The sequence below is a fragment of the Aeromonas molluscorum genome, assembly GCF_051376105.1.
GTDB classification, from domain to species: domain Bacteria; phylum Pseudomonadota; class Gammaproteobacteria; order Enterobacterales; family Aeromonadaceae; genus Aeromonas; species Aeromonas molluscorum.
In genome coordinates this window covers 570,001-672,500 of the sequence record NZ_JBPQCY010000002.1, presented here as the reverse complement: position 1 = coordinate 672,500, position 102,500 = coordinate 570,001, and the positions used below count along the sequence as shown (strand labels likewise).

92 protein-coding genes, 2 tRNA genes and 2 rRNA genes (1 of these 96 running past the window's edge) are annotated in these 102,500 nt (G+C 58.8%); 34 read left to right on the top strand and 62 right to left on the bottom strand.

Annotated elements, in window-relative coordinates; all coding sequences use genetic code 11:
- The first annotated feature begins 235 nt into the window (after positions 1-235).
- Positions 236-3,103 (top strand): RNA polymerase-associated protein RapA, encoded by a 2,868-nt coding sequence (rapA, locus tag ACSMDR_RS13730; RefSeq protein WP_436468609.1) that lies wholly within the window; start codon positions 236-238, stop codon positions 3,101-3,103.
- Between the two features lie 120 nt (positions 3,104-3,223).
- A complete protein-coding gene (rluA, locus tag ACSMDR_RS13725) occupies positions 3,224-3,880 on the top strand; it encodes a bifunctional tRNA pseudouridine(32) synthase/23S rRNA pseudouridine(746) synthase RluA (protein WP_436468608.1) in 657 nt (218 codons plus the stop codon).
- Positions 3,881-3,949: 69 nt separating this feature from the next.
- On the opposite strand, the gene ACSMDR_RS13720 is transcribed toward rluA, so the two are convergent.
- From ACSMDR_RS13720 to ACSMDR_RS13700, 5 genes are all read right to left on the bottom strand, one after another.
- Positions 3,950-4,132, bottom strand: a complete 183-nt coding sequence (locus ACSMDR_RS13720; protein WP_005901673.1) for a hypothetical protein — start codon at positions 4,130-4,132, stop codon at positions 3,950-3,952.
- Positions 4,133-4,192: 60 nt separating this feature from the next.
- Positions 4,193-6,010: a putative bifunctional diguanylate cyclase/phosphodiesterase gene (locus tag ACSMDR_RS13715; protein ID WP_436469325.1), complete on the bottom strand. Its 1,818-nt coding sequence runs from the start codon at positions 6,008-6,010 to the stop codon at positions 4,193-4,195.
- Between the two features lie 124 nt (positions 6,011-6,134).
- Positions 6,135-6,632, bottom strand: a complete 498-nt coding sequence (locus tag ACSMDR_RS13710; protein WP_005901669.1) for a putative pterin-binding protein — start codon at positions 6,630-6,632, stop codon at positions 6,135-6,137.
- A 95-nt stretch (positions 6,633-6,727) separates the two neighbouring features.
- Positions 6,728-8,365 carry a chaperonin GroEL gene (gene groL / locus ACSMDR_RS13705; RefSeq protein WP_436468607.1) on the bottom strand — a complete coding sequence of 546 codons (1,638 nt, stop codon included), beginning with the start codon at positions 8,363-8,365 and terminating at the stop codon, positions 6,728-6,730.
- A 39-nt stretch (positions 8,366-8,404) separates the two neighbouring features.
- Positions 8,405-8,698: a co-chaperone GroES gene (locus tag ACSMDR_RS13700; protein WP_005901665.1), complete on the bottom strand. Its 294-nt coding sequence runs from the start codon at positions 8,696-8,698 to the stop codon at positions 8,405-8,407.
- A gap of 248 nt (positions 8,699-8,946) precedes the next feature.
- On the opposite strand from ACSMDR_RS13700, the gene ACSMDR_RS13695 reads away from it, so the two are divergent.
- On the top strand, positions 8,947-10,281 hold the full coding sequence (locus ACSMDR_RS13695; protein ID WP_436469324.1) for an MATE family efflux transporter: 1,335 nt from the start codon (positions 8,947-8,949) through the stop codon (positions 10,279-10,281).
- Positions 10,282-10,413: 132 nt separating this feature from the next.
- On the opposite strand, the gene ACSMDR_RS13690 is transcribed toward ACSMDR_RS13695, so the two are convergent.
- Positions 10,414-10,878: an FxsA family protein gene (locus ACSMDR_RS13690; RefSeq protein WP_436468606.1), complete on the bottom strand. Its 465-nt coding sequence runs from the start codon at positions 10,876-10,878 to the stop codon at positions 10,414-10,416.
- Between the two features lie 435 nt (positions 10,879-11,313).
- Here ACSMDR_RS13690 and aspA point away from each other — a divergent pair, with 435 nt between their 5' ends.
- The 3 genes from aspA to ACSMDR_RS13675 all read left to right on the top strand — a co-directional run bounded on the left by aspA (position 11,314) and on the right by ACSMDR_RS13675 (position 15,493).
- Positions 11,314-12,756, top strand: a complete 1,443-nt coding sequence (gene aspA, locus ACSMDR_RS13685) for an aspartate ammonia-lyase (RefSeq protein ID WP_436468605.1) — start codon at positions 11,314-11,316, stop codon at positions 12,754-12,756.
- A gap of 130 nt (positions 12,757-12,886) precedes the next feature.
- Complete coding sequence (locus ACSMDR_RS13680) at positions 12,887-14,206, top strand: anaerobic C4-dicarboxylate transporter (RefSeq protein ID WP_436468604.1); 1,320 nt, start codon at positions 12,887-12,889, stop codon at positions 14,204-14,206.
- 204 nt (positions 14,207-14,410) lie between these two features.
- Entirely contained in the window at positions 14,411-15,493 is a 1,083-nt protein-coding gene (locus ACSMDR_RS13675) for a porin (protein ID WP_005901655.1), read from the top strand.
- A gap of 75 nt (positions 15,494-15,568) precedes the next feature.
- Here the strand turns inward: ACSMDR_RS13675 and mdtH are convergent, their stop codons facing one another.
- Entirely contained in the window at positions 15,569-16,762 is a 1,194-nt protein-coding gene (gene mdtH / locus ACSMDR_RS13670; RefSeq protein ID WP_436469323.1) for a multidrug efflux MFS transporter MdtH, read from the bottom strand.
- 94 nt (positions 16,763-16,856) lie between these two features.
- On the opposite strand from mdtH, the gene ACSMDR_RS13665 reads away from it, so the two are divergent.
- A complete protein-coding gene (locus tag ACSMDR_RS13665) occupies positions 16,857-17,750 on the top strand; it encodes a LysR family transcriptional regulator (RefSeq protein WP_040319149.1) in 894 nt (297 codons plus the stop codon).
- A gap of 104 nt (positions 17,751-17,854) precedes the next feature.
- Here ACSMDR_RS13665 and ACSMDR_RS13660 read toward each other — a convergent pair whose 3' ends face one another.
- Positions 17,855-19,624, bottom strand: coding sequence for a M4 family metallopeptidase (locus tag ACSMDR_RS13660; protein WP_436468603.1), 1,770 nt, complete (start codon positions 19,622-19,624; stop codon positions 17,855-17,857).
- A gap of 333 nt (positions 19,625-19,957) precedes the next feature.
- Between ACSMDR_RS13660 and ACSMDR_RS13655 the strand changes: the two genes are divergently transcribed.
- Both ACSMDR_RS13655 and ACSMDR_RS13650 read left to right on the top strand, forming a co-directional pair.
- On the top strand, positions 19,958-20,512 hold the full coding sequence (locus tag ACSMDR_RS13655) for a GNAT family N-acetyltransferase (protein WP_005910528.1): 555 nt from the start codon (positions 19,958-19,960) through the stop codon (positions 20,510-20,512).
- Complete coding sequence (locus ACSMDR_RS13650; protein WP_436468602.1) at positions 20,512-21,072, top strand: GNAT family N-acetyltransferase; 561 nt, start codon at positions 20,512-20,514, stop codon at positions 21,070-21,072. The genes ACSMDR_RS13655 and ACSMDR_RS13650 overlap by 1 nt, the downstream gene beginning before the upstream one ends.
- A gap of 77 nt (positions 21,073-21,149) precedes the next feature.
- Here the strand turns inward: ACSMDR_RS13650 and ACSMDR_RS13645 are convergent, their stop codons facing one another.
- Positions 21,150-21,446: a hypothetical protein gene (locus ACSMDR_RS13645; RefSeq protein WP_005910532.1), complete on the bottom strand. Its 297-nt coding sequence runs from the start codon at positions 21,444-21,446 to the stop codon at positions 21,150-21,152.
- A 391-nt stretch (positions 21,447-21,837) separates the two neighbouring features.
- A complete protein-coding gene (locus tag ACSMDR_RS13640) occupies positions 21,838-23,004 on the bottom strand; it encodes a multidrug effflux MFS transporter (protein WP_436468601.1) in 1,167 nt (388 codons plus the stop codon).
- 191 nt (positions 23,005-23,195) lie between these two features.
- On the opposite strand from ACSMDR_RS13640, the gene ACSMDR_RS13635 reads away from it, so the two are divergent.
- From ACSMDR_RS13635 to hemW, 3 genes are all read left to right on the top strand, one after another.
- Positions 23,196-23,915, top strand: a complete 720-nt coding sequence (locus ACSMDR_RS13635) for a metallophosphoesterase (RefSeq protein ID WP_436468600.1) — start codon at positions 23,196-23,198, stop codon at positions 23,913-23,915.
- 220 nt (positions 23,916-24,135) lie between these two features.
- A complete protein-coding gene (gene rdgB, locus ACSMDR_RS13630; RefSeq protein ID WP_005900122.1) occupies positions 24,136-24,729 on the top strand; it encodes an RdgB/HAM1 family non-canonical purine NTP pyrophosphatase in 594 nt (197 codons plus the stop codon).
- 144 nt (positions 24,730-24,873) lie between these two features.
- The gene (gene hemW, locus ACSMDR_RS13625; protein ID WP_436468599.1) at positions 24,874-26,019 is read left to right on the top strand and encodes a radical SAM family heme chaperone HemW; all 1,146 of its coding nucleotides are present in this window, start codon (positions 24,874-24,876) and stop codon (positions 26,017-26,019) included.
- 91 nt (positions 26,020-26,110) lie between these two features.
- Here the strand turns inward: hemW and ACSMDR_RS13620 are convergent, their stop codons facing one another.
- A complete protein-coding gene (locus ACSMDR_RS13620; protein WP_005900120.1) occupies positions 26,111-26,347 on the bottom strand; it encodes an alternative ribosome-rescue factor A in 237 nt (78 codons plus the stop codon).
- Between the two features lie 150 nt (positions 26,348-26,497).
- Positions 26,498-26,932, bottom strand: a complete 435-nt coding sequence (gene zntR / locus ACSMDR_RS13615) for a Zn(2+)-responsive transcriptional regulator (RefSeq protein ID WP_005900119.1) — start codon at positions 26,930-26,932, stop codon at positions 26,498-26,500.
- Between the two features lie 465 nt (positions 26,933-27,397).
- On the opposite strand from zntR, the gene purH reads away from it, so the two are divergent.
- Positions 27,398-28,990, top strand: a complete 1,593-nt coding sequence (purH, locus tag ACSMDR_RS13610) for a bifunctional phosphoribosylaminoimidazolecarboxamide formyltransferase/IMP cyclohydrolase (protein WP_436469322.1) — start codon at positions 27,398-27,400, stop codon at positions 28,988-28,990.
- A 72-nt stretch (positions 28,991-29,062) separates the two neighbouring features.
- The gene (gene purD, locus ACSMDR_RS13605) at positions 29,063-30,352 is read left to right on the top strand and encodes a phosphoribosylamine--glycine ligase (protein WP_436468598.1); all 1,290 of its coding nucleotides are present in this window, start codon (positions 29,063-29,065) and stop codon (positions 30,350-30,352) included.
- 250 nt (positions 30,353-30,602) lie between these two features.
- On the opposite strand, the gene ACSMDR_RS13600 is transcribed toward purD, so the two are convergent.
- Complete coding sequence (locus ACSMDR_RS13600; protein WP_436468597.1) at positions 30,603-31,016, bottom strand: Spy/CpxP family protein refolding chaperone; 414 nt, start codon at positions 31,014-31,016, stop codon at positions 30,603-30,605.
- A gap of 301 nt (positions 31,017-31,317) precedes the next feature.
- Between ACSMDR_RS13600 and ACSMDR_RS13595 the strand changes: the two genes are divergently transcribed.
- The 3 genes from ACSMDR_RS13595 to ACSMDR_RS13585 all read left to right on the top strand — a co-directional run bounded on the left by ACSMDR_RS13595 (position 31,318) and on the right by ACSMDR_RS13585 (position 32,919).
- On the top strand, positions 31,318-31,686 hold the full coding sequence (locus ACSMDR_RS13595; RefSeq protein WP_436468596.1) for a cytochrome b562: 369 nt from the start codon (positions 31,318-31,320) through the stop codon (positions 31,684-31,686).
- Entirely contained in the window at positions 31,667-32,230 is a 564-nt protein-coding gene (locus tag ACSMDR_RS13590) for a cytochrome b/b6 domain-containing protein (protein WP_436468595.1), read from the top strand. The genes ACSMDR_RS13595 and ACSMDR_RS13590 overlap by 20 nt, the downstream gene beginning before the upstream one ends.
- A 218-nt stretch (positions 32,231-32,448) precedes the next feature.
- The gene (locus tag ACSMDR_RS13585) at positions 32,449-32,919 is read left to right on the top strand and encodes a tetratricopeptide repeat protein (protein ID WP_040319099.1); all 471 of its coding nucleotides are present in this window, start codon (positions 32,449-32,451) and stop codon (positions 32,917-32,919) included.
- A 48-nt stretch (positions 32,920-32,967) separates the two neighbouring features.
- Here the strand turns inward: ACSMDR_RS13585 and ACSMDR_RS13580 are convergent.
- From ACSMDR_RS13580 to rpsU, 5 genes are all read right to left on the bottom strand, one after another.
- Positions 32,968-33,044 (bottom strand) — tRNA-Ile (locus ACSMDR_RS13580).
- Between the two features lie 166 nt (positions 33,045-33,210).
- Positions 33,211-35,106 (bottom strand): RNA polymerase sigma factor RpoD, encoded by a 1,896-nt coding sequence (rpoD, locus tag ACSMDR_RS13575; RefSeq protein WP_269077630.1) that lies wholly within the window; start codon positions 35,104-35,106, stop codon positions 33,211-33,213.
- A 182-nt stretch (positions 35,107-35,288) separates the two neighbouring features.
- Positions 35,289-37,073: a DNA primase gene (dnaG, locus tag ACSMDR_RS13570; protein WP_005900110.1), complete on the bottom strand. Its 1,785-nt coding sequence runs from the start codon at positions 37,071-37,073 to the stop codon at positions 35,289-35,291.
- Positions 37,074-37,161: 88 nt separating this feature from the next.
- Positions 37,162-37,605, bottom strand: a complete 444-nt coding sequence (locus tag ACSMDR_RS13565) for a GatB/YqeY domain-containing protein (protein ID WP_005900109.1) — start codon at positions 37,603-37,605, stop codon at positions 37,162-37,164.
- Positions 37,606-37,619: 14 nt separating this feature from the next.
- Entirely contained in the window at positions 37,620-37,835 is a 216-nt protein-coding gene (gene rpsU / locus ACSMDR_RS13560; protein ID WP_005309452.1) for a 30S ribosomal protein S21, read from the bottom strand.
- Positions 37,836-38,014: 179 nt separating this feature from the next.
- Here rpsU and tsaD point away from each other — a divergent pair, with 179 nt between their 5' ends.
- A complete protein-coding gene (gene tsaD, locus ACSMDR_RS13555) occupies positions 38,015-39,028 on the top strand; it encodes a tRNA (adenosine(37)-N6)-threonylcarbamoyltransferase complex transferase subunit TsaD (protein WP_436468594.1) in 1,014 nt (337 codons plus the stop codon).
- 108 nt (positions 39,029-39,136) lie between these two features.
- Here the strand turns inward: tsaD and rpoS are convergent, their stop codons facing one another.
- The 14 genes from rpoS to rlmD form a co-directional block, all read right to left on the bottom strand.
- Positions 39,137-40,114, bottom strand: coding sequence for an RNA polymerase sigma factor RpoS (rpoS, locus tag ACSMDR_RS13550; RefSeq protein ID WP_005900106.1), 978 nt, complete (start codon positions 40,112-40,114; stop codon positions 39,137-39,139).
- A 46-nt stretch (positions 40,115-40,160) separates the two neighbouring features.
- Entirely contained in the window at positions 40,161-41,234 is a 1,074-nt protein-coding gene (locus ACSMDR_RS13545) for a peptidoglycan DD-metalloendopeptidase family protein (protein WP_436468593.1), read from the bottom strand.
- A 10-nt stretch (positions 41,235-41,244) separates the two neighbouring features.
- Positions 41,245-41,826 carry a YqaA family protein gene (locus ACSMDR_RS13540; RefSeq protein WP_005900102.1) on the bottom strand — a complete coding sequence of 194 codons (582 nt, stop codon included), beginning with the start codon at positions 41,824-41,826 and terminating at the stop codon, positions 41,245-41,247.
- Positions 41,823-42,440, bottom strand: a complete 618-nt coding sequence (locus ACSMDR_RS13535) for a protein-L-isoaspartate(D-aspartate) O-methyltransferase (RefSeq protein ID WP_005900099.1) — start codon at positions 42,438-42,440, stop codon at positions 41,823-41,825. Before ACSMDR_RS13535 ends, ACSMDR_RS13540 begins: the two co-directional genes overlap by 4 nt.
- A 4-nt stretch (positions 42,441-42,444) precedes the next feature.
- Positions 42,445-43,191, bottom strand: coding sequence for a 5'/3'-nucleotidase SurE (gene surE / locus ACSMDR_RS13530; protein ID WP_005900097.1), 747 nt, complete (start codon positions 43,189-43,191; stop codon positions 42,445-42,447).
- Between the two features lie 57 nt (positions 43,192-43,248).
- Complete coding sequence (gene truD / locus ACSMDR_RS13525) at positions 43,249-44,316, bottom strand: tRNA pseudouridine(13) synthase TruD (protein ID WP_436468592.1); 1,068 nt, start codon at positions 44,314-44,316, stop codon at positions 43,249-43,251.
- Positions 44,316-44,792 (bottom strand): 2-C-methyl-D-erythritol 2,4-cyclodiphosphate synthase, encoded by a 477-nt coding sequence (ispF, locus tag ACSMDR_RS13520; RefSeq protein WP_436468591.1) that lies wholly within the window; start codon positions 44,790-44,792, stop codon positions 44,316-44,318. Before ispF ends, truD begins: the two co-directional genes overlap by 1 nt.
- Positions 44,789-45,526, bottom strand: a complete 738-nt coding sequence (gene ispD, locus ACSMDR_RS13515) for a 2-C-methyl-D-erythritol 4-phosphate cytidylyltransferase (protein WP_436468590.1) — start codon at positions 45,524-45,526, stop codon at positions 44,789-44,791. The genes ispF and ispD overlap by 4 nt, the downstream gene beginning before the upstream one ends.
- Entirely contained in the window at positions 45,516-45,824 is a 309-nt protein-coding gene (gene ftsB, locus ACSMDR_RS13510) for a cell division protein FtsB (protein ID WP_005898900.1), read from the bottom strand. Before ftsB ends, ispD begins: the two co-directional genes overlap by 11 nt.
- Positions 45,825-45,985: 161 nt before the next feature.
- Positions 45,986-47,287, bottom strand: coding sequence for a phosphopyruvate hydratase (gene eno, locus ACSMDR_RS13505; RefSeq protein ID WP_005898897.1), 1,302 nt, complete (start codon positions 47,285-47,287; stop codon positions 45,986-45,988).
- A 91-nt stretch (positions 47,288-47,378) separates the two neighbouring features.
- The gene (pyrG, locus tag ACSMDR_RS13500; protein ID WP_005898895.1) at positions 47,379-49,016 is read right to left on the bottom strand and encodes a glutamine hydrolyzing CTP synthase; all 1,638 of its coding nucleotides are present in this window, start codon (positions 49,014-49,016) and stop codon (positions 47,379-47,381) included.
- Between the two features lie 141 nt (positions 49,017-49,157).
- Positions 49,158-49,961, bottom strand: a complete 804-nt coding sequence (gene mazG / locus ACSMDR_RS13495) for a nucleoside triphosphate pyrophosphohydrolase (protein WP_436468589.1) — start codon at positions 49,959-49,961, stop codon at positions 49,158-49,160.
- Between the two features lie 60 nt (positions 49,962-50,021).
- The gene (relA, locus tag ACSMDR_RS13490) at positions 50,022-52,229 is read right to left on the bottom strand and encodes a GTP diphosphokinase (protein WP_005898891.1); all 2,208 of its coding nucleotides are present in this window, start codon (positions 52,227-52,229) and stop codon (positions 50,022-50,024) included.
- A gap of 153 nt (positions 52,230-52,382) precedes the next feature.
- The gene (gene rlmD, locus ACSMDR_RS13485) at positions 52,383-53,705 is read right to left on the bottom strand and encodes a 23S rRNA (uracil(1939)-C(5))-methyltransferase RlmD (protein ID WP_436468588.1); all 1,323 of its coding nucleotides are present in this window, start codon (positions 53,703-53,705) and stop codon (positions 52,383-52,385) included.
- 231 nt (positions 53,706-53,936) lie between these two features.
- Between rlmD and barA the strand changes: the two genes are divergently transcribed.
- The 3 genes from barA (at position 53,937) to ACSMDR_RS13470 (ending at position 58,132) form a co-directional block, all read left to right on the top strand.
- On the top strand, positions 53,937-56,651 hold the full coding sequence (gene barA / locus ACSMDR_RS13480; RefSeq protein WP_436468587.1) for a two-component sensor histidine kinase BarA: 2,715 nt from the start codon (positions 53,937-53,939) through the stop codon (positions 56,649-56,651).
- Positions 56,652-56,734: 83 nt separating this feature from the next.
- On the top strand, positions 56,735-57,214 hold the full coding sequence (locus ACSMDR_RS13475; RefSeq protein WP_005898884.1) for a YehS family protein: 480 nt from the start codon (positions 56,735-56,737) through the stop codon (positions 57,212-57,214).
- A 3-nt stretch (positions 57,215-57,217) separates the two neighbouring features.
- The gene (locus ACSMDR_RS13470; RefSeq protein WP_436468586.1) at positions 57,218-58,132 is read left to right on the top strand and encodes an N-acetylmuramoyl-L-alanine amidase; all 915 of its coding nucleotides are present in this window, start codon (positions 57,218-57,220) and stop codon (positions 58,130-58,132) included.
- A gap of 102 nt (positions 58,133-58,234) precedes the next feature.
- Here the strand turns inward: ACSMDR_RS13470 and pdxJ are convergent, their stop codons facing one another.
- The 10 genes from pdxJ to rpoE form a co-directional block, all read right to left on the bottom strand.
- Entirely contained in the window at positions 58,235-58,972 is a 738-nt protein-coding gene (pdxJ, locus tag ACSMDR_RS13465; RefSeq protein ID WP_005898880.1) for a pyridoxine 5'-phosphate synthase, read from the bottom strand.
- A 195-nt stretch (positions 58,973-59,167) separates the two neighbouring features.
- Entirely contained in the window at positions 59,168-59,872 is a 705-nt protein-coding gene (gene recO, locus ACSMDR_RS13460) for a DNA repair protein RecO (RefSeq protein WP_005898878.1), read from the bottom strand.
- Entirely contained in the window at positions 59,873-60,772 is a 900-nt protein-coding gene (era, locus tag ACSMDR_RS13455) for a GTPase Era (RefSeq protein WP_436468585.1), read from the bottom strand. It abuts the gene before it with no gap.
- 61 nt (positions 60,773-60,833) lie between these two features.
- On the bottom strand, positions 60,834-61,505 hold the full coding sequence (gene rnc / locus ACSMDR_RS13450; protein WP_040319056.1) for a ribonuclease III: 672 nt from the start codon (positions 61,503-61,505) through the stop codon (positions 60,834-60,836).
- Positions 61,506-61,507: 2 nt separating this feature from the next.
- Positions 61,508-62,431, bottom strand: coding sequence for a signal peptidase I (lepB, locus tag ACSMDR_RS13445; RefSeq protein ID WP_436468584.1), 924 nt, complete (start codon positions 62,429-62,431; stop codon positions 61,508-61,510).
- A 3-nt stretch (positions 62,432-62,434) separates the two neighbouring features.
- Positions 62,435-64,228 (bottom strand): translation elongation factor 4, encoded by a 1,794-nt coding sequence (lepA, locus tag ACSMDR_RS13440; protein WP_436468583.1) that lies wholly within the window; start codon positions 64,226-64,228, stop codon positions 62,435-62,437.
- 116 nt (positions 64,229-64,344) lie between these two features.
- Positions 64,345-64,806: a SoxR reducing system RseC family protein gene (locus ACSMDR_RS13435; protein WP_436469321.1), complete on the bottom strand. Its 462-nt coding sequence runs from the start codon at positions 64,804-64,806 to the stop codon at positions 64,345-64,347.
- Positions 64,807-64,866: 60 nt separating this feature from the next.
- On the bottom strand, positions 64,867-65,847 hold the full coding sequence (locus ACSMDR_RS13430; protein WP_436468582.1) for a MucB/RseB C-terminal domain-containing protein: 981 nt from the start codon (positions 65,845-65,847) through the stop codon (positions 64,867-64,869).
- Between the two features lie 39 nt (positions 65,848-65,886).
- The gene (locus ACSMDR_RS13425) at positions 65,887-66,468 is read right to left on the bottom strand and encodes a sigma-E factor negative regulatory protein (RefSeq protein WP_436468581.1); all 582 of its coding nucleotides are present in this window, start codon (positions 66,466-66,468) and stop codon (positions 65,887-65,889) included.
- 22 nt (positions 66,469-66,490) lie between these two features.
- Positions 66,491-67,072, bottom strand: a complete 582-nt coding sequence (gene rpoE / locus ACSMDR_RS13420) for an RNA polymerase sigma factor RpoE (RefSeq protein ID WP_005898862.1) — start codon at positions 67,070-67,072, stop codon at positions 66,491-66,493.
- Between the two features lie 182 nt (positions 67,073-67,254).
- Here rpoE and nadB point away from each other — a divergent pair, with 182 nt between their 5' ends.
- Positions 67,255-68,862, top strand: coding sequence for an L-aspartate oxidase (nadB, locus tag ACSMDR_RS13415; RefSeq protein WP_436468580.1), 1,608 nt, complete (start codon positions 67,255-67,257; stop codon positions 68,860-68,862).
- A 103-nt stretch (positions 68,863-68,965) separates the two neighbouring features.
- On the opposite strand, the gene ACSMDR_RS13410 is transcribed toward nadB, so the two are convergent.
- Both ACSMDR_RS13410 and sdhE read right to left on the bottom strand, forming a co-directional pair.
- Complete coding sequence (locus ACSMDR_RS13410) at positions 68,966-69,349, bottom strand: protein YgfX (RefSeq protein ID WP_436469320.1); 384 nt, start codon at positions 69,347-69,349, stop codon at positions 68,966-68,968.
- Positions 69,350-69,362: 13 nt separating this feature from the next.
- Positions 69,363-69,632, bottom strand: coding sequence for an FAD assembly factor SdhE (gene sdhE / locus ACSMDR_RS13405; protein ID WP_005902655.1), 270 nt, complete (start codon positions 69,630-69,632; stop codon positions 69,363-69,365).
- A 112-nt stretch (positions 69,633-69,744) separates the two neighbouring features.
- Between sdhE and ygfZ the strand changes: the two genes are divergently transcribed.
- Positions 69,745-70,656: a tRNA-modifying protein YgfZ gene (ygfZ, locus tag ACSMDR_RS13400; RefSeq protein ID WP_436468579.1), complete on the top strand. Its 912-nt coding sequence runs from the start codon at positions 69,745-69,747 to the stop codon at positions 70,654-70,656.
- A gap of 131 nt (positions 70,657-70,787) precedes the next feature.
- Here the strand turns inward: ygfZ and ACSMDR_RS13395 are convergent, their stop codons facing one another.
- The gene (locus tag ACSMDR_RS13395) at positions 70,788-71,684 is read right to left on the bottom strand and encodes a LysR family transcriptional regulator (RefSeq protein ID WP_436468578.1); all 897 of its coding nucleotides are present in this window, start codon (positions 71,682-71,684) and stop codon (positions 70,788-70,790) included.
- A gap of 148 nt (positions 71,685-71,832) precedes the next feature.
- Between ACSMDR_RS13395 and ACSMDR_RS13390 the strand changes: the two genes are divergently transcribed.
- Positions 71,833-72,264 (top strand): PACE efflux transporter, encoded by a 432-nt coding sequence (locus tag ACSMDR_RS13390; RefSeq protein ID WP_005902662.1) that lies wholly within the window; start codon positions 71,833-71,835, stop codon positions 72,262-72,264.
- A gap of 83 nt (positions 72,265-72,347) precedes the next feature.
- Here ACSMDR_RS13390 and ACSMDR_RS13385 read toward each other — a convergent pair whose 3' ends face one another.
- Positions 72,348-73,610: a dicarboxylate/amino acid:cation symporter gene (locus tag ACSMDR_RS13385; RefSeq protein ID WP_005902664.1), complete on the bottom strand. Its 1,263-nt coding sequence runs from the start codon at positions 73,608-73,610 to the stop codon at positions 72,348-72,350.
- Between the two features lie 628 nt (positions 73,611-74,238).
- Positions 74,239-74,580, bottom strand: coding sequence for a hypothetical protein (locus tag ACSMDR_RS13380; RefSeq protein ID WP_005902666.1), 342 nt, complete (start codon positions 74,578-74,580; stop codon positions 74,239-74,241).
- Positions 74,581-74,781: 201 nt separating this feature from the next.
- On the opposite strand from ACSMDR_RS13380, the gene cutA reads away from it, so the two are divergent.
- The 4 genes from cutA to ACSMDR_RS13360 all read left to right on the top strand — a co-directional run bounded on the left by cutA (position 74,782) and on the right by ACSMDR_RS13360 (position 77,946).
- Positions 74,782-75,099, top strand: a complete 318-nt coding sequence (gene cutA, locus ACSMDR_RS13375; RefSeq protein ID WP_436468577.1) for a divalent-cation tolerance protein CutA — start codon at positions 74,782-74,784, stop codon at positions 75,097-75,099.
- A complete protein-coding gene (locus ACSMDR_RS13370) occupies positions 75,096-76,865 on the top strand; it encodes a protein-disulfide reductase DsbD (RefSeq protein ID WP_436468576.1) in 1,770 nt (589 codons plus the stop codon). The genes cutA and ACSMDR_RS13370 overlap by 4 nt, the downstream gene beginning before the upstream one ends.
- Positions 76,862-77,404 carry a GNAT family N-acetyltransferase gene (locus ACSMDR_RS13365; protein WP_436468575.1) on the top strand — a complete coding sequence of 181 codons (543 nt, stop codon included), beginning with the start codon at positions 76,862-76,864 and terminating at the stop codon, positions 77,402-77,404. The genes ACSMDR_RS13370 and ACSMDR_RS13365 overlap by 4 nt, the downstream gene beginning before the upstream one ends.
- A gap of 125 nt (positions 77,405-77,529) precedes the next feature.
- On the top strand, positions 77,530-77,946 hold the full coding sequence (locus ACSMDR_RS13360; protein ID WP_005902674.1) for a putative periplasmic lipoprotein: 417 nt from the start codon (positions 77,530-77,532) through the stop codon (positions 77,944-77,946).
- A 47-nt stretch (positions 77,947-77,993) separates the two neighbouring features.
- On the opposite strand, the gene ACSMDR_RS13355 is transcribed toward ACSMDR_RS13360, so the two are convergent.
- From ACSMDR_RS13355 to ACSMDR_RS13315, 9 genes are all read right to left on the bottom strand, one after another.
- Complete coding sequence (locus ACSMDR_RS13355; RefSeq protein WP_436468574.1) at positions 77,994-79,286, bottom strand: NAD(P)/FAD-dependent oxidoreductase; 1,293 nt, start codon at positions 79,284-79,286, stop codon at positions 77,994-77,996.
- Between the two features lie 168 nt (positions 79,287-79,454).
- Positions 79,455-80,534 carry a class II fructose-bisphosphate aldolase gene (fbaA, locus tag ACSMDR_RS13350; RefSeq protein ID WP_436468573.1) on the bottom strand — a complete coding sequence of 360 codons (1,080 nt, stop codon included), beginning with the start codon at positions 80,532-80,534 and terminating at the stop codon, positions 79,455-79,457.
- A 114-nt stretch (positions 80,535-80,648) separates the two neighbouring features.
- Positions 80,649-81,812, bottom strand: coding sequence for a phosphoglycerate kinase (locus tag ACSMDR_RS13345; RefSeq protein WP_436468572.1), 1,164 nt, complete (start codon positions 81,810-81,812; stop codon positions 80,649-80,651).
- Positions 81,813-81,874: 62 nt separating this feature from the next.
- Complete coding sequence (gene epd / locus ACSMDR_RS13340; protein ID WP_436468571.1) at positions 81,875-82,885, bottom strand: erythrose-4-phosphate dehydrogenase; 1,011 nt, start codon at positions 82,883-82,885, stop codon at positions 81,875-81,877.
- Positions 82,886-82,936: 51 nt separating this feature from the next.
- Entirely contained in the window at positions 82,937-83,866 is a 930-nt protein-coding gene (locus ACSMDR_RS13335; protein ID WP_436468570.1) for an ROK family protein, read from the bottom strand.
- 216 nt (positions 83,867-84,082) lie between these two features.
- Positions 84,083-85,150 carry a uroporphyrinogen decarboxylase gene (gene hemE, locus ACSMDR_RS13330; RefSeq protein ID WP_436468569.1) on the bottom strand — a complete coding sequence of 356 codons (1,068 nt, stop codon included), beginning with the start codon at positions 85,148-85,150 and terminating at the stop codon, positions 84,083-84,085.
- A gap of 213 nt (positions 85,151-85,363) precedes the next feature.
- A complete protein-coding gene (gene nudC, locus ACSMDR_RS13325) occupies positions 85,364-86,161 on the bottom strand; it encodes an NAD(+) diphosphatase (protein ID WP_436468568.1) in 798 nt (265 codons plus the stop codon).
- 248 nt (positions 86,162-86,409) lie between these two features.
- Entirely contained in the window at positions 86,410-87,009 is a 600-nt protein-coding gene (locus ACSMDR_RS13320; RefSeq protein WP_005903893.1) for a TIGR04211 family SH3 domain-containing protein, read from the bottom strand.
- A gap of 170 nt (positions 87,010-87,179) precedes the next feature.
- A complete protein-coding gene (locus ACSMDR_RS13315) occupies positions 87,180-87,932 on the bottom strand; it encodes a potassium channel family protein (RefSeq protein WP_005903894.1) in 753 nt (250 codons plus the stop codon).
- A gap of 101 nt (positions 87,933-88,033) precedes the next feature.
- On the opposite strand from ACSMDR_RS13315, the gene ACSMDR_RS13310 reads away from it, so the two are divergent.
- From ACSMDR_RS13310 to glnE, 3 genes are all read left to right on the top strand, one after another.
- On the top strand, positions 88,034-89,284 hold the full coding sequence (locus tag ACSMDR_RS13310; protein WP_005903897.1) for a methyl-accepting chemotaxis protein: 1,251 nt from the start codon (positions 88,034-88,036) through the stop codon (positions 89,282-89,284).
- A gap of 144 nt (positions 89,285-89,428) precedes the next feature.
- Positions 89,429-89,890: a GNAT family N-acetyltransferase gene (locus ACSMDR_RS13305; protein ID WP_005903899.1), complete on the top strand. Its 462-nt coding sequence runs from the start codon at positions 89,429-89,431 to the stop codon at positions 89,888-89,890.
- A gap of 267 nt (positions 89,891-90,157) precedes the next feature.
- Complete coding sequence (gene glnE / locus ACSMDR_RS13300) at positions 90,158-92,986, top strand: bifunctional [glutamate--ammonia ligase]-adenylyl-L-tyrosine phosphorylase/[glutamate--ammonia-ligase] adenylyltransferase (RefSeq protein ID WP_436469319.1); 2,829 nt, start codon at positions 90,158-90,160, stop codon at positions 92,984-92,986.
- Positions 92,987-93,060: 74 nt separating this feature from the next.
- On the opposite strand, the gene ACSMDR_RS13295 is transcribed toward glnE, so the two are convergent.
- Positions 93,061-93,396 carry a DsrE family protein gene (locus ACSMDR_RS13295; protein WP_005903905.1) on the bottom strand — a complete coding sequence of 112 codons (336 nt, stop codon included), beginning with the start codon at positions 93,394-93,396 and terminating at the stop codon, positions 93,061-93,063.
- Between the two features lie 373 nt (positions 93,397-93,769).
- Between ACSMDR_RS13295 and bufA2 the strand changes: the two genes are divergently transcribed.
- From bufA2 to ACSMDR_RS13280, 3 genes are all read left to right on the top strand, one after another.
- Entirely contained in the window at positions 93,770-94,036 is a 267-nt protein-coding gene (gene bufA2 / locus ACSMDR_RS13290; protein ID WP_436468567.1) for a BufA2 family periplasmic bufferin-type metallophore, read from the top strand.
- Positions 94,037-94,123: 87 nt separating this feature from the next.
- On the top strand, positions 94,124-94,975 hold the full coding sequence (gene bufB / locus ACSMDR_RS13285; RefSeq protein ID WP_436468566.1) for an MNIO family bufferin maturase: 852 nt from the start codon (positions 94,124-94,126) through the stop codon (positions 94,973-94,975).
- Complete coding sequence (locus tag ACSMDR_RS13280) at positions 94,959-95,765, top strand: HvfC/BufC family peptide modification chaperone (protein WP_436468565.1); 807 nt, start codon at positions 94,959-94,961, stop codon at positions 95,763-95,765. The genes bufB and ACSMDR_RS13280 overlap by 17 nt, the downstream gene beginning before the upstream one ends.
- A gap of 78 nt (positions 95,766-95,843) precedes the next feature.
- On the opposite strand, the gene ACSMDR_RS13275 is transcribed toward ACSMDR_RS13280, so the two are convergent.
- From ACSMDR_RS13275 to ACSMDR_RS13255, 5 genes are all read right to left on the bottom strand, one after another.
- Positions 95,844-97,982 carry an AsmA family protein gene (locus tag ACSMDR_RS13275; RefSeq protein ID WP_436468564.1) on the bottom strand — a complete coding sequence of 713 codons (2,139 nt, stop codon included), beginning with the start codon at positions 97,980-97,982 and terminating at the stop codon, positions 95,844-95,846.
- A gap of 168 nt (positions 97,983-98,150) precedes the next feature.
- Complete coding sequence (locus ACSMDR_RS13270; protein ID WP_436468563.1) at positions 98,151-99,059, bottom strand: bifunctional methionine sulfoxide reductase B/A protein; 909 nt, start codon at positions 99,057-99,059, stop codon at positions 98,151-98,153.
- A 486-nt stretch (positions 99,060-99,545) separates the two neighbouring features.
- Positions 99,546-99,622: transfer RNA gene (locus ACSMDR_RS13265), tRNA-Asp, on the bottom strand.
- Between the two features lie 97 nt (positions 99,623-99,719).
- Positions 99,720-99,834, bottom strand: a 5S ribosomal RNA gene (gene rrf, locus ACSMDR_RS13260).
- A 124-nt stretch (positions 99,835-99,958) separates the two neighbouring features.
- Positions 99,959-102,500, bottom strand: a 23S ribosomal RNA gene (locus ACSMDR_RS13255) (it continues 348 nt past the right edge of the window).

Below are 102,500 nucleotides of genomic sequence, written 5' to 3'. Positions count from 1 at the left end.
GGGCTAAATGACATAAATATGACACTTCGAGTTCGTTCGCTGTTAAAAGCAGCAAAACCCTCAATTATTGAGCATGACCGCGGCAAACAGCCTCTTGTCCGGGTTAAATGGACTCTGTTGCTATCCATCAGCCCCCCGGCAAGGCCAGCTACTATAACCATGGTGATAGTGCTTACGCCTTCGGGTAATATAGCGCCCCTTTGTTGTGACACACTCTTGGGCTTTGGAGAGTTTAATGCCTTTTGCACTTGGCCAGCGTTGGATTAGTGATACCGAGACGGATCTGGGATTGGGTACTGTAGTGGCTGTCGAAGGCCGTATGGTGACCATGTTGTTCCCGGCTACCGGTGAAAACCGCATGTATGCCAAAGAAGAGGCCCCCGTGACCCGGGTCAGCTTCAATGTAGGCGATCAGATTGCCAGCCACGAGGACTGGACCCTGACCGTCGACGAAGTGCAGGAAAAGGATGGCCTCCTTATATATGTAGGCACACGCACCGATACCGGTGAGCCTGTGGCACTCAAGGAAGTGTTTCTCAGTAACTTTATCAAGTTCAACAAGCCGCAGGAGCGGCTGTTCGCCGGTCAGATAGACCGCATGTCCCGCTTTACCCTGCGCTATGAAGCGCTCAACAATCAGCACAAGCGCCGTCGCAATCCGACCCGTGGCCTGGCCGGGGGGCGAGTCAGCCTGATCCCGCACCAGCTTTATATTGCTCATGAAGTGGGCCACCGCTATGCCCCGCGCGTTCTGCTCGCCGATGAAGTCGGCCTGGGCAAGACCATAGAAGCCGGGATGATCATCCATCAGCAGCTGCTCTCCGGCCGTGCCCAACGGGTGCTCATCTTGTTGCCTGAAACACTGCAGCATCAGTGGCTGGTCGAGATGCTGCGCCGCTTCAATTTGCACTTCTCTCTGTTTGACGAGGAGCGCTGCATTGAGGCCTTCGCCGATGCGGAAAACCCATTCGAGACCGAACAGCTGGTGATCTGCAGCCTGGACTTCCTGCGCAAGAAGCGCCGCCGCTTTGAACAGGTGCTGGAGGCTGAGTGGGATCTGCTGGTCGTCGATGAGGCGCACCATCTGGAGTGGAGCAGCGATGCCCCGAGCCGAGCCTATGAAATGGTTGAAGCCCTGGCCGAACAGGTACCGGGCGTGCTGCTGCTGACCGCCACCCCGGATCAGCTGGGCCATCAAAGCCACTTCGCCCGGCTACGCTTGCTCGATCCTGAGCGCTTCTACGACTACGAGGCTTTCTTGGCAGAGGAGCAGGCTTATGGCCAGGTCGCAGCCGCCGCCCAAGCGCTGCTCACTGGCGAGCCCTTGAGCGATGACGCACAACAGCTCCTTGCCAATCAGCTCGAAGGGCTGGATTTGAGCGACAGCAAAGCGCGTCAGCAGGCGGTCAGCACGCTGCTCGACCAGCATGGCACTGGCCGGGTGCTGTTTCGCAACAGCCGAGCCAATATCCAGGGCTTCCCCGAGCGCCATCTCAACGTCTACCCCATGCCGCTGCCGGATCAGTACAAGACAGCCATCAAGGTAATGAGCATGATGGGTGGTAACGGCGGCGATCTGCAGGCTCGCGCCTTGCGTTATCTTTACCCCGAGAAGATCTACCAGCAGTTCGAGGGCGATAGCGCCAGCTGGACCCAGTTTGACCCCCGCATCACCTGGTTGCTGGAGCTGCTGCTCGGTGCCCGCCAGCAGAAAGTCTTGGTGATCTGCTCCGAAGCTTCCACAGCCCTCGCTCTGGAAGAGGCGCTGCGCACCCGCGAAGGGATACGTGCCACTGTGTTCCACGAGGGCATGTCCATTCTGGAGCGCGATCAGGCATCAGCTTATTTCGCCCAACAAGATGGCGGCGCCCAAGTGCTGATCTGCTCCGAGATAGGCTCGGAGGGGCGCAACTTCCAGTTTGCAGGTCACTTGGTACTATTTGATCTGCCGCTGAACCCGGACTTGCTGGAGCAACGTATTGGTCGCCTCGACCGTATCGGTCAGCAAAACACGGTCGAAATCCATGTTCCCTATCTGGAAGGCAGCGCCCAGCTAGCCCTGTTGCGCTGGTATCACGATGGCATGGATGCGTTCGAGCAGACCTGCCCCACCGCACGCCCCGTGTTCGAGGAGGTCCGCGATCAGTTGTTCGAGCTATTGGCCGCCAACAGCGGTGAACAAGCCGAGCTCGACGAGCTGCTGACCCGGACCCGGGCACTCCACGAGCCACTCAAGGCTCGTCTGGAACAAGGACGCGATCGTCTGCTGGAGATCCACTCCAGCGGGGGTGACGCAGCCCAACAACTGGCCGACAAGCTGGCCGCAGAGGATGGCGACACCGCCATGATCTCCTTTGCCCTCAAGATGTTCGATGAGATAGGCGTCAATCAGGACGATCGCGGTGAGAACGCCCTGGTGCTGACGCCGGGTGATCATATGCTGGTCTCCAGCTTCCCTGGCCTGCCCAATGACGGCATGACAGTCACCTTTGACAGGGATACCGCCCTGTCTAGAGACGATATGTTCTTCCTCTCCTGGGATCACCCCATCCTGCGGGGCGGTATCGATCTGATTCTGGGGTCGGAGATAGGTGCAACCTCGGTCGCGCTGCTCAAGAACAAGGCACTCCCCGTAGGCTCCATCTTGCTGGAGCTCATCTTTGTGGCCGAATCTGCCGCACATTCCCAGCTCTACCGCTTCATGCCACCGACGCCGATCCGGCTATTGATGGACAAGAACGGACAGAATCTGGGAGAAAAAGTGGCGTTTGATGCCTTCAATCGCCAACTGACCCCAGTCAACCGCCACCTGGGGAGCAAGCTGGTGACCGCCTCGCAACCGGTGATCCACGGTCTGATCGGCAAGGGACAAGCCATTGCCGAACAACTGAAAATGAGTATCGTCGACGAGGCTCGTGGCCAAATGGCGCAGACGCTGCAACAGGATCTGGACAGGCTCGAAGCACTCAAGGCCATCAACCCGAACGTGCGCGACAGTGAGCTCGACTATCTGCGTGACCTGCAAGCCGAGCTGCATCACTTGATAGACCAGACCCAGCTCAAACTGGATGCCATCCGCTTTATCGTGGTGACCCATAACTAACAAGATACTGAAGTCGACGCGGCCAGCCCCAGCTCAAGCTGGATGCCATGCACTTTAGTATCGTGGTGACCCATAACTGTTGGGGACTAGTCCCCACCTTAACCTTTGATGCGAGACGCTATGTTCGAATATTGCCCTCCCCTGGAGCCCTGGCTCGATATCCTGTTCAAGGATAAAGACATCATGGTGGTCAACAAGCCGACCGGCCTGCTCAGCGTGCCAGGGCGTGGCCCAGAAAACGAAGACAGTGTCTTGCACCGGGTGAAGCAGCAACACCCCAAGGCAGCCGCGGCTCATCGCCTCGACATGTCTACCACGGGTGTATTGGTGATCCCTCTCAATCCCAATGCCCATCGCGAGTTAAGCAGGCAGTTTCGCGAGCGGGAGACCGAGAAGCACTATCTTGCCTGGGTGTGGGGTGAACCCTTGACCAGCTCGGGTCAGGTAGATCTGCCGCTGTGCGTGGACTGGCCCAACCGTCCCAAGCAAAAGGTAGATTTTGAGGAGGGACGCCATGCGTTGACCCTGTGGGAGAAGCTGAAAGTGGAAAACGGCAACAGCTTGATCAAGCTGATGCCCATCACTGGCCGATCCCATCAATTGCGGGTACACATGCTGGAGCTGGGGCACCCCATATTGGGAGACAACCTCTATGCCCACCCCGAGGCTCTCGCTGCGGCGCCCCACCTTTACCTGCATGCGGCCATGCTGACCATCAGCCATCCGCGCAGCGGGGAGCGGATGACGTTTGAAGCACCAGCGCCATTCGCCGGTTAATCTGCATCAGGCAAGCGCCAGAACGAAAAAGCCTCGGTCCACAGACCGAGGCTTTTTTATTGCTTGGCATCATACGTGAATATTGATGTTGCTACCCAGGGTACTGCCAGCTGTGCTCTTGGGTGCCTGTGCCGATTCGGCGGCTCCCTGCAACAAGGCCAGGGCGGTTTGCCCCTCTTGGGTTTGTTGCTTCTTCGCGAGGCTGGCGACCATGAGGGCACTGCCATAAGATGTTGAACCAGATATTTCCATTTGCATTCCTCCTGCCCTATGGCTATCGGCCATGCTGGCAGAACCATGAGTCTTAATGGTTTAGCTGTTACAGGCTCTACTTGGCACCTTGCCATCCAACCAGCGTTCCTCCATCTCAAGCAGTGTCTGGTACACCGCCTCCGCCTGCGCCGGACGGCTGAACAGATAACCCTGACCATAAAGATGGATGTCGGTCAGTCCGCGCAACACATCGAGCTGAGCCTGAGTTTCAATTCCCTCACATACGAGTGTCTTGCCAAGCATGGACCCCAGTCGGCAAATGTTGGCAACCAGCTCCGAGGCCTCAGTGGAGGTGTCGATCCCCTGGATAAAGGATCTGTCGATCTTCACCTTGTTCACTGGCAGCTTCTGCAGATAACTGAGCGAGGAGTAACCTGTCCCAAAATCATCCAGCGCCAGCTGTACCCCTTGCTGACTGAGATCCTGCATCAATTGCAGTGAATTTTTCACCTCGCGCATTGTGGTGTCTTCCGTCACTTCCAGCACCAGATGAGGGGCAGAAATGTGATGTTCCATCAGAGCCTTGGCGACCAGCTTGAGCAGGCTGCGCTGATACATACCGGGGGAGATATTGACACACATCTGCAGGTCAAGAAGACCCAGTTGCTGCCACTGGTAAAGCTGAGCACAGGCGGTATTGAGTACCCACCCCCCCAGTTTCTCAGACAACTGGAACTCCTCGGCCACCTGGATCAACTCGTTGGGCGGAATGAAGCCCAGTTCAGGATGACGCCAGCGCAGCAGAGCCTCGACGGCTTCACAGCGTCCGGTTTCCAAATTGATGATGGGCTGATAGTAAAGTTCGAGGGCATTGCGTTCGAGCGCCACCACCATGTCGGAGGCAAGGTGTTTGCGCCGCGCCGTCTCGTTTTGCAGTGACTTGTCATAGATGACATAAGGCACATGGGTTTTGCGGCTGTGGAACAGCGCCTGCTCGGCTCGGCTAAGCAGGTCCTGAGTCTCCTCGCTGTCCATGGGGTAGAAGGCGATGCCAATCCCCACTTCCAGCCGAAACGGATAGTGATCCAGGGGGATATCCTGTTTCACTGCATGCAAGACGCGAGCGACCAGCTCACGTACCTGTTTGAGATCGCTGCTGTCCTTCTGGATGATGGCGAATTGATCCCCCACCAGTCGTGCAACCCATTCACTGTCATTACAAAGCGTATCGAGCCGTCGAGCCAGCTCTTGCAACAGCAGATCGCCGATGTTATAGCCAAACTTGCTGTTGATATCGCGAAACTCGTTGATATCGATCAGCACCAGGCCAAAGGGCTGCTCCCGGGTGACGCACTCCTCCATCTGTTCCAGTAGCGCGAGGCGATTGGAGAGTGCGGTGAGTGGGTCAAGGCGAGCCTCCCGATAGTGCCGCCTCCCCTCGCGGATCAGCAACACACTGAGCATGATCACCGATACCAGCAAGCCACTGACCATGAGCAGCAGAGAGTTGCGCAAAGTACCGAAACGCTGGTCGTTACTGGTGTATACCTTGATGTTTTGTTGCATCACGGAGGCAAGGGAGTAGGAGAGCGGTTCTTGCAGAGGCGAGAGCCGCATCATGATTTGCTGATAGTCGCCACTGCCGCTCTTGAGGGCCAGGATGCGAGGTTCCAGCTCGCGAATAGTGCTCTCGATGAGTTGCACCAGACGCAAGGCTTTCTGCTTGTCGTACAGACTCTCGCGCAGTTGCCCACTCAGCAATACCGGGGTGCGGCTCCACAAAATGTCATAGCGCAGCATCAGGGTGTCGTGGTCTATGCCGCCATAGTGATAGAGCTCGACCGAGTTGAGGAAACGCCCTAGCTCCAGCTGTAACTGCATCAAGGCCCAGGAGACGTCGTAGGTGTACTTCTCCATGACCCGAGTCGCATTCTGGATCTGCACCAGGCAATAGAGGGTGCTCCCCGTGAATGAGAGGATGGAAATATAGAGAATGAGCAACAGTGGCCAACTCTTTCTTTTCACCCGCACACCCACCTTGTCAGTTCTGAATATCGAGAGCACTCAACTGCCAGATCATCATATCGGTAAAGGCAGACTGCTTGAGTTCCGGATATTGATCCAAGGGTAGGATAAACCAAAGGGGCCCCTTGTCACGTACCCGCATGGTGATGCCATCGTCCTGCCACGCCAAAATGGGGTCATATCGCTTTACGGTCTCCCAATCCACCTTGATCTGGAAACTGTTGAGGGCTGTAAGGGTGATGCTCTTGCCCTTGGCATCAAGGGCAGCAAGCAGATCTGCCACCTTGGGGCCTTTGTAGTGATGAGGCTTGTCCACCCAGGGATTGCTGGTGACTATTTCGTGCTGTGGCAGGGACTGAATGAGCGAGAGGTCCAGCTCGACCTTGCCAGCGGGTGTCCCTTCGGTATTCACATTGCCGGAAACGGTCAATATCACGGGGCCTTGCGGCGCCTCCAGGGCCATGGCCGGGCCAGCAAGGCAAAATAGCAGAGGGATGAGCCCAATCTTTATCATAAATACACCAATGATTTTATTATCAATACTTTCAGTCTAGCCGCCCTAAAAAAAAACGGCCCGCCAATGCGAGCCGTTTAATGACGAGAGCGAGATTACATCATGCCGCCCATGCCACCCATGCCGCCCATATCAGGCATCGCAGGGCCATCTTTCTTCGGCAGGTCGGTGATCATGCACTCAGTGGTGATCATCAGGCCGGCGATGGAAGAGGCAAACTGCAGGGCAGAACGAGTCACCTTGGTCGGATCCAGGATACCCATGGCCAGCATGTCACCGTACTGCTCGGTGTAAGCGTTGTAGCCGAAGTTACCTTCACCGTTCTTCACGGCGTTGGCAATGACGGAGGCTTCTTCACCGGCGTTGATTACGATCTGACGCAGCGGGGCTTCCATGGCGCGAAGGGCAACCTTGATACCCACGTTCTGGTCTTCGTTGTCGCCACGCAGGCCAGCCAGTTTGGCGGCTACGCGTACCAGCGCAACACCACCACCGGCAACCACGCCTTCTTCTACGGCAGCGCGGGTGGCGTGCAGGGCATCGTCAACGCGAGCTTTCTTCTCTTTCATTTCAACTTCGGTGGCAGCACCGACCTTGATCACGGCAACGCCACCAGCCAGTTTGGCTACGCGCTCTTGCAGCTTCTCGCGGTCATAATCGGAAGAGGTCTCTTCGATCTGCTGACGGATCTGGGCAACACGGCTCTCGATCAGGGTCGCATCACCCACACCATCGATGATGGTAGTGTTCTCTTTGGTGATGACGATGCGCTTGGCACGGCCCAGATCTTCCAGGGTCGCTTTTTCCAGCTCCATGCCCACCTCTTCGGAGATGACAGTACCGCCGGTCAGGATGGCGATATCTTGCAGCATGGCCTTGCGACGGTCACCGAAACCAGGTGCCTTGACGGCAGCCACTTTCACGATACCGCGCATGGTGTTGACCACCAGGGTCGCCAGGGCTTCGCCTTCCACGTCTTCGGCGACGATCAGCAGGGGTTTGCCCGCCTTGGCCACGCCTTCCAGCACCGGCAGCATTTCGCGGATGTTGGAGACTTTCTTGTCGACCAGCAGGATGAAAGGATCATCCAGCTCGACGGCGCCGGTTTCCGGTTTGTTGACGAAGTAGGGGGAGAGGTAGCCGCGATCGAACTGCATCCCTTCCACTACGGCCAGTTCATCGTCCAGGCCCTGACCATCTTCAACGGTGATGACGCCATCACGGCCTACTTTGTCCATGGCTTCGGCAATCAGTGCACCCACTTTCTCGTCGGAGTTAGCGGAGATGGTGCCCACCTGAGCGATGGCATTGCTGTCGGCGCAAGGCTGGGAAAGGGACTGCAGCTCGGCAACGGCCGCCACGACGGCTTTGTCGATACCGCGCTTCAGGTCCATCGGGTTCATGCCGGCGGCGACGGCTTTCAGGCCTTCGTTGACGATGGCTTGAGCCAGTACGGTAGCAGTGGTAGTACCGTCACCGGCGGCGTCGTTGGCCTTGGAAGCGACTTCCTTGACCATCTGGGCACCCATGTTCTGGAACTTGTCTTCCAGCTCGATTTCGCGGGCAACAGAGACGCCATCTTTAGTGATGGTCGGGGCGCCGAAGGACTTGTCCAGCACGACGTTGCGGCCTTTCGGGCCCAGGGTCACTTTAACGGCATCGGCCAGGATGTTGACGCCTTCCAGCATTTTGATGCGAGCTTCGTTGCCAAATTTAACTTCTTTAGCTGCCATGATTCTTGAATCCTTTAGTCAATTCGGGGGAAGGGAAAATTACGCTTCGACGATCGCCAGGATGTCGGTTTCGGACAGGATCAACACTTCCTGACCGTCCAGCTTCTCGCTCTTGACGCCGTAACCTTCGTTGAAGATCACCTTATCGCCGACTTTGACAGCGAGGGCTTTCACTTCGCCATTATCCAGAATTCGACCAGTCCCCACGGCCAGAACCTCACCACGGGTGGACTTCTGAGCCGCAGTACCAGTCAGGACGATACCGCCAGCGGATTTAGCTTCAGCTTCGATGCGCTTAATGATGACGCGGTCGTGCAGTGGACGAATTTTCATCGATAACTCTCCCAAAATGAGTCACTTTGTTACTTGAGGAATGGCCATTCCTGGCCAAATTGCATATGACCCAGATGTGGGGCACTTATGCCTCCCCTTCAAGGGCGGATACAAAAAAAAGTTTTTCACGTACCATGAATATCTTCGATGGATCGCCGTGCCCTGCCATGGACCCGAGTTTGTCTTTCGGCAAACCAGACCTCAGTTTCCAGCCGTGAAGAGACGAGCCTTTGACCCGACCCAATACCATGCTGACTGCCCCCATGCCTGCCGTATTGCTGCGCATGACGGGGCCCATGATCCTTGGCATCATCGCCATACTGGCTTTCAACCTGGTCGATACCTTCTTCATCGGCATGCTGGGCACCCAGGCACTGGCCGCCATCAGTTTTACCTTTCCGGTGACCTTCGTGGTCACGTCTCTGGCCATGGGACTCGGGGCCGGGCTCTCGGCCCTGATTGGCCACACCCTGGGTCAGGGCAGACATGAAGAGGCCGCCCATCTGGTCACCGACAGTCTGTTTCTCGCCGTACTGCTGGTGCTTGCCCTCTCCCTGCTGGGCGCCCTCACCATAAATCCCCTGTTTCGCCTGCTAGGGGCGAGCGAGGCACTGATCGCCCTCATTCATGACTACATGCTGATCTGGTACCTGACGGTACCCATGCTGGTACTGCCCATGGTCGGCAATGCCGCCATCCGCGCCACCGGAGACACCAAGACACCGAGCCTGGTGATGGCGGTAGCGGGCCTGGTCAATGGCGTGCTGGACCCTCTGCTTATCTTTGGCATAGGTCCCTTCCCTGAGTGGGGCATCAGTGGCGCAGCCATCGCGACCTCTCTCTCTTGGCTGATGGCCATGCTGGTCAGCCTCTATATATTGCGGCACAGGGAGGGTCTGCTGCGCTGGCGACTCTCGCCACGCCAGCGTCTGCTGGTCCACTGGCGGGCCCTGCTACATGTCGCCGTGCCTGCCTCCTTCACCAATATGCTCAACCCCCTGGCCAATGCCGTGCTGATGGTCATCTTCGCCGGCCTTGGCACCGAAGTGGTCGCAGCCTACGGGGCGGCCTCCCGGGTCGAAGCCCTGCTGCTCATCGTCATGATGGCCCTCTCCTCGGTGCTGGCCCCCTTTGTCTCCCAAAACTGCGGGGCAGGCAACCCGGCCAGAGCCAAGGCGGCCCTGCTGCTCTGCATGCGTTTTGCCTTGCTGTTGCAACTCGCCATCTATGGGCTGACCTGGTTACTGGCTCCCCTGATAGCCAATATGTTCAGTGACCATCCGCAGGTGATACGCCTGATAGTGCTCTATCTGCATCTGGTACCGATTGGTTATGGTTTTCAGGGCATGGTGATGCTGCTGGCCTCCGCCTTGAACGGGGTGCGCGCCTCCAGCATCTCATTTCTGTTCAATGGCTTGCGACTGTTTGGTTTCTTGCTGCCCGGGGCCTGGATCGGCGCTAGGCTGGGCGGGGAAGAGGGTATCTATCTGGGAATACTCATCGCCAACCTGGCGGCGGGTTGTCTGGCCTGGCTCTATGCCCGCCATCGTTTCGAGCAGCTTTGCCATCAGGGTCGCCGCTGAACCGCTGCGCCATGTTTTCGCTCTCTCCACCCGCAAGACATGTCGATGCCCGCACGCAGAGAACCAAGAGGCCGCTTGATGCGGCCCCTTCAGATTTCTTGTGCGGAAGCGATGCCCCTTGGCCGCAGGAGACTACTCCTTGTCCTTGCGCTCGAATTCACCCTCTATGATGGTGCTGGACTCCTCGCGCAACTGTGACGATGGGGAGTAAGGCCCTTGAGACTGAAAGCCCCCCATGGCCCCTTGTACCCTGACGCCCTTGACCAGCTTGTCGGCCAGACGGCTACGCAGCGGCGGCAACAGCAGCAATAGACCCAGCAGATCCGTGACAAAACCCGGAACAATCAATAGCAGGCCAGCCAGGGCCAGCATCATGCCGCCCATCAGCTCGCGGGCTGGCATCTCGCCGACCTGCATCCGCTGCTGGGCTTCCATCAGGGTCTTGAGCCCCTGACTGCGCACCAGCGAACTGCCTATCATGGCGGTCAGCACTATGAGTATCACAGTCGGCAAGGCACCGATCACGGTCCCCACCTGGATCATGACGGTCAGCTCGAGCAGAGACAGGCCGACAAATAACAAAAACAACTTACCCATATTGACCTCAGTACGGCTTGATGTGGTGGCCAGTCTGGCTGGCGCTCGCCTCTCCCTGCGATCAGGGCGGAAGGCGGCGTTCTTTCCTAATAGATGGGGGAACTATCGACTTTTTCAAGGTAAAGCGCGATCCAGCCGTCATTTTAGGGAATATTCCCCTGAGATGACTGGGCGTGAGTCCCTTGTTCTGTCACAGTAATTGGGTCATTTGCAACATATGTTTAATCGTCGCAAAAAATTTGGGAATCCCTCAAATTTAGTGATCTAGCTCTAACATGGGATACCCCCATTGAGGTAAGATCACTGACAGTTATCGGGGAGTTATTCCCCTACCGCCCCACTCGATGTGTGGTGCTTCAGGATGAGCTGTGCGCAAGGAACTCGCGACCACTCGGTGAGGATCATTTCCATTTATTTGATTTCTGAGGCATTACAATGAGCGACATCATAAACGTCCGCATTGAAGAAGACCTGCTGGGCACCAAAGAAGTTTCTAACGATCTCTACTACGGCGTCCACACCCTGCGGGCTGTCGAAAACTTCAAGCTGAGCACTCAGAAAATTTCTGATGTCCCCGAGTTTGTCCGTGGCATGGTGCTGACCAAGAAGGCAGCGGCCCTGGCCAACGGCGAACTGGGCACCATGCCCCCCGAAATTGCCGACAAAATTGTCGAAGCCTGCGATCTCATGCTCGACACCGGCAAATGCTTCGACCAGTTCCCGGTCGATGTCTATCAAGGCGGCGCCGGCACCTCGGTCAACATGAACACCAACGAAGTACTGGCCAACATCGCCCTCGAGATCATGGGTCTGGAGAAGGGCCGCTACGACGTCATCAACCCCAACGACCATGTCAACAAGTGCCAATCCACCAATGATGCCTACCCCACCGGGTTCCGCGTCGCCGTGGTCAACAGCACCGACACCACCCTGGATGCCCTGGAAGATCTGATCACCGCCTTCGACGCCAAGGCCAAGGAGTTCAGCTCTGTGCTCAAGATGGGCCGCACCCAACTGCAAGATGCGGTACCCATGACCCTGGGTCAGGAGTTCCACGCCTTCGCCGTCACCCTGCGTGAAGAGATCAAATCCATCAAGCGTTGCCAGGAGCTGCTGCTGGAAGTGAACCTTGGCGCTACCGCCATCGGTACCGGCCTCAACACCCCGCCCGAGTATTCTGCCCTGGCGATCCAGCGTCTGGCCGAGATCACTGGCCGTGCCTATGTGCCGGCAGAAGATCTTATCGAAGCCACCTCGGATTGCGGCGCCTATGTGATGCTGCACAGTGCCATCAAGCGCCTGGCCATGAAGCTCTCCAAGATCTGTAACGATCTGCGTTTGCTCTCTTCCGGTCCACGTACCGCCCTCAAGGAGATCAACTTGCCGGAGATGCAGGCCGGTTCCTCCATCATGCCAGCCAAGGTCAACCCGGTGATCCCGGAAGTGGTCAACCAGGCCTGCTTCAAGGTGTTTGGCAACGACATAACTATCACCTTCGCCTCAGAAGCCGGTCAGTTGCAGCTGAACGTGATGGAGCCAGTGATTGGTCAGGCCATGTTCGAATCCTTGAGCCTGATGAAAAATGCCTGCGTCTCCCTGCGCGAGAAGTGCGTGGAAGGCATCACCGCCAACCCGGAGATCTGCATGAACCATGTGCTTAACTCCATCGGCATCGTGACCTACCTCAACCCCTTCATCGGTCACCACGAGGGCGACATTGTCGGCAAGATCTGTGCCCAAACCGGCAAGAACGTCCGTGAAGTCGTACTGGAGCGCGGTCTGCTGACCGCCGAGCAGCTCGACGAGATCCTCTCCATCGACAACCTGATGAACCCGCAGTACAAGGCCAAGCGCTTCGCGCGCAGCGCCGTCGTATAAGCGGATCAGGGCCGGGATCACTCCCGGCCCTTAAAGCCATTTCCCGACCTGCTTGCATCCCGCCAGCCCATCGGGAAATGGCTTTGTGCCAAATGATTCTCAAAAACTAAAAATAAATGGAGTGTTCACTATGATTGGAATCGAGTTAGCTGTCGTGCTCGGCGCTATCTATCTGGGAGCCCGGATAGGCAGCATAGGCATCGGCTTTGCCGGTGGCTTGGGGGTTCTGGTATTGACCTGGGGCCTGGGCATGGAGATCCCAAGCGATCAACTGGTCAGCTATATCCCTTGGGACGTGATCATGATCATCGCGTCCGTCATCTGCGCCATCGCCTGCATGCAACTGGCCGGCGGCATGGATTATCTGGTCTCCCTGGCCGAGAAGGCGCTGCGCAAGAATCCCAAGCACATCACCTTCGCCGCCCCCGTCGTCACCTACTTGATGACCATGCTGGCAGGGACAGGCCACACTGCTTTCTCCACCCTGCCGGTCATCGCCGAGGTGGCCAAGGAGCAAGGCATTCGCCCCTCCCGTCCGCTCTCCATCGCGGTTATCGCCTCCCAGATCGCCATCACCGCCTCGCCCATTTCGGCCGCCGTGGTGGCCTTCTCCGGGATGCTGGAGCCTTTTGGTGTCGATTACTTGACGCTGCTGGCCATCTGCATCCCCTCCAGCTTCCTCGCCTGCATGGTCGGCGCCTTTGTCGCCAACATGATGGGCAAGCCGCTGGATCAAGATGAAGTCTATCTGGAGCGCAAGGCCAAGGGTCTGATCAAGCTGCGCGGCACCAGCCAGGTCGAGCTCAAACCCTATGCCAAACTCTCGGTCGGTATCTTCATCGCCGCCATCGTCGCCGTCATGGCCTATGCCACCGCCATTTCCAGCAATGTGGGATTGATTGCCCATCCGCCCATCCCCCGTGATGGCGCCATCATGGGCATCATGCTCGCCGCCGCCACCATCATGACCCTGGTGTGCAAACTGGACGCGACTCAGGTCACCAACATGCCGACCTTCAAGTCCGGCATGTCCGCCTGTATCTGCGTACTGGGTGTCGCCTGGTTGGGTAACGTCTTCGTGAAGGGCAACATGGATACTATCCAGCTTGTCGCAGGCGATCTGCTCAACAGCTATAGTTGGCTGCTGGCCGTGGTGCTGTTCTTCTCCTCCATGCTGCTCTACTCCCAGGGCGCCACCACCAAGGCGCTGATGCCAGCAGCCCTGGCACTGGGCGTCAGCCCGCTGACCGCCATCGCCTCCTTCGCGGCCGTGAGCGCTCTGTTCGTGCTGCCCACCTACCCGACCCTGCTCGCCGCGGTGGAGATGGACGATACCGGCTCGACTCGCATTGGCAAGGCGGTGTTCAACCACCCCTTCTTCGTACCGGGTGTGGCGACTATCGCCATGGCCGTGACCCTGGGCTTCTTCTTCGGTGGCCTGATGCTCTGATAGCCTCATTCCCTTTAATCAAAAGCGACCTCCGGGTCGCTTTTTTGTCGTTGTGCGTCACAGAAACGCTGATTTAGTGCGCAAAGACATTGCGGCTTCAGCTCCAGTCAAGCTTACCGCTCTTAAAATGGCTACATCGGAAAAATACCGATCATTCAGGACCCTAGAGGGCCCTGGAGAGTACTTACCCCAGAGGAATTGACAATGAAAAAGACTGCATTGACCATGGCTGTTTCCAGCCTGATGCTGGCCGGTACCGCCCAGGCTGCCCCCCTGTATGATCAAGACGGCACCAAGCTGGAGATCGGTGGCCGCGTTCAAGGCATGTACTACGGTACCAGCAGTGACGCCCTCGAAGGCGATCAGAGCTACCTGCGTCTGCACGTCGCCGGTGAGACTCGCATCGATGACGAAACCAAGGCGTTCGCCTTCGCCGAATACAACCTGCCGACTTCCGGTTCCGACAACGACGAGCTGCGTTACGGCTACGTTGGCATCCAGAACGATCGCTTCGGCGCCTTCAGCTACGGTCGTCAGGACGGTCTGTTCGCCAAAGCGGTCAACAACTATACCGACGTGCTGCCGGAATGGGGTGGTGACGGCCTGGGCAAGGACACTGACGTGTTCGGTACCGGTCGTAACAACGGTCTGGCCCAGTACATCTATACCTATCAGGGAATGACCCTGGGTGCCCAGTTCACTGGCAAGAATGATCCTTGGAATGACAAGGACAGCAAGTGGATGAAGGGCTCCGACGAGGGCTATGCCCTGTCCGCCAACTATGACTTTGACATGGGTATCTCCCTGGGTGCTGTCTACAACATGGCAACCAAGACTGGCGACCAGAAAGAGCTGGCCTCCTTCGGTGGTGATGACGATGCCCAGCTGTACGGTGCCGGTATCAAGTACACGGCCGGTAACCTCTACCTGGCTGCCACCTATGCCCATGGTCAGGATCATGTCTTCGTCAGCAAGAATGGCCAGAGCGGCTATGCCGAGAAGAGTGACGGTTATGAAGCCGTGGCCCAGTACAGCGTCACCCCCAAGTTCAAGCCGTCCCTCGCTTACCTGCGTACCGACGTGAAGGATGACCGCAGCGGTGCCAACATCGACGATACCCTGACCGAGTACGTCAGTGTGGGTGCCTGGTACAACTTCACCGACAACTTCAACGCCTATGTTGACTACAAGATCAACCTGCTCGACGAAGATGGCTCCGATGGCTACAGCAGCCTGGGCCAAGTGTCTGACGACGTGGTCGGTGTCGCACTGCAGTACAACTTCTAAGTCCGGATTTGGCGCCAAGCCACCTCCCGATACAAAACCGGCCGCTGATGCGGCCGGTTTTTTCATATCTGGCATTCAGGCCCGCAGCTGCGCCAGTTCGGGACGACGGGCAAAACAGTGACTGAGCAACAGCAGGGTCACCACGCCGACGGTGCCAAGCACCAGCCAGGGCAACCAGGGCTGCCCCTGGACACTGGCATAGTCATGCAGAGCGCCTCCCCCCACATAACCACTCATGCCACCCAGCGCCAAACCGAGCCTGCTGAACCCCATGTAACTGCCTCGCGCACTCGGGTGGGCCAGCCGGGTCATCAAGGTCTCCCGGGCCGGTTCCACTATGATGATGCCGAGATAGAAGCAGGCCAGCAGCACAAAAATGGCTTCGAGGGTGGTGGCGAAGGCAACCAGCCCTATGCCGGCGGTCATCAGCAGCATGCCCGCCAGCAGCCGGGTTTCCAGCCGGAAGTGACGCTCGCCGTAGCGCGCCAGCGGATAGAGCAAGGAGAGCGACAGCGCCGCCTCCAGGCTATACATCCAACCCACCGCCGTACTGCTGCCGGCCATCTGCTTGACCAGAATGGGGAAGATCAGCATCACCTGCACCCAGAGCGCGTAGTATCCGCTCAGGATCAGCACCACCCGGCAAAACGCCTTGTCCGCCAGCACACGATTGAGCCCGGCCTTGATGGGCGCGGGGCGCAAGGAGATCTTGTAGGCAGGCAAGATAAGCCCGTTGCACAGGGCCGCACTGACGAACAGGCAAGCCCCCAGCAGGCAGACATATTCGAAATCGAAGTTGAGCAACCAGCTGCCGAGCAGGGCGCCGAGCACGGCACCGGCGCTCTCCAGCATCATCAGCAACGAAATGTAGCGTCCACGTTGATGGGGCCGGGTGAACTTGATGACCAGGGCCGCCCGTGGGGGATCAAACAGGCACCCGCCCAAGCCGGAGATGATGCAGGAGACGATAAGCGCCAGGCCGCTCTCGGCATAGGCCAGACTGGCAAACCCCACCGCCCGCAGCAGCATGCCGCCGACGATCAGTGGCCGGGCACCGAATCTGTCTGCCAGGGAGCCACCAAAGATACCCAGCCCCTGCTGAGTCAGCTGACGCAGGCCCAGCGCCAGACCCACCACCCCCGCCGCCCAGCCAAGTTGATCGACGAACCTCAGGCTTATCATGGGCATCACCACGAAGAACCCCAGGATCACCAGCAAGGAATCCAATGCCAAAAACCAGCGTCCCCGCCGCCGCGCCCGCTCTACCATAACCACCTCAGACCCCAATTGATGCTGCTATTCTGCGAGGGCTCCAGATATAGTGGTAGCCGACAACTGGCTATATTTCATATCGGGATTTTTTATGGCTATGACGCTCGATGATCTGCAACTGCTGCTCGATGTGGTCAACCGGGGCAGCTTCAGCAAGGCGGCTGCGGTACGGGGCTGGTCACAACCCATGGTGAGTCAGCGCATCGCCGTACTGGAACACGCCCTCGGCCAACCGCTGTTTCGCCGCCACCGCCGCGGCGCCACTCCTACCGCGGCTTGCGAGCAGTTTCTGCCAGCGGTCAGCAGCGCCCTCGCCGCACTGGAGGCCGGCCAACTCGCCTTGCAGGGCACCCCGCTGCTGCCACGCATTCGACTCTCCTGCCTGCCCTCCCTCACCACAGTGGTGTTCGGCCCCCTGCTGCTGGAGTTGGTGGATGAAAGCTTCGAGATCCGTTGCAGCACGGATCACTCCGGCATCATCATGCAGGAGCTGTTGACCGGAGAGACCGATGTCGGCTTCATCCTCAAGTGCCCCGCCATCGCCGGCATTCAGCTCGAGCTGCTCTACCGCTCTCCCATCATCGCCGTTGCCTGTGCCACCCATCCCCTGGCGGGGCGCCAGGGACTGACCCTGCAAGACATTGCCAACGAGCGCCTCGCCCCCCAACAGTGGGGCACGGGGTGCGACGAGCTGTTGATCCAGCTGCGGCTGCTGCGCCAGGTAACCCGTCCACTGCACGCGATTCAACCGGCCAGCGCAGCCCGTGAGCTGGCCCTCGAGCACGGCTTCATCACCCTGATGCCAGCGCTGGCCATCGCAAGAGATCTGGAGTTTGGCCGCCTGGTACAACTCGATGTGACGGATCTGCCGCCGGATCACTGGGATGTCATGATGGCCTGGCGCAGCGGCAAGCGGCCTAATCGGGAAAAGGAGAGAGTGATCGAGGCCGCCCGCATGCTGGCCAGCCACTGGGCGGGCAAATAGTCCGGCGATCGGCCGCTCATCCTTGCCGCCTCGACAGCTGATATAAAAAAACCACCTCATGAAGAGGTGGTCTTGCTGAATGCCAGAAATAAAACATCATTATATCAATAGCTTGCCTTGAGGCTCACACCAGAGAAGGCACTAAAGCCACTCAGTTGCACATGCCAGGTGCCCGCCTTGGGCGCATTGAGGGTGCAGGTCTCGGTGTTGCCACTCTTGTAGGGGCGGCAATCGTAGCTGGTGCTGGTTGGCACAGCACCAAATTTCACATAGAGATCCGCATCACCGCTGCCGCCACTGCTGGCAACCACAAGCGTGCTCTTGCCGGCCGGAACCTCAATGGTGTAATTGAGTTTGCCCCCCTGGGCTCCCGCCAGTCCGGTCAGGGCCACGCCGTTTTGCAACACACTGCCCCCTGAGGGCGGCGTACCACCACAACTGGCATTGACGCCGACCGTCTGGAAGGCACGGTTGATGTCGGCCAGGCTGTAGCCCAGATCGGTCGCCGCCTTGGTCACGCCACAGGCGCCCTGATCGTAGTCGGTGTTGGGGCCCCAATAGAGGCGGTTCGCCAGCACGAACACTTCAAACGCCTTGCGGGTATTCCAGCCATTGCTGGTCGCCAACAAATAGAACGCGCGGTTATAGACCCCCGAACTATGGTGCACATCCATGCCGCTGCGATAATCGCTGGCATGGCCAATGGAGCTGCCATCCCGGGTCGGATCCTCGAAGTAGCGCAAGGAGCCGCTGCCCTTGAAGATCTGGGCGCCCACCAGCCAGTCGTTGCTGCCTTTCATGAAGTTCTCGGCAGCTTCCCCCGCCATGTCGGAGAAGGCCTCGTTGATGCCGCCGGATTGATTGGCATAGACCAGCCCCGCGTTCTGCTCGGTAAAGCCGTGGCTCACCTCATGAGCGGCCACATCCAGGCTTACCAAGGGATAGAAGGTGGTAGCGCCGTCACCAAAGGTCATCTGGCTGCCATCCCAGAAGGCGTTCTCATAGTTGCGGCCATAGTGGACCCGCATCTTCAACTTGAAGCTGAGCGGCGCCGTGTTGTACCAGCTGCGGTACATGTCGAACACCACATTGCCGAAGTAGTGGGCATCATTGAGGGGCGAGAAGGCGCCGTTGATCTCCTTGACCGTATTTTCCGGGCAGCTGAACTGGTGAACGCTGCCCCCCGAGGTGGCATGATTCATGTTGATGGTATCGACGCTGGCACTGCTCATCCGGCAGTTGGCATCGACCAGCAGGGGGCCGAAATCGGCGCCATAGAAATACTTGCCGGTTTTGGTGTTGCCGCCCGGACCGCTGGCATTCTGATGATTGATCCCCTCCCAGCGCTTGAGCTCGGCACCACTGTGGGCATCGACCATCACGAAGGGGCGGCTCGGCGCCTCGCTCGCCGCCAGCCAGGAGACCAGATAGACCAGACGCGCCTGTCCGGCCTCATCTTGCACCACGAACAACTTGACCCGCTCGTTGCTACCCTTGGCGCCATTGCGCGCCTTGACCGCCGCCTCTGCCGGTCTAAGGGTCGCCACAGGGCTAGCCACATCCCCCTCTATCTGGCGCAATATCTGCCCGGACAACTTGCTGACCTGGCCACCAAGGGATTGCTCAGCCACCAGCACCTGACCCCACACCGGGATACCATGCCAGGTCTGCTCATAGCGGACCCGCTGCTGGCCATTGGGCAGGGTGACGGCACGAACCTGACGGTACTCGCCATCCCCTGCCAGGGCGCTCACCCCCGCCGCGCCACTCGGCGCCCCCTGAATACCGGCAACCTGTTCAATTGCGACTTGTTCGGCGGCCAGAACGGCGCCACCCCAGCATGCCAGCGCGACGGCCAAATAGACTCTGTTCATCTCTTCTTTCCTTAGGTCGATGATATCCCGGGCCACTCCCGGCGCCTCTAAGCTAGCGGGACCGCCACAGATTGCGCCCTGTCAGAACTGACAGCTCAGCACAAAGGGATAGCAGGATCTGCTGAAGAGTCTGCAAGGGCCCCCCAGAGAGAGGACAGACGATATTTCCTGCCGGAACGTGACCGACAAGTCTCCCTTGCCCCCCCCATATTTGCCAGCAAGAGCGCTCCCCCATGACCAAGGAACAAGGGCAAGGTCGCCATGGCGCTCTGTAAGCCAATTGGCTACATTGGCACATCAAAGCACGACATAGACACACCGAGGCAAGACCCTATGTTCACCTGGCAACTGGATGACGAACTGGCACTGACTTTCTTGCAACCCGACATGGCAACCGAGCTCTATGCTCTCTGCCAGCAGAACCGGGAGTACCTCTCCCAATGGTTGCCCTGGGTGCCGTTCGTCCAGCGCCGTGACGACACAGCCACCTTCATTCGTCACGCCATCGAAGGCTTCGCCCGTGGCGACTCTCTCACCACGGCCATCGAGTATCAGGGGGAGCTGGTCGGAGTCATAGGTTACAACCGGATAGATCAGAATCTGGGCAAGGTCACCCTGGGTTACTGGCTGGCGGAGCGCTGGCAGGGCAACGGCATCATAGGTCGCGCCTGCCAGGCCCTCATTCATCACGCTTTCGAGGAAATGGGCATGGAGAAGGCGGAGATCAGTGCCGCCCTCGACAATGAGCCCAGTCGGGCGGTGTGCGAGCGACTCGGCATGCGCCAGGAAGGGGTGCTGCGCCGGGCCGAGCGGCTGGGAGACAGGGTCGTGGATCACGCCCTCTACGGCCTGCTGCGGGAAGAGTGGCTCCAGCAGAGGGATGCCTGATGGCGCTACCTCATATCAAGACGGCGCGCACCCAGCTCACCATATTACCGCCGGAACGGGCAGATCTGATGCTCGATTACCATCAACGAAATCGCCTGCATCTGGCGCCCTGGGAACCCAGACGCGATCCTGACTTCTATACCCTGGGTTGCTGGTTTACCCGGCTGCGAGAGAGCTACGGCCAGTTTTTCGCAGGCCAGGCGGTCAACCTGGTGGCCCTCGATGCCAGCGGTGCGCGGGTAATCGCCACCTGCAACTTCACCAACATAGTGCAAGGCATGTTTCAGGCCTGCCACCTTGGCTACTCGATAGATGAGGCCTATCAGGGGCAGGGACTGATGCAGGAAGTGGTACAAGGGGGGATAGATTATCTGTTCGCCGAGCTGGGGCTGCATCGCATCATGGCCAGTCACATGCCCGCCAATCTGCGTAGCGCAGCCCTGCTGGCACGGCTCGGCTTCGAGCGAGAAGGATATGCCCGCGACTACCTGATGATCAACGACCAATGGGAGGATCACGTGCTGACCTCCCTGCTCAATCCAACCTGGGCGCCGCGCTGACCCAAGCCATTGGGCGCCACCAATAAAAACGGGCCCGGGGATATGCCCCGGGCCCGTTTTTGTCAATCAAAGCCAACTTAGTTGGCTTTGGCATCGCTCACAGCGGCTTCAACCTTGTCGGCAGCAGCGGTAGCGGCCTTCTCTACGGCTGCGCCTGCATCGGCAGCAGCTTGCTTGGTGGCTTCGCCGGCGGCGGCGGCTTTGTCGGCAGCCTTGTCAGCAGCCTGTTCAACAGTGGCGCTAGCTTCGCTGGCGGCTTGTTCTACTTTGGCAGCAGCGTCAGCGGCAGGAGTCGCAGCCGGTGCCGCTTCTTCTTTCTGACCACAGGCGGTCAACATCAGACCCAGGATACCGGCTACCAGTACTTTGTTCATGTGCATACCCTCAAAAATTTGGAGAGATGGCATCGTTGCCATCACAGGCCAGCTGTACCCCTTTGTTCAAAGATGAATAAGGGAGCCAAGAGGCGCGCAAAATATAACCCTAACCCCAGTTAATGAAAACGAGTATCACAATGATATTTTCTCACCCACTGGATGAAAAAACCTAAATAACCCTATTTTTTTGATACAAAATTTCAACAAAAAACGATTTTATGAACAGTTAATCCACTTCCAAGGCAACAGGCTCCCCTATATCACCACTGTCGACCCCATAGTCCAGCATCTGGCAATCAGACAACTTTTGACAGGGAGGCAGCGTCTTGAGAGCGAGAAATAAAAACGGGGGCCTGAGCCCCCGTCTTGCACATCGCTGTCATCACCCTCAAGCGCTGGCGCAGAGGCGGCGGCCACGCCGGGTCAGCAGCATCACCAGAGGCGGCAACAATAACCACATGTGCAACGCCAGCTGGTTGAGTGGATCCGCAACCAGCGCCCCAGTGATGCCAACCAAGGCACCGGCCCCACTCATCTGGAAGAGCCCGAGCAGCGCGGCAGCCGTACCGGCACAGTGACCAAAGGGTGCCAATGCCATACCTGCGGCGGCCCCCAACACCATGGCAAAGCCGATGCTGGAGAGGAAGACAGGCCCCATCATGGCCAGCGGATGCGGGATATCTTGCACCAGGGTCAGCATCAGTGCCGACAGACAGATCACCAGCAGCCCCAACCGCAGCGTGCGTCTGGCCCCGACCTTGACGATGAAGCGGGGCGCCAGGAAACAAGTGGCGATATTGAGCACCGCATTGGCAGCAAACCAGTGGCTGAAGCCATCCATATCCAGTCCCAGCTTGACCATCAACTGCACAGGCGCCGCCGTGACGTAGGCCAGGATCACTGCCATCGCCAACATGCAGAGGCTGGCATTGAACAAGAAGCTGGGAGAGCGCAGTACCGGACTGTAGCGAGCCCAGCTGATCAGGGTGCCCTCACTGCGGGTCTCATCGGGGCGGGTTTCGGGCATGCGCCACATCAACCAGCTACCCACCAGGGCCGCATAACCGGCCATGAACCAGAAGTTGGCGGACCAACCAGCCTTGGCCGTCAGCCAGCCGCCGAGCAGGGGGGCCAGTGCCGGAATGAAGCAGATGGCACCATTGAGGTAGGAGATCATCTGACCGCTCTTCTTGGGGCCATAACTGTCACGAACCACGGAGAAGGCGGCCACCGACGTGGCGCAGGCACCAAAGCCTTGCAGCACCCGGGCCAGCATCAGCTCTCCCAGGCTGGCGGCAAAACCGGCGGCCAGGGCACTCAGGCCATAGAGCAAGACACCGCTCAGAGCGATTGGCTTGCGCCCATAACGATCGGCCAGCGGGCCCACCAGCAGTTGGCCCAACCCCATGCTGAACAGGAACCAGGTGATGGTGCCTTGCATCAGGGTCACCTCGGCCCCCAACTGCTCGGCCATCTGCGGGATAGCAGGCAGATAGATGTCGATGGCCAGGGGGCTGAACAACACCAGGAGCACGAGTAACAGGATCAGGGGCATGACTTACCTCAATACAGGCCGAACCGGCCAAAGCTGACGAGAGTGGGGCGGCAGTCTACTGGCTCAGTGAAATGAACAGAAATGGTATTTACTCACTTTGGTTATTCCAAACAGGAAAAACCATTCCCCCCTTGCCCGCCCTTCCCGACTGACCGATAGTAGCCCAAGCCCCCTTAACCTGCTGCAGGCCTATGCCCCCCCACATCACTATTCCGGGTCGCACCTTGATCGTCGGCGATCTCCATGGCTGCCTGCAGCCCTTGCAGGAGGCGCTCGCCCGACTCGCCTTCGACCCCAGTGCAGGAGACAGGCTCTGCTCGGTGGGAGATCTCATCGACCGGGGGCCAGATAGTCCAGGCTGCCTGGCCCTGCTCGACCGCCCCTGGTTTCATGCCGTACTCGGCAACCACGAAGCCATGATGCTCGACGCGCTCGCCCCTGAAGGTCTGCCCTATGACGATAGGGCCTACCAGGACTCGCCAGCACGGACTCGCTGGCGCCGCAATGGTGGCGACTGGTTTGATGACTTGAGCCCCGCGGCCCAAGCCGAGATAAGAGGGCGTCTGCCGCAGCTGGCCCACCTGCCCCTGGCGCTGACCCTCACCACGGCCTTGGGGCGGCGTATTGGTCTGGTCCACGCCGATCCCGTCACTCAGGATTGGGCGGCGCTGACGCCGGCCTTTCTTGCCCGGCACAGGCAGGACCTGCTGTGGGATCGCGATCGGCTGCAAGGATTGCAACAAGCGCCCGCCCAACCGGCCCACTCCATCGCCAATATCGATCTGGTGGTGATGGGGCATACCCCCTTGCGCGGCAGCTGGCTGCGCCACGGCAACCTCTGTTGGATAGATACCGGTGCCGTCTATGAGGGGGAACTCACCCTGCTCGAGCCAGATACCCTCCCCCTCTAGACCAGCCTCATCGACCGGGAGCCACAATCTCGTCCAGTTTGCTGGGCGCAGCGCTGGCTACATGATGGGGCCATCTGGCCTTGAGGCGGTGCGCACTCTGCCCCCCCTCTTCCCATCTGGCTTCCTCTTTGCCTCTCAGCGCCACAAACTCGGCAATTGCTGCTTTGACTGACGGGGCCCTGCCCGTAGAATGCGCAGGTTATTTTTGCGGAGATGCACGATGAACAAGCTTGTCCTGGCAACAGGAAACCAGAAGAAGGTCAAGGAATTGGCCGCCATGTTGGCCGACATGAAGATCCAGGTGGTCCCCCAGAGCGAGTTTGCCGTGCCAGACGCCGATGAGACAGGCACCACCTTTGTCGAGAATGCCATCATCAAGGCCCGCCATGCAGCGCGCCTCACCGGCCTGCCGGCCGTGGCCGATGACTCCGGCCTGGAGGTTGACCTGCTGCATGGACGCCCCGGCGTCTACTCGGCCCGTTTCGCAGGAGAAGGGGCCAGCGACAGAGCCAATCTGGACAAACTGTTGGTCGAACTCAACGGTGCCCCCGACTACCTCAAGAGTGCTCGCTTCTGGTGCGTGCTGGTCTATATGCGCCATGCAGATGACCCTACCCCCATCATCTGCCAGGCAAGCTGGGAGGGCCTCATCATAGATGCTCCCCGTGGTGAGCACGGCTTTGGCTATGACCCGGTCTTCTTCGTGCCGGAGCAAGATTGCACCGCCGCCCAGATGCCAAGCGAGCTCAAGAACCAGCTCAGCCATCGCGGTCAGGCGCTCGCCAAGCTCAAGGCAGCCCTCGCGGCCCATTGATGTCAGGTTTGTCATGGTCAGTACGGGGGCCCAGGCCCCCGTTTCATTGCCCGGCGCTCTTCATTCGCACTGCCAATGCCCCCTCATCCCCGACACTGTCTTACACTGGGGCTCAGGCCTCTCACTGGATCCTTGGATAATCCCATGCTGCAACTGCCGCCCCTCTCTCTCTATATTCATGTGCCCTGGTGCGTCCAGAAGTGCCCCTACTGCGACTTCAACTCCCACGCCCAGAAGGGAGAGCTGCCCCATATGGAGTATGTGGCAGCCCTGCTTGAGGATCTGGACAGGGATCTGAAGTGGGCCCAGGGCCGGGCGCTGCACTCCATCTTCATCGGCGGGGGCACCCCCAGTCTGCTCTCGGTCGAGGCGATGCAAGCCTTGCTGGACGGGGTCAGAGCACGAATTGTGCTGATGGAAAACTGCGAGATCACCATGGAAGCCAACCCGGGCACCGTCGAGGCGGACAAGTTCGCGGGTTTCAAGCAGGCGGGCATCAACCGTATCTCCATCGGCGTGCAGAGCTTCCAGCAGGAAAAGCTGACCCGGCTCGGCCGCATCCATGGCCCACAGGAGGCCCGCAGTGCCGCCGCCCTGGCTCATGCCATCGCGCTGCCCACCTTCAATCTGGACTTGATGCACGGCCTGCCGGATCAGAGCCTGGACGACGCCCTCTATGACGTGCAGCAGGCCATCGACTGCGCGCCGCCGCACCTCTCCTGGTATCAGCTCACCATAGAGCCGAACACGGCCTTTGCTTCCAAGCCGCCCACCTTGCCCGATGACGATATTCTCTGGGACATCTATGAGCGGGGCCATGCCCTGCTGGTCGCCCAGGGCTATCGTCAGTACGAGATCTCGGCCTATGCCAAAGAAGGCTATCAGTGCCACCACAACCTCAACTACTGGCGCTTTGGCGACTATCTGGGCATCGGCTGCGGCGCCCACGGCAAGGTGACGGATCTTGCGGGACAAAGAGTGTTGCGCAGCGCCAAGGTCAAACATCCCAAGGGGTATCTGGACCCGGCGCGGGACTATCTCGACAGTCAATGGCAGGTCGAGGCGGCCGATCTGCCACTCGAGTACTTCATGAACCGCTTCCGCCTGTTCGAGCCCGTGCCCAAGTGGGAGTTCGAGGCCTACACCGGCCTGGCCCTCGAGCGGGTAGAGACCATGCTCGACATCGCCCACAGCAAGGAGCTGATCGACGATCTTGGGGATCACTGGCAGCTGACGGCGCTGGGCCACCGCTACCTCAATGTGTTGCTCGAACTCTTTATGGACGAGTAGCCACCGGGATGGGCTGATGCCATCTGATCAGCACCAAAGACAAGGGCGCCTCGGCGCCCTTTGCTTATCTCATTGTTCGGTAGAAACCCGCTCAGCAACAGACGCTCATCATCTGCTGTTGGCCGGGCTCCCACCGCTTGCCATTTTTGGCTTTGCGCTGATAACTGCCTTTGCCCTTCTTGCTCTGCTCGACCCGGGCCCGAAACAGCGGATCCCCGAGCAGCGCCTGCAGATGATTATCTTTAATCTCGCCACGCTGATGGGCATAGTGCCCGCCACCTGGTTGCTCCGCGTCTGCCTTGAGCACCTTCACTCTGTCATTGGCCATCGTTGGCTCCTTTCATTACCCCTTGGGGATCAGTGCCTTGCACCTGGGCCTCGTCCCCGGATTGCGGGGTGGGGACAAGGGGCGCTCGCTCAAAAACTCGGCAATTTTGTCATCAAATAGTGCATGGCACCAGCCCCTGGTCATTTGCCGTCAGTCGTGGGCATGATGCTCATGCTGACCCGGCGCGCCGGACTCGAGCACCTCCAGGATGGCGCAATGCTCGGCGGAACGGGGCTCGCCACAGCAGATCTCGGAGAGCTCGCGGAGGTTGCGGCGAAAACGCATCAGCTCGGCGATTTTCTCCTCCACTTGGGCGAGCTTGGCATCGGCCACCGCCTTGACCTCCTGGCAGGTCACCTCGGCCTTGTGGGTATCCAGGTCGAGCAGCTCACCTATCTCCGCCAGGGAGAAGCCGACCGACTTGGCTCGGATGATAAACTCCAGCCGTCGCCTATCCTGTTCGCCATAGAGCCGATAACCGGACTCATTGCGGATGCTGGGGGTGATCAGACCGCTCTTCTCGTAAAACCTCAGGGTATCCGCCTTGACCTTGCAGGCCTTGGCCAGCTCTCCAATCCGGTACATTTATCCTCCTTCAACCCAAGCATCCTCGGCCAGCGGCCTCGACTCGGGATCATCAAACCAAGGTCATTTGACACCAAATATCGCTACTATCCCGCCTTTGTCCCGTAATTGCCAGCCAAGGCCCGAAAAGCCACGCCAGAGCCATGCCAGACGTCCGCCCCTGGCCTAAACCACTCAAAAAGCAAACGTTTACCACCTCAGCACCGGAAAACGTTTAGCCCCTTACCACATAAGGGGTTGCTGAAATAAAAAATCCACCATGGCTCACATTTTTTGTGTAGAATACGCGCCCACAAGAGAGCATCGCACCAAGCGGGCATTTCCTAAAACACTCTTGGCCAAGATGGCCCCGAAGAGTGATTTGCGAAATACCCCCACATCCATTTATTTGGGGACTCTCTGTGTCATCTTGCGCTTATCGCCTGCCTGCCATGGAAGTCCCCGCACCCTGAGGACGATAGAGTGATGGAACAAGCCAGGCCCATTCGCCGCGCACTGCTGAGTGTTTCTGACAAGACCGGCATACTGGAATTTGCCAAGGCACTCAACGAGCGTGGCGTGGCTCTGCTCTCGACGGGCGGTACCGCCAAGCTGCTGGCCGAGGCAGGCCTGCCGGTGACTGAAGTGTCCGACTATACCGGCTTCCCCGAGATGATGGATGGTCGCGTCAAGACCCTGCATCCCAAGGTACATGGCGGCGTACTCGGCCGTCGCGGCCAGGATGAAGCCATCATGGCCCAGCATGGCATCTCTCCCATCGATATGGTTGTCGTCAACCTCTATCCTTTCGCCGCCACCGTCGCCAAACCCGGTTGTACCCTCGCCGACGCCGTCGAGAACATCGACATCGGTGGCCCGACCATGGTGCGTTCCGCCGCCAAGAACCACAAAGATGTCACCATTGTCGTCAAAGCCGCCGACTATGGTCGCGTGATCGCCGAGATGGATGGCAACGGCAACAGCCTGACCCTGACGACCCGCTTCGATCTCGCCATTGCCGCCTTCGAGCACACCGCCGCCTACGATGGCATGATTGCCAACTACTTCGGTACCATGGTGCCAAGCTATGGCGACAACAAGGAAGGCGACACCGAGTCCCAGTTCCCGCGCACCTTCAACAGCCAGTTCATCAAGAAGCAGGACATGCGCTACGGCGAGAACAGTCATCAGGCTGCCGCCTTCTACGCCGAAGAGCAAGCCGCTCCCGGTTCGGTGGCCAGCGCCATTCAGCTGCAAGGCAAGGCACTCTCCTACAACAACATCGCCGATACCGATGCGGCCCTGGAGTGCGTGAAGGAGTTCCCTGAGCCTGCCTGCGTCATCGTCAAGCATGCCAACCCCTGCGGCGTCGCCATTGGTGACGACCTACTCAGCGCCTACGATCGCGCCTATCAGACCGACCCCACCTCCGCCTTTGGTGGCATCATTGCCTTCAACCGCGAACTGGATGGTGCCACCGCCGCCGCCATTGTTGCGCGCCAGTTTGTGGAGGTGATCATCGCGCCGAGCGTCAGCAGTGCCGCCCGCGAGATTGTGGCTGCCAAGCAGAATGTGCGCCTGCTCGAATGCGGACAGTGGGCCGCCCAGGCGCAAGGGTTCGATCTCAAGCGCGTCAACGGCGGCTTGCTGGTGCAAGAGCGCGACCATGGCATGGTGACCCTGGGTGACCTGACCGTCGTCAGCAAGCGTCAGCCGACCGAGGCTGAGCTCAAAGACCTGCTGTTCTGCTGGAAGGTGGCCAAGTTCGTCAAATCCAACGCCATCGTCTATGCCAAGGCCGGTCAGACCATTGGCGTCGGCGCCGGCCAGATGAGCCGGGTCTACTCCGCCAAGATTGCCGGTATCAAGGCCGAGGATGAAGGACTGGTCGTAGCGGGTTCCGTCATGGCTTCCGATGCCTTCTTCCCGTTCCGCGATGGCATCGATGCCGCCGCTGCCGCCGGTATCGCCTGCGTCATTCAACCGGGCGGATCCATGCGCGACAACGAGGTGATAGCCGCCGCCGACGAACACGGCATGTGCATGGTGTTCACCGGCATGCGCCACTTCCGCCACTGATCATTCATTGAGGGCTGCCCAGGCAGCCCTCTTGAGATCCGTAATCGTTATTCCTATGCGAGAGCCCAGACGATGAAAGTATTGGTAATTGGTAACGGCGGTCGTGAACACGCCCTGGCCTGGAAGGCCAAACAGTCCCCGCGGGTCACTCAGGTGTTCGTGGCGCCGGGCAATGCCGGCACCCAGCTTGAGTCCGGTATCGAGAACGTCGCCATCGAGGCCACCGATATCCCCGCCTTGCTGGCCTTTGCCAAAGAGCAGCAGATAGGGCTGACCATAGTGGGTCCGGAGGCTCCGCTGGTGAAGGGCGTGGTTGATGCATTCCGTGCCGAGGGTCAGGCTATCTTCGGCCCGACGGCCGCCGCCGCCCAGCTTGAAGGCTCCAAGGCCTTCACCAAGGACTTCCTGGCTCGTCACCAGATCCCGACCGCCGCCTACCAGAACTTCACCGAGGTGGAACCCGCCTTGGCTTATCTGCGCGCGCAGGGTGCCCCTATCGTCATCAAGGCTGATGGCCTGGCTGCCGGTAAAGGGGTGATAGTGGCCATGACGCTGCAGGAAGCCGAAGACGCGGTGCGAGACATGCTCTCTGGCAATGCCTTCGGTGACGCGGGTGCCCGGGTGGTGATCGAGGAGTTCCTCACCGGCGAGGAGGCCAGCTTCATCGTCATGGTCGACGGCGAGCAGGTGCTGCCCATGGCCACCAGTCAGGATCACAAACGGGTCGGCGACAAGGATACCGGCCCCAACACCGGCGGCATGGGGGCCTACTCCCCCGCCCCCGTGGTGACCGATCTGGTCCATCAGCGCGCCATGGATCTGGTGATCATGCCGACCGTGCGCGGCATGGCCGCCGAAGGCAACCGCTACTCCGGTTTCCTCTATGCCGGCCTGATGATAGACGAACAGGGCAACCCCAAGGTTATCGAGTTCAACTGCCGCTTCGGCGACCCCGAGACCCAACCCATCATGCTGCGCATGCAGTCAGATTTGGTTGAACTCTGCCTGGCCGCCTGCAAAGGGGAGCTGGAGGGCAAAGAGGCCCGCTATGATAGCCGCGCCGCCATCGGTGTGGTGCTGGCCGCCGGTGGTTATCCCGGCCACTATGCCCAGAATCTGCCCATCAGCGGTCTGCCGAGCGAGGAGGTCGCCGGCGAGAAACTGTTCCATGGCGGTACCCGTTTTGCGGGTGATACCGTAGTCACCAGCGGGGGCCGGGTTCTCTGCGCCACCGCGCTGGGTGAGACGGTGGCCGAGGCTCAGGCTCGCGCCTACCAGCTGGCCGATCAGGTCAAGTGGCAAGGGGTCTTCTGCCGCCGGGATATCGGCTGGCGCGCCATTGAGCGCGAGCAAGGGAAGTAGTTCCTGAGCGTGACGAACTAAAAAAGGGCCCATTGGGGCCCTTTTTGTTGCATGTCGCTCAAGGTGCTTGAATGCCAGCTCGCCCTCGGCTCAGGCAGGCCAACACGGATCACGCCATCGGCAGGATAAGGGCTGTGAAGAAAGACAGCCGCCCGCCAGGGCGTGGGCCAGAGATTGGACTCGCCATAACGAAGAGCCTCGGCTGCCCATGGCAGCCGAGGCTCTTGCATCAGGCAAACCGCGCAGAAGATCAGTGCGGCGCTGAGTCCAGCATCTCGGTCAACTTGACCTTCTGCTCCGGGGTCAGCACTTTACTGATCTCGTAGATCTTCTTGGTGCGGTAGTAGCGCACCTCCTGCTGCACCTTGCCCACTTCGGCCAGCTCACCGCGAATGGCCATATCGTCCCACTTGCCATGCTTGATGGCATCCTGCAGCGCCTGATTGCTGAGCTTGCTCTTGTCTATACCCGCAATCTGCTGATCACTTTCGGCTCGAATGGTCTTGATCTTGCTGACCTGATCAGGCGTCAGCTCCAACGTCTTGACGATCATCTCTTCGATGGAGCCATGATTTACGGGGTCGGGAGCCTGGGCCATGACGGTGCCTGCAAAAACCAGAGACAGCGAAAGGGCAATGGCGCTGAGGGAATGGGTAATTTTCATGGATGACTCGCTCTTAGGGTAAAAGTACCCTCTATCTATAGCGCGGATCGCGCCGGGAAACGTAAACCCTGGCTGAATGGCTCTCGAATCTCTTCCCTCACATTTCCCTTTCCCGAGCGGGGGCCTGACGATGAACGTGAACTGCCACGGGTTGGGACAAGGTTAATGCCCTGCCACCTTTTGTCACAAAAAAACCAACTATTCACAAACAGTTCACGGTCCCTCATGGCATCATGCAAGGTAAGAACTCAAATAAGGGTTCATTTGCAACCAACTGCATGTCGTTTAATGAGGAAATCCCATGTTGAAAACTGTTCGCCTGCTGCCACTGATGTTCGGTCTGATCGCCCTGCCCGCCCTGGCCGGAGATCTGGAGCAGCCGATGAAGAAGATGGGCTTCAATTACAAACAGGCAACCAAGGCGAGCGATCCCGCTGCCATGGAAAAATACATCACCCAGATGCGCAGTGAAATCGATGACGCCAAGACGCGCACTATGCCGACTGCCAAGCAGGAGAAGTTCCTTGAGGGGCTCAACGAGGTTCAGGGCGAGCTGGATGCCAGTCTGGCAGCGCTCAAGGCAGGCGATGAGGCCAAGGCCCGTGAGCACCTGGCCAAGGTCAATGACCTGAAGAAGGAGTATCACAAATATGCCAAGCAGAAAGGCTGACCATTTTCGCTGGGACACCCTGGTTCGCCTGACTCATTGGAGTCTGGCAGCTGCCTGTATCAGCAACCTCTGGCTCAATGAAGCGGGAGAAGAGTGGCATGAGTGGCTGGGTTATCTCGCCATGACGGCCATCGGATTACGGCTGCTCTGGGGGCTGACTCTGGCCAAGGGTTATGCCCGCTTGTGCGCCCTGATCCCTCGCGGTGAAGATTTTCACCGGCAAGCCAGAGAGATAGGCGAGAGATTGCCTGCAACCCCGGGCCATCACGGTACCGGCAAGCTGGCCGTTTGGGCCCTATGGTTCACTGTACTCGCCACCGGTTTCACCGGCTGGTTTCAGAACACTGAGCTGGGGTTCGGCTGGGGAGCGGATGAGTGGCACATCTGGTGTACCTGGGCATTGCAGGGGCTGATTGGTCTGCATCTGACTGCCCTGCTGTTAACCTCATGGCGCCAACGCAGCAATCTGCTCGGTCGCATGCTGCCAGGAAGAGGGGTTAGCGTGGCCTCGCCTGTCCCGCAAGACCAGCAGTCGTTGCACTGATAGCGCCGCTCTAAACGCACCTCCCCTCGATGCAACAGCATCGAACATAGACCCGGCCCCCATGGCCGGGTCTATGCATTCATCATACCGGGCCTCTTCTCTACCCCCTGCCTTCTATCTCGACCCCATATGGCAAATTGCCACTCGACGGCTTCAGCTCGTCACAGGAGCCGGGCATACTGTTTTGCCTATTCATAACATTCGGCGAAGGAAAGCAGATGAGACAATTGATGGCACTCAAGGCGGAAGGCCGTATCGAGGAAGCTCGCCAGCATGGTTTGCTGCAGCTGGGACTGAAGCCGCAAGATGCCGAGTTGCATTACGAAGTGGCGGGCCTGCATGATCAACTTGGTCGTGAACAGGACGCCATCCCTCTTTATTGCAAGGCGATAGCGCTGGGATTGGGCGGTGATGCCCTGCGTGGCGCCTTGCTGGGACTGGGTAGCTCATATCGCAGCCTGGGCCAGCATGAGGCGGCTCTCACCGCCCTGGAGCAAGGCTTGGCACGGTTTCCGCAGGCGAGTGAGTTCAAAGCCTTTCGCGCCATGGTCTATTACAACCAAAGTCGTCATAAAGAGGCCTGTGAGGCGCTGCTCGGTTTGCTTGCACAAAGCACTTCGGACCCGGCACTCACCCCATACAAGGGCGCCATGGCACTCTATGCCGAGGATCTGGACAGACGTTGGTGACAGCTGAAAACGACAAAGCCGCTCATCCTGAGCGGCTTTGTCTGAATTTGGTGGCCCCTCCCAGACTTGAACTGGGGACCTGACGATTATGAGTCGTATGCTCTAACCAACTGAGCTAAGGGGCCATGGATGTTGCTTTGCGGCGTGGATTATAGGGGATGAAAAAGCCCTAGTCCATAGCCAGATCAATCACTTGGCGACATTTTATCCAACCTGGCCGCAAGTTCGTGATCCCTTTGGCATAAATAAAACAAAGCCCCGCATGGCGGGGCTTTGTGGGCAAGCTGGTGACTACTCGTCGAGGAAGCTGCGCAGCACTTCCGAGCGGCTCGGGTGACGCAGTTTGCGCAGGGCCTTGGCTTCGATCTGGCGAATACGCTCACGGGTGACGTCGAACTGTTTGCCGACCTCTTCCAGAGTGTGATCCGTGTTCATATCGATACCAAAACGCATCCGCAGTACCTTGGCTTCACGGGCGGTCAGACCGGCCAGCACTTCGCGGGTCGCGTTGCGCAGGCTCTCGCTGGTAGCCGCATCGGCCGGCAGTGCCAGGGTGGTATCCTCAATGAAATCCCCCAGGTGGGAATCTTCATCATCACCAATGGGCGTCTCCATGGAGATGGGCTCCTTGGCGATCTTGAGCACCTTGCGGATCTTGTCTTCCGGCATCCCCATGCGCATGGCCAGCTCTTCCGGATTGGGCTCGCGGCCCATCTCCTGCAGCATCTGACGGGAGATGCGGTTGAGCTTGTTGATGGTCTCGATCATGTGCACCGGAATACGGATGGTACGGGCCTGATCCGCGATGGAGCGGGTAATGGCCTGACGGATCCACCAGGTGGCATAGGTCGAGAACTTGTAGCCACGACGGTATTCAAACTTGTCTACCGCCTTCATCAGACCGATGTTGCCCTCCTGGATCAGATCCAGGAACTGCAAGCCACGGTTGGTGTACTTCTTGGCGATAGAGATAACCAGACGCAAGTTGGCCTCAACCATCTCTTTCTTGGCACGACGGGCTTTGGCCTCGCCGATGCTCATGCGACGGTTGATGTCTTTGATCTGGGCGATGGACAGCCCCGTCTCCACTTCAATCTGTTGCAGCTTGCCGATGGCACGCAGCACGTCTTCATCCATCTCGACCAAGCGAGGCGACCAGGCCTTACCAGCTTGCTTCTGGTATTCGAACCAGGCGGTGTCGCACTCATTGTTGGTAAAGGCAGCGACGAAGGTTTTCTTCGGCATCTTGGCCTGCTCAACGCAGAGCTTCAGAATGATCCGCTCCTGGATCCGAACCCGCTCCATCATCTCGCGCATGTTGTTGACCAGGCGATCGAACTGCTTGGGCATCAGGCGGAACTGACGGAATACGTCAGCCAGCTGCGCTATGGCAGCCTGGGTATCGTCATGGGCACGGCCATTGTTCTGGATAGAGAGACGGGTGACTTCGTACTGGGCACGCAGCTCACCAAACTTCTCGCGAGCGACTTCCGGATCAGGACCAGTGTCGGCCTCATCATCCGAGCTGTCGCCATCATCGTCATCTTCCTCATCTTCCTCTTCATCTTCGTCAGCAAGATCGTCTTCGCTGAGTTCGGAGCCAATATGGGTCGCGGTTGGCGCCACATCATCGGCTTCGTTAGGGTCGATGAAACCCGAGATGATGTCGGACAGACGCAGCTGCTCGGCTTCAAATTTGTCGTACTGTTCAAGCAGATAGGTGATGGCTTCCGGGTACTCGGCGACTGAGCTCTGTACCTGGTTGATACCGTCTTCGATCCGCTTGGCGATGTCGATTTCGCCTTCACGGGTCAGCAGTTCGACAGTACCCATTTCCCGCATGTACATGCGGACGGGGTCGGTTGTACGACCAATTTCAGATTCAACAGAGGCCAGTGCTTGGGCCGCTGCTTCGGCAGCGTCTTCGTCGGCGGTACCGCCTTCGGCCATGATAAGGTCATCGGCATCCGGTGCGTTTTCCACTACCTGGATACCCATATCGTTGATCATCTGAATGATGTCTTCGATCTGATCAGAGTCAACGATCTCTTGCGGGAGGTGATCGTTCACCTCGGCATAAGTCAGGTAGCCCTGTTCTTTACCTTTGGCAACGAGGAGTTTAAGCTGAGACTGCGGGGTTTGCTCCATAGAACTCATCCGGTTGGTGTTGCTAGGTTGCGCGAGCAATGCGCTGGTGCGCAAATAGCCAATTCTAATAGAAAACCGCCAGACATGCTATGTCTGGTTGCGGCGTCGGTCTGAGAAACCCCTGCCCGCTTTGTTTGTCGGGGCCAGGCGGTTATACGTTTTTGCATTTAATCCCGTCGATTCGGGCAACAATCTTTATATTGGGACTAACCACTCAAATATCAAGCCCCGATATCATTTCTTTTCTCACTTTGTACCTCTCTGATCAACATCATCAGCTCTTGAGTCTCCTCGGCAGTAAGTCCCTGCTGGGCCACCTTAGCCTGTAGCTCTTCGATCCGCTGCTTCAAGAACTGGTTGATGAAACCGACAAAGGTGTCTTGCAACTCTCCCAGGATATCAGGCTCACGTTCAAGCTGGATCTCGAACAGGTCATGCATGGCGAGCTGGGCAAGGATCTCCCCCTCTTTCGTACCACGCCAGTGCTCGAGCAATATGCCTGTCGTGATGCCAGGTTGCGCCAGGATCTGCTGATGCAGCTTGAGCAAAAAGCCTATACCTTGCAACCTGAGCCCCGCCAGCTCCGGCATGGCCGGTAGTTCGGCGGTGATGCCTGGGTATTGCACCATCAGCGCCAGTGCACGGCGCAGAGGGGTCAGCTTGCCTCGTTGCGGCTTAGCCTGCTCCACCTTGGATGGGGTATGGCGAGAGAATAGTTCGGTGATCCGCTGCTGGTTTTCCCCCCAGCGCATCATGCTGGAGAGTCGGGTTATGAGTCCCTCGCGGGTGAAGCCTTCCGGGACTCGACGGATCAACTCGGCGGCCTTGTTGGCCACCTCGAACTTGCCCGCTTCGCCGGAGAGTGCCGCATCCCGGGCAAGGCGCTCAAACATGAAGTCTGCAAAAGGCTGCGCCTGGTCAAGCAACAGCTCAAAGCCTGCTTTCCCTATCTGGCGTACCAGAGAATCGGGATCCTCGCCATCAGGCAGGAACACAAACTTTAGCTCACGGCCATCCTGAAGATGAGAGAGGGCGTTATCCAGCGCCCGCCAAGCGGCTTCACGTCCGGCCTTGTCACCGTCGTAGCAGCAAACCACTTCGGCCGTGGTGCGAAACAGGGTATGAATGTGGTCGCTAGTAGTGGCGGTCCCTAGCGCAGCCACCGCATAGTCGATGTCGAACTGGCCCAGGGCCACCACATCCATATAGCCTTCCACCACCAGGATGCGGCGCACTTCTTTATGGGCCTGCTTGACCTCATAGAGACCAAACAGCTCGCGGCCCTTATGGAAAATGGGGGTTTCCGGCGAATTGAGGTACTTGGGCGTACCATCTCCCAACACCCGGCCACCAAAACCGATGACCCGGCCTCGCTTATCCCTGATAGGAAACATGATGCGATCGCGGAAGCGATCGTAGCTACCGGGGCCACTGTCGCGGGGGATCAGCATACCACCAGTGATCAGCAGTTGTTCATGATCCCGGCTGGCGCCAAAACGCCGCCTGACCTGATCCCAATCTCCCGGGGCATAACCAATGTTGAAACGCTTGACCACCTCGCCATTGAGCCCTCGTCCTTTGAGGTACTCCACCGCGTGGGTGGCACTCTTGAGGTTGCTCTCATAGAAGCGGGCAATCTGGTTCATCAGTTCGAACAGATCCTTGCTGACTGCAGGTTGGGATCCGGCTGCACCACTGCCGCTCTGTTCGCGGGGTACCTGCATGCCTTGCATGCTGGCAAGCTCGTCGATGGCATCGGGGAATTCGAGGCCGTCATACTCCATGACAAAGCCGACGGCATTGCCATGGGCGCCACAGCCGAAACAGTGATAGAACTGCTTCTCCTGACTGACGGTGAAAGAGGGGCTCTTTTCGTTATGGAAGGGGCAGCAAGCCTGATAATTCTTGCCGGCCTTTTTCAGTCGTACCCGGGAGTCGATAAGCTCGACAATATCGGTACGAGCGAGCAGATCATCGATGAAAGATTGCGGGATCCGGCCTGCCATAACCATCCTGTTTCATGAGAGAAAAATAAAAAAAGCCGCGCATTCCCAAGGAAGCACGGCTTCTTTCGACCAACAAGGGCTCTGCCTATTACGCCAGGCGGGTTTTCACCAACGCGCTGACGGCACCGACATCGGCGCGTCCCTGAATTTTTGGCTTCAAGACAGCCATGACTTTACCCATATCGGCCATGACAGCAGCACCGCTCTGGGCGATGGCTTGCTCTATCAGGGCTTCAATTTCGGCAGCGGTCAGCTGTTGCGGCAGGAACTCCTGCAGCACCTGGATCTCGGCAGCTTCAACATCGGCGAGATCCTGGCGACCAGCGGCCTCATATTGGCTGATGGAATCACGGCGCTGCTTGACCATCTTGGTCACGACAGCGAGGATATCCTCATCATTTAGCTCAACACGGGAATCAATTTCACGCTGTTTTATCTCGGCCATCAGCAAACGAATCGTCCCCAAGCGAGCCTTATCTCTGGCAAGCATGGCGAGTTTTTGTTGATCCTTGAGCTGATCTTTCAGAGACATGGCAGAAACTCTAATTAGTACAGGCGGATACGACGAGCGTTTTCGCGAGACAGCTTCTTGGCGTGACGCTTAACGGCAGACGCTTTGGCGCGCTTACGGATAGTAGTCGGCTTCTCGTAGAACTCACGGCTACGAACTTCAGACAGGATACCGGCCTTTTCGCAAGAACGCTTGAAGCGACGCAGAGCAACGTCAAACGGCTCATTTTCACGGACTTTGATTACTGGCATGTGCCTTTCACCTCAGTGATAAATTGTTAGCTGATCATCAGTCGATCAGCATGTCTTAAAATGGTGCGAAATTATACTCTGGACAGGGAATAAAAGTAAACCCGCAGAGATCGCTCTGGTTTAAAAAACCCGCGAAGGTTACCATAGCCGTCTCATTTTAGCAGTGAAATTTTTTAGCAATGCGTGTATTGGGCATAGAGACATCCTGTGACGAAACCGGGATCGCGATCTTCGATGATCAAAAAGGGATCCTTTCCCATCAGTTATACAGCCAGGTCAAGCTGCATGCGGACTACGGTGGCGTCGTTCCAGAGCTTGCCAGCCGGGATCATGTCCGCAAGACGATCCCGTTGATCCAGGCCGCGTTGCTGGAAGCTGGCCTTGGCAAGGATGACATAGACGGCATCGCCTACACCGCAGGTCCTGGGCTGGTCGGTGCCATTCTGGTCGGTGCTACCATTGGCCGCTCCCTGGCCATGGCCTGGGGCAAACCCGCCATCGCCGTGCATCATATGGAAGGCCATCTGCTGGCCCCCATGCTGGAAGAGAGGGCGCCCGAGTTCCCCTTTGTGGCGCTGCTGGTCTCCGGTGGTCACTCCATGCTGGTGCGAGTCGATGGAATTGGCCGCTACCAGCTGCTCGGGGAGTCCATTGATGATGCCGCCGGCGAAGCCTTCGACAAGACGGCCAAGCTGATGGGCCTCGATTACCCAGGCGGCCCCCTGCTCTCCAGGCTTGCTGAGAAAGGCATCACCGGGCGCTTCAAATTCCCGCGCCCCATGACCGACAGACCTGGGCTCGACATGAGTTTCTCCGGCCTCAAAACCTTCGCAGCCAATACCATCGCCTCGCAAGGGGATGATGAGCAGACTCGCGCCGATATCGCCCGCGCCTTCGAAGATGCGGTGGTCGACACCCTGGCCATCAAGTGTCGTCGTGCCCTGAAAGAGACGGGACTTAATCGCTTGGTCGTGGCTGGCGGTGTCAGTGCCAACCGCCATCTGCGCGCCCAGTTGGCCGAGCTGATGGCAAGTCTCAATGGTGAGGTGTTCTACCCCCGTCCCGAATACTGCACCGATAATGGTGCCATGATTGCCTATGCTGGCATGCAGCGTCTCAAGGCAGGCGTGTTTGAGCCACTGGAAGTCAAGGCTGTGCCGCGCTGGCCACTGGATACGCTGCAACCGATTTGAACCGGCAGCTTTTGCTGCATATAAAGAAGGGGCCCCAAGGGCCCCTTTTGAATATATAACCCATCTGAAGATAGGTTGCTGGATCCTCATCGGCATCCAATGCAGGCATCAGTTACTGCGAAACAGAGCTTCAATAGACAGCCCCTGCCCCACCATGATCTCTCTCAGACGACGCAATCCCTCGACCTGGATCTGGCGAACACGTTCTCGGGTCAGACCTATCTCGGCCCCAACATCTTCAAGGGTGGCTGGCTCGTAACCGAGCAGGCCGAAACGACGTGCCAACACCTCGCGCTGCTTGGGATTCAGCTCCTCCAGCCAGTGGACTATGCTGCTGCGCATGTCGTCTTCCTGGGACTCCAGCTCGGGGCCCATGCCACGCTCATCGGACAGCACATCGAGCAGAGCCTTGTCACGATCGCCGCCTATCGGGGTGTCGACCGAGGTGATCTTCTCGTTGAGCTTGAGCATGCGATTGACGTCGGCGACCGAGCGGTCCAGCGCAAAGGCGATATCTTCGGCCGTGGGTTCATGGTCGAGACGATGGGACAATTCACGAGCGGTACGCAGGTAAACGTTGAGTTCCTTGACCACGTGAATGGGCAGGCGAATGGTACGGGTCTGATTCATGATGGCCCGTTCTATGGTCTGGCGGATCCACCAGGTGGCATAAGTCGAGAAGCGAAAACCCCGTTCTGGGTCAAACTTTTCCACGGCGCGGATGAGGCCGAGGTTCCCCTCTTCAATCAAATCCAGCAGTACCAGGCCACGATTGTTGTAGCGTCTGGCAATTTTGACCACGAGGCGCAGATTGGACTCAATCATGCGCTTGCGGGCCGCTTTGTCGCCGCGCAGGGCGCGACGGGCGTAATAAACCTCTTCTTCCGCGGTGAGCAAGGGAGAGAATCCTATCTCTCCCAGATAGAGCTGGGTTGCATCCATCACCTTGTGCAGATCAGGCGCCAGCAACTCCTCGGAGATAGACTCCTCGGTATCGGCCGTCGCCATCTCTGTCACTTCAGCTTCTTCAACCTCCAGCTCCTCATCGCACTCTGCATCCTGCATAACCAGTTGTTCTTGGCTCATGGTGTGTCTCCCTGACCTGAACCAGAGTAAGCACTACGCTCTGGGGTTAACGCTTTGGCAAGTATCCCATTGGATTGATCGACTTGCCTCGGTACCGGATTTCAAAGTGCAAGCGCACATCCGGCGCATCCGTGCTTCCCATATCGGCAATAACAGCTCCACCCTTGACCACATCCCCTTCCCGGACTCGCAGCGCATCGTTGTGTGCATAGGCCGAGAGGTAATCATCGTCATGTTTCAGGATGACAAGCTTGCCATAACCTCTCAATGCGCTTCCGGCATAGACCACTTTACCGCCACTGGCTGCGTAGACGGGTTGCCCCTTCTGACCAGCGATGTCTATACCCTTGTTTCCCTGCTCAGCGACAGAGAAGCCTTCGACTATCCGGCCTTTAGCGGGCCAATGCCAGGCGAGGCGCGATGATGAGGCATTGTTATTGTTTTGTGTGACACTGTTGTTATTTTGTACTGAAGTGCCAGCGTATGCTTTTGAGGCAGGCTGGGCAACGCTTTTATTGGTCACGAACGCACTGGTCGTACCTGAACTGACAGGGGTGGTCGCAGTGTTGGTGGGACGACTGCTTGCCACTGCCATTGTGGTGCCGGATGCTGCTGCCGACCCGCCCACATTGAGGGTCTGTCCTACGTTCAGGTTGTAGGGGGCGCTCAAGTTGTTACGCTGTGCCAGGGTCTGATTGGCAACACCAAACTGGCGGCCTATGCTGCTCAAGGTATCACCACGGCGCACCTGATAGGTACGCGCAGCGCTCCCGCTGCTGGCACTGCTGACCATCACCGGGCGATTATCGGTCCCATCCAACCGGATCACCTGGCCTGGATGTATGTTATAGGGAGCACCGATGCCGTTGAGACTGGCCAGAGAGGGCACGTCGCTCCCAGAATTGAATGCAATGGAGTAGAGGGTATCGCCACGTTTGACTGTGTAGCTGCGTCCCGAAATAGTCGGTTTGCTTATGTTTCCCTGCCGACTTGGCACAGCGCGCACCGAGCCATCGCTAGACAACCCCTGTACCGGCGCCGGGGTAGAGCTGGAAGAACAAGCGGCCAACAAACCGGATAAGAGGGTAACGGCGCACCCTCGCCATATATGCCCATTCATAGAAACATCCTTAACGACTAAACCAGAAATAGGCCGCTACGGCCAGGGCGATACAGATCCAGCCAAGCACATCGACATAGTGCATCAGCTTTTGCTCCATCCTCTCGCCTCCCCAGCGCATCAAGCCCGCCACCAGGAAGAAACGCATACTGCGCCCGATGAGGGAGGTGATGATGAAGGGGACAAGCGCCATATGGAGCAATCCTGCCGTAACGGTAAACACCTTGTAGGGGATGGGGGTGAAGCTGGCAATGAAAATTACCCAGATACCCCATTGTTCAAACCAGTGCTGGGCCAGGGCAATCTTGTCCTGATAACCGACGGAGACCACCAGAGGCTGCACCACGGGATCCCAAAGCGCATAACCCAGGCCATATCCGACCACAGCTCCCAACACCGAGAAGACGGTTGCCAGTGCCGCGTAGTGCCAGGCCTTATGGGGCTTGGCCAGCGCCATGGGTGCCAGCATCACGTCGACAGGAATGGGCCAGAACACTGACTCAATGAAGGCGGTGATAGAGAGGTAATAGGGGGCATATTTATGGCGGGCCCACTGCATCACCAACACATACAGGCGAGAAAACAGCTTCACTCAACATCTCCGTCAATAAGGGGCACAAAACGCACCGGTTCCAGGACTCGACTGGTCAACTGGGAGCCGTTGCGTTCGATAAGTTGCAGGGTCTGATGACTGTCCCCTACCGGTAAAACCATGCGACCGCCATCGGCCAGTTGGTCAGTGAGGGCCGTCGGTACTTCACTTGCGGCGGCCGTCACCAAAATGGCATCAAACGGTCCCTTGCTGGGCCAGCCTAGCCAGCCATTGCCATGTTTGGCCGAGACATTGTGCAAGTCCAGCTGCCTGAGCCTGCGCCTGGCCTGGAACTGCAACGACTTGATCCGCTCAACCGTATAAACCTGTTCAACCAGGTTGGCGAGCACGGCGGTTTGATAACCGGATCCAGTACCAATCTCCAGCACATGGGCCGGATCATTTTGCATCAGCAACTCTGTCATCCGCGCCACCATGTAAGGCTGGGAAATAGTCTGCCCCTGACCAATGGGCAGGGCGGTATTGTCCCAGGCCTTATGCGCCATGGCCTCGTCCACAAACAGCTGGCGTGGCACCTTGGCGAGCGCGGCGAGTACGCGAAAGTCGCTGACGCCTTGCGCAATAAGCTGATTTAAAAGGCGCTGTACTATCACACCTTCATCCCTGTTGTTCCAACCATGCCCCCAACCCGGCCAGACTGCCATGGGCGGTCATGTCGATGGTCAAGGGAGTAATAGAGACATAGCCCTGTTCGATCGCCGCAAAATCCGTGCCTTCCCCCGCATCCTGCTGCAAGCCGGGCGGGCCAATCCAGTAGATGGTCTGGCCACGAGGATCCTGGGCGCGGATCACGGATTCGGCCCTGTGGCGATTGCCAAGCCGGGTGATCTTGATGCCCCTTATTTCATCAAGGGGCAGATCAGGCACATTGACGTTGAGGATCTGGTTGGCCGGCAGCGGAAACTGCATCAAGCCTTTGACCAGCTGAACGGCATAGTGAGCGGCCGAGGCAAAATGCGTCCGACCGACCAGGGAGATTGCCAGGGAGGGGTAGCCTAAATGGCGTCCCTCGGTAGCGGCAGCGACCGTCCCCGAATAGATGACATCATCCCCCAGGTTGGCGCCGTGGTTGATCCCGGCCACCACCATGTCTGGCTCGGGGCGCACCAGTTCGTTGACTGCCAAATGCACGCAGTCGGTCGGTGTCCCCTTGACCGCATGATACCCGGTTTGCGGGATGCAGCTGACCCGCAGGGGTGTCTCCAGTGTCAGGGAGTGGCTGGCCCCGCTGCGATTGCGATCCGGTGCCACCACAATCACTTCGCCGCAGCTACGCAGCGCCTCGCTCAGGGCATGGATCCCTTCGGCATGAACACCGTCATCGTTACTCACCAGAATGCGCATCTGTGCTCTTCCTGAAACCATCAAACAAGGGGGACCGAGGCCACAGCTGCCACGTCGTTATGCCACAGAGGGCGCATCATGACCATCGCCCTGGTTCCTGAAACCATGGTCGGCCTCTTCAGCCTGCATCAATTCACGGACCACACTGGTTGCGAAGGCACCGGCTGGCAAGAAGAAAGAGAGGGTCAGCGCCTCCGCATCCAGGGTCCAACTCATCGCTTCCGGCTTGAGCAAGAGCGGGCGCCTGTCTTGATCCAGTCCCGCCTTCTCCAACCCCTCACACCACTCGCCATAAGGCGCCAATGCGGCCTGTTCAAATTCGGCGGCGGCACCCTGGCTAGCCAATCGGCCACGCCCCCACTGGGGGGCGGTCAGCTGCACATCACCGGAGACCAGACGCGCGGTCAGTTCGGGGGTCACGCTCTCTTCACTAAAGATGGAATGACTGCCCTTGAGCATCAGGCAATCGCCGGCCAGCAACTTGCTGGCCAGCCCCTGTTCAACGCGGGCGCTGACGATAGCATTGAACAGCATGCTGCGGGCAGCCGAAAGGTACAGAGAGCGTTTGTTGCGATCCTTGATCCGCTTGCCGGCAAACATCGCCTTGGCCGCGTCCAGATTGCTGCCACCCCGGCCGAAGCGCTGCTCACCATAATAGTTCGGCACGCCCTGGGCGGCGATGGCCTGCAGGCGAGAGACCAGATTGTCAGCCTGCTCCAGCCCGGTCAGACGCAGGGTGAAGTGATTGCCCTTGAGGTAACCGACCCGCAGCTTCTTGTTATGACGATTGGCTTGCAGGATCTGGATGCTGTCGCTCTCGATCACCGACAAGTCCGGCGAACCTTTGCCCGGCAGGTGAATGCCGAACCACTGCTCGGTCACGGCGTGGCGATCTTTCAGGCCAGCCCAGGTCACTGCATTGCGATTGACCCCGGCGGCATCCGCCAGCAAGCCCGCAACCCAAGCGGTGTTTTCACCAGTCTTGCGTACTCGTACGAAGATATGTTCACCTTCGCCGCAAGGTTCGAAGCCGAGATCCTCGACCACCACGAAATCATTGGCCTGAGCCTTGAGAATGCCACGGGCCTCTGGGGTACCGTGCAGATATGCAAGTTGTTGCGACATTATTGTTTTACCAGTAAGACGACGGCTTCGGTGGCTATGCCTTCCTTGCGCCCCGTAAAGCCTAGTTGTTCGGTAGTGGTCGCCTTGACGTTCACCCTGTTCAATTCACATTGCAGATCGGCGGCCAGCACGGCGCACATGGCCTCGATGTGGGGGGCCATCTTGGGAGCCTGGGCAATGATGGTCACATCCAGGTTACCGATGGCATAGCCCGTTTGTTGCACCCGCGCAAAGACATCTCGCAGCAAGATGCGGCTGTCTATCCCTTTAAATTCGGCGGCCGTATCGGGGAAATGGCGACCTATGTCACCGGCACCTATGGCGCCGAGCAGGGCATCGCTCACCGCATGCAGCACGACGTCCCCATCCGAATGAGCCAGCAGCCCCTGTGCGTAGGGCACGGCAACACCGCCCAGCATGCAGGGGCCATCCCCGCCAAACTTGTGTACATCAAAACCCTGGCCAATGCGGATCATGGCTGCTCCTTAGTCGCTTTGGTAATCGCCAGTTCGTCTTGCTGCTGGCGTAAAAACAGCCCGGCCAAGGCGAGATCCTCGGGCCGAGTCACCTTGATGTTGTCTGCACGCCCCTCGACCATGCGTGGCACATGACCGGCCAGCTCCATGGCGGACGCCTCGTCCGTGATGAGAGCCCCCAGAGCCAACCCCTCCTCCAGCGCCCCTTTGAGAGTTCGGGTCGCAAATAGCTGGGGCGTGAGCGCATGCCAGAGTGCTTCCCGCGGCACAGTGGCAATGATGTTGCCCGCCTCGTCGCTGCGCTTCATGGTGTCGCGTACCCGGGAGCCAAGAATGGCACCATCCGGAGTCAGGCCGACCGCAAGCAGCGCATCGATATCTGCCGAGGTGAGACAAGGGCGGGCGGCATCGTGGACCAGCACCCAGTCGCTCTGAACCTGATGCAGGGCGTTGAGGACGGAGCGGGCACGATCGCTACCGCCCAGAACGCGCAAAATACGCGGGTCCCGAGCCAACACCAGCGTCTCGAACCAGCAGTCATCGGGGGCCAGCGCCAGCACTATGGTCGTGATGGCGGGATGGGCCAGCAGCCGGAGCAGGGTGTGTTCCAAAATGGTCTTGCCCGCCAGGGACAGGTACTGCTTGGGGCACTCCGCCCCCATGCGGCTACCTATGCCGGCGGCGGGCACCACTGCCGTCAAGCCGAACTGATCCGGGAGGCCGTTATTCATCATCGTCGCCGCCAGCAGGCTCGTCCTTCTTGTTCGGGATGATCCGGTAGAAGGTCTCTCCCTGCTTGATATAACCGAGATCGTTACGCGCCAGCTCTTCGATGGCTTCAAGACCCGAAGTCAGATCGTCAATCTCACGATAAATCAGACTATTGCGCTCCTTGAGCGCCAGATTGTCCTGCTCTTGCTGATCGATGGCATTGGACATCTCATGGTAATCGGACAGGCCGTTTTTCCCCAGCCAGAGGTGATATTGCAAGCCCCCCAGCAGGAGGAACAGGATCAGGGTGAATAGCCGCATGCACTGGGTCTCCTTCCAAGCGGCCTAGTTTCCCATATTCGCGGGAAAGACAAAAGAAAGCAGATGCATCTTGGCCCGGCCACGGATGAAAAGCGTCAGCTTGGCCCTAAAAACAAAAAAGCCCCGCCAGATGGCGGGGCTTTTACATCAGGGAAGGCGAATTAAGCCTGACCTTTCACTTCTTTCAGACCGCGGAACGGAGCCTTGGCACCCAGGGCTTCTTCGATACGGATCAGCTGGTTGTACTTGGCAACACGGTCAGAACGGCTCATGGAACCGGTCTTGATCTGGCCAGCAGCGGTACCCACAGCCAGGTCGGCGATGGTCGCGTCTTCGGTCTCACCGGAGCGGTGGGAGATGACGGCAGTGTAGCCAGCGTCTTTGGCCATCTTGATGGCAGCCAGGGTCTCGGTCAGGGAACCGATCTGGTTGAACTTGATCAGGATGGAGTTGGCGATGCCGTTGTCGATGCCGCGCTTCAGGATCTTGGTGTTGGTTACAAACAGGTCGTCACCCACAATCTGGATCTTGCTGCCCAGCTCTTTGGTCTGGTAAGCAAAACCGTCCCAGTCGGATTCATCCAGGCCATCTTCGATGGAGACGATCGGGAACTTGGTGGTCAGGTCGGCCAGGTAGTCAGAGAACTCGTTGGAGGTGAAGATACGACCTTCGCCCTTCAGGTTGTACTCGTTCTTTTCAGCGTCGTAGAACTCGGAAGCGGCGCAGTCCATGGCCAGAGTGATGTCTTTACCCAGAACGTAACCAGCGGCAGCAACGGCTTCAGCGATCACTTCCAGCGCTTCGGCGTTGGATTTCAGGTTAGGAGCGAAACCACCTTCGTCACCGACAGCCGTGTTGTAGCCCTTGGACTTCAGCACTTTGGCCAGGTTGTGGAACACTTCGGCGCCCATGCGAACGGCTTCTTTCAGGGTCTTGGCGCCAACCGGCTGGATCATGAACTCCTGGATGTCGACGTTGTTGTCGGCATGCTCACCACCGTTGATGATGTTCATCATGGGCAGCGGCATGGAGTAAACACCGGCAGTGCCGTTCAGCTCTGCAATGTGAGCGTACAGCGGCAGGCCTTTGGCGGCAGCAGCGGCTTTGGCGTTAGCCAGGGAAACAGCCAGGATGGCGTTGGCGCCAAACTTGGATTTGTTCTCGGTACCGTCCAGATCGATCATGATCTGGTCAATAGCGGCCTGATCCTTGGCATCTTTACCCAGCAGTGCTTGGGCGATCGGGCCGTTGACGGCTTCGATGGCTTTCAACACGCCTTTACCCAGGAAACGGCTCTTGTCGCCGTCACGCAGTTCCAGCGCTTCGCGGGAACCAGTGGAGGCGCCAGACGGAGCGGCTGCCATACCAACAAAACCACCTTCCAGATGAACTTCGGCCTCAACGGTCGGGTTACCACGGGAGTCGATGATTTCACGACCGATCACTTTAACGATCTTGGACATGTGTATTTCCTCAGGTTTCGTAAAAAAACAACAAAAGGCATTTCAAAAAAAGCGGTTGTGGCACATTGCCTCAACCGCATTTGATTTTCAATTACTTCAAATTGCGCTTCTGATACTCACCAGCGGCCTTAACAAAGCCTGCGAACAGGGCGTGGCCATCACGGGGAGTCGAGGTGAACTCCGGGTGGAACTGAGCCGCAACAAACCAAGGGTGATCCGGAATTTCGATAATTTCCACCAATTTCTTGTCGGCGGAGAGACCGGTCACCTTCAAACCAGCCGCTTCAATCTGCGGCAACAGCTTGTTGTTCACCTCATAACGGTGACGGTGGCGCTCGTATATGGTCGGGCTGCCGTACATCTGACGCACCTTGGAGCCTTCGACCAGGTGGCAGAGCTGGGAACCTAGACGCATGGTTCCACCAAGGTCTGATTTCTCGGTGCGAGTCTCGACATTGCCCTCGTCATCAACCCATTCGGTGATGAGACCGACCACCGGATAAGCGCAATCTTTCTTGAATTCGGAGGAGTGAGCCCCTTCCAAGCCTGCGACATTACGCGCAAATTCGATCAGCGCAACCTGCATACCGAGGCAGATACCCAGATAAGGGATCTTGTTCTCGCGGGCATACTTGGCAGCCAGAATCTTGCCTTCCACACCACGCTCGCCGAAGCCACCCGGTACCAGGATCGCGTCCAAGCCTTCCAGTTGCTCCGAACCGCGGGTCTCGATGTCCTGGGAGTCGATGTAACGAATATTGACCGACAGTCGGGTCTTGAGGCCACCGTGCTTGAGTGCTTCGTTGACGGACTTGTAGGCATCGGGCAGGGAGACATACTTGCCAACCATACCGATGGTTACTTCGGCAGTCGGGTTGGCCTCTTCGTAGATAACCTGTTCCCACTCACACAGATCCGCCTCTTTGCACTCCAGGCCGAAACGCTCGATGAAGTAGTTATCGACGTTCTGGGAGCGCAGCAGGGCCGGGATCTTGTAGATGGAGTCGACGTCCTTCATGGAGATGACGGCGCGCTCGGGCACGTTGCAGAACAGCGCTATCTTGGCGCGCTCAACAGCCGGTATGGCGCGGTCGGAGCGGCAGATTAGCACATCCGGCTGAATGCCGATGGAGAGCATCTCCTTGACGGAGTGCTGGGTCGGCTTGGTCTTGACCTCGCCGGCGGCGGCCAGATAAGGAACCAGGGTCAGGTGCATGAACATGGCGCTGTCGCGGCCCACTTCTGCAGCCAGCTGACGCAGGGCCTCGAGGAACGGCAGTGACTCGATGTCGCCCACGGTGCCGCCCACTTCGACTATGGCTACCTGGTGGCCTTCGGCACCGGCAATCACCCGCTCCTTGATGGCATTGGTGATGTGTGGAATCACCTGGATGGTGGCACCCAGGTAGTCACCACGGCGCTCTTTACGCAGCACATCGGCGTAGATACGGCCAGTAGTGAAGTTGTTGCGGCGGGTCATCTTGGTGCGGATGAAACGCTCGTAATGACCCAGATCCAGATCGGTCTCGGCCCCGTCCTCGGTTACGAACACTTCACCATGCTGGGTCGGGCTCATGGTGCCCGGATCCACGTTGATATAGGGGTCCAGTTTCATGATGGTCACATCCAGACCACGGGCTTCCAGAATGGCTGCCAGAGAAGCTGCGGCAATGCCTTTGCCGAGGGATGAAACAACGCCACCAGTTACAAAAATATATTTTGTCGTCATGCTGAACCTGAAAGAAGTTTAGGGAGTTTTAAGGGGTGCTTCGGGGATGAAGCAGGACGGGGAAACAGTATACCAAAACCCCCTCTCCCAAACAATGAACAAAAATCTATCAGGCCCGGGCGCCGGGCGCTTTGCGCCAAATCAACTTTGCTCGGTTTGCTTGGCCCTGTCCCAGGCTGCATCGAGTTTTTCCAGGGAACAATCGGTCATCTTGAGCCCTTCTGCGGCGATAAAGTGCTCAACTTGGCGAAAACGGCGCTCGAACTTGGCATTGGCGCCACGCAGCACTTGTTCGGGATCCTTACCCAGATGGCGAACCAGATTGACGGTGGCAAACAGCAGATCGCCAAGCTCGTCGCTGACCCGATCCTCGTCCACATCCGCCATCAACGCCTCTTCCATCACCTCATCGATCTCCTCGTGGATCTTGTCCACCACGGGGCCGAGGGTCTTCCAGTCAAACCCCACTGTGGCGCAGCGCTTCTGGATCTTGGCAGCCCGGGTCAGGGCTGGCAGTGCGAGCGGTATATCATCGAGCACACTCTCTTTATCCAGCGCAGCCCGCTCCTTGGCCTTTTCTGCCTCCCAGTTCACCTTCACCGCCTGCTCGTCGCCAAGGTCGGCATCGGAGAAGACGTGGGGGTGGCGGCGGATCAGCTTCTCGCTCACGGCATCGACAATATCGGCGAAATCAAACAGCCCCTGCTCCTTGCCAAGCTGGGCGTAGAAGACCACCTGGAACAGCAGATCGCCGAGCTCCCCTTTCAGCCCCTGCCAATCTTCGGTCTCGATGGCATCGGCCACCTCATAGGCCTCTTCCAGGGTGTGGGGCACTATGGTCTGGAAGCTCTGCTTGAGATCCCAGGGACAACCGCCCTGCGGGGAGCGCAGTTGAGCCATTATTTCGAGCAGTCGGGGCAGGTCGTAGCCTTGGGTATTGGACATGGGGTCTTCGCTTTCGATTCGTCAAAAGAGTGACCGGCCACACGGGCCGGTCAGCGGAGTTTAGAGGCGCTTGGCGCTGATCACGTCATTAAGCTGACTGAGCTTGGCCAGGGCGCGGTTGAAGGCATTGATGTTGTAGATCTCCAGCTCCATGTCGATCTCGGCGGTCTGATCCTTGACGTTGGAGCGCGAGCGCACCCCCATGACGTTGATCTTCTCGTTGGCGAGCACTGTGGTGATGTCGCGTAACAGCCCGGATCTGTCATTGGAGAGGATGCGGATGGTCAGGCCATAGCCACCGGAGTAGTTCTCCCCCCAGACCGCATCGATCAACCGTTCGGGGTTGCGGCGAGACAGCTCTTTGAGCTGCTCGCAATCCTCCCGGTGGATGGAGACGCCACGACCCATGGTGATAAAGCCCTGGATGGAGTCTCCGGGGATCGGCTGGCAGCAGCGGGCGATATGGGTCATCAGGTTGCCCACCCCCTCCACCACTATGTGATCCTTGGGTTTGGTGCGGAAAGGCGTATTGGCCTTCTGCTCCAACTTCGCCAGCAGGCGACGATCTTCCTCTTCCGCCGATGGCTTGTTGTAGCGGGTATCCAGATAGTTGAGCAGCTGATTGATGCGGATATCACCGCTGCCTATACCCGCCAGCAGATCGTCAAGCTCTTCGGCGTTGAAACGCTCCAGAGCCTGCTTGTCGACCTTGGAGAGAGTCAGATTATGTCTATCCAGCTCTTTATCGAGCAACTCCTTGCCGGCGGCGACATTCTTGTCCCGATCCAGTTTGCGGAACCAGGTGGCGACCTTGGCGCGGGCCCGGCTCGAGCGCAGGAAACCGGCATTGGGGTTCATCCAGTCTCGACTCGGGTTCGGCTCCTTCTGGGTGATCACCTCCACCTGATCACCGGTCTGCAAGGTGTAAGTAAAGGGCACTATGCGGCCATCTATCTTGGTACCGATGCAGCGGTGGCCGATCATGCTGTGCACGTGATAGGCAAAATCGAGGGGCGTGGCGCCAGCCGGCAAGTCGATGACATCCCCTTTCGGGGTGAATACATAGACTCTGTCTTCGAACACCTGACTGCGCAGGTCTTCGAGCAGGGATCCGCTCTCTGAGAGATCCTCCTGCCAGGCAAGCAGTTTGCGCAGCCACTCGATCTTGTCTTCAAAGGTAGTGGTCTTGCTGGCCTGGGCTCCTTCCTTGTAGCGCCAGTGGGCCGCGACGCCAAGCTCGGCATCCTGGTGCATCTGATCGGTCCGGATCTGGATCTCTACCGCCTTGCCCTCGTTACCCACCACCACTGTGTGGATAGACTGGTAGCCATTGGGCTTGGGGTTGGCGACGTAGTCGTCAAATTCGCGGGGAATATGGTGGAAGTGGGTATGCACTATGCCAAGTGCCGCATAGCAGTCCTGCAGTCGTTTGGTGACGACCCGCACCGCTCGCACGTCAAACAGTTCGTTGAATTCGAGGTGCTTCTTCTGCATCTTGCGCCAGATGCTGTAGATGTGTTTCGGGCGACCATAGACCTCTGCCTCGACCCCAGCCTCTTTCAAGGCATCGCGCAAGGATTGCACGAACTCGCGGATGTAGCGTTCGCGGTCCAGGCGCTTCTCGTCAAGCTGCTTGGCGATCTGCTTGTAGGTTTCCGGGTGCAGGTAACGAAAAGCGAGATCTTCCAGCTCCCACTTGAGCTGACCTATCCCCAGCCGGTTAGCCAGCGGCGCATAGATGTTGGTGATCTCCTGGGCCATCAGCACCCGGGTCTCTTCATCCGCCAGCTTGGCCTCGCGCAGGCAGGCTATCCGCTCCGCCAGCTTGATCACCACGGCGCGTACGTCCTCGACCATGGCGAGCAGCATGCGACGCACATTGTCGACCTGCTCCGGTGACGTCTCGCTGCGATGCAGGGTCTGCAGGGAGCGGATGGCCTCCATCTCCAGCACACCTTCCACCAGCTTGGCGATCTTGGTGCCGAAATCTTCTTCCATCCGGGCAGCCGGGATAAGGCCCGTCTCGACGAAGGGGTAAAGGATGGCGGCCTTGAGGGTGGCGACATCCATGTTGAGCATCATCAAGATGCCCACCATCTCGACCCCGCGCACCAAGAGTCTGGAGGTCAGTACCTCCTCACCCTGGCTCACGCAATACTTGTACACGGTTCGCAACTGGTCTTGTTCAGCTTCACCAAGAGAGAGAGAGCTTATCCACTCGTCCAGGGTAAAGTTGTCTTTCAAATGAATATCGCGAACCGCAACCATGGTATCAATCCTTAATTATTGGGGCCCAGGCTGACGCCTGACCCCGCACTTTGACGAGACTCGCCTCAAATGGGGATGCAACAACCGAATTTCAAGCCGGAGGTAGCGTCCGGCTGTGGTTGTTCTCCCTGGCGAGGCATCAGATTACTGCAATCACCCCAGCTCGAACAACGCCATGGATTCGAGATGGCCAGTGTGCGGGAACATATCCAGCATGCCGAGTCGACTCAGGCGATAACCCCCTTCGATCAACACCTTGCTGTCCCGAGCCAGGGTGACCGGATTGCAGGAGACGTAGACCACTCGCTTGGGGGAAAGTTTCACGACATGTTCCATCACGGCCAAGGCGCCCGGACGAGCGGGATCCAGCAGGACCAGATCAAAACCCTCCCTCGCCCAGGACATGCCGGCGATATCACCACTCAAGTCCGCCTTGTAGAAGCGGGCATTGCCAATCTCATTGCGCTCGGCGTTCTGGGTGGCCCGCGCCACCATGGCAAGATCCCCCTCCACCCCGACCACTTCCCGGGCCTTGCGAGCCAAGGGCAAGGTGAAGTTGCCAATGCCACAGAACAGATCCAGCACCTTGTCCCCGGCTCCCACGTCGAGCCAGTCGATGGCTTGGGCCACCATTGCCTGATTGATGCCGCCATTGACCTGAATGAAATCGCCGGGAGCAAATGCAAGAGCCAGGCCATCTAGTTGATAAGAGGGTGCAAACTGTTGGCTGAGCGCTTCAATCTGGTCATCTGCCGCCTGCAGATAGAGATCGATGCCAAACTCCTCGGTAAACGCCAGCAGCAGGGCACGATCCATTTCGTTTGGCCGACCAGTGTGGCGCAGCAGCATGAGCACGCCCTGCTCGGCCTGGATCAACTCTACGTGGCCCAGCTCCCGCTGACTCTTGAGCCCATTCAGACAGGCACGCAGCGGGGCGATCAGCATTGAGAGGGGATCGGTCAGCACGGGGCAACTGCCTATTTCGACCAAATCATTAGACTGGCGACGGCGAAAGCCGAGTCGGGTACAGCGGCCATTCTTGTCAAATTTGATTGCCAGGCGACAGACCCGGCGATAGGGACGGGACTCCCCTGCAAGGGCCGGTGCCAGCTCGGGAGCCTGAATGTTGCCAAGGCGGGAAAAGAGGCTAACCAGCCCGGCCTGCTTGGCGGCAAGCTGATCGGCACCGCTCAGGTGCTGGGCATTGCAGCCACCGCACTCGCGATAATGACCACAGAAGGGCTCGATGCGGTTCTCGGCCGGACTCACCACCTGCTGCAAGACACCGTGAGCATACTGCTTCTTGTCCTCGGTGAGGCGAACCTTGACCCGTTCACCGGGCAGGGCCCCTTCGACGAAGACAGCTTTGCCCTGATGGCGACCGATGCCGACGCAGTGATGGTCCAGACTGTCTACCGTAATTTCAATACGTTGGAGCTGGGTGGATTTCTTTTGGGGCTTGAAAAACTGGGCCATAAAACTTGGTGCCTATAGGTGGCTATGTCATGATTGTGGAATCTGCAGCAGGCTATTGTCCCACAAGAATAATAGTATGACCAAATCCGGCCTGCGGGCTCGAGCCCTGTCGTTAACCCTAATTACCAACCCTGATGATCGGGGGACCATTCGCATGACCCTATCCTGCCTGCGCACTCATGCCTTGTCATTCACCTTATTGCCACCCCTGATGAGCGGGGGACTGACCCCATGACCAAATATGGCCTGAGAGCCCGCGTGCTCGCCTTTACCATATTGCCAACCCTGATCATCGGCGGCTTGATGGCCGGTTATTTCACCTTCCACCGCTACCAGCAGCTGGAAAACAACCTGATCGACCAGGGCATCAACATCATAGAGCCCCTGGCGATCGCCAGTGAATACGGCATGACCCAACACAGCCGTGAATCGCTCAAACGGCTGATTGGTCTGACTCACCGAAAAAACTCACCGCTCATCAAGTCCATCGCCGTCTTTACCCAAGACAATCAGCTGTTCGTGACGTCCAATTATCACAGGGACTTCACCCGGCTGCGACTGCCGGACGGCAGCCAGATCCCCGAGCTTACCAGCGTCACCCTGTACGGGGACGACATCATTCTACGCACCCCCATTCAGGCCGAAACCAGCCTGGATGGCTTCCCGCTGCCCAGCGATGTCGAGCCCCCCGTTATTGGCTACATCTCGATGCAGATGACCACAGACAGAGCCATGATCCTGCAATACCGCGATACCTTCTTCGCGGTGATCATGGTGCTGATTGGCATCGCCGTCAGCACCCTGTTCGGCTTCAGACTGGTCAAGAGCGTGACTCAGCCCATCACGGATATGGTGCAGGCGGTGCACAAAATAAGGGAGGGGCGACTCGATACCCGAGTCAGCGGCCAGCTCACCGGCGAGCTGGATATGCTGAAAAACGGCATCAACGCCATGGCCAAGGCGCTCTCCGAATATCACGAGGAGATGCAGCAGAATATCGATCAGGCCACGTCGGATCTGCGGGAAACACTTGAACAGATAGAGATCCAGAACGTCGAGCTCGACATGGCCAAGAAGCGAGCCCAGGAGGCGGCCCGGGTCAAATCCGAGTTCCTCGCCAACATGTCCCACGAGCTGCGAACCCCCCTCAATGGTGTCATCGGCTTCACCCGTCAACTGCTCAAGACGGCGCTGACGCCGAGCCAGACCGACTATATGCAGACCATTGAGAAATCGGCCCGCAACCTGCTCGGCATCATCAACGACATCCTCGACTTCTCCAAGCTGGAGGCAGGCAAGCTGCAACTCGAGCATATCCCGTTCAGCCTGCGCGATACCCTCAACGAAACCATGCACCTGCTCGGGCCAAGCGCCCACGACAAGCAGCTCGAACTCTCATTGCGCGTCGATAGCGAGGTCCCGGATCATCTCACCGGCGATCCCATGCGGCTGCAACAGGTGATCACCAACCTGGCGGGCAACGCCATCAAGTTCACCGAGCAGGGCAACGTGGATGTCCACATCAGTCAGAGCGGCCCCCTGCACCAGGGAAGATTCCGCCTCAATGTGCAGATCCGCGATACCGGTATCGGCATCTCGCCAGATCAGCAGCGCCAGCTGTTCCAGGCCTTCAACCAGGCAGACTCCTCCATCTCCCGGCGTTATGGGGGAACTGGCCTGGGTCTGGTCATCACCCAGAAGCTGGTACAGCAGATGGGCGGACTCATCCGGTTCGAGTCAGAGCTCGGACAGGGATCCGTGTTCACCTTCAGCCTGGATCTGGAAGTCTCTCCCCTGCCCCAGGCCGATCAGCTGCCGCTGGACCGTATCCGCGGCAGGCGAGTCTGGCTGCTGGAGCCGGATCCCTTCGCTCAGGCTTCTCTTTGCGCCCTGTTGAAGGAGTGGTTACTGGATGTCGTTCTGGTGGAGCCCAACGCCCCCTGGCCCACCATCACGGACCAGGACATGGTGGTGATCGGCAGCAGCCAGCGTCACAGCACAGAGTCGGTATTGGCCCGTCTTGATGATCTCAAGGGCCAGCAGAATCGCATCGTGTTGCTGAGCAGCCACGAACCCGCCTTGTACGAGACGATGCACCAACATGGGGCCCAACATTGTCTCTCCAAGCCCATTAATCACCGCAAGTTGCTCCATGCCCTGCTCTCGCCGGAGGCGATCAAAAACGAGCCTTTGGCGCTGCCCCTGATCCCCCCCCGGCAGATTGAGGACATCAGGGTGCTGGCAGTCGATGACAACGCCGCCAACCTCAAGCTCATCGCCGCCATGCTCAAGGAGATGGTCAGCCAGGTCGTGCTGTGCAAGAACGGCAAGGAGGCGGTCAAGCAGGCCCAGAGCCAGGGCTTTGACATCATCTTCATGGATATACAGATGCCGATCATGGATGGCATCAGCGCCACCCAGGCGATCCGCAGCCAGTCCCTCAATACCGAGACGCCCATAGTGGCGGTGACGGCCCACGCCATTCCCGGTGAGCGCGAGCGCCTGATCCGTCAGGGCATGGACGACTACCTGGCCAAGCCCATCGACGAGGCCATGCTGGCTCAGCTCATCAAGGACTTTGCCCACCGGCGCCACCAGAACAGTGCCATACAGCAGATCGACTGGACCCTGGCCGTGCGCCAGGCAGCCAACAAGCCCGAGCTTGCCAAAGAGATGCTGACCATGTTGCTGATAAGCTTCGACGAACTGGATCCCCTGCTGGATGCAGCCATCCGGGGGGAGGCCGAACAGCAACAGGTGCTGGATCAGATCCATAGGCTCAATGGCGGCTGTGCCTATTCCGGCGTACCCGGCCTGCAACGGCTGCTCTCCCAGCTCGAGCAGCAGCTGCGTGATGGCGCGGCCCTGGCCGAACTGGAGCCCGAGCTGCTGGAGTTGCAAGACGCCATAGAACAGGTGCGTGCCGAGGCGCCCCGCTACCTTTGAAGGGTACCAGCGCAGCCTTGGCCGCTTTTTCTGACGCAAAGTCCGGTAAATGGTAAAGTTGCGCCGTTTCTACAGGAGTCAACATGACGAATAACGATATTCTGCGCCGTCTGCGCTACGCCCTCACCATCAGCAACGACCAGATGGTCGAGATGTTTGCCAAAGGCAACTTGACCGTCGATCACGCCCAGCTCCACAGCTGGTTGCTGAAAGAAGCCGCCGAAGGGGAAGAGCAAGAAGCAGGTTTTGTCGCCTGCCCTGACGCCGCCCTCAGCCAGTTCCTCGACGGCATGATAGTCGTGCGTCGTGGTGTACGCGAAGACGCGCCGCCCCAGCAGATCCCCAACAGGATCAACAACAATCTCATCTTGAGAAAATTGCGCATCGCCTTGAATTTCAAGGAAGATGACATGCTCGCCACCCTCAAGGCTGCCGACTTCAAGCTCTCCAAATCCGAGCTGAGTGCCCTGTTCCGCTCCAAGGATCACAAGCACTATCAGGATTGTGGCGATCAGATACTGCGCAATTTCCTGCTTGGCCTGACTGCGCAGCTGCGCGGCTGAGTCATGGCTGCGCCGTCGCTCCCCCGCCTGAGCCGATCTACTGGCCTGGGGCGGAGCGCGGCGCCGCTCTCCCCTCTGCGACTCTGCACAACTCTCTTGCTGGCGTTCCTCGCCCTGCAAGGCTGCAAACCCGCCAGCTATCGACTCGAACACCAATATCAGAGCGCCAGCCAGGATGAGCGCATCGCCTTCCTGATCCTGCACTATACGGACGAGGACGATGATCACTCTCTGCACCTGCTCACCCAATCCCCCTACAAGGTCAGTGCCCACTATCTGGTGCCCCGTACGCCGGACCGTACACCGCTGCCCGTCTACCAGCTAGTACCGGACGGCCAGCGCGCCTGGCATGCCGGTCGCAGCCGCTGGCACCATCAGGCAGGGCTCAATGCCAGCTCCCTTGGCATCGAGATAGTAAACCTTGGCTATGACGCCACCGATGCCGAGTTGCCGGTCGATGCTCGTCACTGGCAAGCCTTCACCGAGGCGCAAATCGCCGCCGTTGGCGAGCTCAGTCAAGCTCTCGTTGCGCGCTACCATATCCCCCAGACCCAGATACTGGCTCATAGCGACATAGCGCCGACCCGCAAGCTGGATCCCGGCCCCCGCTTCCCCTGGCGGCGCCTCCATCTGGAATACGGGGTGGGTGCCTGGCCCGACGAGGAGCGGGTGGCGAAATTGCATGCCGAGCTGGCACATGACCCCCAGGCTCGCTGGGATGCGGCCCGCTGGCAGCAGGCGCTTGCTCGTTATGGTTATGACCTGCCCCAGAGCGGAGATTGGGATGCCCCAAGCCGGGACGCCCTGCGTGCCTTCCAGCTGCATTTTCGCGCGGCCAGAGTCGACAGCGAACCCGATGGCGAGAGTCAGGCTATCCTGATGGCCCTGCTTGAGAAGTACCATCCACCGCATCCCTGATGCCGAGCGCCAGACTAGCTCCAGCCCTGCCCGCCCCCAAAAAAGAAACCGCCAGCGGATAGCCCGCTGGCGGTTCGTACCACGTTTTGCCAGCGGAGGATGTCAGACGCTGGCGCGCGCTTCCTGCATCAGGACACGCATGTCGGCAACCGCCTTGGCCAGGCCGTCGAAGGCGGCACGGCCGATGATGGCGTGGCCTATGTTGAGCTCATAAATCTCGGGAATGGCGGCGATAGCCTGAACATTGTGGTAATGCAGGCCGTGGCCAGCATTGACCTTGAGGCCTTTCCCGGCGGCATAGGAGACACCGGCGGCGATACGCTTGAACTCCGCGCAGCGCTCACTGTCGGTGGGGGCATCGGCATAACGACCGGTGTGGATCTCGATGAAGGGAGCGCCACTCGCCACGGCCGCGTCTATCTGCTGGTAATCCGCATCGATAAACAGTGACACCTTGGCACCCACCTCACTCAGACGACGCACCGCCTCGCTGATTTTATCCAACTGACCAGCCACATCCAGACCGCCCTCCGTGGTCACCTCGGTGCGCTTCTCCGGTACCAGGCAGACGAAGTGGGGCTTGATGCGACAAGCGATAGCGATCATCTCCTCGGTCACCGCCATCTCCAGGTTCATTCTGGTCTGTATCGTCTGGCGCAGGATCTCGACGTCACGGTCGGTAATGTGGCGTCTGTCTTCGCGCAGGTGAACCGTGATGCCATCGGCCCCGGCCTGCTCGGCGACGAAAGCGGCTTGTACCGGATCCGGGTATTGGGTGCCCCGGGCGTTGCGCAGGGTGGCAATGTGGTCGATGTTCACACCCAGATAGATATCGCTCATTAACTACTCCTTGAAAGTCTGTATAAAAATCCACGGCTGGCCTGGTCATTCTCTGGCCAGTACAGGCAAAGATGAGAGAGTCCATGGCCCCAAGTTCACGCCGAGCAGCTGACCTTTCACTTGATAAACCACACACGACGCTTTAGCTCACGCGTTCTGACACCCAAGAGGCTGCGGCGCCAACTGCCGTCAGCCTCAGGGATTGCTTCTTCGCTTCAAAAACAGCTCTCTGCTTTTTAACTGACGCTTTCCCAGATAGGGCTGCAACGCCAGCCGGCTGAACCGTTTGGCCGCCTGCAACAACGCCGGGCTATCGAAGCGCCCCTCGGCGAAGGCCAGCAGATGGGCGCCGAGGAACAGGGTACGGGGATCTGCCGTTCGCTCGCAAGCCACGAAACCGAGTTCGCGCTCGAAGCCATACAACAACTCGGGCCTGATGATGCTCTCATCGTCGGCGGCATATTCAAAATCCACCGCATACCCAAGGGATTGCAGCAACAGGAACTCGAAACGGCGCAGAGGAAGTTCAGGGGTTTCGCCATCGGTGAGCGCCATCAGCGCGCGGGCATAGCCGTCAAACACCTCGGGAAAGGGGGTGTGGGCTTCCAGCAGGTAATAAACCAGCTCGTTGAGATAGAGACCGTAGAACAGCAGATCGCCTCCGAGGCGCAGGGAGTAATCCGGGCACTCGACTTCGGTCAGATTCTTGAGATCGCCCTTGCCACGCCAGGCGATGGTGAGCAGAGAGAAGGGTTGCAACAGTCCCTTGAGAGGGGAGCGTGGCCCGCGAGAACCGCGAGCCACCAGGGTAAATCGGCCACTATCCTGGGTAAAAACCTCGACCAGCTGACTGGTCTCCCGATAGGGCCGACTGTGGATGACAAAGGCCGGCGTCAGCAATCAGTCATCGCCATAGCCGAGGCTGCGCAGGGCGCGCTCATCATCGGCCCAACCCGACTTGACCTTGACCCAGAGCTCCAGGTGCACCTTGTTCTGGAACAGACGTTCCATGTCGATGCGCGCCTCCGTGCCTATGGTCTTGATCTTCTCCCCCTTGTTGCCGATAACCATCTTCTTCTGGCCATCGCGCTCCACCAGGATCACGCCATTGATGTAGTAGATACCGTTCTCTTCTACCTTGAAGCGCTCTATCTCCACGGTCACCGAGTAGGGCAGCTCTTCACCGGTGAACCGCATCAGCTTCTCGCGGATGATCTCGGAGGCCATGAAGCGGGACGAACGATCGGTCACGTAATCTTCCGGGAAGAAGTGGACGTTTTCCGGCAGCTGCGCCTTGGACCATTCGCGGATTTTCTCCACGTTGGTACCCTTTTCGGCACTGATCGGCAGGATATGGGCGAATTTCATCTGCTGACCCAGCCACTCCAGGTGGGGCAACAGGTCTTCCTTGTCCTTGACGTTGTCGATCTTGTTGACCGCCAGCACCACGGGACAGGGCAGATGGCGCAACTTGCCCAGCACCATGTCGTCATCCTTGGTCCAGTGGGTACCATCGACCATGAATACCACCATGGCCACATCCCCCAGCGAACTGGTGGCGGCACGGTTCATCAGGCGGTTGATGGCCCGCTTCTCTTCGATGTGCAGACCCGGGGTATCCACATAGATGGTCTGGTAGTTCTCCTCGGTGTCTATCCCCAGGATCCGGTGACGGGTGGTCTGGGGTTTCTTCGAGGTGATGCTGACCTTCTGGCCGAGCAGTTTATTGAGCAGGGTGGACTTGCCCACGTTGGGACGGCCCACGATAGCGACGAAGCCGCAATAGGTGGTATCTGTCATGACCATTTTTCCAATGCTTGTTGTGTTAAAAGACCGCGCCTTGCCGGATCAGTCAGACCTGTCATGACAGTTTTTCCAATGCTTGCTGCGCCGCAGCCTGTTCGGCCTTGCGGCGGCTGGTACCGACCCCGATAAGGGGCTCATCCAGACCATCCACGGCACAGTGCACAGTGAACTCCTGGTTGTGCGCCTCACCCTTGACCTTGGTCACGGTATAGGTCGGCAGGGATTTACGGCTTCCCTGTAATATTTCTTGCAGACGGGTCTTGGGATCCTTCTGATCTATGCCCGGGCGTATCTCGTCCAGGCGGCTGGCGTACCAATTGAGCAGCAGGCGGCGCACCGCCTCAAGATCGGTATCCAGATAGACGGCGCCTATCACCGCCTCGACCGTATCGGCCAATATGGATTCACGGCGATAGCCACCGCTCTTGAGCTCGCCCGGGCCCAGGATCAGGTGATCCCCCAGCTCGAATTCGCGGCCGAGTTCGGCGAGTGTCTTCTCGCGCACCAGGGTGGCACGCATCCGGCTGAGGTCCCCTTCCGCCGCTTGCGGGAAGCGATGGAAGAGCGCATCAGCAATCACCAGGCTGAGGATGGAGTCCCCGAGGAACTCCAGACGCTCATTGTGGCGGGATCCTGCGCTTCTGTGGGTCAGGGCGCGGGTCAACATATCCTTGTCTGAAAAGACATGCCCGAGACGGGACTGCAGTCTGTTCATCTTGATATTCATCATTACTTTATTCCGCCGATGCGGTTGAAGCGCACGTCAGTCGGCACCCAGCTTGGCAGCCAGGAACTCTCGTCGCGCTCAAATTCGAAACTGATCCAGATGGCAACGGCCTTGCCGACCAGATTTTCCTCGGGCACGAAGCCCCAGAAGCGGCTGTCGGTACTGTTGTCACGGTTATCGCCCATCACGAAGTAGTGACCCTCTGGCACTACCCACTCATCCGGATAGGTACCGGGTTGGCGATAGTAGCGATCCACCAGATCCGGCATCAAGGGGTTGCGCAGGGTATCGTGGCTCACGCTACCCAACTGCTCGGTAAAGCGATCCAGCGGTATCCCCATCTGGCTGAATTCACCTCGCTTGTCGAAGGTGACATCGAGCTTCTTGAAGCCCGGGCACGTTTTCCCTTCCTGTTCTTCACACTTGGGACGGATCATGATCTGCTTGTTGCGATAGATGACCCTGTCTCCCGGCATGCCAACCACACGCTTGATGTAGTCAACCCGGGTATCCAGCGGATACTTGAACACCACCACATCCCCGCGCTCAGGCTCACCGGTTTCCAGGAACTTGGTGTTGCTGACCGGATCCTTGAGGCCGTAGGCAAACTTCTCCACCAGGATGAAGTCGCCCACCAGCAGGGTAGGCATCATGGAACCCGACGGGATCTGGAACGGCTCGAACAAGAAGGATCGCAGTATCAGCACTAAGGTGATGACGGGGAAGATCCCCGCCGTCTGCTCGATCCATACCGGCACCGGGGCCACCTTGGCGAGGGTCTTCTCATCCAGGCCTGCACCACCATGGGCACGGGCCACGGCAATCTTGGCGGCCCGCTGCTTGGACCACACCAGCTTGTCGATACACCAGATAATGCCGGTCACCAGACAGACGATGACCAGGATCAGGGAGAACGTGCTTGCCATCTATTAGTCCTTTCCAACGTGGAGAATGGCGAGGAAGGCCTCCTGCGGCACGTCGACACGGCCCAGGGACTTCATTCGCTTCTTACCTTCTTTCTGCTTGTTCAGCAGCTTCTTCTTCCGGCTCACATCGCCGCCATAACACTTGGCTGTCACGTCTTTGCGCAGCGCCTTGACGGTGCTGCGGGCGATGATCTGGTTGCCGATAGAGGCCTGAATGGCGATATCGAACATCTGACGCGGGATCAGCTCACGCATCTTCTCCACCACCTGGCGACCGCGATACTGGGCGTTCTCCTTGTGGGTGATGATGGCCAGGGCATCGACCCGCTCACCGTTGATCATGATGTCCAGACGCACCATGTCGGAAGTTTCGAAACGCTTGAAGCCGTAATCCAGGGAGGCATAGCCACGGCTGGTCGATTTCAGGCGGTCGAAGAAATCGAGCACCACTTCCGCCATGGGGATTTCATAGGTCAGTGCCACCTGCTTGCCGTGATAGACCATGTTGGTCTGCACGCCACGCTTCTCGATACACAGAGTGATGACGTTGCCCATGTACTCCTGCGGCAACAAGATGTTGCACTCGGCGATGGGCTCGCGCATCTCTTTGATGTTGTTCACAGGCGGCATGGCTGACGGGCTGTCGATGCGAATGGTAGAGCCATCGTTGAGTTCGATTTCATACACTACGGTCGGCGCCGTGGTGATGAGATCCAAGTCGTACTCCCGCTCCAGACGCTCCTGGATGATCTCCATGTGCAACATGCCGAGGAAGCCACAACGGAAACCGAAGCCCAGCGCGGTGGAGCTCTCTGGCTCGAAGAACAGGGAGGCGTCATTCAGGGAGAGTTTGTCCAGTGCATCACGGAACGACTCATAGTCATCGCTGGAGATGGGGAACAGACCCGCATACACCTGTGGCTTGACCTTCTTGAAGCCCGCCAGCGCCTTATCGGCGCCATTCTTGGCCTGGGTCAGGGTATCGCCGACGGGGGCACCGTGGATATCCTTGATGCCGCACACCACCCAACCTACCTCGCCGCAACCCAGACCCTGGGTATCGACCTGCTTGGGCGTGAAGATGCCGATGCGATCCACGCCCCACACCTGACCGGTGCTCATCACCTTGATCTTGTCGTTCTTCTTGAGGGAACCGTGCTTGATGCGCACCAGGGAGACGACCCCCAGATAGGAGTCAAACCAGGAGTCGATGATCAGCGCCTGCAGCGGTCCATCGGGATTGCCTTCTGGAGGCGGAATGCGGGCAACGATCTCTTCCAGCACAAGATCGACTCCCAGACCTGTCTTGGCGGAGCAGCGCACCGCTTCCATGGCGTCGATGCCGACGATGTCTTCAATTTCTTCGGCGACTCGCTCGGGCTCTGCGGCCGGCAAGTCTATCTTGTTGAGCACTGGCACCACTTCCAGCTCCATTTCCATGGCGGTGTAGCAGTTGGCCAGAGTCTGTGCCTCAACCCCCTGACCGGCATCGACCACCAGCAGCGCCCCTTCACAGGCAGCCAGCGAGCGGGATACCTCATAGGAGAAGTCCACGTGACCCGGGGTGTCGATAAAGTTCAGCTGGTAAGTGTTACCGTCGTTGGCCTGGTAGTTCAGGGTCACACTCTGCGCTTTGATGGTAATGCCGCGCTCGCGCTCCAGGTCCATGGAGTCAAGCACCTGAGCCTGCATCTCGCGGGTGGACAGGCCACCGCAAGTCTGGATCAGACGGTCCGACAGGGTCGATTTACCGTGGTCAATGTGCGCAATAATCGAAAAGTTACGAATGTATTTCATCGAGCAGGGATCACTCAAATTAGGTTAGGGCCGGATATGGAGGCAGGATTTTACTGGATAACCCGCTAAACGGCCAATCTTTAGTCTGCGGGTAGGCCAGGCGCTGGCCAACATGGTTATGACAGGGTGCGAGTAGTGAGTACCGCGCCCAAAATGCGGGGACCATAAGCCCCCTGATCGAGACGGTTTGAATAGAAGCGGACCAGCAGGAAACCCAGGGCGCCGCCGCCCAGACAACTGAGGATGGTAATGCCCTCTCCCCCCTCAAGCAAGGGCGCCAACCAGAGCTGGCCGAGCAAGGCGCCAACGAGCAGGTAAAACAGGGGCAACACATAAACCAGGGCCGCGCCCCGTAACAGACTCTGCTGGGGAATGCCGAGCCGCACCTGCTGACCCACCGCCAGCGTCATGGTCCTGGGTACCCGGATCCGTTGCTGACGCTGGGGAAAAGCCTTGGCAACCGTACCAGTGCCGCAGTTGGACTGCTGCTGACAGCCACTGCAGGCTGAGCGCCGCTCGCACTCGACCCAGACGTGCTGCTCGTCAATGGCGACCACTGTCGCCACCTCTTCGCTCATCTCATCCAAGGTTCGGTTCCTCCGTTCGCTGATCGCGCCCACCATACGTCATCCGCACGCCTACTGCACCGTCTCGTTGCGGGTCAGTGGACGCACCGACTCGGCAATGCGCTTGGCGGTATCGGCCGGAACCTCCCCCACCACAGTGATCTCGACCCCGACATCGTTGACGAAACTCACCAGAGAGGTTGCCCCCTGGCGGATGAGTTGCTGACGCACCGCCTGCTTGGGATCGACCCGGACCACGTAGACGGAGAGATCCACCAGGCCATCGGAAAGCATCATATAGTCCACCGGAGTACTGGTGGTCACCAGCTGGTGCTTGTCCTGAGAGAGCACTTTAAATCCCTCTGGCAACCAGGTGATCTGCCAGCTCAGCGTCTGCTGGGGGGCCGGATAGGCATCTTCCAACGCCAGAGCCTGGGGCAGCTTGCTGCTGGCCAGGGTCACCAGCCAGGGGGATGGCGCCGTCATCAGATCGAGATCGACCCCCAGCACCTGCTCGACCAGGTTGCCCTCTTTGTCGATCATGTCGGCGCGCAGCAGCAAATGGCTCTCTTCATCGAGCCAGAGCACGAAACCGTACTTGTCCGCCTCCTTGGGCACCATGCGGATCACTTGGGATACCCGGCCAGCCACCCGGCTGCGACCGGCGACGACCAGATCGTAGCTGCCCAGCACTCGTGCCAGCGGCATGCTGACCAGGGTGGACCAGATACCGGGGAAACGACCACCTTTGAGGGTATAGGGTTCGTGGGTGTTCTCGAAGAAGGTGAACTCATTTTGGCGCTGCAGGTACTCCACCGCCTTGCCATCCAGATAACTCAGATGAGCCACCTCTTTGCCATCTATGATGGCGTGGCTGATCCTGAGCGGTTCGATCCGCCCTTGTCTCGCCTTGACCATGGAGAGTTCGAAATTCTGTTGGGTGGAGGCACTCTGCATCTGCTGCAACAAGGCCTCGGCCGACATTTCGTCGGCCGAGGCCTTGGCACAAATCAGTAGGGCAGATGCCAGCAGGATACGGCTGGACTGGCGCACGTTAGCATTCCTGAAACGAAGGTGATGGCGGATAGGCCCTTATTCCTGAACCTGCTTGTCTTGCAACAGGCGCTGCTGCAACTGGTGATCGCGCAAGAACGCATTGATGCGCGCCCGCTGCTCATTCATCTGTTGCTCGTTCAATGTTTGCTGACGACTTGTGCGCTCACCATCCTGAGCGTAGTGAACGCTTACCGGCGAGGCACTGCCGCCAACGGGGATAGTGTTAAGCACAGGGTTGGTCTGCATGGCAGGATCCTGGCCCTGATACTGCTGCACCCCGAAGATGACCGCAGCGGCGACCGAAGCGGCAATGGCATATTGGCCAAATTGCTGACCGGCACGGCGCAGGAAGGGGATGACACGACCAGGTTGCCGCGCAGGCTGAGCAGGCGCCGCAATCGGGGCCAATATGGTCGGCTCGTCATCAAGTGCCAAGGCTATCTTGTCGCTGAGATCCAGCTGCAGATTGAGCGGCAGATCTCCCCGCATGGCATCACCGATCAGATGGTAACGGCTCCAGGTATCGCATGACTCGGCATCCATCGCCAAGAAGTCGAGTTCCTGTACATCACTCAGGTCACCATCCATCAGGGCCGAGATTTGCTGTTTATTTGCCATAAGTTAACCTGTCTTCCCCAGTTTAATTCTCAGTCAGAGGTTTCAGCTTTTTATCGATTGCGTCCCTCGCCCTGAAGATGCGGGATCTCACCGTACCCACAGGACAATCCATGATTTCTGCAATCTCTTCATAACTCAGCCCTTCCAATTCACGAAGGGTGATAGCTGTCCTCAAGTCCTCGGGCAGCGCCTCTATGGCGGCAAACACTGTCCGTTTTATCTCGTCGGTCAGTGCCAAATTCTCCGGGGTGGCGACCTCTTGCAGGGCTTCTCCACCAGCGTAGTATTCTGCCTCGTCAGCCTCCACGTCACTGCTGGGCGGCCTGCGCCCTTGGGAGGTGATGTAATTCTTGGCCGTGTTGACGGCAATTCGGTACAACCAGGTATAAAAGGCACTCTCGCCACGGAATGTCGGCAGCGCCCGATAGGCTTTGATAAAGGCCTCTTGCGCTACATCCGGCACATCGCCCGGATTATTGACATACCTGGCTACCAGGTTGACCACCTTGTGTTGGTATTTCTTTACCAACAGGTTGAACGCGTTTTTATCGCCACGTTGGACTCGCTCAACCAGTTGTTCGTCCAGTAAATTCTGGTCGCTCATCAGGCCGTAAGACCCCCATTAAGGTTATCGTTTTTCTTTTCCGGCCCTTCCTAAGCGCACAAGTTCAGACAGGGAGAATCAGAGAAAGTTCGCTTTAGTTGAAAAAAAAGTGATGCGTGCTGCACCGTTACCCTTGCTTGGGCTACCATGGTGCCAGTTCTTTATCCAGGCCAATGATACTTATGAAAGCAAGTGTTGAATACCTTTGCGACGTTCTCATCATTGGCAGCGGTGCCGCCGGTTTGTCTCTCGCTTTGCGACTGGCCGATCAGGCAAGAGTCCTGGTTCTGAGCAAGGGGCCCATCAGTGAGGGGGCCACTTTCTATGCGCAAGGAGGCATCGCTGCCGTTTTCGACGAAACCGACAGCATCGAATCCCACGTCAGTGACACCCTCAACGCAGGCGCAGGCCTGTGTGACCCCGGTGTCGTCGAGTTCACCGCACGCCATGCCCGCGACTCCATCCAGTGGTTGATCCAGCAAGGGGTTCCCTTCGATCAGGAGACGGATGACCACGGCGAGCCCCACTATCACCTGACCCGGGAAGGGGGTCATAGCCATCGCCGCATCTTCCATGCCGCCGACGCCACTGGCAAGGCGGTGCAGACCACGCTAGTCGATCAGGTGCGCGCTCACCCCAATATCCAGCTGATGGAGCGCTTCAACGCGGTGGATCTCATCACCACCCGCAAGCTGGGTCTGCCGGGCAACAAGGTACTCGGCGCCTACGTCTGGAACCGCAACGCCGAACAGGTCGAGGTGATCCGTGCTCGTTTCGTGGCCCTGGCCACCGGCGGCGCCTCCAAGGTCTACCAATATACCTCCAACCCGGATGTGAGCTCGGGAGATGGCATCGCCATGGCCTGGCGCGCCGGCTGCCGGGTGGCGAACCTGGAGTTCAACCAGTTCCACCCCACCAGCCTGTTCCACCCGGACGATCCCAATTTCCTGCTGACCGAGGCATTGCGTGGCGAAGGCGCCTATCTGCGCCGTCCGGATGGCAGCCGCTTCATGCAGGATTTCGACGAGCGGGCCGAGCTGGCGCCACGGGACATAGTCGCCCGCGCCATCGACCATGAGATGAAGCGCCTGGGCGCAGACTGCATGTATCTGGACATCAGCCACAAGCCGGCTGATTTCATCATCAAGCACTTCCCGACCATCTTTGAGCGCTGCCTCGCCGTCGGTATCGACATCACCAAAGAGCCGATGCCGATCGTCCCTGCCGCCCACTACACCTGCGGTGGCGTCATGATAGACAACAATGGTCAAACCGATATTCCCGGCCTCTATGCCATCGGCGAGGTGACCTATACCGGCCTGCATGGCGCCAACCGCATGGCCTCCAACTCCTTGCTCGAATGTGTGGTCTATGCCCATCAGGCGGGCGCCGACATCCTGGCCAAGCTGCCGATGAGCATGGAACCGCCGAGCCTGCCTGCCTGGGATGAGAGCCTGGTGGACAACTCCGACGAGCAGGTGGTGATCCAGCACAACTGGCACGAGCTGCGGCTGATGATGTGGGACTATGTGGGCATAGTGCGCACCACCAAGCGCCTCGAGCGGGCCAAACGCCGCATCGACATGCTCAAGCAGGAAGTGCAGGAGTACTACGCCAACTTCCGGGTCTCCAACAACCTGCTGGAGCTGCGCAACTTGCTGCAGGTTGCCGAACTTATCGTCAACTGCGCCATGCAGCGCAAAGAGTCCCGCGGTCTGCACTACAACCTCGACTTCCCGGACTTGAAACCCAACCCCAAACCGACAGTGTTAACCCCGGACCGGGATTGACCTCTCCCCCATAACAACAGACCCCGCCGAGTGCGGGGTCTGTTGTTATGGGGCGCGGCCACAAACTGTTTCTTGCGAGCCAAGTTAAAATCCGATGGCTTGGCTACTCCGGCTTGCTGGCCGGATTGAGATGCACGGCCCGGGCCAGGGCCCGGTAATGTTCCGGGGCCAGGGCATCGGCAAATAACCAGAGGCGAGCCTGCCCACCCCGCTCTCCCAGCAGTTGCAGCCAAAGCGCACCGGGCAAGATGCAGCTGCGAGGCCCTATCCGGTAACGCTGCCCTTGCCAGTGAAGCCACTCCTGATCCCACCGCAGGGAGGCCTGAGCCCGGCTAGCCTGACGCTGTGCCAGCACCAGCCCCAGCAGCCAAAGCGGCAGAAACAGCCCCCACAACCACCCCTGGATCAGGGATGATACCGGCCAGATCAGCAACAAAAACAGCGCCAGCAGACAGCACTGCTGGCGTCGGGAGAGGGAGACGGGGATCTGCACTCAACTCTCAGCGATTGGCATCATGACGGGCCTGGTTACGGGTGAGGATCAGCGGGATCATGGCGGCAAAATCCGGATCCGCCGGTGCCCCATGGCCCATGCACCACTTGAACAGATCCGGGTCGTCGCTCTCCAGCAGACGGATGAAGGTCAGCTGCTCGGCATCGCTCAGGCTGTCGAACTCGTGTTCAAAAAACGGCATAAAGATCACATCCAGCTCGAGCATGCCGCGGCGGCAGGCCCACTTCAGGCGGGATTTCTCGATGGGGCTCAACATGGCACTCTCCTTACAAAGACCCGTGGATGGTAACAGCAGGATTTTCAGGCTGACAAACATTCCTTACGTCTTTACCATGCAGGTCACATACTTTTGTCTCAGGAATGCGATCGTGAGCCTGCAACCCCCTGTTTTCCCGGCCGAGCCTACCCAATTTCTCCTGACCGACCTCTCTCTGGTCCGCCTGACCGGCGAGGATAGAGTCAAGTACCTGCAAGGCCAGGTTACCTGCGATGTCAGTGCCCTGACCCCGGGTCAAAGCACCCTCGGCGGCCACTGCGATGCCAAGGGCAAGCTGTGGGGGAATTTTCGCCTCTACTGCCTGCCCGAATGCCTGCTGCTACAGACCAAGGCGTCCCTATTGGCACGCCAGCTGCCGGAGTTGAAGAAGTTTGCCGTGTTCGCCAAGGTCGACATCCAGCAGAGCGAGTGGACAAGTCTGGCCATCGCAGGCACGGGCACCGATGCCTGGATCGCCGCCCAGCTCGGCCTTGGCGACAGTGGCCTCACTCCTCAGGGCATGGCGGTGCGTGTCGCCACCGATCGCTGGCTGCTGCTGTGCGAGCAGGATCCTGCCCTGACCTTGCCCAAGGCCGAACAGGCCCTCTGGTGGGCGCTGGATATCCAGGCGGGCATACCGCACCTGGAGGCCGTCCATCAAGGTGAGTACATTCCCCAGATGATCAACCTGCAGGCTCTTGGCGGCATCAGCTTCACCAAGGGTTGCTACATGGGTCAGGAGACGGTGGCCCGCGCCAAGTATCGCGGTGCCAGCAATCGCGCTTTGTTCGTGCTGGCCGGTGAGGCGACAGCCCCTGTGGCGAGCGGCGACACCCTGGAGCTGCAACTCGGCGAGAACTGGCGCCGTGGCGGCCTGGTGCTCAATGCCTGGCAGCAGAATGGTCAAGTCTGGCTCACCGCCGTGCTGCCCAAAGATACCGAGGCCGATGCCATCTATCGCCTCAAACAGGAAGAGGGCTCACGCCTGCACCTTCAACTCCTCCCCTACTCCCTGGCGGAGTAGCATCAGCGTCTCGCTTGCCAAGGCCCCTCGCGGGCCTTTTTACTGGCTGAGATCCTCTCGGTCAGTCCCGGGATCCCGCCACCGCCTCCTGATGGGCAATGACCACCAGCACCGGGGCTTTAGCGTTGCATTCAGTCCCGAAACACCTGACGAGCGTGGGCGACCAGAGCCTCCTTGAGCCAGCGGCCAGCGGGCCCCAGGGATCGGTCCCGGCGCCACAACAGCTCCAACCCCAGGCTCTGCTGCTGCGCAAGAAAGTCCACCGGCAAGAGCACCACCTCCCCTCGGGCCAACGGACCCTGCAACAGATATTGGGGGACGGATCCCCAGCCCAGGCCGCGCTTGGTGAGCTCGAGCAGACCCCAGTCCCCCTCCACCCACCAGACGTTTGGCGAGAAGCGAAATCGCTCGCGCTCCCCACCGCCGCGCTGACCCGTCACCATCAACTGGCGCTCCAGCCTGAGATGATCGAGTCCCACCTTGGCCAAGGTCGCCAAGGGGTGAGTCGGCGCCGCCACTATGGGCATGGCGAGCCGCCCAAGGGCATGAAACTCCAACTCAGGGCTCGGCTGCAGGCGCTCGTAACTGATGCCAAGCTGGGCCCTTCCCTCACGCAGCAGATGAGTGAGGTCCTCGAGCATGGGAAACAGCAGCTCCAGCTCGATGGCGGGGAAAGCCTCGGCAAAGCGGCTCAGCACCTCGGCCACCCAGGAGAGCTGGGAGTCATCATCGATGGCCAGGGTCAGGCGTGACTCCACGCCCCCATGCAACTCAAGGGCCACGGCTTGCAGCTGTTCGCTGCTGGCGAGCACCGCCCTGGCCTGCGCCACGATGCGCTCCCCCGCCGAGGTCAGTTGCGGATAGCGGCCACTGCGATCGAACAACCCGAGGTCAAGATCGGCCTCCAGATTGGCGATGGCGCTGCTCACCACCGACTGAGCCTTGCCAAGCTGGCGGGCTGCGGCCGAAAAGGAGCCACTGTCGGCGGCGGCCAGCAGGGTCCTGAGCTGCTCCAGGGAGAGATTCATTAGCACGGGCCTTGTCATGGGGGGATTGATAAGTGGCAGTATAAGACCTATCTACTAAAGAGATAGATACCAACGTGAATCCCTAGCAATTTGACGATAGATTGATGTCAGTACTTTCCGTGAAACCTGCTTGAAGAGAGAGATAGCAATGCGTACCTCCCGTGATCGTCTGCGCCACGCCATCGGCTTTGAATTGATTGGCCTGCTGATTGTCGCCCCCCTCGCCAGCTGGCTGACCGGGGTCGCCTTGAGCCACATGGGACCACTGGCCCTGTTTTTCTCGGTGCTCGCGACCGTCTGGAACTATGTCTACAACCTGGGATTTGACCGTCTGCTGCAACGGAGACAGGGTCATACCCGCAAGACGCTCTGGCAGCGGGTGGGGCATGCCATCGGCTTCGAGGGCGGTCTGCTGATCGTAGCCCTGCCCGCCATGGCCTGGTGGCTGAAAATAAGCCTGCTGGAAGCCCTGGTACTGGATCTTGGCTTTGTGATCTTCTACCTGGTCTACGCCTTCGTCTATAACCTGCTCTATGACAAGGTCTTCCCCATCCCGGCTCAGGTCACGCAACACGCCTGAGCCCGTCGCCACCATGCAAAAGGTCCACCCTGAGGTGGACCTTTTTACTGACATGCATGGACGAGTGAGTCGATCCTTTAGGGTCAGGCAACCGCTTGCTCGGGCTGAACCTCCTCAACACCTATGCCATTCTCCGATTTGGCTACCACCACGCAGACGGCAGTGTCACCCACCACATTGGAGGAGGTGCAGAACATATCATTGATACGATCCACCGCCATGATGATGGCGAGAGCCTCCATCGGTAGGCCGAGTTGCATCAGCATGACCCCTATCATGACCACGCCACCACCAGGCACACCGCCTGCCCCGATGGAGAGGATCAACACGGTAAAGCCAATGGAGAGCAGATCCGCGCTATTGATGCTGGCGCCAGTGGCGTTGGCCACAAACAGGGTCGCCAGCGTGATGTAGATGGAGACGCCGGACATATTCATGGTAGCTCCAAGCGGAACACCAAAACCAGCAATGGACTTACTGACCCCGAACTTTTCGGTCAGGGTACGCATGGTCACCGGAATAGTGGCATTGGAACTGGCGGTCGACAGGGAGAAGAGCACCTGTTCGCGGGTCTTGCGGCGAAATTCGGCGGGTTTGATCCCGGCCAACAGCCAGACCAGCAGCGGATAGACCAGGAAGATCCAGCCCACCAGCATGGCAACCACCAGCAACACATAACTGGCTACCGACATCAAGGTATCGGCCGCCATGGTGGCACCCAATTGCACCATGAGGGCAAATACGCCGTAAGGAGCCAGTTTCATCACCAGACCCACCAGCTTCATCATCACCTCGTTGGCAATGCGAAACGCATTAACGGCCGGACCGCCACGCTTATCCAGCGCCTGTATTGCCAGGCCGGTCAGGATCGCCATGAAGATGATCTGCAACATGTCACCGGAGGCAAACGCCTGGATCGGGTTGCTCGGCACTATGTTCATGATCATCTTGCCGATATCAGGGGTACTGGTATTGCCTATGTCCACCGCCTCGGCGGCCAGCGGCAAGTGAGCGCCCAACCCGGGTTGCAGCAGCAGACCCACGGTCAGGGCGGCCGTGATGGCCAACACTGTATTGCCGATGTAGAGCAGCAATGTCTTGGTTCCCAGGCGGCCGAAACTCGCCACATCCTTGAGTTCGCAGACCCCACAGACGATGGAGATGTAGACCAGGGGGATGACCATCAGCTTGATCAGGGAAACAAACATACCGCCTATTCCGCTGGCGGTGCCAACCACCCAACTGTCCAGCACTGGTTGGCCGGGGAAGAGATACTGGATGGCACTGCCTAGCACCAGGCCGACAAAGAGGCCGGCGAAGATGCGGGACGAAAGGGACTTATCCATGGGACTGCTCCTGTGTGATTGTCTGTCTTGTATTGTTTTTATAGTCAGTATCACTACCGTGACCCGACGAGGGCAGACTTTACACCCATGAAACAATTTTGCTACAAACAGCGTTTATCACTGTCAATGCCTGTGACATGGATCATATGTTCAGCATTTATCGCCACTTCCGATACATAAACAGAGCATTAACTCCAAGCAATGCCACACCAAACATTCATTTAGTTTTGTTTAACCAATAAATATTAGTTAAACATCGATATTAATCACTTACATTCAGAATTATTAACCTGAAAATAGCCAATACCACGGAGTTTATTACCAATATCATTTAGCCAATTAACCTGAGCGCCCCATGGCAGAGTGATCTGCTGACATAGTCCGCATCAGCCAGCAACAACGGCGCTCATGCCCCCCATCTTGCACCACAAGCAAGGCGCTACTGGGCAGAGCCAGCGATGAAGGTATGAGCCCGAGAAGTGGCCCACAACCAGGAGCAAGGCCTGAGCGGCGGCTAACCAGGCATTTGGGAGAGGATTGCGAGCGGATGAGATAAGCAGAGCAGAGAAAGAGTGGGGTTGCAACAACAGCGGAGGAGCGCCGGTTGCAACCCAGACAGGCTCCCGATTCAGGCCGGGGCGTTGACCAGGGGCGCTTCCTGTTCCTCAAGTGCCTGTTCTTTGCTCAGCATGGCTTCGATATCCTGCTGATATTGACTCAGCATACGCTGGGCCGCCGCCATATCCCCCTTGTGCAGCCGCTCGAACAGATGATGCTGGACCACGCCGCTCAGGTATTCGACCGTGATGGGCTGCTCCAGGGTCTCCAGCAGCTCCTCCTTGTCCAGTTCGGCATTGATCTCGTCCGCACAACTGCGCAACAGACCCGACAACTGGGTCAACATCCGACGCTCACCGTCGCGCAGCAGGCTCAACATGCGAGTTCTCTGCTGCTCATTCTGTTGGGTCATACATTTCCTTACGTCTAGGGGAACAGGCTCGCTCATTTTGCCCTGTCCGCTCAGGAGCGTCTATCCCGTCCAACACTCTTATTTTCCCCTCTCGGGGGCTGGGCGCCGTGCTGTGCTATTTCAACCGCTTCTGGGTATAGTAACCCCCATAAGCAGGGGTATTTGACCCCTTGGCGACCCAGATTCGGAGACCCCTATTCCATGACAGATGCCATGCTGCTGCTCTGTACCTGCCCGAGCCAGGCGAGCGCCGACCTCATCAGCGAGCAACTGCTCGAGCGCCGCCTCGCGGCCTGCATCAACCAGTTGGCACCGGTGCGCTCAGTCTACCGCTGGCGGGGCAAAATAGAGCGGGCAAGCGAGATCCAGCTCATCATCAAGTCCCGCATCTCCCTCTTTGCTGACATAGAGCAGAGGATTTTGGCCCTGCATCCCTATGAGACCCCCGAGCTGCTGATGCTGCCCATCACAGGTGGCCACACGCCTTATCTCGCCTGGCTGATGGAGGAAACTTCATGATGGGCGCGCACTTGTTTCGCTCCTTGTTGCTGCTCTGCAGCCTGCTGGTTCCCCTCTCTCAGGCTCAGGCCAGCGGCGATCTGCTTGGCTCCCTGGGACTGGGTCAACAGAGCCCCAGCTTCCTCAAGGTCGATCAGGCCTTCGTGCTCGACTCGGTGCAAGATGGTGACAGACTGACGGTGCGCCTGCAGATCGCCGATGGCTACTACCTCTACCGTCACCGCTTCACTTTCAAGGGAGAGAACGCCAGCCTCGATGCCCCCACGCTTCCCCCAGGCAGTGACCATGAAGATGACTTCTTCGGTAAAACAGAGGTTTACTACCAGCAAGTCGAGATACCGCTGCAGCTTACCCAGGTTGACGAACGGGGACGCCTGCACATCAGCTATCAGGGTTGTACCGAGGGACTCTGCTACCCGCCGACCGACAAAGTGATAGCACTGACTCCCCTTGCGGCCCAAACCACTGCGGAGCCAGGCGAAAACCAGCCAGTGGCTGAGAGTACGCCGACCAGCCAGCAGGACAAGCTGGCCGCAGCACTCGGCAACCAGGGCTTCTGGCTCAGCATTGCCGCCTTCTTCGTGCTGGGGCTCGGGCTCGCCTTCACCCCCTGCGTTTTCCCCATGTACCCCATACTGACCGGCATCATTGCAGGGGCTGGTGCGCGACTGTCGACCCGACGAGCCTTCCTGCTCTCTCTGGTTTATGTGCAAGGCATGGCCGTCACCTACACCCTGCTCGGCTTGGTGGTGGCGTCTGCTGGGCTGAAATTCCAGGCAGCCTTGCAGCACCCCTATGTGCTGATCGGCCTCTCGGCCATGTTCGTGCTGCTGGCGCTCTCCATGTTCGGCTGCTACAGCCTGCAACTGCCAAGCGGCCTGCAAACCCGGCTAGCCGGCCTCTCCAACCGCCAGCAGGGCGGCTCAATACCCGGGGTCGCCATCATGGGCATGATCTCGGGGCTGGTCTGCTCCCCCTGCACCACGGCACCGCTGTCGGGTGCACTCATCTATGTGGCCCAGAGCGGCGACCTCTGGCTCGGCGGTGCGGCGCTCTATGCCCTCTCCCTGGGGATGGGGCTGCCGCTGCTGCTGCTCGGCACCTCAGGGGGCAAGCTGCTGCCCAGGGCAGGGGCCTGGATGGATGTGATCAAACAGCTCTTCGGGTTTGCGCTGCTGGCCGTGCCCATACTGCTGCTGTCACGGCTGTGGAGCGATCAGCTCGCCACCCTGGCATGGCTCGCGTGGGGGCTGGCCCTGTGCGGCTATCTCTATCACCACAATCAAGGATCCCCCCACAGCCTGGGCAAGAGCCTGCGCGGCTTTCTCATCCTGCTGGCCATGATAACCGGCGCACTCCTGGTCAAGGAGACCCTGTTCCCGGCCCCCATCGCACAAGTCGAGGCCAAGGCGCCCCAGTTTGTACGGGTCAAGACGGTACAGGATCTGCAACGACAGCTGGCCGCAGCCCGCGGCAAGCCGGTGATGCTGGATCTCTACGCCGACTGGTGCGTGGCCTGCAAGGAGTTCGAACACAAGACGTTCAGCGATCCTGCCGTGCGGGCGCGTTTCGATGAGATGGTATTGCTGCAGGCCGATGTCACCGCCAATGATGATGACGACGTCACCCTGCTCAATGAGCTGAAGGTGCTGGGGTTGCCTACCCTTATTTTCTTCGACCGCAAGGGCAAGGAGCTGACCGGGCAACGCATCACTGGTTTCATGGGACCTGATGAGTTTCTCGGCCAGCTGGACACCCTGCCGTGAGGCTGACGTCGCAGGGATTCTCCCATCTGCGACTGATGAGGTTGCTGCCAGCGCGCGCACCGCATCTGGATCTGCTCTGGGATCTGCTGATGGCAACCCCGGATTACAGCCTGCTGATCACCCGACGCTTGCCGACGCGCCAGGATGTCTGGGAGCTGCTCAACGACTGCCCCGCGGGGATCACGGCCCAAGACAAGCTGGTGCTGGCCATCATGGACGAGCAGCACATCGTGGGCTGCATCGATCTGGTTCGCGGTTACCCCACCCCAGAGACCGCCTTTCTCGGCCTGCTGCAGCTCAGACCAGCAGCCCAGGGTCAAGGCCTTGGCAGCGCCATGCTCTGCGAGATCATGGCGCAGGCCGTAGCCTGGCACTGTATCCGGCTACGCCTGGCGGTGATCGAGACCAATGGCCCCGGCCTCACCTTCTGGCTGCGCCACGGTTTTTGCCAGGTGGGACGCCGGTCACTGCCCCAGTACGTCGGTGATGCCCTGCTGATGGAGCGGGCCGTCTGCCACCCCTACCCGCAGACGGAATGACCCGGTCGCCGTGCCGCCACATCACGCCTGCCGTTTTTTCTGCGCCCTGGCCGCCAATCCCCTTGTATATGACGAGCGCCATGGCAGAATCTGCCCTTTCCCCCGTAATGCCCTCTGGAGTCGTGATGAAAAAGTGGTTCATCCCCCTGCTAGCTCTCTGGCTGTCTGCCTGCAGCTCGGGACCCGGGGTCGACGAGATAGAGAGCCAGGTCAGGGCCCGCCTGCTGGCCGATAGCGATGCCAAGCTGTTTGATATGAGCGACTTTCAGGTACTGGACAAGAGTGAATCCCAGGAAGGCGTGTATCTGATCAAGGTCAGCTATCAACTGCACTTCAAACAAGGGCTGGATCAGCTGCAAGTGTTGCAGGACGAGGATCTGGTCTACGACAAGGTGGGCCCCTATCAGCAGGAGATGGCGCTGATGGAACTGGAGCGAAAATACGGCGACTTTGAGGCGGGACATGTCGTGGCGCAGCAGACCCAGGTATGGATGGTCAAGACAGAGCAGGGCTGGCGCCTGGCCGAACCCAGCCAAACATAGGGATGATGCCCTTCATCCCTATCAATCTGCAGGCCGCCTCACCCCTCTTAGAGCAGATCTTTCATCCTGTGCCACAGCATGCCCAGTGCCAGTAGGGGAGACCGCAAGGCGGGCCCCCCCGGGAAACTCATGTGGGGAACGCTGCTGAACAGATCGAACCCCCGGCTCTGCCCCACGATTGCCTCGGCCACCAGCTTGGCGGCCATGTGGGTAGCATTGAGGCCATGCCCCGAATAAGCCTGGGCATAGAAGACGTTGTCATGATCAGGCAAGCGCCCAATCTGCGGCAGGCGGTTGGCACCTATGCCTATCATTCCTCCCCACTGAAACTCGATGGCGGTACCCGCGAGCTCCGGGAAAACCCGCAACAATTTTGGCAGCATGAAGGCCTTGATGTCTTTGGGATCCTTCCCCGAGTAGTTGCAGGCTCCGCCAAACAGCAGACGCCCATCTGCCGATAGCCGGTAGTAATCAAGGGCCACATTCTGATCGCACACCGCCATGTTTTGCGGCAGCAAGCGCTGGCGCAACCGCTTCTCAAGCACCTGGGTCGCCAAAATATACGAACCGGCAGGCAGCACCCGTCCCCCTATCTCGGGATCAAGATCATTGAGGTAGGCGTTGCAGCCAAGCACCAGGTATTTGGCGCGGCATCGGCCATGGGCCGTGGTGACTTGCACCGTGCTGCCATAGTCGATATGGGTCACCCGGGAGTGCTCGAACAGAGCGACCCCGAGGCTGACGGCGGCGCGCGCCTCGCCGAGAGCCAGGTTGAGTGGGTGCAGGTGACCCGACCCCATATCGACCAGACCGCCGATATAGCGCGGTGAGCCCACCACGCTGGCCATGTCGCCTCTATCCACCAGGCGCAGTTCATGCTGGTAACCCAGGGCCTGAAGGTGCTTGAGCTCTTGCTCGAAGCCACGCACGTGCCGCGTCTTGGTGGCGAGATCGCAATAGCCCCAGCGCAAGTCGCAGTCGATGTTGAAACGCTCGATGCGCTCGCGCACCAGTTGCACCGCCTCCAGCCCCATCAGATCCAGCTCGCGCACCCCTTGCTCACCGATATGGCGGATGAACTGGCTGGTGTCATGGCCGATGCCGCGGATCAGCTGGCCACCGTTGCGACCGGACGCCCCCCAACCGATGCGATTCGCCTCAAGCAAAATCACCTTGTAGCCCGCCTCCGCCAGATTGATGGCGGTATTGAGTCCGGTGAAACCGCCCCCTATGACGCAGACATCCGCATCCAGCTCACCAGATAGCTCGGGCCAACTCGAAAGGTCATTGCGCGTCGCCGCATAATATGAGGCTGTGTGTTCCTGATTCCCTGTACCCATAAGTCAGCATCCTGCCCATGTCTGTTTACTAAAATAAACAACCGTTAACAGAGAATACCCATAGGGGGGACGGCAATCCAGCCTCTCCACCACGAAAACCCCTGGCGAGTCACAGAAACGCAAAAGGCGCCCCTGAGGGCGCCTTGGTCAGCAATCGAGTACCGAGAATTACAGTACGTCGATGGCGTTCAGGTCGGAGAAGGCTTTCTCCAGACGAGCGATCATGGAAGTCTGACCGGCACGTACCCAGACGCGCGGATCGTAGAACTTCTTGTTCGGCTTGTCGGCACCTTCAGGGTTGCCCAACTGAGCTTGCAGGTAAGCTTCGTTCGCCTTGTAGAAGTCCAGCACACCTTCCCATGTTGCCCACTGGGTGTCGGTATCGATGTTCATCTTGACCACACCGTAGGAGATGGACTCGCGGATCTCTTCCAGGGTAGAACCTGAACCACCGTGGAATACGAAGTCCAGAGACTTGGCTGGCAGACCGAACTTCTCGGAAACGAATTTCTGGGAAGCATCCAGGATGGACGGGGTCAGCTTGACGTTACCCGGCTTGTAAACACCGTGCACGTTGCCGAAGGAGGCAGCGATGGTGAAACGCGGGCTGATCTTGGACAGACGCTCGTAAGCGTAAGCCACGTCTTCCGGCTGGGTGTACAGGGAGGATTGGTCCAGGTGGCTGTTGTCCACGCCATCTTCTTCACCGCCGGTGCAACCCAGTTCCAGCTCCAGAGTCATGTTCATCTTGGCCATGCGGGTCAGGTATTCGCAGCAGATGTCGATGTTCTCTTCCAGCGGCTCTTCGGACAGGTCCAGCATGTGGGAGGAGAACAGCGGCTTGCCGGTCTCGGCAAAGTGCTTCTCACCGGCGTCCAGCAGGCCGTCGATCCAGGGCAGCAGCTTCTTGGCAGCGTGGTCGGTGTGCAGGATGACCGGCACGCCGTAAGCTTGTGCAACAGCGTGCACATGCTTGGCACCGGAGATGGCACCCAGCACGGCAGCTTGCTGGCCTTCCAGCTTCAGGCCCTTGCCGGCGGTGAACACGGCACCGCCGTTGGAGAACTGAACGATGACCGGAGCCTTCACCTTGGCGGCAGCTTCCAGCACGGCGTTGACGGAGTCGGTACCGACACAGTTAACAGCCGGCAGAGCGAAGCCGTTCTCTTTAGCGATAGCGAACACTTTCTGAACGTCATCACCAGTGATCACGCCGGGTTTTACGAAGTCGAAAATTTTCTTAGACATGTTAATCGTCCTGTTCTCGTATGCCGTTAATAAAAAGTGGAGGTTTATCACGAACCGCCGCAGCGGCCACATGATAAACGAAACGGGAGGCTTTTGCCCCCCGTCCCGGGTCAATTAGGCTTTGGCGCGCTGTTCCAGCATGGCCACGGCCGGCAGTACCTTGCCTTCTACAAACTCCAGGAAGGCGCCGCCGCCGGTGGAGATGTAGGAGACTTTGTCGGCGATGCCGAACTTGTCGATGGCCGCCAGGGTGTCACCACCACCAGCGATGGAGAAGGCCGGGGAAGCCGCGATCGCTTCGGCGATAACTTTGGTGCCAGCCGAGAACTGGTCGAACTCGAATACACCAACCGGGCCGTTCCACAGAATGGTCTTGGCGTTCATGATGATGTCAGCCAGGGCCTTGGCAGAATCCGGGCCGATGTCGAAGATCATGTCGCCATCGGTCACGTCGGAGACGGACTTGATGGTGGCCGGAGTGTTTTCTGAGAACTCGCTGCCCACGACCACGTCGGTGGTGACCGGAATGTTGGTCTCGGCGGCCAGTTTCTTGGCTGTGTCGAGCAGGTCATGTTCGCACAGGGACTTGCCGACGTTGTGACCGGCAGCGGCGATGAAGGTGTTGGCGATGCCACCACCGACCACCAGCTGGTCAGCGATCTTGGAGAGGGATTCCAGCACGGTCAGCTTGGTGGAAACCTTGGAGCCGCCCACGATGGCAACCATGGGGCGCTCGGGCTTGAGCATGGCTTTGCCCAGGGCCTCCAGTTCACCGGCCAGCAGGGGACCTGCACAGGCGACGGGGGCAAACTGAGCCACACCGTAGGTAGAACCTTCGGCGCGGTGAGCAGTACCGAATGCATCCATTACAAAGACGTCACACAGGGCGGCGTATTTTTTGGCCAGCTCTTCGGTGTTCTTCTTCTCGCCTTTGTTGAAGCGGCAGTTTTCCAGCACAACCAGCTCACCGGCGGCAACGTCTACGCCATCCAGGTAATCTTTGGCCAAGGTGACGTTGCAGGAGAGTGCGTCTTTCAGATAGTTGACAACCGGCGCCAGGGAGAACTCTTCGTTGTATTCACCCTCGGTCGGACGACCCAGGTGGGAGGTGATCATCAGCTTGGCGCCCTTTTCCAGAGCCAGCTTGATGGTCGGCAGCGTCGCTTTGATCCGTGCATCGGAAGTGACCTTGCCATCTTTTACCGGCACGTTCAGGTCAGCACGGATCAGTACGCGTTTACCCGCCAGATCCAGGTCGGTCATCTTGATAACAGACATATTCAGTCCTCTATATTTTCAGGTAATGTTAAAAACAGTAACCTTGCGCCCGGTGCAGGCTCTCAGCCTGCGGCCATCATGGCCCGGGTGGTATCCAGCATGCGGTTGGCGAAGCCCCATTCGTTATCGCACCACATCAACATCTTGACGAGGTTGGCATCGCTGACCCTTGTCTGGGTACCATCGATGATGCAGGAGTGTGCATCATGATTGAAATCGACGGAGACCAAGGGTTCCTCCGTGTAATCCAGAATACCCTGTAATGTACCTCTGGATGCCCGCTGCAGGGCTTGATTTACGTCAGTAACCGTCACTTTTTTACGAACAGTAATACTGAGATCCATTGCCGTTACATTGATGGTCGGCACCCGTACAGCGATCGCCTCAAACTTGCCGGCGAAGTGGGGAAGGATACGCTCCAACCCCTTTGCCAGCTTGGTATCCACCGGAATGATGGACTGGCTGGCTGCCCGAGTTCTGCGCAAGTCACTGTGATAGGCATCGATGACTTGCTGGTCGTGCATGGCCGAATGAATTGTCGTAATAGTACCACAATTTATCTCAAATTCTCGATGCAATGTTTCGATGACGGGCACCACGCAGTTGGTGGTACAGGAGGCATTGGAGACGATCCGCTCCCGCCCGGTCAAGGTCTGATGGTTTACCCCGAAAACGATTGTCGCATCCACATCCGCATCCGCGGGATGGGAGAAGAGCACCTTGCCCGCCCCTGCCCCCAGATGGCGCTGCGCATCCGCCCGGGAGCCAAACACGCCGGTACAGTCTAGCACCACATCCACCCCCAGCGCCCGCCATGGCAAATTGGCGGGATCCCGCTCGGCGAACAGGGCTATGAGATCCTGCCCTACCTGCATGCTGCTACCGGCCAGTTGCACCGGGTGTGCGAAACGACCATGGCTGGTATCGAAGCGGGTCAGGTGCACCATGGCCTCGGGCGCCGCCAGCTCGTTGATGGCGACTATCTTGATGCTCTTGTCCCGACCGCTCTCGTAAAGAGCACGCAGCACATTGCGGCCGATCCGCCCGTAACCATTGATGGCAATCTTGATCATGGAAATTACGTGTCCTTACCTGCGACTAAAGAGAGGATGAAGAGGGAAGCGTCATGAGAGTTGCGCCTCCCGGAAGGTGCCACGAGCCAGGAGTGCCGCGCCGAAGACCCCGGCACTGTCACCCAGGGCTGGAGCAATAATGGGGGCCCTGAAGCGGGGATTAAAGAGGAAGGGCAAAATTGTCTGGGCCGGGACGCTATAGAGACTCTGCACATTGCCCACCCCGCCGCCGATGACGATGACATCCGGATCGAGAATATTGACCACGTTGGCCAGGGCCTGGCCAAACAGCAGGTGCAGACGGTCGATGGTGAGTTTGGCCACATGGTCATGGGCCGTGGCCGCCGCAATCTGGGCCAGCGGGAGATGACGCTTGGTCTTGGCCTGGTACCAGGCCTCCAGGGCCGGGCCGCTGATGAGGGTTTCGACACAACCGCGTTTGCCGCAGTAGCACTCGGGTCCGTCGGGGGAGAGCACATTATGACCCCACTCCCCGGCGATGCCGTGGTGGCCATTGAGGATCTGGCCGTTGATGACGATGCCGGAGCCCACTCCGGTGCCCATGATGATGCCAAATACGACCTTGGCATCGGGATGGTGCTGGCGCACCGCCCCCAGGTGGGTTTCCGCCAGGGCGAAGCAGTTGGCGTCGTTGGCGATCAGCACCGGAATGCCGAGCCTGCGCTCGAGATCTTCCTTGAACGGCTTGCCGTTGAGTTCGGTGGTGTTGCAGTTCTTCATCAGCCCGGTCTGGGGGTCCCGGGCGCCTGGGGTGCCCATGCCGATGACGGCCGGGCGCTGACCGAGCTTGGCGGCACACTCGTCCACCAGCTTGGCTATCTGGCCAATCATGTGCTCGTAACCGCCACGGCGCTCGGTGGGAATGCGATGGCGCAGCAGCACCTCGCCGCCATCGAGCACCACGCACTCGCACTTGGTACCGCCCAGATCGATACCCCAATCCCACGACTTCTTGCTCATTCTGCCTCCTGCATGGCGAGCGAGACGGCCGATACGCGGCCTCGCACGCTGTCGCTCATCTTGTGTGTGGCCACCGCCACAGATGGCGCAGTGTAACCCGAGCCGGGGCCGGCGCGCAGTATCCAAAACAGTACAAGGGCCAAAACGGCTCCGACCCGGATAATACAACGGGGCCCTGGGGCCCCGTTGTCATGATGCTGATGCTGCGGTTCGACCTCAGCGGCCGTGGTACTGGCCGGACAGCTCATGCACCGCATTGACAAATACCCCGGCGTGCTCCGGATCCACATCCTGATGGATGCCGTGACCCAGGTTGAAGACGTGGCCGTTGCCGCTGCCAAAGCCCGCCAGTATGGTGGCGACCTCTTCGCGAATGCGCTCAGGGGCGGCGTAGAGCATGGAGGGATCCATGTTGCCCTGCAACGCCACCTTGTCACCGACCCGGCGCTTGGCATCCGCGATGTCTATGGTCCAGTCCAGTCCAAGGGCATCGCAGCCGGTGGCGGCGATCTGCTCCAGCCATTGACCGCCGTTCTTGGTGAACAGGGTGACCGGCACCCGGCGGCCCTCGTGTTCGCGGATCAGGCCATCGACGATCTTGTGCATGTACTGCAGGGAGAAGTCGCGGTAATCCCGCGGGGTCAGCACGCCGCCCCAGGTATCGAACACCATGACGGACTGGGCACCCGCCTTGATCTGGGCGTTGAGGTACGAGATCACGCTGTCCGCCAGCTTGTCGAGCAGCAGGTGCAGAGTCTGGGGCTCGGCATACATCATCTGCTTGATCTTGGTGAAGGCCTTGGAGCTGCCCCCCTCCACCATGTAGGTGGCCAGGGTCCAGGGGCTGCCGGAGAAGCCAATCAACGGCACTTCGCCTTTCAGCTCGCGGCGAATGGTACGCACCGCATTCATCACGTAGCCGAGTTCATCTTCCGGATCCGGATGTGGCAGCGCCTGCACCTGCGCCAGCGAGGTGATGGGGCGCTCGAAGCGCGGGCCTTCGCCATGCTCGAAATAGAGACCCAGTCCCATGGCGTCAGGAATGGTGAGGATGTCGGAGAAGAGGATGGCGGCATCGAGCGGGTAGCGGCGCAGGGGCTGCAGAGTGACTTCACAAGCCAGCTCGGCGTTGCGGCACAGGGACATGAAGTCCCCTGCGACGGCGCGGGTCGCCTTGTATTCCGGCAGATAACGGCCAGCCTGGCGCATCATCCATACCGGGGTCATGTCCACATCCTGGCGCAACAGGGCACGCAGATATCGATCGTTCTTCAGCTCTTTCATCCCAATTCCTGAGTCATATCACGCATAAAATGACGGATATGATACCACTTTGTGCGCCGCTGCGGGGGATGCAAACCACAGCGCCGACCGCCCGGAGTGCAAAGATGTGAGAGGGCGCAACCTCGGCTTGCGATGCCAGTGGTTTTCCGGGGCCGGGCAGACGTCGATTCAGGCATCGCTCATCCCCCACCTGTGGCCAGGTTGCAACCGCCCTCAGAGGGGCTCGCGGCAGAGCTCAATCAATCGGCGCGCTATGGTGCCATGCGGTGGAATGCGCGGCAGGGCATCGAGTTCGAAGAAATCGGCGGCCACCAGCTCCTCCTCCTGCAGGCGGATCTCGCCGCCCTGGTACTCGGCGATGAAGCCCATCATCAAGCTGTGGGGGAAGGGCCAGGGCTGGCTGCCTACATAGCGGATATTGCCGACCCGGATGCCGCTCTCCTCAAACACCTCCCGCGCCACACACTGCTCCAGGTTTTCGCCAGCCTCGACGAAGCCCGCCAGCACGGTGAACATGGGGTCGTCCGCCTGATAGTGACGGCGATGGGCCCCCAGCAGCAGTTGGGAGCCCCGACGCACCGCCACTATGATGCAGGGGGAGATACGCGGATATGCCATGTGTCCCTGATGGCACCCTTGTGCCCACTCCCCCATCTTGGGTGTCATGGGGGCGCCGCACTCGCCACAGAATTTGTGGCTGCGGCGAAAGGTCGCCAACTGCCAGGCACGGCCACCGAGGCGAAACCCCTCCTCGTCTCCCGCAACCATCAGCTGGCGCAGCGGGCTCCATTGCCCAAGCGCAGGCGACGCACCGAAGAGTGACACTCCTTCTCCCAGGTCATGGAGATAGCAAGGCGCGTCATCCCACAGGTCGAATGCCTCGAAGGCCAGAGCCTGCCAGGACGAGGGCAACGCCTGCCGGGTACAGTGCGGGATCCGGCCCGCGTCATCCAGCCAGATCAGGTGATCACCTGCCAGCACAAACCAGTGGGCCTGTTCGGTTAGTTCCATGATAGCCAAGCTCTTTTTCACGTTCGATTGAGATAGCTGGCGGGTGAAAACCTGCCAAGAATAATTCGCATATTACGGAGGATGCATCTCGCAGGCGAGCCTCAGGAGACCCTTTTCAACCAAGAAGGAGGAGAAAACCTGCACTGACCAGCACCGACAGTGGCGACGAGACGCAGCAAAAAGGGTCGCCCATGGGCGACCCTTTTTCATGACCAAACGGCCTGCTGCCTGTGATGGGCGACAGGGCCTCAGTTCATCCAGCGCTCACTCTGCTTGCGGCGACGAGGCAGCAGGGGCAAGAGGATGCCAAGTAGTATGCCGCCACCGACCATGGCTCCCCCCCGGATGAACCAATCCATCTGCATATCATGCTCGCGGTTGTCGATGCTGCTGCTCAAGGCATCATTCTGCGCCTTGACGCTGGCAAGCTCCTCACTCTGGTTGTCGAGCTGCCCCTTGAGATTGGTGAGCATGGTATCTTGCTCGGCAATCTTGCCATCCTTCTCGGCGAAGCGCTGCTCGTTGTCACCATTGAGGTTTTGCAGGCGATCCTTGAGGGTTTGCAGCTCCTGTTCCAGTTGGGGCACACGTACCTTCAGGCTGGGTTCGCTCTGCAACTCGTCACTCTTGATCCAGCCTTCACGACCGCGCTCATCCACCACCTGAGTGAAACCGGCCTGGCCGCCTTTCACTTCCAGGGCTTCACCGGCCTTGACGCTGCCGAGGATCCGGTACTGGGTACCAGGTCCGCCGTGCATGAAGATATAGATGTTGTCTGAAACATAACGGGTCTCGGCCAGGGCGGATTGAGCACACAGGCAGATCAGTATCCCGAGGAGGGCGCGCATGGTCAGTCGATTCTCTCGATTGGTTAGGAATTGGCTGGAATGTTAAGCCGCGTCATGGTCAAAGGACAAGCAAAGAAACCGCCTTCCCCCAAGGCGGCGAGGCTATTCAAAACCACTGTGTTGGCGCCCGACCCTGTGCTGACGCGGTACGGCGCGCCATCACGCTCGCGTCAGGGTGCGCGTTTGAGCTGACGGATTTCGTCACGCAAGCTCTGTAGCTCGGCCAGCATCTGTGTCTGCTGAGTCTGCAGTTGTTTGAAGCGCAGCTCTTCTTCTCGCTTCTCGCCATGCCCTGGTTGCAGAAAGAGACTGGCCATGAAACCACTGACGGCGGCATAGAGACCGACCCCGAACAGGATGAGCAGACTGGCGACGAAGCGCCCTTGCTCCGTCTTGGGTACCAGATCCCCGTAGCCCACGGTCGAGAGCGTCACCAGCGTCCACCAGAAGGCGTCATAGGGCGTCTCTATCTGGCTGCCGGGGTGCCCTGCCTCAATCCAGAACATGACCCCGGACCCCACCCCCAGCAGCAGGAAGAACAGCAACAAGATCCCGGAGAGGGTGGTCTCGTTACGCTCGCGGCGAAACATGGCCAGCAGATCCGGTTGGTTGCGCAGCAGCTGATAGACGCGCCACAGCTGGATAAGCCGTGCCCAGCGCAGGGACTCCACCATGGGCAGGCTACCGGGCAGATAGAACCAGTTCGCCTTCAAAAAACCCCAGCGATCCGTCGCCCGCAGCCAGCCATAGGCGAAGTGAGCGAGAAAGATGTAACAAATGAGGCTGTCGATATCGTAGAAGAGTTGCATGGTCTGCGGTGTCGCCACTCCAAACCAGCGAGCACTGACCAAGCCAACCGACACCAGAGAGAGGATTGCCATCAGCAGATCCATGGCACGCAGGGGGGATAAGTGATGTCGCATGCAAATTCCAACTTTAAACGGGAAACGAATTAATAAAACAGAAGATAATGCCGATAGCCCTGATGAGAAAGGAAAATCCCCCCATTTAAAGGAGAGATGCTATGCAGTTTAACCCGCTTGAGCAGCGGCTAAGTGATATACGCCTGGTGCCCAAGGTGATCTTGCTGATGGTATTTAGCACCCTGCTGCTGCTGGCCAAGCTCTGGTTCGATGCCAGTAATCTGGAGCACACTCTGCTCAGCGAAGGCATAGACGCCGCCAAGGCCAATGACATCGCCTCTCGCCTGATCTGGACCGGGCTGCTGGAAACCGCCCTGATGGGGATGGTGTTTGTGGTACTGCTGATGGCGGGTTCCCGCCTCATGGTCAAACAGGTACGCTATCTGGTCAGCTTGCTGGAGCGTTTCTCCCAAAAAGATCTCAGTCACCGGGTCGAACTGGCATCCAAAGATGAATTCGGCGACATCGCCAAGGCGGTGGCCCACTCCCAGAACGAACTCAAGAAGGTGTTCGGCAGCCAGCGTCTGGCCTGCAAGGAGCTTAACGACATCGCCTCCCAGGTCACCCTTTGCATGGAAGAGGCCAACGAGGCGATCAACGAGGAGTTCGTCCAGATAGAGCAGCTCGCCAGCGCCATGACCCAGATGGTCGGCGCCATCGGCGAGGTGGCCCATCATGCCGAGCAGGCGTCCCACTCCACCAGCGAGACCAGCCGCCTGGCCCAGGAGGGCAGCCGCTGCGTTGCCGATACCGTCAGCACCATACACACCTTGTCTGGCAATATTCAGCAATCCTCCAATGTCGTCCATGACGTGGAGCAGGGGGTAGAACGCATCGGCTCCGTGGTCGATACCATTCGCAGCATTTCGGAGCAGACCAATCTGCTGGCCCTCAATGCGGCCATCGAGGCGGCCCGTGCCGGTGAGGCCGGACGCGGCTTTGCCGTGGTCGCCGATGAGGTGCGCGGCCTCGCCAACAGGGCCCAGTCCGCCACCGTGGAGATCCAGAAGATGATTGAGCAGTTGCAGGGCAGTGCCCGCACCGCCGCAGGTCTGATGGAGCAGAGCGTGGCTCAGGCAGATCGCGGGGTAGCGCAAGTTACCCAAGCCGGTGAGCAGCTGACGACCATAGTGGCGCGAGTGCAGGGGGTGGCCGACATGAACCGCCAGATAGCCACCGCCTCCGAGGAGCAGAGCGCGGTCGCCCAGGAGATGAGCGGCAACCTGGAACAGGTCAAGCAGATAGTCGAGGGATCCGTGGTAGTGCTGCGGGAGCTGCAAGATGCCTCAATGCTGGTCGAATCCCACAGCCAGACCCTGAATCGTCACATCCAGGCCTTCAAGCTGGACTAGCCGTGATAAGCGCGCGAGCGCAGGGAGCAAGGTGCTCATCGAGGCTTGACGTCCCCTGGCGTTATCGTCACCTTATGAAAAGAGGAGCCTGCGGGTTCCTCTTTTCATTTCAGCCCCCCCCCCAGACCGAGGCAAGGAGCCTATATGCATGACCATATCAACGGTGATACCGGCTTGGAAATCAGCGATGACAAGGGGCGACTCGACGTGCCGCTCATCCATCAGTTTCTGTCACAAGAGGCCTACTGGTGCCTCGGCATACCGCTGTCAACCGTGCAGCGCTCCATCAACCACTCACTCTGCGTCGGTGGCTACCTGGCCGGTCAACAGGTCGCCTTCGCGCGCGTCATCACGGATCACGCCACCTTCGGTTACCTCTCCGACGTCTTCGTACTGCCCGCCCACCGTGGCCAGGGACACGGCAAGGCGCTGATCCAGGCCATTCTGGCCCACCCGGCCCTTCAGGGGTTGCGCCGCATCAGCCTGGCCACCTCGGATGCCCATGCTCTCTACAGCGGTTTCGGCTTCCAGGCCCCTGCCCGCCCGGCGACGCTGATGGAGCGCTATCAACCGGATATCTACCAGAGAGACCACGACATAGCCTGAGCAACGCCGCACAGACTGGCTCCCGCTGACGCTCGGCGAGGTGCCTTGCCACTATGATGTCCCCCTCGCCAGCGAGTACATCTGACCCGGCTCACGCTTCTACCCGTCCCGGCCCCTTGCCTCTATGAGCCTGGGGCCGGGCAATGTTAGATTGATGGCCATGCGGTGCCAAATACCGGTACCGGATGCGGTCAGTCATCCACTGCCGCCGCATCTGCCTTTAACCAAGACGTAAGGAAGAGAACCTTGGTGCTCCCCGCTGCCCTCATGATCCAGGCCGATCGCCACTGGCAACGCCTGCTCGTTCAAGCCCCCCAGTACGCCGAGCTGGCCGATGCCAGTCGCGCTGAGCTGCTGACCCTGTTTGGCCTCTCAGATTTTGCCGCCGAAGCCCTGATCCAGGAGCCGACCCTGCTGGCCGAGCTGCTCGTCTCAACGGATCTTCACAATGATGAACGCTGGCATGCCTACGAGCCGGATCTCGCGGCCCTGCTCGCCAACCAGGTGGACGAGGAGGCGCTAAAGCGTACCCTGCGCCGTTTTCGCCGCAGCCGCATGCTGGTCATCGCCTGGCGTGAACTACTCGGCCGCGCCCAGGTGGAAGAGAGCTTCGTTCACCTGACCAAGTTGGCGGATGCCCTCATCTGCGGCGCCCGCGACTGGCTGTACAGCAAACAGTGCGACGAACTGGGCACCCCCATGGATGGTGACGGCAATCCCCAGCCGCTGTTGATCCTCGGCATGGGCAAGCTGGGGGGCGGCGAGCTCAACTTCTCCTCCGACATCGACCTCATTTTCACTTTTCCTGAAAATGGTTATACGGTCGGCGGGCGACGCGAGCTGGCCAACCAACAGTTCTTCATCAAGCTGGGCCAGCGTCTGATCAATGCCCTGCATCAGACCACCGTCGATGGCCAGGTATTTAGAGTCGACATGCGGCTGCGTCCCTTCGGCGAGGCGGGGCCGCTCGCCATCTCCTTTGCCGCCATGGAGGATTACTACCAGCACCATGGCCGCAACTGGGAGCGTTACGCCATGGTCAAGGCCAGGGTGCTGGGTCAGGAGTGCCCGCAGAGCCAGGAGCTCAGCGAATTGCTGCGCCCCTTCGTGTTCCGCCGTTATATCGATTTTGGTGTCATTGATGGCCTGCGCCAGATGAAGGCCATGATAGCCGCAGAGGTACGTCGCAAGGGGCTCAAGGAGAACATCAAACTGGGTGCCGGTGGCATCCGCGAGGTGGAGTTCATTGCCCAGGCACTGCAGCTCATTCGTGGCGGACGAGAGCCCCTGCTGCGAGTGCGCCACCTGCCCGAGGCCCTGAGTGCCATCGCCCGAAGCGGCGCCCTCACCCCGGAGCGTTGCGATTGCCTGCTCCAGGCCTACCGTTTCCTGCGCCGGGTCGAAAACCTGTTGCAGGAGATTGGCGATCAGCAGACCCAGACCCTGCCCACCGAGGAGCGTGACAGATTGCGACTCATCACGGCGCTCGGCTTCACGGATTGGGAGGCCTTCATGGCCCATCTCGATCAGGAGATGGCCGCCGTCCATGGGGAGTTCGTCGCCGTCGTCGGCGAGGAGAAAGAGGCCCCGGATCACCTGGAACAAGCCTGGCTCGATCTGTGGCGCACGGATCTGGATGCCACCGAAGTCGGCACCCTGCTTACCGAACAAGGGGTCAGCGATCCCGCGCCGCTGGCCGGGGCAGTGCTGCGCTTCAAGGAGGAGTACAAGCGCCGCCAGATTGGCCCCCAGGGCCGCATCGCGCTGGATTGGCTGATGCCAGAATTGCTGCGCCTGGTCGTGGCGAACGACACCCCCGCTCGCCTGTTCGAGCGGGTTTGCACCCTGCTTACCCGCATCTTCACCCGCAGCGCCTACCTGCAACTGCTGGCGGAGAATCCGGCGGCCCTGCGCCAACTGGTGCGACTGTGCGATGCCAGCCACTTGGTGAGCGAACAGCTGGCCCGCTACCCCATCTTGCTCGATGAACTGCTCGATCCCCAGCACCTCTATCACCCGACACCGCTGGATCAATACAAACCCCAGCTGCGCCAGTTCCTGCTGCGCATCCCGGAAGAGGACGTAGAGCAGCAGATGGAGGCCCTGCGTCAGTTCAAGCAGGTGCAGCTGCTGCGGATCGTCGCCGCTGACATCGCCGGCGCCCTGCCGCTGATGAAGGTGAGCGATCACCTTACCTGGCTGGCCGAAGCCCTGGTGGAAGAAGTGGTCAATCAGGCCTGGAGCCAGATCAGCGAACGTTACGGTGTCCCACCCGAGGTGGCCGAGAGCGGTCGGCGCAGCTTTGCCGTGGTCGCCTATGGCAAGCTAGGGGGCATAGAGCTAGGTTACGGCTCGGATCTGGATCTGGTGTTCCTGCACGGGGGGGATCCCAACCACTACACCAATGGACCCAAGTCCATCGACAGCCGCCAGTTCTACCTACGCCTGGCCCAGCGGGTACTGCACCTGTTCAGTACCCGTACCCCCTCCGGCATTCTCTACGAGATAGATATGCGACTGCGTCCCTCGGGAGACTCCGGGCTGCTGGTCTCCTCCCTCACCGCCTATCAACAGTATCAAGAGAACGAGGCCTGGACCTGGGAACATCAGGCCCTGGTACGGGCCAGACCCATTTATGGTGATGACGATATCGTCGCCGATTTTTCGCGTATCAGACGTGAACTGTTGGCAAAAAAACGTGATCTTGGGGTACTGGCCAAAGAGGTACGCGAGATGCGCACCAAGATGCGCGGTCATCTGCTCAAGGCGGCAGAAGGGGAGTTCGACCTCAAGCAATCCCCGGGCGGCATGGTGGATATCGAGTTTCTTGCCCAGTATCTGGTGCTGGCCCACGCCCATAGCGAGCCCCGCTCCCTGACCCGCTGGTCGGATAACGTGCGCATCTTCGATGAGTGCGTGATGGCCGGTGTCCTCAGCCTGGAGCAGGCCGAAGGGTTGAAACATGCTTATCTGGAGATCCGCAACCTGGGACACCGCCTCAATCTCTCCGAGATCAGCCGCAAGGTAAAAGACGATCAACTGCTGGCCGAGCGCCAGCTGGTTAGTCAAGTGTGGCAACAGCAGCTCGGCGACTAAGCCAAGACTCCGACCTATGAATAAGGAGAGCAAGGACGTGCTTTTGCTCTCCTTATCAACACTCTGGCTTCAGGTCAGGACTTGATATATGCAAAGCCCTGCTGCTGCAATTCGATCAGGGTCAAGACGCCGGTAGAAACGACCTCAACCCCATCCAGCAGCCGTTCGGGCGCGATCTGCTGACCTCGCAGGGAGTTGGCGCAGACGAGCAGCCTGACGTCCTGTTGCCGCAAAGCGGCCCACTCAGGCTCGCTCTCGCCCCCTTCCAGCAAACTGGTGACTGCAATGCCATTGACCAGCAACACCAACTCTCCTGGCTCGCCAGCCATAGCAGTCACTAAGTTACTGATATTATTGAATGCAGCCCGACTGCGATCCCGCTCGGACAGGTGAAAGACCACTCGAATCATCTGATATCTCCTTGTCAGTAGCCCCATGATGACAGTCGCCGCCCGACAAGGCGAGCCTCACAACTCCCTGTCAGGAAAAGGGACCTTATCCAACTGATCGGATCTGCCCGCCAGCCCAGCCACTACAAGGCTTGCACACTTTTCAGGCAGAAAAATGGATTTTATATGAACGTAAACGCCCTTCTCCTCGGTCTTCTAAAACGAGGTCGATGCAACAGTGCCATTATGATCCGACTCATTTGTCAGCGTCGTAATGGTCTCTGAGCATTTTGCTCCCCAGGCAGGTGGTGGGGGAGTCGGTCCTCACCAAGATGAAGTCACATGGACGCTCGGCCAACGCTGGTAGAGTGACAATCCGCCAAGGAGAAAGAACATGCACGCAACCCGTAAAACCATGAACCGTCTGGCCGGTGCCGCCCTCGCGATGGCTGCCGTCTCCCTCTCTGGTGCCGCCCTGGCAGCCAACACCGGACAACATGGTGAGAATCAGGTCCAATGTTGGGGGGTAAACAGCTGCAAGGGTCATAATGACTGCAAGACAGCCCGCAACGCTTGCAAGGGGCAGGGCGCCTGCAAGGGCCAAGGCTTCCTCAGCATGACCCGCGAAGAGTGTACGGCCCAGGGTGGTAAAGTCCGCTAGTCGGGCATCAGCCTAGTAGCAGGGCCGGTCACCCCATGGGGCAACCGGCCTGTTTTTATGGCAAGTATGGATAGATCAGGAGCTCAGATGCCCCCTTTTCCCTGGCTCGGCTTTGGCTTAGGACTCAGGCCTCCCCACTTTCAGGATGTGCTGGATGGGACGCCCGGCGCCGACTGGTTCGAGATCCTCTCGGAGAACTTCATGGTGGCAGGGGGCAAACCCCGTTATTACCTGGAGCAGGTCCGGGCAGATTACCCCATCGTCATGCACGGGGTATCGATGAACATAGGCTCGGCGGATCCCCTCGACATGGATTACCTCAGCCGCTTGAGGGAGTTGATGCGCAGCATTGAGCCCGCCTGGCTGTCGGATCACCTCTGCTGGACCGGTGTCTCTGGCCACAACAGCCATGACCTGCTGCCGCTGCCCTTGACCGATGCGGTGCTCACCCATCTGTGCGAGCGTATCGATCGGGTGCAGAATTATCTCGGCCGCCCCCTGGTACTGGAGAATGCCTCCACTTATCTCGAATTTGCCGGTGCCGACTATCGCGAGCATGATTTTCTCAACCGGCTCAGCCGCCGGAGTGGCTGCCGCCTGCTGCTCGATATCAACAACATCTATGTAAGCAGCCGCAATCACGGTTTCGATGCCAACGCCTACCTCGACGCCATCGACAGGGATGCCGTGGTGCAGTTCCATCTCGCGGGCCATAGCGACTATGGGGACTATGTCATTGATACCCATGACCACCCCATCGTCGATCCTGTCTGGGACCTGTTTGAGCGGGCAGTGCGCCGCTTCGGGCCGATCAGTACCATGATAGAGCGCGACGACCATATCCCCCCCTTCCCTGAACTAGTCAACGAACTGGATCAGGCAAGGCGCATTGCCGCACCGCACTGGACTCTGGAGACGCAAAATGTCAGCGCCGGTTGAGCTTCAAGCCCTGCAACAAGCCTTTATGACGGGTTTACAGCAGCAGACTGCAACGCCCCCCATGCCCCTCGTTGTTGGACCGCTGCCCGCCGAGCTGCGCTGGTACATCTATGTCAACGCCTACCAGAGCCGGCTGCTGGAGTGCCTGCAACAGGACTTCGAGCAGACCTGGGCCTATGTGGGTGATGAGATGTTTGCCTCCCTCTGCCTCGCGTATCTGCAGCAGCACCCACCCCACAGCTGGACCCTGCGCGACCTGGGGGCACAGTTTCCCCTCCATCTGGAACAGGCCCTGGCCGAACATCCTCAGGTGAGCGAGTTGGCCGAGTTCGAATGGCGACTGCGCGGCGCCTTCGATGCCGCCGATGCCGAGCCACTGACCCTCGGCGAGATCCAGTGCCTGGACCCTGAGTCCTGGCCGGATCTGCGCTTCCTGGTGACGCCCTCGACTGACTTGCATCACCAACACTTCAACTCCCTGGAAGTGTGGAAGGCACTCAAGGCCGAGCAGGCTCCGCCCCCGCCCCAACGCAGCGAATTTGCCATCCCCTGCCTCATCTGGCGCGATGCCGAACGGCGCACCCGTTATCGCAGCCTGGAAGCAGATGAAGCTGTCCTGATCGATGCCTTGCTCCATCAGGAGGCGTTCGCAACGCTCTGCGTGTTGCTCAATGCCCGCCTGCCCGGTGACAACGCCGCCTTCCAGGCTGGCCAGTATCTGCAACAGTGGCTCACGGATGGGCTGCTCGGCGGTTACCGGCTGGAGCAAGACGCACCACGGCTCGATTGACACTGCCCGGTTCAGCCACACAAACAAAACAGCCCCACCGATCTCTCGGCAGGGCTGTTTGCTTGACGGGGTCCCCGGCTATTTGAACAATCCCTTGAGCAGCTGGTCGGCCACCCCCTTGATTTGCTCATCCTCAGCCTTGTCCCCAAGCAGTTTCTTGAGGCCGCGCTCGGCCTCCTTGCGCGCCTTCTCCTCCAGCAGCTTGTTATCTGCGAGCAGCGCCTTGATGTCCAGCTTGTAGCTGGGTTCACGCCAATGCCCCCCTACTTGGACCGGGATGGTAATCCCCTTGAGCTCGGCCAGATCCTTGCCGCCCTGCCCCTTGCTGGTCTCCACCACTGTCGTTGCCATCAGGAAGTCCAGGGTCTCGGGCAGCAGCTCCGTTTTTCCCTTGCCCTCGACCCGCAGCGCCGGAGCCAACAGCAGAATATCGTCACTGCTCGCCACGCCTTTGGCTATCTTGAAGCTCGCCGTCAGGGCACTGAAATCTGTCTTGCGTGCCTCCTTGACCTCCCTGGCTTTCTCTCCCTTGAGCGTCGCCTTGGCCTCGCGCAGCATCTGCGGCAGGTTGATACCATTCAGGGCTCCGTCTTCCACCTCAAGCCCTACGGTGCCACTCAGTTGGCTACGCAGCGCCTGAGAGGAGAGACCCAGGCCACTGAGTTCAATATCGGCATTGCCTCTGCCCGCTAGCAGTTCGGTCTTGGCCAGGCTATGCAACAAAGGTTGCAAATCAACACCTCTGATCTGCTTGTGGACCTTGAAGCTGACCGGTTGCTGACGCGCATCGATCACCCCCTTCCCCTGAGCCGAGCCGCCAAACAGCTTGGCACTAAAATGTTCAAGATTGACCAGTCCCTTGTTGGCAGCCAGATCGAGCTCAACCTGCTGAGCGGTAACACCATTGGCGATCAAGGTCTCCAGTTGAAGGCGACCGGCCAGATCCAACCCTTTCAGCCAGCTCAGATCCGGCTCAGTCGTAATAGTTGATGGCTCAACAGGAGCGTTCGTCGATTTGGAGAGAGGGGCGTTCTGGTTGCCCGGCTCGGGGTTAGCGGTAATCCCCTTGCCCATTTTTTGACGCCAAGCATCCAGATCCAGCCGCTCGGCCGCAAGATTGAAACGAATGGCAGGCACGGCCGTCATCGCCATGCTGGCATCGCCATTTAGCTGCAGATCGTCTGCGCCAAACTGTAACTTGGGCAGAGTCAGCTTTTTGTTCGCCATGGCCCATTGCCCCTCACCCGCCAAGGCCACCTTGACCCCAGACTCAGGCAGTTGCGGACCACTCAGGGAGCCATCAAGGATCAAGTCACTAAAATCGACCTGGGTCCGAGCACCATTGAGCCGCCCTTTGAGCTTGCTCTTCAGGTCGAACTTCAGCTCTCCCTGCTCTCCTTGCGCACTCAAGTCAAGCTGGCTCCATTGATCCAGCATCAGACGATCCACACCCAGCTGGAAATGCTCAACCCGAATATCAGCCTGCTGCAATGAGCCTTCGACAGCGAGCCCCTGCAACTCGCTCGTCGCGAGATCCCTGCCGAGTTTCAGCTCGCTTGCTCCCTTGGCCGCGACGTTGAGCCCCGCTTGCTCGCCCTCCAGGGCGAAGCTGATGGGTACCCAGCTATCGCGTTTGAGCTCGCCCAGGACGAGGTCGAGACGTGCCAACTGGAAACGAGAGCCGTTGCGATCATCCAGCACCAGGGCACTGGCCTGGTTAAGGGAGATGCTTTCTATGTCCAACTGCCACTTCACCTTGTTGGGATCGGCCTGATCCCCCCGTGTCACAGGCTTGGCACTGGGCTCAGTGGCAACGCTCTCATCAGCCTTCTTCAGGCCACTTAAGTTGGAGCTGCCATCGGCCTTGGTCTGGATAAAAAGGTGAGCCCCGTCCAGCGCCACCTCGCCAATCTGTAACTGATGGGAGAGCAGAGGCAGCACGGCGACCGAAGCCTGGCCACGTTCAAAGCGTACCAGGTCCGGCTCGGCAAACCCGCTCGGATTGCGCAGCGCCACCTGCTCGAGGGAGAGTCCAAGACGCGGCCAGAAGGTCCATGCGATGGGGCCTGATACCACCAGGTCCAGCCCCGTGCTCTTCTTCACCTGCTCTATCAGCAAGGGCTTGAAATCATTGGGATCGCTCAGGGTTACCAGAGCCGCGCCCCCGACAAGCAAGGCCGCGCCCAGCCCCAGCACCCCATAGATGATTTTCTTCATGAGTGACTCTCTCTCAAAAAACTAATGCCTCGACTATACCATGGTCCATCAGTCAGAGGCTGTGCTAGCCCCCAGTCACGGCCAGGAGGCGACAGCTTCTGAACCCCGATAAGGCAAAGACCGGCACATTGGCCGGTCTTTGCGGTTAACACAGTTCGTGCAATGCCTTCACCCCTTGAGGTGTTCGGCAAACAGCTGCCTGAATTTCTCCAGTTTGGGACGGATCACTATCTGGCAATAAGGCTGCTCACCATGCTGGGCATAGTAGTCCTTGTGGTCCGCCTCTGCAGGATAGAAACCATCATAGCCGGTCAACTCTGTCACCAGCGGGCTGGTGAAAACCCTGGCTTCATCCAACGCCGTGATCATGGCCCCGGCTACCTGTACTTGCTCATCATCATGCGCGAAGATCACCGAACGATATTGAGGGCCTACATCATGACCCTGACGATTGAGGGTGGTGGGGTCATGGCTGGCAAAGAAGGCTTCCAACAGGGTCGAAAAGTCAATGATGGCGGGATCGAATTCAATCTGGACCACCTCAGCATGGCCGGTTTGACCCGAGCAGACCCGGTTGTAATCGGCATCTTTGGCCTCTCCACCTGCATAACCCGAACTGACCTTGGCGATGCCTTTCAGGCTGCTGAACACTGCCTCGACACACCAGAAGCAGCCGCCACCCAGGGTTGCCAATGCCATCTTGGGCGCCTGAGGATCCTCCTCGTCCCGAGCCTCAAAATCGAGCGAGACGGAGTTGACGCAGTGGCGCAGATTCTTGTCCGTCAAATACTCCCCCTCAAACACATGACCAAGGTGCCCCTCACATTGGGCGCACACTATTTCAACCCTATGACCGTCAGCATCGGGAATTCTCTTCACCGCACCAGGGATCTCATCGTCGAAGGCTGGCCAGCCGCAGTGGGCATTGAATTTGTGTTCTGAGGTATAGAGAGGTGCACCACACTTCTTGCACAGATAGCGCCCAGGGGCATCGTGACGGTAATACTCTCCACTGAAAGGGCGTTCAGTCCCTTTCTGCTCGATCACATATTTTTCGAACTCTGTCAGAGCAGCCATGATGGACCTCCTTTATTTCATGTGAGTAGTAGACCGGACGGTTGCTTATTCTATTTCAAGTCCAGGCGACGCGGGATATAAGCTTGGACATCCACATGAGCAACTTCTGAGAAAATTTTTACTATCAAGTGGATAGCCACCATAACTAACCATTCTCTCCCCGTAGCGCTTGCCTTAACCATACTGGAATGACTTTATCATTAACCGAAATACTCAGCCAAAAGGGCTTGCCGGAGTGCAACCCATGATGAAGTCGAACGCATTTTCGTCAAGTGATGGATGACCAAGCCCAGTGCATCGACTCGCGAGGTTGAAATGGTGATGAAACGAGCTGGTGATAGGGTTGTTTGACTCACAGAAAGGAAAGAGAAAGGGACTGACTGGCTTATCGCAGAGTATGTAGAACTGCCCTGATACTGCCCATCGTGGCTTATGAGCGCAAAAAGCAAAAAGGCCTTCCCGAATGGGAAGGCCTTCTCTATTTAGTGGCGGAGCGGACGGGACTCGAACCCGCGACCCCCGGCGTGACAGGCCGGTATTCTAACCAACTGAACTACCGCTCCGCAATTTGGCTAGCGCTATGCTAAATCTTCTGCCGTTTCATCGAGGTGTCATCCTCTCGGCCAATGATGTGAACGACACATCATTGTCTAATTAGGAGCCTGGCAGTGTCCTACTCTCGCATGGCGAATGCCACACTACCATCGGCGCTACCGCGTTTCACTTCTGAGTTCGGCATGGGATCAGGTGGGTCCACGGCGCTATGGCCGCCAGGCAAAAACTTCAATCTCGGAAAGCTGACGTGAATAACGACTTCGCTAGTTGCTTGTCACTATCACTGAATTTGTAAGTAGTTCATGCACTTGCTACAAGCACCAGAAACACTTCTTGGGTGTTGTATGGTTAAGCCTCACGGGTAATTAGTATGGGTTAGCTCAACACGTCGCCGCGCTTACACACCCCACCTATCAACGTTGTGGTCTCCAACGGCCCTTTAGGACCCTCAAGGGGTCAGGGATGACTCATCTCAGGGCTCGCTTCCCGCTTAGATGCTTTCAGCGGTTATCGATTCCGAACTTAGCTACCGGGCAGTGCCACTGGCGTGACAACCCGAACACCAGAGGTTCGTTCACTCCGGTCCTCTCGTACTAGGAGCAACTCCCTTCAATCATCCAACGCCCACGGCAGATAGGGACCGAACTGTCTCACGACGTTCTGAACCCAGCTCGCGTACCACTTTAAATGGCGAACAGCCATACCCTTGGGACCGACTTCAGCCCCAGGATGTGATGAGCCGACATCGAGGTGCCAAACACCGCCGTCGATATGAACTCTTGGGCGGTATCAGCCTGTTATCCCCGGAGTACCTTTTATCCGTTGAGCGATGGCCCTTCCATTCAGAACCACCGGATCACTATGACCTACTTTCGTACCTGCTCGACCTGTCCGTCTCGCAGTTAAGCTGGCTTATGCCATTGCACTAACCTCCTGATGTCCGACCAGGATTAGCCAACCTTCGTGCTCCTCCGTTACTCTTTGGGAGGAGACCGCCCCAGTCAAACTACCCACCAGGCACTGTCCGCGAGCCCGATTCAGGGCCCTGCGTTAGAACATCAAACATACAAGGGTGGTATTTCAAGGACGGCTCCACGACAACTGGCGTCATCGCTTCAAAGCCTCCCACCTATCCTACACATGTAGGTTCAATGTTCAGTGCCAAGCTGTAGTAAAGGTTCACGGGGTCTTTCCGTCTAGCCGCGGGTACACCGCATCTTCACGGCGAATTCGATTTCACTGAGTCTCGGGTGGAGACAGCATGGCCATGGTTACACCATTCGTGCAGGTCGGAACTTACCCGACAAGGAATTTCGCTACCTTAGGACCGTTATAGTTACGGCCGCCGTTTACCGGGGCTTCGATCAAGAGCTTCGCTTGCGCTAACCCCATCAATTAACCTTCCGGCACCGGGCAGGTGTCACACCCTATACGTCCACTTTCGTGTTTGCAGAGTGCTGTGTTTTTGATAAACAGTCCCAGCCATCTGGTCACTGCGACTCCCAACTGCTCCATCCGCAAGGGATTTCACTGTCAAGAGCGAACCTTCTCCCGAAGTTACGGTTCTATTTTGCCTAGTTCCTTCACCCGAGTTCTCTCAAGCGCCTTGGTATTCTCTACCCGACCACCTGTGTCGGTTTGGGGTACGATGACTTGTAATCTGAAGCTTAGAGGCTTTTCCTGGAAGCATGGCATCAATGGCTTCACCACCGTAGTGGCTTCGTCTCGTGTCTCAGTGTTGTGTCTCCGGATTTGCCTAGAAACACCACCTACGCACTTTCACCAGGACAACCGTCGCCTGGCCCACCTAGCCTTCTCCGTCCCCCCATCGCAATTACAAGTCGTGCAGGAATATTAACCTGCTTCCCATCGATTACGCCTTTCGGCCTCACCTTAGGGGTCGACTCACCCTGCCCCGATTAACGTTGGACAGGAACCCTTGGTCTTCCGGCGAGGAGGCTTTTCACCCCCTTTATCGTTACTTACGTCAGCATTCGCACTTCTGATATCTCCAGCATACCTCTCGATACACCTTCGCAGACTTACAGAACGCTCCCCTACCACTCACACATAAGTGTGAATCCGCGGCTTCGGTGCCTGGTTTGAGCCCCGTTACATCTTCCGCGCAGGCCGACTCGACTAGTGAGCTATTACGCTTTCTTTAAATGATGGCTGCTTCTAAGCCAACATCCTAGCTGTCTGAGCCTTCCCACATCGTTTCCCACTTAACCAGAACTTTGGGACCTTAGCCGGCGGTCTGGGTTGTTTCCCTCTTCACGACGGACGTTAGCACCCGCCGTGTGTCTCCCGGATATTACTTACTGGTATTCGGAGTTTGCATGGAGTTGGTAAGTCGGGATGACCCCCTAGTCCAAACAGTGCTCTACCCCCAGTAGTATTCGTCCGAGGCGCTACCTAAATAGCTTTCGGGGAGAACCAGCTATCTCCGAGTTTGATTGGCCTTTCACCCCCAGCCACAGGTCATCCCCTAACTTTGCAACGTTAGTGGGTTCGGTCCTCCAGTTGATGTTACTCAACCTTCAACCTGCCCATGGCTAGATCACCCGGTTTCGGGTCTACACCTTGCAACTAGACGCCCAGTTAAGACTCGGTTTCCCTACGGCTCCCCTATACGGTTAACCTCGCTACAAAATGTAAGTCGCTGACCCATTATACAAAAGGTACGCAGTCACCCCGAAGGGCTCCCACTGCTTGTACGTACACGGTTTCAGGTTCTATTTCACTCCCCTCACAGGGGTTCTTTTCGCCTTTCCCTCACGGTACTGGTTCACTATCGGTCAGTCAGGAGTATTTAGCCTTGGAGGATGGTCCCCCCATATTCAGACAGGATGTCACGTGTCCCGCCCTACTCGATTTCACAACAAG

Coding starts and splice junctions, on each gene's coding strand:
- rapA (WP_436468609.1), top strand. CDS start 236: ATGCCTTTTGCACTTGGCCAGCGTTGGATTAGTGATACCGAGACGGAT.
- rluA (WP_436468608.1), top strand. CDS start 3,224: ATGTTCGAATATTGCCCTCCCCTGGAGCCCTGGCTCGATATCCTGTTC.
- ACSMDR_RS13720 (WP_005901673.1), bottom strand. CDS start 4,132: ATGGAAATATCTGGTTCAACATCTTATGGCAGTGCCCTCATGGTCGCC.
- ACSMDR_RS13715 (WP_436469325.1), bottom strand. CDS start 6,010: ATGGAGAAGTACACCTACGACGTCTCCTGGGCCTTGATGCAGTTACAG.
- ACSMDR_RS13710 (WP_005901669.1), bottom strand. CDS start 6,632: ATGATAAAGATTGGGCTCATCCCTCTGCTATTTTGCCTTGCTGGCCCG.
- groL (WP_436468607.1), bottom strand. CDS start 8,365: ATGGCAGCTAAAGAAGTTAAATTTGGCAACGAAGCTCGCATCAAAATG.
- ACSMDR_RS13700 (WP_005901665.1), bottom strand. CDS start 8,698: ATGAAAATTCGTCCACTGCACGACCGCGTCATCATTAAGCGCATCGAA.
- ACSMDR_RS13695 (WP_436469324.1), top strand. CDS start 8,947: ATGCTGACTGCCCCCATGCCTGCCGTATTGCTGCGCATGACGGGGCCC.
- ACSMDR_RS13690 (WP_436468606.1), bottom strand. CDS start 10,878: ATGGGTAAGTTGTTTTTGTTATTTGTCGGCCTGTCTCTGCTCGAGCTG.
- aspA (WP_436468605.1), top strand. CDS start 11,314: ATGAGCGACATCATAAACGTCCGCATTGAAGAAGACCTGCTGGGCACC.
- ACSMDR_RS13680 (WP_436468604.1), top strand. CDS start 12,887: ATGATTGGAATCGAGTTAGCTGTCGTGCTCGGCGCTATCTATCTGGGA.
- ACSMDR_RS13675 (WP_005901655.1), top strand. CDS start 14,411: ATGAAAAAGACTGCATTGACCATGGCTGTTTCCAGCCTGATGCTGGCC.
- mdtH (WP_436469323.1), bottom strand. CDS start 16,762: ATGGTAGAGCGGGCGCGGCGGCGGGGACGCTGGTTTTTGGCATTGGAT.
- ACSMDR_RS13665 (WP_040319149.1), top strand. CDS start 16,857: ATGGCTATGACGCTCGATGATCTGCAACTGCTGCTCGATGTGGTCAAC.
- ACSMDR_RS13660 (WP_436468603.1), bottom strand. CDS start 19,624: ATGAACAGAGTCTATTTGGCCGTCGCGCTGGCATGCTGGGGTGGCGCC.
- ACSMDR_RS13655 (WP_005910528.1), top strand. CDS start 19,958: ATGTTCACCTGGCAACTGGATGACGAACTGGCACTGACTTTCTTGCAA.
- ACSMDR_RS13650 (WP_436468602.1), top strand. CDS start 20,512: ATGGCGCTACCTCATATCAAGACGGCGCGCACCCAGCTCACCATATTA.
- ACSMDR_RS13645 (WP_005910532.1), bottom strand. CDS start 21,446: ATGAACAAAGTACTGGTAGCCGGTATCCTGGGTCTGATGTTGACCGCC.
- ACSMDR_RS13640 (WP_436468601.1), bottom strand. CDS start 23,004: ATGCCCCTGATCCTGTTACTCGTGCTCCTGGTGTTGTTCAGCCCCCTG.
- ACSMDR_RS13635 (WP_436468600.1), top strand. CDS start 23,196: ATGCCCCCCCACATCACTATTCCGGGTCGCACCTTGATCGTCGGCGAT.
- rdgB (WP_005900122.1), top strand. CDS start 24,136: ATGAACAAGCTTGTCCTGGCAACAGGAAACCAGAAGAAGGTCAAGGAA.
- hemW (WP_436468599.1), top strand. CDS start 24,874: ATGCTGCAACTGCCGCCCCTCTCTCTCTATATTCATGTGCCCTGGTGC.
- ACSMDR_RS13620 (WP_005900120.1), bottom strand. CDS start 26,347: ATGGCCAATGACAGAGTGAAGGTGCTCAAGGCAGACGCGGAGCAACCA.
- zntR (WP_005900119.1), bottom strand. CDS start 26,932: ATGTACCGGATTGGAGAGCTGGCCAAGGCCTGCAAGGTCAAGGCGGAT.
- purH (WP_436469322.1), top strand. CDS start 27,398: ATGGAACAAGCCAGGCCCATTCGCCGCGCACTGCTGAGTGTTTCTGAC.
- purD (WP_436468598.1), top strand. CDS start 29,063: ATGAAAGTATTGGTAATTGGTAACGGCGGTCGTGAACACGCCCTGGCC.
- ACSMDR_RS13600 (WP_436468597.1), bottom strand. CDS start 31,016: ATGAAAATTACCCATTCCCTCAGCGCCATTGCCCTTTCGCTGTCTCTG.
- ACSMDR_RS13595 (WP_436468596.1), top strand. CDS start 31,318: ATGTTGAAAACTGTTCGCCTGCTGCCACTGATGTTCGGTCTGATCGCC.
- ACSMDR_RS13590 (WP_436468595.1), top strand. CDS start 31,667: ATGCCAAGCAGAAAGGCTGACCATTTTCGCTGGGACACCCTGGTTCGC.
- ACSMDR_RS13585 (WP_040319099.1), top strand. CDS start 32,449: ATGAGACAATTGATGGCACTCAAGGCGGAAGGCCGTATCGAGGAAGCT.
- dnaG (WP_005900110.1), bottom strand. CDS start 37,073: ATGGCAGGCCGGATCCCGCAATCTTTCATCGATGATCTGCTCGCTCGT.
- ACSMDR_RS13565 (WP_005900109.1), bottom strand. CDS start 37,605: ATGTCTCTGAAAGATCAGCTCAAGGATCAACAAAAACTCGCCATGCTT.
- rpsU (WP_005309452.1), bottom strand. CDS start 37,835: ATGCCAGTAATCAAAGTCCGTGAAAATGAGCCGTTTGACGTTGCTCTG.
- tsaD (WP_436468594.1), top strand. CDS start 38,015: ATGCGTGTATTGGGCATAGAGACATCCTGTGACGAAACCGGGATCGCG.
- rpoS (WP_005900106.1), bottom strand. CDS start 40,114: ATGAGCCAAGAACAACTGGTTATGCAGGATGCAGAGTGCGATGAGGAG.
- ACSMDR_RS13545 (WP_436468593.1), bottom strand. CDS start 41,234: ATGAATGGGCATATATGGCGAGGGTGCGCCGTTACCCTCTTATCCGGT.
- surE (WP_005900097.1), bottom strand. CDS start 43,191: ATGCGCATTCTGGTGAGTAACGATGACGGTGTTCATGCCGAAGGGATC.
- truD (WP_436468592.1), bottom strand. CDS start 44,316: ATGTCGCAACAACTTGCATATCTGCACGGTACCCCAGAGGCCCGTGGC.
- ispF (WP_436468591.1), bottom strand. CDS start 44,792: ATGATCCGCATTGGCCAGGGTTTTGATGTACACAAGTTTGGCGGGGAT.
- ispD (WP_436468590.1), bottom strand. CDS start 45,526: ATGATGAATAACGGCCTCCCGGATCAGTTCGGCTTGACGGCAGTGGTG.
- ftsB (WP_005898900.1), bottom strand. CDS start 45,824: ATGCGGCTATTCACCCTGATCCTGTTCCTCCTGCTGGGGGGCTTGCAA.
- eno (WP_005898897.1), bottom strand. CDS start 47,287: ATGTCCAAGATCGTTAAAGTGATCGGTCGTGAAATCATCGACTCCCGT.
- pyrG (WP_005898895.1), bottom strand. CDS start 49,016: ATGACGACAAAATATATTTTTGTAACTGGTGGCGTTGTTTCATCCCTC.
- mazG (WP_436468589.1), bottom strand. CDS start 49,961: ATGTCCAATACCCAAGGCTACGACCTGCCCCGACTGCTCGAAATAATG.
- relA (WP_005898891.1), bottom strand. CDS start 52,229: ATGGTTGCGGTTCGCGATATTCATTTGAAAGACAACTTTACCCTGGAC.
- rlmD (WP_436468588.1), bottom strand. CDS start 53,705: ATGGCCCAGTTTTTCAAGCCCCAAAAGAAATCCACCCAGCTCCAACGT.
- barA (WP_436468587.1), top strand. CDS start 53,937: ATGACCAAATATGGCCTGAGAGCCCGCGTGCTCGCCTTTACCATATTG.
- ACSMDR_RS13475 (WP_005898884.1), top strand. CDS start 56,735: ATGACGAATAACGATATTCTGCGCCGTCTGCGCTACGCCCTCACCATC.
- ACSMDR_RS13470 (WP_436468586.1), top strand. CDS start 57,218: ATGGCTGCGCCGTCGCTCCCCCGCCTGAGCCGATCTACTGGCCTGGGG.
- pdxJ (WP_005898880.1), bottom strand. CDS start 58,972: ATGAGCGATATCTATCTGGGTGTGAACATCGACCACATTGCCACCCTG.
- era (WP_436468585.1), bottom strand. CDS start 60,772: ATGACAGATACCACCTATTGCGGCTTCGTCGCTATCGTGGGCCGTCCC.
- rnc (WP_040319056.1), bottom strand. CDS start 61,505: ATGAATATCAAGATGAACAGACTGCAGTCCCGTCTCGGGCATGTCTTT.
- lepB (WP_436468584.1), bottom strand. CDS start 62,431: ATGGCAAGCACGTTCTCCCTGATCCTGGTCATCGTCTGTCTGGTGACC.
- lepA (WP_436468583.1), bottom strand. CDS start 64,228: ATGAAATACATTCGTAACTTTTCGATTATTGCGCACATTGACCACGGT.
- ACSMDR_RS13435 (WP_436469321.1), bottom strand. CDS start 64,806: ATGAGCGAAGAGGTGGCGACAGTGGTCGCCATTGACGAGCAGCACGTC.
- ACSMDR_RS13425 (WP_436468581.1), bottom strand. CDS start 66,468: ATGGCAAATAAACAGCAAATCTCGGCCCTGATGGATGGTGACCTGAGT.
- rpoE (WP_005898862.1), bottom strand. CDS start 67,072: ATGAGCGACCAGAATTTACTGGACGAACAACTGGTTGAGCGAGTCCAA.
- nadB (WP_436468580.1), top strand. CDS start 67,255: ATGAAAGCAAGTGTTGAATACCTTTGCGACGTTCTCATCATTGGCAGC.
- sdhE (WP_005902655.1), bottom strand. CDS start 69,632: ATGTTGAGCCCCATCGAGAAATCCCGCCTGAAGTGGGCCTGCCGCCGC.
- ACSMDR_RS13395 (WP_436468578.1), bottom strand. CDS start 71,684: ATGAATCTCTCCCTGGAGCAGCTCAGGACCCTGCTGGCCGCCGCCGAC.
- ACSMDR_RS13390 (WP_005902662.1), top strand. CDS start 71,833: ATGCGTACCTCCCGTGATCGTCTGCGCCACGCCATCGGCTTTGAATTG.
- ACSMDR_RS13385 (WP_005902664.1), bottom strand. CDS start 73,610: ATGGATAAGTCCCTTTCGTCCCGCATCTTCGCCGGCCTCTTTGTCGGC.
- ACSMDR_RS13380 (WP_005902666.1), bottom strand. CDS start 74,580: ATGACCCAACAGAATGAGCAGCAGAGAACTCGCATGTTGAGCCTGCTG.
- cutA (WP_436468577.1), top strand. CDS start 74,782: ATGACAGATGCCATGCTGCTGCTCTGTACCTGCCCGAGCCAGGCGAGC.
- ACSMDR_RS13370 (WP_436468576.1), top strand. CDS start 75,096: ATGATGGGCGCGCACTTGTTTCGCTCCTTGTTGCTGCTCTGCAGCCTG.
- ACSMDR_RS13360 (WP_005902674.1), top strand. CDS start 77,530: ATGAAAAAGTGGTTCATCCCCCTGCTAGCTCTCTGGCTGTCTGCCTGC.
- ACSMDR_RS13355 (WP_436468574.1), bottom strand. CDS start 79,286: ATGGGTACAGGGAATCAGGAACACACAGCCTCATATTATGCGGCGACG.
- fbaA (WP_436468573.1), bottom strand. CDS start 80,534: ATGTCTAAGAAAATTTTCGACTTCGTAAAACCCGGCGTGATCACTGGT.
- ACSMDR_RS13345 (WP_436468572.1), bottom strand. CDS start 81,812: ATGTCTGTTATCAAGATGACCGACCTGGATCTGGCGGGTAAACGCGTA.
- epd (WP_436468571.1), bottom strand. CDS start 82,885: ATGATCAAGATTGCCATCAATGGTTACGGGCGGATCGGCCGCAATGTG.
- ACSMDR_RS13335 (WP_436468570.1), bottom strand. CDS start 83,866: ATGAGCAAGAAGTCGTGGGATTGGGGTATCGATCTGGGCGGTACCAAG.
- hemE (WP_436468569.1), bottom strand. CDS start 85,150: ATGAAAGAGCTGAAGAACGATCGATATCTGCGTGCCCTGTTGCGCCAG.
- nudC (WP_436468568.1), bottom strand. CDS start 86,161: ATGGAACTAACCGAACAGGCCCACTGGTTTGTGCTGGCAGGTGATCAC.
- ACSMDR_RS13320 (WP_005903893.1), bottom strand. CDS start 87,009: ATGCGCGCCCTCCTCGGGATACTGATCTGCCTGTGTGCTCAATCCGCC.
- ACSMDR_RS13315 (WP_005903894.1), bottom strand. CDS start 87,932: ATGCGACATCACTTATCCCCCCTGCGTGCCATGGATCTGCTGATGGCA.
- ACSMDR_RS13310 (WP_005903897.1), top strand. CDS start 88,034: ATGCAGTTTAACCCGCTTGAGCAGCGGCTAAGTGATATACGCCTGGTG.
- ACSMDR_RS13305 (WP_005903899.1), top strand. CDS start 89,429: ATGCATGACCATATCAACGGTGATACCGGCTTGGAAATCAGCGATGAC.
- glnE (WP_436469319.1), top strand. CDS start 90,158: ATGATCCAGGCCGATCGCCACTGGCAACGCCTGCTCGTTCAAGCCCCC.
- ACSMDR_RS13295 (WP_005903905.1), bottom strand. CDS start 93,396: ATGATTCGAGTGGTCTTTCACCTGTCCGAGCGGGATCGCAGTCGGGCT.
- bufA2 (WP_436468567.1), top strand. CDS start 93,770: ATGCACGCAACCCGTAAAACCATGAACCGTCTGGCCGGTGCCGCCCTC.
- bufB (WP_436468566.1), top strand. CDS start 94,124: ATGCCCCCTTTTCCCTGGCTCGGCTTTGGCTTAGGACTCAGGCCTCCC.
- ACSMDR_RS13280 (WP_436468565.1), top strand. CDS start 94,959: ATGTCAGCGCCGGTTGAGCTTCAAGCCCTGCAACAAGCCTTTATGACG.
- ACSMDR_RS13275 (WP_436468564.1), bottom strand. CDS start 97,982: ATGAAGAAAATCATCTATGGGGTGCTGGGGCTGGGCGCGGCCTTGCTT.
- ACSMDR_RS13270 (WP_436468563.1), bottom strand. CDS start 99,059: ATGGCTGCTCTGACAGAGTTCGAAAAATATGTGATCGAGCAGAAAGGG.